Source organism: Acinetobacter sp. ACNIH3 (assembly GCF_002918965.1).
GTDB lineage: Bacteria > Pseudomonadota > Gammaproteobacteria > Pseudomonadales > Moraxellaceae > Acinetobacter > Acinetobacter schindleri.
In genome coordinates, this window is the sequence record NZ_PQLP01000009.1 from 1 (window position 1) to 86,064 (window position 86,064).

An 86,064-nucleotide genomic window follows, 5' to 3' on the forward strand; every position below is an offset into this window, starting at 1 on the left:
AAAAAGGCACATGCGAAAATATGAATGGTTTAATTAGGCAATATTTACCTAAAGGGATTGATTTAAATCAGGCAGATCAGCATTATTTAAATCAAGTTGCCATGTCACTGAATACTCGTCCTAGAAAAGCGTTAGATTGGCTTACACCATTAGAGAAATTTGCTCAGCTTGTTGATTATCATAAGACTTTTCAAACTGTCGCACCTCATGTTTGAATTCGCCCAGCAATTAAATTGAATCTTAAACCCAGTCTTTTTCCTCGATTACGATATCGCTCAGCAAGGATTTTGAAGGTTTTTAAACTGCCAAATACATGCTCAATCCCAATTCTTCTTTTGTTGATTTCTTGATTATAGATTTTTAGTTCAGGATTCAATTTACAGCGCTTTTTTGCTTTTAATGGCAATAGGCTATTTGGATACACTGAGTAAATCCCTTGATAGCCTTTATCTGCAAGGATAAAGGCACCTGCCGGAATCTGATGCAAGTTTCGTTTGAAGAGTGCGAAATCATGTACAGCACCACGACTCGTGCATAAACTCAGAATTTGTTGAGTTCTATAATGAATGATGGCCTGTACTTTGAAAGTATGTGCCTTCTTTTTGCCACTATAGCTTTTCTTCTGTTTTTTTAGGTCTTTGTATTGGAATTTCTGTGGCATCAACAATCACCACGTTCCAGTCGATGCCTTCGCCCTTAGGTAAATGCTTCGGTAAATTAAATAGATTAGACTTGATCAGGCAGTCCTCTACATGACGGACAATTCTTGAAGCAGTCGGCTCTGACACACCATAACTAGTTGCAACATGGAACAATGTTCGATATTCACGCCAATAACTTAAGCACAGAAGGATTTGATCTTCTATGCTTAATTTGGTGGGTCTACCTTTAGCAGGAACATGCATTTTCAGTTGTTCCACCATTAAATCAAAGGTTGACCATGAGATGCCTGTGTATCGCTTAAACTGTGTTTCAGAAAGCTTCTTTGAATCGATGTATTTCATCCGCAGATTATGCATGAATATTTAAAATTCTTCGGTACAAATAATCAGCAAGAGACTGTTTGTTTTTTGATTTATGAAAGAGGCCTAATATTAAAAAATTACTTTTATTTTAAAAGAAATAAATTAAATAAATCATTTTTTAATCAAGTTGGAATAGTTATTGCTAATTATAAAAAGAACCGATTTTACTCATCTGAGTAAAGTTATTGATTAGTGTCCATGGGGCACAAGTACAAAAAGAGCGGAAGAGAATGAAAGAAAAAAAGATCTTTAAAACCGGATTCAAAACACTGATGGGGATACTATGTGCGGGTGGCCTGGTGGCGGCATCATTGACTCATGCACAGGATAAAGCAGCATTTGTATATATTGGCCCAACCAGTGACCATGGCTGGACCTATTCACATGATCAGGGCCGGATCAAGGCTGAAAAAGCGCTGGGCGGCAAATATAAAACCTCCTATATCGAAAATGTTCCAGAAACTGCCGACGCAGAGCGTGTTATCCGTAACCTGGCGCAGCAGGGGAATAAAGTCGTTTTTGCCACCTCATTTGGCTATATGAATGCCATGGAGAAAGTCTCCAAGCAGTTCCCAAATACGGTATTTATGCACGCCACTGGTTATAAGCAAGGCAAAAATCTGGGCGTATATGACGTTCGTACCTATGAGGGTGCCTATATGCTCGGTGTGGTTGCTGGACAGAAAACCAAAAACAATGTTTTAGGTGTCGTGGCATCATTCCCGATTCCTGAAGTGGTGCGCAACATCAATGCTTATACTGTGGGTGCGCAAAGCGTGAATCCAAAAGTGAAAACCAAAGTGATCTGGGTCAATTCATGGTTTAACCCGGGCAAGGAACGTGATGCTGCATTGGCATTGATTGCTCAAGGTGCCGATGTGTTGATGCAAAATACTGATTCTCCAGCAGTCGTTCAGGCAGCTGAACAGAAAGGGGTCTATGCCTTTGGCTGGGACTCGGACATGAGCAAATTTGGTCCTAAAGCCCATCTGGCGGCTTCGGTACTCCATTGGGAAAAAATCTACACCCCAGTGATGACTCAGGTCAGCAATAAAACATGGAAGCCAAGTGCACTGTGGTATGGGGTAAAACAGAAAGCTGTCGATATTGAGAGCTTTGGACCAATGGTAACCGCAGGTGAGAAAAAGAAAGCACTTGCTGTTCGAGATGCGATTCTGAAAGGTACCTTGCACCCATTTACTGGCCCGCTCTATAAACAGGATGGTTCAATGGTCATTGCTAAAGGTAAAACACTGGATGATGCCACCTTGAGCAAAATGAACTACTACGTAAAAGGTGTAGAAGGCTCACTTCCGAAATAAAAAACAAAATAACAGCCATCACATCATTCTAAACACAGGCTCATGATTCATCTGGTCTTTAGCAAAAGGCAGATGAATCAACCAGCCGCATAAATCAGGGCACTTATGATGAATCCAACACATGATCTGTCTACACCTATGCCCAAGATGAATACAGGTTCAGGCAAGGATATTCCGCGACTGGAGCTGGTCAATATCTGCAAAAGCTATAATTCACTCAAGGCAAATGACCAGATTCATTTGACTGTATATCCTGGACAGATTCACGCTATTTTGGGTGAAAATGGTGCTGGGAAAAGCACCCTCATGAAAATTATTTATGGTGCAGTCAAAGCCAATCAGGGACAAATTCTGTGGAATGGTAAAGAAGTCCGAATAGACAGTCCATCAATGGCGAGAAAACTCGGGATCGGCATGGTCTATCAGCACTTTTCCCTATTTGAGACCCTGACTGTTGCTGAAAATATTTTATTGGGACTGGATGAAAAAGTAGATTTACCGAACCTGAGCAAGAAAATTATTGCCGTTTCTGAACAGTATGGTTTACCTGTCGATCCGCGAAGGGAAGTTCATTCCTTATCGGTAGGTGAGCGGCAGCGTGTAGAAATTATTCGTTGCCTGTTACAACATCCAGCGCTGATTATCCTGGATGAGCCGACTTCAGTTTTGACACCCCAAGCGGTACGGCAGTTATTTAAAACTCTGCGCATGCTGGCATCTCAGGGAGTTTCTATTTTATATATCAGTCATAAACTGCATGAAATTAAAGAACTCTGTGATGAAGCCACGATTTTGCGTAATGGACAAGTCACCGGAAACGTCGATCCACGAGAAAAATCGACCAGTGATTTGGCCCGCCTGATGATTGGCCGTGATTTACCCACTTATATACGCGCAGAATATCAGGGCATACCAGAAACCTGTTTTCAGGTTGAAAATCTTGGCTATCAATCTGATGATCCTTTTGGTGTGTCCTTACAAAATATCAATCTTAGCGTTCAGGCAGGTGAAATTGTCGGTATTGCCGGTATTTCCGGAAATGGACAGGCCGAACTGCTGTCTTTATTGTCCGGCGAAGCGCTGACCAAAACCGGCAGGCTTTATCTGGAACAACAGGAGATTACTGCATTAACTGCTGGCCAGCGGCGTAATGTGGGACTTGGGTTTGTACCGGAAGAACGTTTAGGTCGTGGTGCCGTCCCCAATATGACATTGGCTCAAAATGCGCTATTGACCGCCTATCGTCAGAAACTCACCCGTTGGGGCTTGATTAAATTCTCAGATATCCAGACTTTTGCTGAAAAAATTATCAAAAAATTTGGGGTTAAGGCCAGTGGTGCGAACGCAGAAGCCCGTTCTTTATCGGGTGGAAATTTGCAGAAATTTATTGTCGGCCGTGAAATTCTGCAGAAGCCAAAATTCCTGATTGTGGCTCAGCCCACATGGGGCGTAGATGTAGGTGCTTCCATGTTTATCCGCCAGACGCTGATCGATCTGTCACGTCAAGGGGTCGGTATTTTGGTGATTTCCGAAGAACTCGAAGAACTGTTTGAGATGAGCGATCTCATTTGTGTACTCGCCAATGGCGAGCTGTCGAATCCAGTTCCAACCCAGCAAACCAATGCAGAAAGTATTGGCTTACTCATGTCTGGCATTCAACGCCATGAAGCGACCTCGACCACGGCAGAGGAGCAACACGCTCATGCTTAAGACTTTATTAGAACAACAAATGATCTGGGGAGGATGAGCACATGCATTTACTCGAACCACGTGAACATCCGTCACAACTGATGAAATGGCTGTCACCAGTCATTGCCCTGGCAGCCATGCTGGTCGTTGGCAGTATTTTATTTTTGATGCTGGGGATTAGCCCTGCACAGGCCATGTATGTATTTTTTATTGAACCGCTGATGACCTCCTATGGCTGGAGCGAGTTGGCCGTTAAAGCAGGTCCTTTGATTCTGATTGCCCTGGGTTTAGCTGTTGGGTTTCGTGCCAAACTGTTCAATATCGGTGCCGAAGGTCAGCTGATCATGGGTGCCATTTTTGGTGGTGGTATCGCACTGCTGTTCCATGAACAGGCAGGTTGGTGGATTTTACCTCTTATGATTTTTATGGGTGCAATTGGCGGTGCCTTATGGGGCGCAATTCCTGCATTACTGAAAACCCATTTTAATGCCGAAGAAACTCTGACCACCTTGATGATGAACTATGTCGCACTGTTTGTATTGCTCTATCTGGTCAATGGTCCTTGGCGTGATTCAGAGGGCATGAATTTTCCGCAAACTGTCATGTTTAGTGAAAGTGCAACCTTACCGATGATTCTGGAAGGAACACGGGTTAATGCTTCAATCTTTATCATCGCTGTGGCTGTGCTTCTGTTCTGGCTCTTTATGCGTAAAAGTATGACTGCTTTTAAACTGGAAGTCAGCGGACAAGCACCTCTAGCTGCTAAATATGCTGGTTTCTCATCTTCCAAAGCGATCTGGCTGAGTCTGGTGATTTCCGGAATGATGGCGGGGATTGCCGGGATATGTGAAGTAGCAGGCCCAATCGGTCAGCTGAATCCGAGCCTGTCACCGGGTTATGGCTATGCCGCAATTATTGTCGCTTATCTGGGTCGTCTGAATCCGATTGGTATCGTACTTTCCGGATCGTTAATGGCATTGATTTATCTCGGTGGGGAAATGGCACAAATGCAATTACAGCTTCCGGTCGCAATTACCGGGATATTCCAAGGCTTGCTGCTGTTTTTCCTGTTGGGATCGGATGCCTTGATTGAAAACCGTTACCGCTTTGCCAAAAAACGTGTAGTGCCTACAGCTGAACCTGCTTCGGCAAATGCTTAACAAGATCGGAGGAAAAACAATATGGCTATAGAAATGACCGCAATTCTAGCCGGCACAATCGCCGCAGCAACGCCTCTAATCTTTGCCGGTTTAGGTGAGTTGGTGTCACAGCGCACTGGGGTAATTAATTTAGGCGTAGAAGGCATGATGCTGGTCGGTGCCATTGCCGGTTTTGCCTTTGCTGCCCAATATGAAGCCAGTGTATTTAGTGCCTTATTGATCGGTGGGCTGGCAGGTATGCTGATGGCATTGATCTTTGCTTTCTTCACCTTATCACTTAGTACTAATCAGTCGGCCTGTGGTTTGGCTTTAACTATTTTTGGGCTGGGTATTTCTGCATTTTTAGGTCAGAACTATGTCAGCATGGCTCTACCGGGTTTAAGTAGCTGGAATATACCTGTACTGGCAGATATTCCCTTTATTGGTCCAATCCTGTTTCAGCAAAACTATGTGGTCTATCTGTCCATACTGGCATTTTTTGCTGTGTGGTTTGTACTGGCGAAAACCCGTCTGGGCTTGCTGTTAAAAGCAGTAGGAGAGTCACCTGAAAGTGCACATGCCATGGGTTACCACGTACTGGCTATTCGCTACGGCGCTGTCCTGTTTGGCGGCTTGATGGCAGGTATTGGGGGAGCATTCTTATCCACTGTATATACCCCAATGTGGATTGAAAATATGGTCGCAGGTCGGGGCTGGATTGCAATTGCTCTGGTGGTCTTTGCTGTCTGGAAACCATCCCGACTGATGCTGGGTGCTTATTTGTTCGGTGGTGTGACCATCCTGCAGTTTCATGCACAGGCATTGGGGATCAAAGTACCCAATGAGTTTTTAGCAGCTCTGCCTTATCTGGCGACGATTGTAGTACTAGTCGTGATTTCCCGAGACAAGAAACTTTTGAAGATGAATCTGCCAGCGTCATTAGGCAAAACGTTTGTGCCTTAAACCTATCAATTAAAAAGATGATATAGAACAAAATGAAAATATTAGCAGCAGCCTATGTGCTGACCATGAATAGTCAAAATGAATGCATCAAAAATGGGGCGATATTGATTGAGGGAGACCGAATCAAGGCCATAGGAACCAAGACCGAACTTACCCAAAAATATCCCAATGTCATCGTGCGTGATTATCCTGAAGCCCTATTAATGCCAGGCTTAATCAATACGCACTGTCATTCCGGACTATTAAGAGGCACTGCTGAAGGACTGCCAGTATGGGATTGGCTGGAACAGTTTATTGATCCCATGCATCGTGTACTTCAACCTGAAGATGCCAAGGCTGCCTCGTATTTGTGTTATGCAGAAGCATTATTATCCGGTACCACGACCATTGTCGATATGTGGCGCTACATGGATGGTAGTGCAGAAGCCGCACAACAGCTTGGTATCCGTGCTATCTTGGTACCTTATGTCGCCGAGCACCCTGATCATGACTATTTTGAAACCCTAAAAACGAATGAAGCCCTGATTAATCGTTGGCATCAGCAAAGTCATGGCCAAATTCAGGTCTGGGTGGGCTTAGAACATCTGTTTTATGCTGAACCTCATGCACTCAAACGTATTCAAAGCTTATGCCAGGATTATCAGACCGGTTTTCACACCCATAGCAATGAAAGCCAGTTTGATGTCCAGGAAAACTTGCGCCGTCATGGTGTACGTCCAATCCAGACACTGGAACAGCTGGGTCTTTTAGATTTGCCACATACCTTACTTGCACATTGTGTGTGGGCAGATTCTAATGAAATTCAAATTTTGAAAGAACACAATGTTGGAGTTGCCCATAATCCAGTTTCAAACATGAAACTGGCCTCAGGTGCTGCGCCTGTACTGGATATGCTCAAACAGGGGATTGCTGTCGGTTTAGGCACAGATGGAGAAAAAGAAAATAACAATCTGGATATGTTTGAGGAAATGAAGACGGCTTCTTTATTGGCCAAGTTTTCTTCTTTGGATGCAGCAGCCCTAGATGCATGGTCTGTTTGCCAGATGGCCACCTGCTTAGGTGCAAAGGCATTGGGCATGCAGGATCAGATTGGTAGCCTGCAAGTGGGGAAGCTAGCTGACATTATTGCTGTAGATATTGCGACCCCACGTATGACGCCGCTGGTGGATGAAGGCCGATTATTTAATTTATATACTAATCTTGTACATGCTGTTCAGGGACAGGATGTCATTATGACCATGGTTGGCGGTAAAATTGTCACTGAAGGTGGGCAATTGCTGAATGCAGATCTACAAAGTTTAATCGATGAAGTCAATCGGGTTACACCTTTACTCTTTAAACGACGTGATGCATGGATGGCACACAAAGGTAAAGCTATCAATGAATTAAATCGAAATTCAGCTGAGGAAACTGAATAAATACTAGCTTAGCAATGAGCTATATTGCAGACTGTATAAACCAGTAACCCAAATTTAAACCTGTATACCTATCCTAATCGCATCGTCCTATTTTAGTGATTTCAAAGATTCCACATATCATGATGACGCTAAGCAGAAATATTCGAGGAGCAGATTATGCTGCCATTTATGTGGTCGGAGATCTGCATGGTTGCTATCGCCTTCTGATGCAAGAATTGGAAAAAATCCGGTTTAATTTTGAGCAAGATTTGCTGATATGTACCGGTGATCTAGTGGATCGAGGCAGTGAAAATCTGGAATGTATTTCTTTATTAGATCAGCCATGGTTCTCGAGCGTCCGAGGCAATCACGAGGAAATGTGCATCAAAGGGCGTGATGATGTATGGGTTCAGGATATGCATGCACGAAATGGTGGCGAATGGTTCTATCTGTTGTCCACCGAAAAACAGGATGAACTCAGCGAAATCTTCTCTCAGCTTCCATTGGTCATTGAAATTCAACTTGAAGATAAAAAGATTGGCATTTTGCATGCGGATATTGATATCCATGACTGGAATCAGTTTAAGACAAACATTGCCAAAGGCGAACGAAAAATTCCGGGTTTAACTTCAGCTTATACTAATGCGTTATGGGGAAGAGGCCGTATCCGGCATCATTCCAAGCGCTATGGAACCGTTAAAAACATTGATGAGATCTATTTAGGGCATACCATTGTGAAAAAACATATCCGGATTGATAACTGTCACTATATTGATATCGGTTCCTCTTATACGCAGAAGCTGTGTATTGTCAAAATTAAATGAGGATAAGGGCGGTAGTATAAAAGATCTCCTTACGAAGAAATAAAAAGCCATCAATATGATGGCTTGATTAAACGATTAATTAATAGGTTTTATAAGGTAAAAACTTGCCAGACAATACGACATCTACCCGGTCACCGTTCGGGTTTTCCTCACGCTGAATATCCATGCTGAAGTCGATGGCACTCATAATGCCATCACCAAATTCTTCATGGATCAGCTCTTTAATAGTCGAACCATATACATTCACCACTTCATACCAACGGTAAATTAAAGGATCCGTAGGCACACTGGTTGGCAAAGAGCCTTTATAAGGTACAATTTGCAGCCATGCCACCGCCTCATCACTAAGGTCAAAAATCTGACCAATTTTCTCTGCCTGTTGCTTATTAAATGCCATTTGTCCCAGGCAGGCAGCCGTTACCCATTCTTTAGAAAGACCAATTTCCTTGGCGACATCTGCCCATTTAATTGACTTTAAAACTTTCGCTGAAATGATCATGTCAGTTACTTGTTGACGATGGGTAATCATAAAAATCTCCAGGTTATTTTTGAAATACATTTATATGAATTTTCATTAATGCAGTTCTCATGCCAACTAGAGGACCAAATTAATTTTAAATAGAGTGCAAAAAATTGAATGATTTTTAAATAATTTATGGCACAGCTTTTGCTTCATTTATAACAAGCATGGCAATGGCGCCATAACAAAATTACCTGTTCTGATATTTAAGGCAACGACGCCTAAGGTTTCAAAGACCTTAGGCGTCTTTTTGTTTAAAAACAGGTCCAGATATTAAAAATGAGGACGATGACATGGCATATCTTGCTCCTGCAGAGTTTGCAAAAAAAGTGGTAGATGCGGGTGAATCCAAATTACATATGGCAACCCGTGATGTATTGATTCGTGCCTTTATGGCAGGTGCGATTTTGGCGCTGGCAGCGGTATTTGCCATTACCATAGCCGTGCAAACAGGATCAGCACTAATTGGTGCGCTTCTGTTTCCAGTTGGTTTTTGTATGTTGTATTTATTGGGCTATGACCTGTTAACTGGGGTGTTTGTACTTACGCCGCTGGCATGGCTAGATAAACGCCCAGGGGTGACATGGGGACGTATTCTAAAAAACTGGGGCTTGGTGTTTGTAGGGAACTTTACAGGCTGTTTAGTCGTTGCGGTGCTCATGGCAGCGGTTTATACCATGGGTTTTGCAGCGGATCCAAACCCTGTCGGCGTGAAAATTGCGCATATTGGTGAGGAGCGGACATTAGGTTATGCCGAATACGGATTCGCCGGCTGGATGACTATTTTTATCCGTGGCATGCTGTGTAACTGGATGGTGTCATTAGGTGTCATTGGCGCGATGATGTCTACTACGGTGAGTGGCAAATTCATTGCCATGTGGATGCCAATTATGCTGTTCTTTGCCATGGGCTTTGAGCATTCTGTAGTGAACATGTTCCTGTTTCCATTTGCCATGATGATGGGCGGTGACTTCTCGATTGCTGACTACTTCCTATGGAATGAATTGCCGGTTGCTTTGGGTAATCTGGTGGGTGGTTTGGCATTAACAGGTCTGGCACTTTATACCACCCATGTCCGTACTGGTGTTAAAAAAGAATTTTAATATTCACCATTTTATAAAGGGATCGTATAGATCCCTTTTGAGCTTTCAGCATGAAAAAAACATTAAAAGTCAGTATTGGGCAATATTCTACTGCCGGAATTAAACAACAGAACCAGGATTTCCATGGAGTATATCTGCCCGAAGGACATGTGCTGAAACAGAAAGGTATTGCCTGTGTTATAGCGGATGGAATCGGTAGCAGTAATGTCAGTCATCTTGCAGCAGAAACCGCCGTTGGCAGTTTTTTATCTGACTATTATTCTACTTCAGATGCCTGGAGTACACAGACTTCAGCAGAACGGGTGATCCGCGCGACCAATTCATGGCTTTATGCACAGACTCAACAAAGTCAAGGACGTTTTGATAAAGACCGAGGTTATGTCTGTACCTTATCTGCACTGATTTTAAAACAGCAACAAGCCCATATTTTTCATGTTGGTGATAGTCGTATTTACCGCATTCGCGATCATGAAATTGAATTACTGACCCATGATCATCGTGTCTGGTTGTCATCCAGAGAGCATTATCTCAGCCGAGCCTTAGGTGCAGATTATCGTATTGAAATTGATTATCGAAATATTGAGCTCAAAGAAAAAGATATTTTTTTACTGATGACCGATGGGGTCTATGAATTTGTCACAGATCAACAATTATTAGATTTAACTTTAATAGATGCAGATTTAAATCAACTTGCCAAAGCATTAGTTGAAAAAGCCTTAGAACAGGGCAGTGATGATAACTTAAGTCTCCAGGTGATCCGTGTAGAACAGCTGCCTGAACTGAATCAGTTTCATATTCAGCAGGATTATGTATTTCCACAACAGCTCAGTAAAGGTGAAGTTTTTGAAGGTTATGTGATTGATAAGATTTTGCACCAAAATCATCGCAGTTGCCTGTATTTGGCACACGATACTCAGCAGCAGCCTTTGGTCATAAAAACTTTGGGAGTAGATTTACAGCAAGATAAGCATGCCGTAGAGCAGTTTCAACTCGAAGATTGGGTATCGAAACGTCTGAAACATGACAACCTGATGCAGTGTTATCCACATAACACAGAGAAACAATATTTATTCCAATGTTATGAATATTTGCAGGGTGAAACCTTGGCCCAATGGCTGCATCGCCAGGAAAAGCCTTTAAATCTCGATGAGATTTTACCAATTTTGCAACAAACGGCCTTGGCTTTAAATGCGATGCATCGGCTGGAGATGCTGCATCAGGATATACGGCCAAAGAACATCATGGTTTTAAATGCAGAAAATGCCATGAAAATTAAACTGATTGATTATGGTTCAACAGCAGTAAGAGGTCTGGTCGAAATTAATCCTAAAAATGCGAATCGACCCCTCGGAACCTTGGCATTTATGGCACCGGAGTATTTTATTGATCATTCGCCATCTGTACATTCAGACCAATTTTCTTTGGCGGTAATGGCCTATTATTTACTCACCAAACAATTACCTTATGGGACAGATTTAGCTCGCTGTAACAGCTTAAAGCAGCTTAAAAAAGTTCAATATCATTCCATCAGGAAATATCGGCCTGATTTACCTATATGGTTAGATAAAATTTTAGGCCAAGCGCTGAGTATTGAACCGACACATCGTTTTGAGGCCTTGTCTGAACTCATTCATAATCTAACGCATCCTTCCAAAGAATTATTAAACTCTAAACCACCAGCAATCATTGAACGTGATCCTTTACGTTTTTGGCAAATGAGTTGCGCCGTATTAGGGCTATTATTTTTACTGAGTATTGCATGGCCATTTATTTGAAAAGACAGGATCAAACCATGCTTAAAATTGAAGGTACATAGATAAGTTTTTATTCAAACTAGACCATGAGATTGAATGTCAAAAGCGCAGCAATCAATCAACAACCAGATAAAACAAGAACCCTATAGTTGTCATTTGAATAGACTTCTAAGATAAGCAGATAACAACAAAAAAAGCAGGGAACCAAAATGTCTGCTCAAATTTTATCGTCTATCCTGAGTACTGCCATAATATTGGCATTCGCTGGATGTACATCGTCATCCAAGTCTCCGATTACAGACAGTTATGGTCCTCAACCTGAGCTGCCTGAACCTAAATCCAGTTTGTTCCCTGTCGTTAATATCGCACCAGCCAAAGGCTGGCCAGTAAATACTATGCCTACACCGGCTGCGGGTTTAAAAGTGCAGGCTTTTGCCAAAGGTCTTCAGCATCCACGTTGGCTCTATGTTCTGCCGAATGGAGATGTATTGGTGGCGGAAACTGATGCGCCGCCCAAGCCTGAAGATAGTCAGGGGATTAAGGGTAAAATCATGAAAATGGTCATGAAAAGGGCAGGATCTTCTCATCCAAGTCCTAACCGTATTAGTCTACTTCGTGATAATAACCATGACGGCGTTGCTGATCAGAAAACAGTATTTTTGCAGAATTTAAACTCACCATTTGGCATGACCCTAGTTGGAAATACACTATATGTAGCGAATACAGATGCTTTAGTAGGTTTTCCTTATCAGCAAGGTATCACTCAAATCAAAGAAAGTGGTCGCAAAGTATTGGCTTTACCGGCAGGTCCCTTAAACCATCATTGGACCAAAAACGTGATTGCCAATCCTGAAGGAACCAAACTCTACATTACAGTTGGCTCCAACAGCAATGTAGCTGAAAATGGCCTAGACCAAGAAAAAGGACGAGCTCTGATCATGGAATTTGATATGGCTAGTTCTAAGGCACGGCCATTTGCAACTGGCTTACGTAATCCTAATGGTATGGATTGGCAGCCTCAAAGTGGAGCATTATGGACGGTAGTCAATGAGCGGGATGAAATCGGGAATGATTTGGTACCTGACTATATGACCTCAGTGAAAGACGGCGCTTTTTATGGCTGGCCTTATAGTTATTATGGTCAACATATAGATACACGGGTAAAACCACAAAATCCCGGACTGGTAGCACGGGCGATTAAACCGGATTATGCATTGGGCAACCACACGGCATCATTAGGTTTGAGTTTTTATAAAGCTGAGTTAATGCCTCAATATCGCGGTGGTGCACTAATTGGTCAGCATGGTTCTTGGAACAGAAAACCACATAGTGGCTATAAAGTAATTTTTGTACCATTTAGTAATGGTCAGCCTTCCGGTACCCCACAAGATGTCCTGACAGGCTTTTTAAGCAAAAATGGAGAGGCATTAGGAAGGCCAGTGGGTGTAACAGTAGATTTATCAGGCGCAATATTGGTTGCTGATGATGTAGGAGATACAATTTGGCGTGTGTCACCAGATGAACAGGTCCGTTAATCAGCAAGAAAAGAGATAGGAATGTTTATATTCAAAAACTTAGATACCAGTATGCTATAGTTTTACTTGAGAAAATATTCAAAAAAAAAATAAAAGCCTTATAGTCTCTCCCAAAACTATAAGGCTTAGCGGCTGTAGTCTCTTCTTTTATCACTTACTATCCCGGTAAGTTCGCTGTCTTGGCGACTTTATTATCGTTATAATGCGATTATTATCAGCTTTCCTTGCTGACTCTTTATGTGAAATATAATGTCAAAAATTTTGACGATAGAAAATAGGGTAATTACTCTAATTTGTGTAAGCAATTTCCTACAAAAAATAACACTTTTATACAAAATAAAACATTATATGAAAATTCTTGTAAATACATTCACTTCTAATACGCTCAAACCAATGTATTTTAATGTTTTTTTATTAATAAATAATTAATACAGTACATCCCCTTTAGGTATCATTGCTTAACCAAATATCTATAATTAACCTCTTCTAAGAAGCCAATTTAACAAATTAATAGCAATCTATATTCTCCATCATTTTCAACAGGAGCTCTATGCACACAGGGTAAAACTTGCTGTGCTGGATGATCAACAGCGAGTCGCCAGAGATTTCCCGTGTCTAAATTGACAGGCTTTACATCAGCTTTAGCCCGATAATGCAGATCGAAGAAATATTCTTCCAGAAACGTCTCAAACTCAGTTTCTGATCCGTCATGTAACTGCTTGAGTTGTTCCCTGATTTCAGGAATCAAGATTTTTTGCTCAACCTGGTCATTGGGCAAAATCTCACTTGCAGCACCGTGATAGGTGCATAAAAATGTATCCGTTTCGATAGGGGAGCGATCCACATGGTAGGAATAGACATCGGTCGAAATAAAATCAAACTCATCATCCCGTTCATAGCATTTCAGCAAATTCAGGCAAGGAGAAGCGCCGTAGTCAGTCAATAGCTGCATATCTTTTAATATGATTTCTCTAGCCACATGACCCTGTTCAGAAAGCTGAAGCGCCAAAAGATCTTCAACAGAAACTTCAGTCATATTTCCTTTTAAATCAAGTTTAGCAACGATTTCTTTAAAATCACCAGACAAATTTCTAGACCAGCAGATGGCATTCGCCTCGCCCAAAAAATCCGAATATACAAGTTCAGAAAAAGTTGAAACCACTCGAACTTGAGGATTGCCAGAAAAGATATTGGTCATTTCAAAATGAAGTCGCTATTTATAAACCGTGCTCAATAATACACTTTGATGTTTAGAAATAAATAATGATCGGCAATATAAACTAGAATCTTAATTTCCTTATTGGAGTATAGATCATTATTTATACATTACACTTGTTAAGATGAATTTAACTCATCTTTTACTGAATTTATATCGTTTTACTCATGTTTGGATTCACGCTTAAATACAGCCATACAGAAATTTGCTTTTTTTATAAAAATTTAGGTGGCATATCTCCATGAGTACAGCATTCCAATGTTCAATTAAACGTATTCGTTTTGATGAGAACTACGAACCAGCAAACAATACACGTCTAACCACCAACTTTGCCAATCTGGCACGTGGTGAAAGCCGTCAGGAGAATCTTCGTCGTACACTTGCGATGATTAACAACCGCTTTAACAGCTTGGCGACTGCCGATAATCCTAGAGGTGATCGTTATTCACTGGAGATCGATATCATCTCTGCTGAAATTGATATTGAGGGCAATGGTCAAACCTTTCCCTTTATTGAAACCTTGAAAAGTACCATTATCGACCATCATACCAATGAACGCATTGAAGGCATGATCGGGAATAGCTTCTCATCTTATGTACGTGATTATGACTTCAGTGTGGTATTGCCATCACTCGGCTGTAAGGCCAATGAAAAACCCGAAGACTTTGGTGACCTGCACGGCAAGCTGTACCAGCATCTTGTGAATTCAGCAGTCTTTAAAGCTGAATTTAATAAACAGCCTGTGATTTGTCTGAGTGTTTCAACCACGAAAACCTATTACCGCAGTGCCAATGTGCATCCTGTTCTAGGCGTGGAATACACCAATGATGAATATTCACGTACTGATGAATATTTCAAAAAAATGGGCTTAAGTGTTCGCTACTTTAAACCTGAAAATGGCAATGCGCCGTTGGCATTCTACTTTGCTGGTGACTTGCTGCATGATTACACCGATTTTGAACTGATCAGTGCGATCAGCACCATGGAAAGCTTCCAGAAAATCTATCGTCCTGAAATTTACAACACCAATTCACCCGCAGGTGTGGTGTATCAGCCTAGCTTGAGCTATGGCGACTATTCATTAACTCGCATTGTCTATGATCGTGTTGAACGTGGGGAACTAGCAGTCAAACAAGGTAAATGGACAGAGGAAAACTTCATTAAGCCATATAAAGACATTCTGGATGAATGGGCTGCCAATTTTAAAGTAGCAACGGCTCAGCAAGACAACGCTGCCTGATAGATCACATATATAAACGAATTTAGAGAAAGAAGATTAGACATGGCACTTTTACAACCTGAAAAGTTACTCCCGACCTCTACAGCAGGCAGCTTGCCAAAACCGTCCTGGCTGGCAGAACCTGAAAAGCTCTGGTCAGCTTGGAAACTTGAAGGTAAAGAACTACTAGAAGCGAAACGTGATGCCTTAAAACTGTCTTTGCATGAACAAGTCCATGCTGGCATTGATATTGTCAGTGATGGTGAACAGACCCGTCAGCACTTTGTGACCACGTTTATCGAGCATCTTGAAGGGGTGGATTTTGAAAAACGTGAAACCATGCGTATCCGTAACCGTTATGATGCCAGCGTACCTTCAGTAGTCGGTGAAGTTTCCCGTAAAAAAGCAGTGTTTGTGGATGATGCAAAATTTTTGCGTAGCCAAACCACGCAGCCGATCAAATGGGCACTGCCTGGCCCAATGACCATGATTGATACGCTGTACGATGGTCACTACAAGAGCCGTGAAAAACTGGCATGGGAATTTGCCAAAATTCTGAATCAGGAAGCACTTGAGTTAGAGGCAGCAGGGGTTGATATCATTCAGTTTGATGAGCCAGCATTCAATGTGTTTTTCGATGAAGTGAATGACTGGGGCGTAGCAACTTTAGAACGTGCGCTTGAAGGTCTGCAATGTGAAACTGCGGTACACATTTGTTATGGTTATGGCATTAAAGCCAATACCGATTGGAAAAAGACCCTCGGTAATGAATGGCGTCAGTACGAAGCAGCCTTCCCTAAACTGCAACAATCTAAAATTGATATCGTGTCACTCGAGTGTCAAAACTCGCGTGTACCGATGGATCTGATTGAGCTGATTCGGGGTAAAAAAGTCATGGTTGGTGCGATTGATGTTGCAACCAATCAAATCGAAACGCCTGAGGAAGTAGCTAATACACTGCGTAAAGCCTTGCAATTTGTGGATGCAGACAAATTGTATCCATCAACCAACTGCGGGATGACACCGTTGTCTCGTCAAGTGGCTCGGGGCAAACTCGAAGCACTAAGTGCAGGGGCAGCGATTGTTCGTCAAGAGCTGGGCGCTTAGCACGAAATGGTCTTCACCAGAGGAGGGTAAATGATCCATAAATTATTTGCCTGACTTTGAGTAAAGGCAGGTTACATATACATTTGAGACAAAAGAGATGATTGAAGCAACTGACTTTAGAAATGCAATGTCCTTGTTAACCACGGCTGTAAATGTGATTACAACCGAAGGTATAGCAGGAACACATGGCTTTACCGCATCTGCCGTTTGTAGTGTGACGGATACACCGCCGACATTGCTGGTGTGTATGAATCAATCTTCTCGCTCGCATGCACATTTTATGAGAAATAACGTGCTGGCAGTAAATGTACTCAGCACGCAGCATGAATACATCTCAAATGCATTTGCATCTAGTAAATTCAGCTCAGAAGAGCGATTTAAGATAGGCGAGTGGACAACTCTTAAGACAGGTGCTCCAATTTTAGAAGATGCTTTGGTGAGCTTTGATTGCCAGATTGAAGAAATTCAAAAAGTGGGTACACACAGTATTTTCTTATGTCGAGTCATCGCGATTAGACGCAGTCAGCAAGAGGAAAGCCTAGTGTACTTCAACCGCGCATATCATCAGGTTGGTCAACTAGAAACTGCGTAAATGTTCATTACTTTAATATTGAATTCTTTTAAAGTGTGTAGTCGAGACCAGAATCCTCAGCCTGGTTTATAAAAATTGGGCTAATCAAAGTTTAGTAATTTGATTTTTAGCTTTAATTTCTTCGGAAAATTTCAAAATTAACTTTGATGAACATCAATATTGGAATTACATATTTAACTGACGTCTACCTAAAGTCTGCTGCACACTTTTTTAGTTTTTTAGCTAAAAGGGTTCAAGATTCAGTTTCATTAAGAATAGGAAATTAATTTTTTTAGTTTCTTTTACTACTAGATTTTAAAATGTCTATTTTATCGTAATCTTGAATCAGTACGCCTTTATCTACTAAAAGCTCTTTTATCCTGTTGTTTTAATAAAATACTTTATACTGCTAGATGAAAGCATCTCATGACATGCAGGACAGCTCATGCGTTTCCTCCAATCTATAAGAACAGCGCTTCAGTCCCGACTTTATTTCTTTATTATCTTTCCATCTCTCCTGATTTGGTATTTTATTTTCTATTCAGCGACTCCTTTAAGCTGGTCTACCTGCATTTTGATGAGCTGGAATATTACCATTTATGCTTACTTACTTTTTACTATCAAAAAGCTGTGGCACATAGACCATCACCATATCTTGCAACGCGCCATACAACAGGATGCCAGCAAATGGGTCATTCTGGTGCTCGTCATCATCACTTTAGTGATGTGTTTTATTGCCATAATTATTGAAATTAATCATTTACCTAAAGATGCTGCCATCAGAACCGGCCATTTAGGGCTATCCATCCTGACTATTATTTCGGCCTGGTTCCTGATGCATACCATTTTTGCGATTCATTATGCCCATGACTTTTATTTAGCCCTTGAAAAGCATAAACATGGCGGACTGGCTTTTCCAAGTACGCCAAATCCAACCTATCCCGATTTTCTGTATTTTAGCTATATTATTGGCACTTCTGCGCAAACGGCCGATGTATCAATTACCCGCCAACCCATGAGAGTACTCAATACTTTACATTTGCTTCTGGCCTATGGATTCAATACCACGATTTTGGCCATCGCTATTAATGTAACAGCAACCTTTATTAGTACTTGAACACACAGCATTTAATAATAAATAAACTGTAGTGCTAGGACTGTAACTTGTAAATTTCTCAGATGTTCAAATGAGTGCAATTGGAAAAATGCAATCCATGCAATAAAAATTGGTAAATCAGAGCGCTCACCCATTCATGAGCTGTTCTGAACAAGAGTTTATTAAATAAAGAGTTGTTTCTTCAGGCGAAATAAATATACGATCATGATGTTGAGAATAAAAAAGAGACTATACCGTGCGTCATTCTTATCATCTTGAAAAACATTATTTTGAACGGGCGGGCTGGTTGCGCGCAGCTGTACTCGGGGCAAATGACGGAATTATTTCTGTCACCAGTCTGGTGGTGGGAATGGCAGCCAGTGGCGCGTCTACACATACCTTGTTGGTGACTTGTGTAGCCGGATTAATTTCCGGAGCTGCGTCAATGGCTGCTGGAGAATACATCTCGGTCAAATCCCAGCAGGATATTGAAAAGAATGATCTGAATATGGAGGCACATGAGCTTAAACGTCATCCAGAACATGAACTGAAAGAACTGGAAAATATTTATATCCAGCGTGGCTTAACCCCTGAGGTGGCCCAGCAAGTTGCCTTGCAGCTCACCGCACACAATGCTTTAGATGCACATGCCCGCGATGAAATTGGTATATCAGAAAACACTTCGGCTCAGCCTTTTCAGGCTGCATTTTCATCCGCTATCGCTTTTACTATAGGCTCGCTATTTCCTCTACTTTCTATTTTGTTACTGCCTGAACAGTACCTGGATAAAGGCGTGATGCTGATCGGTGTGCTTAGCCTCGGGATTATGGGTGCACTGGCAAGTTATACAGGAGGGGTGAGTATCTGGAAAGGTTCGGCTCGAGTCATGCTTTGGGGGGTGATTGCCATGCTATTTAGCTCCTGGATCGGTTCATTATTTAATGTGGCTGTAGCTTAAACATACTTAGGATGTGTTTTTCAAATTCGCACTAGTCAGGGAATCACATCCTTTTTAAAACAATAAGTCTAAACAAGGTTGGAACAGTAGCATTGAAAATTTTATGAAGTTCGCAAAGAAAGTATTTTAAGTCATTTTTAAGCTTCAGATTTTAGGCTAAAGCATCTTAAAGTCTTTGAACTAAAAAAATGCTTAAGCTGCTTTCTTTTCCCGGTCTACGCCAGATCAAACCCATCAGCCTTGCACGCTTCAACCTGTTACTTGCCACTTGGCTGGGGCTGGTCTTAAACTTTGCTTTCTATCAGAAAATCCATCAACTGACGCCCTATACCAATCTCAAGGCAGGCGCATTATTGGCGGCTACAGTCCTGGTGATTATCGGCTTGTACAATCTGGTCTTGCAATGGCTGAACTGGAAATGGAATGCCAAAATACTCGCCAGCGTGTTGATCATTCTGGGCGGTTTTAGTGCTTATTTTGTCAATAGTCTGGGTGTGGTAATTACACCGGACCAGATCCAGAATATGCTGCAGACCGATGCCCGAGAAGTCCGTGATCTCTGGTCAATACGACTGGTGATCTGGACGCTGGTCTTTGTGGTTTTTCCGCTGTGTATCGTCTGGACGCTAAAAATTCAGCCTGCATCTTTCGGGCGTCAATTGTGGCATAAAAGCCTGAGCAGTCTGCTTTCAGCCGGATTAATTCTAGGACTGTTATTCTGTTTTTATGTCGATTATGCAGCCATCTTCCGCGAGCACCGCGATCTAAAGGGCATGATTTCCCCACAAAACAGCATTGCGTCCACCGTATCTTATTATAAAAAGAAAGCACCTAAAGCCAATTTGCCTTTAATCACTTATGGTGAAGATGCCCATCTGCTACAGCAGGCTCAAATGCAGAAGCAACCCAAATTGATGGTGTTGGTGGTCGGGGAGACTGCACGTGCCGAGAGTTTTGCGTTAAATGGTTATGCGCGTAATACCAATCCTGAACTGGGCAAGTTAGCGGTGATTAATTTTAGTCAGGTCAGTTCCTGTGGTACAGCAACTGCCGTTTCAGTTCCGTGTATGTTTTCAGGCATGTCCCGTCAGAATTATGACGAACAGTTAGCCAGCCACCGTGAAGGTTTACTGGATATCGCTCAGCGTGCCGGTTATCAGGTGACCTGGATCGACAATAATTCTGGCTGTAAAGGCGCCTGTGACCGGGTGCAGCAATACCAGATTCCTGCACCACTGAAACAGAAGTGGTGTGATGCTGCTGGGGAATGTTTTGATGAAATTCTGGTGGATAGCCTGAAAGATTATCTGGCACATCTGGACAAAAATAATTTGAAACCGCAGTTAATCGTGTTACATCAGATGGGCAGTCATGGCCCCGCATATTTCAAGCGTTCCAAAGCGCCGTATCAGCCATTCCAGCCCACTTGTAACAGCAATGCCATTCAGGGCTGTAGCGCTGAAGAGCTAAAGAACAGTTATGATAATTCGATTGTCTATACTGATCATGTACTTGCTCAGGTTATTGAGACCCTAAAACAGCAAAGCCAATATCAGACCGGTTTCTGGTACCTGTCTGATCACGGAGAATCCACCGGAGAGCATGGTTTATATCTGCATGGCGCACCTTATAGTATGGCGCCGACCCAGCAAACCCATGTTCCGATGCTGATGTGGTTCTCAGAGCTCTGGACGCAGCAGAATGCCCAGCAGGTGAGCTGTCTCAAAGCACAGACCAAACAGGCGCGCAGTCAGGATCATCTTTTCCCCAGCTTATTAAGTCTGCTGGATGTAAAAACGCAAGTGGCTGAAGTTAAAAATGATATGCTTGCACAATGCTCATCATCATTAAAGAACAGAGCTTGAAATGCATAAAATACTGATTATCGAAGACGACTTTATGATTGCCGAGTCGACTGAAACCTTGCTCAAGCTGCATCAATTTGATGTGCATTGGGTCAACAATGGTCTGGATGGTTTAAAGCAGTTACAACAGCAGGCTTATAATATTGTCCTGCTGGATCTGGGCCTGCCGATGATGGATGGTATGCAGGTGCTTAAACATATCCGGCAGAAGTTTCCCAATTTACCGGTGCTGATTATCTCTGCCCGGGATCAGTTACAGAACCGAGTCGATGGACTGAATCAGGGGGCAGATGATTACTTGATTAAACCCTATGAGTTTGATGAACTGCTGGCCCGTATTCATGCTTTGATCCGACGCAGTAGTCCCCCAAATACCGGGGCAGAGAGCCATAAAAAGTTATCACACAGTGGTCTGGAATTGGATCTGGAGCAGCATATCGCATGCTTTAACAGTCAGCCGATCGAGTTGTCTAATCGGGAATGGTCGATTCTCACCGCATTACTCACTCATCCCAGCAAAATTTTTTCTAAAAATGATCTAGAAGACAAGCTTTATGACTTCGATAGTGATGTCAGCAGTAATACCGTTGAAGTGTATGTGCATCATCTGCGGGCGAAATTAGGCAAAGACTTCATCCGTACCATACGTGGTCTAGGATATCGCTTAGGATAGAGCCTTATGCAGAAACGTTATTCTTTGCAAAAACGCCTGATTATCTACATTTCGTTATTTAGTCTGGTACTGGGCTGTATCCTGATTTTCGCTGCCTACCGGATTGCCCTCGAAGAAATAAATGAAGTGCTGGATAAACAGATGCAAAGTCTGGCCGAGCGCATTGCGGAAAATCATCCGCGACCGCTACAAAGCCAAATCGATCTGGAAAAACAGTACAGTGAAGAAGATCTGTTTGTAGATATTTGGTCCTATGCAAATACAGCTACTCCCTTGCATCCACAGGATGTGCTGGTTGCACCGGTCAAGAAAGCAGGTTTTTACAAGCATCAAACGCCGTATGGAACCTGGCTCACCTATATCATTCCAAGTGACCAGTTGCAGATTCAGGTGAGTCAGCAGCAAAATGTCCGGCAGGAGCTTGCGCTGGAACTGGCTGGCAATATGTTTCTGCCTTATGTACTTTTCTTGCCTTTTGCCGTGTTCGGTTTAGGCTGGATGATCCGGAAAAATTTTCAGCCTTTGCATGATTTTAAAACGGAACTGGCCAGCCGTAAGGCACAAGAATTAAAACCAATTGAAATGAAAGATTATCCTATGGAGCTGGAACCGACCATTCAGGAAATGAATCATCTGTTTGGTCGAATTTCCCTGGCTCAACAGGAACAACGTCAATTTGTCGCGGATTCTGCCCATGAATTACGCACGCCACTGACCGCACTCAACTTGCAGCTGCAAATTTTATTGCAGCAGTTTCCGCAGAGCGACTCGCTCCATAATCTGAGTCAGGGCGTTTTGCGCATGCAGCATCTGGTCAACCAGTTATTGAGTCTGGCCAAACAGGATGCCTCCGACAGCTTAACCGAGTCGGCACAAATGCTTTCGCTCAATCAGATGACCGTGGCCTGCATTGAGCAGCTGATTCAGCTGGCCTTACAGAAAGAGATTGATCTGGGCGTAGAACAGCAACAGGAATTGCGAATTCAAGGACAAGCTTCGACCTTGCACTCGATTATTTATAATTTAATTGATAACGCGATTAAATACACTCCGAAAGGCGGCGTGATTAATGTATCGATTTTTCAGCAAGGCCAGCAGGCGATTTTACAGATTGAAGATAGTGGAGCCGGGATTGATCCTGCTCAATTCGCCCAGATCCGGCAGCGTTTCTACCGGATTCATAACTATGCCGAAATTGGCAGTGGTTTAGGTTTGTCGATTGTCGATAAAGCCACCGAGCGCCTGGGTGGCACGCTGGAATTTTCGCAAAGTAGCAGTCTGGGCGGCCTGTGTGTACAAGTTAAATTTCCTGTAGTCGAAGCCTGAGTGGATAGGCTTCAGTTTTTGCAGTTAAGGCTGTCTGATGTTAGTGAGTATAGGAGCAGCGGCTTTTCCCAATGATAGTTTTTGGCTAAACAGCGCATAGCCAATGACATTCATGCACCAGATCATCCAACCGGTCCACAGGTTATGACTCAGGAAATGCGCACCACGCATCATTTGTGCCCAGCCCATGGCGAAGCCTAAAATCAGTGCCGCGATCAGGAAAAAATAAGCCCGCTTGCGGTTAGCAATCCGATAGACAAAATAGCCAGCCATCAAGGCAAAACCGCTGGATGCATGTCCTCCGGGAAAACAGTGTCCGGCAGTAGCACTCAAATCCCACAAAATACCCTCATGGGTGGGAATGATCATATCCCAGGGGCAGGCATGCGCCGACTGGGATTTTAAAATGCCGATCGAGGCCGTGGTCAGCACCACCATGCTAAAGAAATAGCCAAATTCCCAGCGCCGTTGATGCCAGTTCTGCCATTTCAGTGAGACTAGCCAGCCGGCTAACAATGTTATGTACACCAGAATCAGCAGATTTTTGACATAGCGGTGATTGAGCAGGGCCAGTGCCCAGTGTTGCCGCAGGGGAAATTGTCCCTGATCGTCAATGAACGGATAAATCAGCTGTAAATCAATTGCTCCACCTACATCAAAAAAATTCCAGAGCATCAGAAAACTGAAAATCAGCAGCAATATTTGTGTCAGTAAAAACCGGGAATGCTCGGATATCATTTTAAATCTTCCATTTTTCTTGCTGTAGCAGGCGAGGGATCAAATCAAGTAACCCGCTAAAATAAGACCCCAGGTCACGGTAATTAAACTGAGTGCTACAAACTGGGCAGCGCTGCCCATATCCTTGGCATTTTTAGACAGTTCATGTTGCTCCATGGATATACGGTCTACCACCGCCTCAATCGCCGAGTTAAGCAATTCAACGATTAGCGCCAGCAGGCACACGGCCACCATCAGTGCTTGCTCAACCCGGCTCACCGGCATGACAAAGCTCAGAGGAATCAAAATCAGGTTGATGAGCAGGATTTGCCTGAAGGCCGCTTCATTTTGAAAAGCTGTTTTAAAGCCGGCCAAGGAATAACGGGTCGCATTCAGAATACGCTGTATTCCCGAGGTGCCTTTATAGGGTGAACGGTAGGAAGACATAGCTGTCATGAGTCAATAAAAGGAAACTCTAACTTAAGATTACAGGCTTAAAACTCTCTTAAAAAAATGGTCTCTATGTGTTTTTTTAATAAAAATAATATTTAAATTTATGTGCAGAATTAAGAATTTTTTAAGTTTGGGCGTTTATCTTAAGTACTAAGTTATTTTTCGTGATGTGATCCACATGACCTGCGGCAGATTCGATCTTGAATCATTCTGTTAAGAACAAGAGAAAGTATTTATGCCTAATTTAACTGCAACAATTATGGATGCTACTTCTGGTATTGGTCAGGCTATTGCAAAGGTTCTGGGCCAAAACGGGGTCAATCTGGTTCTTGTTGGGCAGAATCAACAGATTCTGCAAAGAGTACATGACAATATAGCCCAATGTTATCCACAGCTACAACTGGATTTAATTCATTGCAACTTTGCCGATCAGCAAAGCAGGGAAGAGCTGGTAAAAGCTCTTGCTACGCTGAATAAACCCATTCACTACTACATTAACAACATCAGTATCAGTGATTTCAAGCTATTTACACAGCAGCCACAAGAAATCATGGAACAAATGATGCTGATTAATGCAGTTTATCCAATGCAGCTGATACAAAAGATCTTGCCATTGATATCTATCAGTCCGCCTGGCCAGGTCATTAATATAGGTTCAACCTTTGGCAGTATTGGCTATCCTGGATATGCGAGTTATTGTGCCAGCCAATTTGCCTTGCGTGGTGCAACCGAAGCACTAGCCCGTGAATACAGCAAAAGTTCAATCAGATTCAGATACTTTTCATTACGGGTTACCGAAACCAATATTCATCATTCAAATGCAATAGAAATGAATATCAGACTGGGAAAAAATATTGACAGTCCCGAATTTGTTGCTGAAGAACTGTATCAGTTTTTACATCGAGATTGTCAGTCGTATCAGGTCGGCTATCCTGAAAAAATTTCGATAGCTGTTAACCAGATTTTACCAGACTTAATATCAGCATCGATTAATAGAGAGTTACCAACGATTTGTGAATGTGCAGAAAAAGTTGCTAGTTTCTAACTGTGATTCACAGACTAAAGAAGCAGGATATTAATATAGTTCCCTTAGAGTGGCAGGTATCAATCCCTCCTTGGATACCTGCTTTTTTTTAGAAAAATACTCAAAAATAAAGCTGCAAATTACAAGTCTTCCAAGTAGAAGATAGCTGAAGCTATGATTAGTTGTATTGGATTTCACTTATATATTGATCCGAAGTCCACTTCATACTTTAATATTTATATCAATTTAACTCTAAACAAAAATATTCTTTTTATTGACCAGTTAACTCTTAAAATTAAAAAAACATTCAAAAATTAAAATGCCGGCATTGAGCCAGCATTTTAATTGAAGTGAGCTATTAACCGGCTATAACACCGCCATCATTGCGCGTAATCACAACAGTTGCTGAACGTGGACGTGCGGTCTTGTTCGAACGATCTGATTGACTTGCAGGCCAGTTACTGGTTGGAGCATCAAAGGTTTTAGAATCTTCACCTGGATGCTGTACATTGATGAAAATGGCCTTATAGTCTGGTGTCATGGTTACCCCTGTGATTTCACACTCTTTTGGACCAGTCAAGAAGCGACGTAAATTTTCATCGGTTACTTTGGCACCCGCAATCGTCGCTTGACCATTAGAGGTTGTTGCTGGACCACCATCACCTACTTGTCCAGGCAGGGCAGCCAGCATCATACAGTTAGTGGTATCTGTATAAGCGCCGTCGTCAGTCTGAATCCAGAGTACGCCACGAGGATCAAACCACATACCATCTGGTGAAGACAGATCATTATTATCATTTAAGCCCGACAGGTTGATATTGGCATCCATCGATGCTTCAGCACCGAACAGGTAGATATCCCATTCAAAGCTTTCTGATGCAGTGTTTTCTTCCTTAAAGCGAATAATATGGCCATTCACATTACCCTTACCGCCTTCAGGATCTGAGTAATTACGTGGGTTGGCAGCATCAACAGGTTGCGCCGAGCTATTGCCACGGTTACTGTTATTAGTCAGGGTAACGTAGACTTCACCATTCTCCGGGTTAACGGCTACCCATTCAGGACGGTCCATCTTCGTCGCACCAACGGCATCGCCTGCCAAACGTGCAAAAGTTAAAACATCCGCATCAGAGCTAAAAGGATATACCGCATTTTCTGCAGTTAAACCATTTTTACCGTGAGCAAGTTCAATCCATTGACCAGTTCCATCTGCATTGAACTTGGCAACATAGAACTTACCGTTATTCATATATTTGTCACCAGCACGGTAGCCGGTATTGATATCTTTTGGATCCCATTTTGCATCAGAGACAAATTTGTAAATGTATTCACCCCGTGAGTCATCGCCCATGTAGAAGGCAAACTGTTCACCTTCAATCGCACGGCTAGCACGACAGTCTTCGTGAGCAAAACGGCCCAGTGCAGTACGTTTTACCGGATTTGCACTGTTATCAAATGGGTCAATTTCAACAATCCAGCCAAAGGTATTTGGTGCATTACGATAGTCTTGACTTGCAGAGGCTTTGGTTACGTTAGCTGACCAGCGGTCGTACATATCTTGTGATTCAACTCCAGCCTGAGCTGTTTCCCATGCATAACGTGAAGATTTATCTAAATAAACAATACGGTCTTGATCATCGCGTTCCGGAACTTTTTGTCTTTGTGCATCTAGAACATAAACAATACTATTTTTCTCATCACGTTTAACTGTACCATCGGCATTTTTTTCAGTTTGATATGAAATATCTAAGCCTAAGCCATAACGCTTAAGTGCAGTTTTCTCAGCTTCGCTACGATCTGAATATTGGTCTGTACCTGAACGCTGGAAATAACCAATAAAGTTTTCCTCGGCAGTTAAATAAGTGCCCCATGGTGTATAACCATTACCACAGTTATTGTGTGTACCACGAGTCTGACGACCGTTAGGAGAGAAAGCAGTGCGGACTAATGGAGAGTTTGTTACCGGCCCAGAAAAATCCATCACTGTTGAAGCCGTAATACGGCGGTTAAATGGTGATGATTTAACGATTTCTACCGCTTGAGTTTCGGTGTTTTTCTTAATATGCACAATTGATACACCGTGTGCATTCACTTCACGGATGACTTCATCTTCTGGACGACGACCATCAACTTTTGTTGGTCCTTGAGGATGTAAAAAAGTTTGATTGATATATTCATGGTTCATCACCAGCAGGCCATGCTCAGATGCATTCTCGTCATAACGGCCAGTCTTAGTGCTTAAACCAAAATAGCTCATACCATCGTGGCAGTCACCAGAACGGAACTGAAAGCTTGGTCCGTTCGGAATATTGTTATCGTCCCAGTCAGAGTAGATAGGATGAATTGAATCTCCCATTGCATATAGGACAGTGGCTTTATAGCCTTCAGGAACCGTAACCCAGTCATCTAGGTTTTTTTTCACTGGGCTAAAACTTAATTTTTCTGGACGAGCATTGTTGTCTGTTGGCGGATTCGGATTGCTCTCACCGTCCCCAATATTGCCATTTTCATTGTCATCGCTACACGCAGTCAGGCTAGAAGCCAGTGCCAATGCTGCAGCCCCACTTGCAGTCTTTGCAATCAAGTCACGACGTGACATAGATTGTTCTAGAATATCCCGAAAATGATGATTATCTGAAGTGTTATTGTCCAGTTCCTGATTTTCATCATAAGGTAGGTAATCTGTCATTGTTTTATTCCCACAACTAAGGTTTGGTTGTTTTAAAGTCAGAAATAAACTAGCAGTTAAATATGACTAAAAGGTGAAGCTTTTATTTCAAAATAATTAAATAAGATATTAATTTATATAAATAAATTAATGTAAAAAAGCCCCCAGTAAGGAGGCATTTTTCTTAATTAGCTATTTTTTAGATGCCGCTTTTCCAGAAATTTTCCGGCCATTAAACCTAGCTCAAACAGCAGCCACATGGGTATAGCCAGCATGATCATGGACAGGGCATCAGGGGGCGTTACAAACATGGCCACAAAAAAACACCCCACCACAATAAAGCGTCTTTTTTCTACCAAGGTCTGTGTGCTTACCACACCGATCAGAATCAATAACAGGGTAATAATCGGAATTTCAAAGGTAAATCCAAACACCAGAAAAAGTTTTAAACAGAAGGCCAGATAACTATTAATGTCAGTCATGGGCGCGACGGTTTCAGGCGATACACTGATAAAAAAATGCAGGATAGACGGTAAAGCCACCAGATAGGCAAAAGCGATACCCGCATAAAACAGGACAATGCTGCCAATCAGGAGCGGCAAAGCCAGACTTTTTTCTTTTTCATATAGTGCCGGCTTAACGAAGGCCCAAAGTTGATACAAGATAAAAGGCATGGCGATCAGCAGGGCAACAAAAAAGTTCAACTTAAACGGCGCCATAAATGTCGCAGTTACATCGGTGGCAATCATGGTAGAACTTGCTGGTAACTGGGCACGTAAGGGCTCGGATAAAAGCTGATAGGTATGCGTGGCAAATGGTAGCAGACAGAAAAACAGCCCGATCAATATTCCTACAATCTTGAAAAGATGCTTGCGCAGAATCACTAAGTGTCGGGTAATCGGCATTTCTTCTAGATGAACTTTCTGGGGATCGCTGCTGGCTTGAGTCGACGGTAAAATATTCATACGGCCACCTTCATGTCAGGATATTTTTTTTCTTGCTTAGCGACCTGCTTAGCCTGAGTTAAATGAACCGGGGAAAGCGGTTGATTGACCAGTTCATAACTTGACTGAGTTTTCAGTACCGGCTGTTCTGAAATTTTTGTGACCGGCTCAATTGGTGCATTGAGATCAGCCATTTGTGCCTGCATTTTGGCTTCCAGTTCCTGAATACGTTTCAGCTCGGTTTGCATTTGCTCACGTAGCTCAGACAGACGCAATTCACGGTCAAGATCATTTTGTATATTGCTGACGGTTCTTTTTATCTTGGTAGACCATTTACCTATAAAACGAACTGCCTCAGGTAGCTTATCTGGTCCGAGCACTAGAAGTGCAATTACCCCAAAGGCTAGCAGCTCAGTCATTCCAATATTGAGCATGACGATACCTTAACTTTTGATTGAACTCTCGCTGACTTTAACTTCAGCATCAATAGTGCGGGGCTGTTGAATTTTTGCCGCTTCAGCCTCTTCTTCACGTACAGATTTTTTAAAGTCCTTGATTGCACCGCCAACATCTTTGCCCAGATTTTTGAGTTTAGACGTGCCAAAAAGTAAAATTACGACGATTGCAAAAATAAGTACGTGCCAAATCGATAATCCTGCCATGTTGTCCTCATTACATCTTTTTTAAATTTATGGGCTTATCTCAACATGAATAAATGACAAATCCATGACGTTTTGATGGCAGTTTGGAGACAGGAAGCAAGAGGGAAGTTCGCAATGAGTTGTGCTGTTTATTTTTTTAAATTTTTCTGGTTTATAAACTTAGTAAAGTTAATATTTTAAGAAATGAAAAAAAGTAAACATCCCCAGACCTCTATCATGTCAAAGTAGAGGTCCGGGAAAAATTAATAGCGAATCCCTAATTTTTTCAATTTTGAAATTAAGGTCGTTGGATTAATTCCAAGTAATTTGGCCGCACCATCTTCACCAAAAATTTTTCCTTCACAATGCTGGACAGCCCGTTGCAGGTTTTTAATTTCTATTTGTTTAAGCTCATCAATAGTAAGAATATCTGAATTACCATTCTCCACGAGTACATTGCTTTCTTTTGTTTGAGAAACAGGCTGACCATCTTGTTCCAATAAATACTGAAATGACACAGCACCATGACGAGCTGTAATCATGGCACGTTCCAATACATTCTGTAATTCACGGATATTACCTGGCCAATTATAGCGCTGCAGTTCCTGAATATGTTTCTGGCTAAAAGAGAGATAAGGTACTTTACGCTGCTCACAGATCAGCTTAGTAAAATGACTAACCAGAAGTGGAATGTCTTCTTTACGTTCACGTAGAGCAGGCGAGAAGATTGGAAATACATTTAGACGGAAATAGAGATCTTCACGGAAACGCTTCTGTCGGACTTCTACCTTGAGATCACGGTTAGTTGCCGCAATAATCCGCACATTTACTTTGCGCGTCCGTTCCTCACCAACCCGTTCAAAAGTGCCTTCCTGTAATACACGAAGTAACTTGCTTTGTAGCTCTAATGGAAGTTCACCAATTTCATCTAAAAACAATGTGCCTTGATCTGCCAGTTCAAAACGTCCAGCACGATCACGTATGGCACCGGTAAAGGCACCTTTGACATGACCAAAAAATTCACTTTCAAATAACTCGGGCGGAATGGCAGCACAATTGACCCGGATTAATGGCTGTTGGCTACGATGACTGGATTGATGGATAGCACGGGCGATCAATTCCTTACCTGTACCGGACTCTCCATAAATCATCACGTTCGCATCTGTTTGAGCAACGACTTTGATTTTTTCAATAATTTCCCGGATTGAACTGCTATTTCCGACAATTTCGTGATACTGGTTTTCTTGCAGGATTTCTTCCTGCAAATATTCATTTTGCTGCTCTAAACGACTTTTCAGGCTTTGTAATTCACTTAATGCTTGAGTCAATTTAGCTTCAGTATTCAGTCGCTCGGAAATATCACGGAATACCACGACTGCACCAATAATCTCACTATCACGGATAATAGGTGTACTGGTGAATTCAACCGGGAAATAACTACCATCTACCCGCCAAAAAATTTCCTGAATACCTTCGTGTACAACACCATCATGTACCGCAGCATAAATGGGGCATTGTTCTACTGGATAATGACGGCCATCTTCATGAGTATGGTGGTGAATCTGATGGATATTCTTGCCGATAACATCTTCGGGCTTCAGTCCCAGCATCTTGGCACCGACCGGATTGATAAAAGTACATAGTCCTTGCTGGTTAATACTATAAATTCCGTCACCCACAGAGCTGAGCAGTAAATGTTTGCCGCTATCTGAATCAATAAACAGTTCTTGTAAAGCTTGCCATTCTAATAGTCCGGCACGAATGGTTTTGTCCGCGTTTTTATTAAATTGGCGTAGTTCCAGATCTTTGACATCAACCAGGGACCAGATCAAGTAATCATGTTGCTGGTAAGGCAAGTGAATTGCATGTACATCCAGCTGGATTTTCTCGCCATGATGGTCGAAAGCATAAATCTCATTATTCCATGCTTGACCCTTATTAAGAATTTCCTCGGTAAAAGCGATGAGATGCGGTAGTTGGGTAAAGTGCCCAAAAATTGAAGTCACAGATTTGTTTAGCAAGTCATGGCGTTCATAACGTAGTAAACGGGCAGCAGCAATATTGAAATCAATAAAGCGGTTTTCTCTTGGGTCAATGACAATAAGGGCTTGAGCTGTATGCTCAAAGGCTAAAGGACGTAAAGACTCTTCAGAATTTCCCCAACCCGAAATAAAGTCTGCTGCCATAATATGAAAATTCGTAGTTATAGATATGAAATTTCATAGTAATACGATTTTTCATAATTGGAAAGAAAAATTCGATTTAAATTTCAGTGTTTAAAATAAAAATAATTAAATAAAAACAGCTATTTAATATCTGTATTTTTTTCAATCTCCAGTATTGGCATGACTTTCGCAATATCTAGGATAACCAATTCGGTTCATTTAATTCATCTGAAAACGGAGTGCATTATGCCTAAGGTAGATATCGAACAATATAAAGATGGCGACTTCCTGGTCGACTATGAAGAAAAGGTATTTGAGGATGTAAAAGCACAGCCTGGCGAAAAAGCATTAGTAACATTCCATACAGTGGCTTTTGAAGGTTCGATTGGTTTGGTTAATGTATTACAGGCTAAACGCTTATTACGTAAAGGATTTGAAACCAAAATCCTGCTATACGGTCCAGGTGTGCAATTAGGGGTACAACGTGGTTTCCCGACTTTAGGCGCTGAAGCATTTCCAGGACATCTGGCAGTCAACAACCAGATCAAAGCATTCATGGAAGAAGGTGGCGAAGTTTATGCTTGCCGTTTTGCTTTACAGGCGCTGTATGGTCAAACCGAAAAAGCCCTGATTCCAGGAATCCGTGCCATTAATCCATTGGATGTGATGGATCTTAAACTGCTCATGCGTCGTGACAATGCACTAATTATCGATACTTGGACAGTGTAATTCAAAGATTAAGAAAAATAGGAGAGTAAAGCCATGAGTCGAATTGTAAAGGCCGCAGCAGTCCAGTGCAGTCCAGTTCTTTATAGTCAGGCAGGAACAGTGCAAAAGGTCTGTGAGCTGATTGCTGAGCTTGGACAGCAAGGTGTGGAGTTTGCAGTATTTCCCGAGACCGTGGTCCCTTATTACCCTTATTTTTCCTTTGTTCAGCCGCCGTTTGCGATGGGTAAAGAACATCTCAAGTTATTAAGTGAATCTGTAATTGTACCTTCAGAAGCGACTGACCTAATTGGTGCTGCATGCCGTGCAGCGCAAATGGTGGTTTCGATTGGCGTAAATGAGCGTGTGGGCGGAACGATTTACAACGCACAACTGCTTTTTGATATGGATGGCAGCATCATTCAGCATCGTCGCAAAATTACACCGACCTATCATGAACGTATGGTTTGGGGGCAGGGTGATGGTAGTGGTTTATGTGCCATTGATTCGGCTGTTGGACGCATTGGTTCATTGGCTTGCTGGGAGCATTACAACCCATTGGCACGTTTTGCGCTTATGGCTGATGGCGAACAGATCCATGCGGCTATGTTTCCTGGATCATTGGTTGGACAGGTTTTTGCTGACCAGATCTCGGCAACCATTCAGCATCATGCGCTGGAATCAGGCTGCTTTGTTGTTAATGCCACCGCATGGCTGACCCCGGAACAGCAGCAACAGATCATGCAAGATACTGGCTGTGAAATAGGTCCAATTTCAGGGGGCTGCTTTACTTCCATTGTTTCTCCAGAAGGGAAATTTTTAGCTGCGCCTTTAACTGAAGGTGAAGGCTATGTGATTGCCGATCTAGACTTTAGCCTGATTGATAAACGTAAACGCATGATGGATTCCGTTGGGCATTATAGTCGCCCTGAATTACTGAGCCTGTTGATTGATCGTCGCAAAACCCAAGTTTTACATGAATTTTCAGAAACTCAATCAACAACACAAGAAAAAATCAGCAACTTTACAACGCCAACAGAAGCGCCGCTGAATAAAGTGTAGAAGTCAAATTTGAAAATGAATTAAATATTAAGTGTAAGGAGTGTCGCCATGTCAGCAGTTGAATTACTCAGTGACCTGCAATGCAACGGCCTGAAATGGGAAGGTGAGGTTGGTCTGGCCCGTAAAGGGGGAGCGGGCCCAAGCGACCATAAAGCACTCAGTCTGAATGGACAAACCATGATGATTCCTGTGCTGAATCTGGCAGCTCAGGATTCTCCTTATACTGCACAGCAGGACAAAGAATCGGACAATGTAATTGTCTTTAAGAACAAAATCCCGGTAGCCACACTGACAGCGCCAAAACGTCCAAAGTTTTATGATCTGAAAACTGCAGACGGTATTCCTTATGAACAAATCGCCACCTTGCATAGCCATGATGTTCTGGCAACAACGGTATTACAGCACTGTATTCGCATGAATGACAAGGCAACTGCCTGCCAGTTCTGCTCAATTGATCAGTCTCTCAAAGATGGTCGTACTTTAATTCGAAAACGTCCTGAACAGCTGGCAGAAGTGGCTAAAGCAGCCGTCGAGCTGGATGGCATTACCCAAATGATCCTGACGACAGGAACACCAAGCACTTCGGATCGTGGTGCCGAGATTTTATTTGATTCAGTCACTGCAATTCGTGCAGTTGTCGATTTGCCGATACAGGTGCAATGTGAACCACCTGATGATTTTAGCTGGTTTGCCAAGTTAAAAAATGCAGGGGCAGTATCGATCGGCATGCACTTAGAAGCTGTCAGTGATCGCGTACGACACAAGATCATGCCGGGCAAAGCCGAAGTCTCACTGGATAAATACTTTGCTGCATTTAAGGCTGCAGTGGAGGTCTTTGGTCGGGGTCAGGTCAGTACTTATATTCTGGCTGGACTTGGAGACACTCGAGAAGAAATTCTGGACATGACTGCCAAACTGACTGAAATCGGCGTCTATCCATTTGTCGTTCCATTTGTGCCGATTCATGGCACGCCACTGGAGCATCATTCAAAACCAGAACCAGAGTTTATGCAGGCGCTCTATCCAGAAATAGGTGCCCAGCTGAAACAGCATAAATTGAAGTCTGAAGACACCCAGGCGGGATGTGCCAAATGTGGTGCCTGCTCATCACTCAAAGCTTATGAATAGGAGAGATTGCTATGTATTTAGATGATGATCTTTCACAAAACCTATGGTTGCAGGCAGTTAACCAGCAACTCAAGCATTATCTGGCTGATGAATTTATCAGCGCGGATATCGTGATCAAAATTGTCAGCGAAGATTGGGAACGTCGCCAGTATTACCGTCTTCGTGAAGCAACCTTTCGTGATGAACAGCAGATCCTGAAAGAAGATCGGGATGAATACGATTTCAAAGCATTCGGTATTGTAGCAATTGGTCAGATGTTTGGTGAACCGGATCGGGTCATTGGTGCAGTCCGGATTTTCCCTGAAGGTAAACAGACCTGGTGGGGTGGCCGACTCTGTGTTGATCCCTTATATCGTCACCATCACGCTATTGGCAAAGCCTTAATCAATGCGGCGGTTTCAACTGCAAAAAATCTGGGATGCCAGCGTTTTCTCGCGACGGTACAACAGCAGAATGAAGTGTATTTCCAAAAGCTGCATTGGCACAGTGAACAAAACATTCAGGTTGCCCATATTCCACATGTATTAATGCAAGCAGACCTTGCACATTATCAATTGCTCAATATCAGTCAGGCTTACATGCAGCATTTATCTGCAATGCAGGGGGGTATAAATGAACCAGTCAGAACTTGAACAGTTGCTTGACTACCTCAGACACACACCTGCCATGCAGGCCAAAATGAATATTGGTCAAGGGATTAAAGTCATCCAGCCAAAAATTGAAAAAATAGCTGATCTGTATGCTTTGCCCGGAGACGATACGGCTGCAATTGCAACAGATCATGGTTATATGTTGCATGCCTGTGAAGGCATGATTCCGAGCTTTGTAGAAAGCAATCCTTATTTTGCTGGCTGGTCAGCAGTCATGGCCAATATCAGTGACATTAGTGCCATGGGTGGTAGAGCGACATCAGTCGTCAATAGTTTCTGGCATCGCAGTACTGAACAGGCTCAAGAACTCATGCAGGGTATGCAAGATGCCTGTCAATATTATGGTGTGTCATTGGTGGGTGGACATACCCATATTGATCCCAATTTTCAGCCAGCACTTTCAGTTGCTATTCAGGGTGAGGCTAAGCAGCTTCTTTCGGTCATGCATGTACAACCGCAACAAAACATCTTGTTGGCGCTAAACCTGAAAGGGCAGTTCCATCCCAACACAACGTACTGGAAATGTTTTGAAGGCGTGGATGGAGAAAAGTTGCAGGCAGAGCTGGACATCCTACCTCAACTAGCAGAACAGGGACTAGCGTATGCAGCACGTGATATCAGCAATGCCGGAATTCTTGGCAGCCTACTGATGTTGCTGGAAGCATCCGGCTGCGGTGCAGATATTCAGCTTGAACAGATTGCTAAGCCTCAAAAGGTCGACTGGCGGTACTGGCTACAAATTTTCCCAAGTTATGGCTTTTTATTGACTGCTGACGATGAAGAATGTGAAGAGATTATTGAACTGTTTGCTGCACAGGATCTGCATTGTGCCGTGATTGGACAGGTGAATGCTTCAGGCAAAGTCAATATTTCTAATAAAAAGTCACAAGTTGAATTTTGGGATTTTCAACAGCAGCTTTTCACTGGCCTGTGCTATGCAGAACAGATTCAAGATTTTCAAAGATATCAACACAATTTTAGACAAGGGGAGCTCAGCTTATGCCAAGCGTAAATTTCACGGTGAAATGGCCGAATGGTCAAAGCAGTAACTTCTATTCACCCAGCACCATTGTCTATGAATATTTTCAGAAAGGTCAGCAATGGGCGGGTCAAGAATTTTTAAAACAGGCAGAACATGCCCTACAGGCAGCATCTGAACGAGTACGTGCCCGTTATGGCTTTGCCTGCAGTTCAGCCATGGACACGCTCAATCGCATTCAGCAACAGGCCCAATCATATTCAGTAAAGCCTGAGGATACGATCGAGATCACAGATATCTATAACATCGACTAGAGGAAATCACTATGTTGCAATCCATCACATTAAAGTCACATTATGATGTCGTCATTGTCGGTGGTGGTCAGGCCGGACTCTCAGTCAGCCATTATCTCAAACAGGCGAAAATCGATCATGTGGTCTTGGAAAAAGAAGATTGTCTGACCCATAGCTGGCGTAAAAAACGCTGGGACAATTTTACTTTGGTCACGCCAAACTGGCAGTGTTTATTGCCTGACCATCCTTATCATGGCCATGATCCAGATGGATTTATGAAGCGGGAAGAAATTGTCGAATATCTGGATGGCTTTATAGAAAACCTGAGTCCACCTGCAATTTTAAATGTCACTGTTGAACAGATTAGTAAGATTGCAGAACAGCATTTTCATATTCAGACCAGCATAGGTAAAACGACAGCGAATCAGGTCGTAATTGCAGCGGGTGGCTATCACACTCCAATTTACCCAAAACTTAGTTCTGAGTTGCCAGAACATGTCTATACGATTCATTCAGAGCAATATTTTAATCCAGAGCAACTGCCTGAAGGGAATGTATTGGTCGTGGGTTCGGGGCAGTCGGGTGCGCAGATTGCAGAAGACCTTCATCTGGCTGGAAAAAAAGTCTATCTATCCATTGGGGATGCGCCACGTTGCGCACGTTTCTATCGTGGCAAGGATGTGGTGAAATGGCTGTTTGAGATGGGTTATTACGAAACCACTGTCAAAGACCATCGCTATAGTGAAGAGGTGCGTAATAGTACCAACCATTATGTGACTGGTCGTGACGGTGGGCGGGATATCGACCTGCGTAAATTTGCACTCGAAGGCATGCAATTGTTCGGACGTTTTTCTGACTTTGAGAACGGTGCACTTAAATTCCAGCCAAATCTTGTACAACACCTGGATAATGCTGATACTACCTACAACCGTATTAATGCATCAATTGATGCCTTTATTGAGCAAAATTCGATTGAAACAGCTGAGCCGGCCAGTGTGTATACGCCAGTTTGGAAGCCAGAAATAGAGCGGACAGAAATTAACTTAGCTGAAGAAAATATTACCGCAATCATCTGGTGTATCGGCTTTAGACCTGATTACTCCTGGATTGATCTGGACATATTTGAAAACAGTGGCTATCCAAAACATGATCGTGGGATCACAGTTGACCCAGATGTCAGCTTTATTGGCTTGCCATGGTTATATACCTGGGGATCGGGGCGTTTCCTTGGCATTGATCAGGATGCTCAATATTTGTCTGAACATCTCATCCAACGCCATAAAATGTTCAAGGAGAAATATGCGGAAATGATTGCTTAAAAGTAGTCACTAAATGTTGGAATTCGACCGCATTATTTAATGCGGTCATTTTATTTTTAGGAGTGATTAAAACCAATTGATATTAGGTCTAACAATATTGAATAAAATATAAACATCCATCTTTTTAGATATACCGTGTAATTCAGAAAACGTTTATTAGTTAATTATTCGCTATATAGCGAAATATAGACAACATAAACCCTAATATTCGCCATATAGCAAATATAAAATAAATATAGTAAGATATTCGCCATATAGCGAAATATAGACAACATAAACCCTAATATTCGCCATATAGCAAACTTATATATACTGGTTAGCAATATTTCGCTAAATGACGAACAGATGGGGGTGGTTTTATGGCTAGTCGTGCAGAGATTGGAGTAAAAATACGTGAAGCAAGGCGGAAATTAGACTACACACAACAAATGATGGCAAAAAAATCTGGAGTCAATAAATCTACCATTTCTGAAATAGAAAATGGTCGTTTCACAGGCTCATTTGATATTTTTGAACGTCTAATAGATGCGGTTGGATTGCAGTTTGAAGTCACGCCCAAAAAACGAAATCTGCCAAATTGGAATGACATCGACACTCTATTTAGTGAAGAAGATTGATGGACAACTTTCAACTACCCACAGAAATCAAGTCTATTGAAGTATTCACGGATAATTTCAAACAAGGCTTGCTGACGCATAGTGGTCATTACTGCTATCAACCCATACAAGAACAAAGATTTGTATCTCTTACAATGACTTTACCTGATATGCAGGGATATTCACATGGGGCATTACATCCTATTTTTTCCCAAAATTTACCAGAGGGGCATAATCGCCATTTTATTGCCAGTAAACTTGCTCGATATGCCAATGTAAATGAAATGTATTTATTAGCTCTGCAAGAAGCTAATGGTATTGGCATGTTGTCCTATAAAAGTGAATTGCAATTACCAGAAGTAGAAATAGTAAGCCTGGATGAAATTCTTAATTACAATAGCCAAGTTCCACTTTTTCCAAAATTATTAGAAAAATACTATTTACGAAACTCTTTAGCTGGAGTTCAGCCCAAAGTTAGCATTCCCAATGTGACTAGTGTAACGGAGCGCACTGTTCAACAAAAAGACCTGATTGTTAAGTCTTATGATGCAGACTTTGATTTGCTTACGGTAAATGAATTTGTCTGTATGGAAGCTGCTCGTCATTGTGGTTTGCAACCACCAAAAACATATCTATCAGCCAATTTAGAAACCTACATTATTGAGCGTTTTTGATAAAGCTGCTGATGGAACCAAGTTAGGCTACGAGGATTTTACGACTCTTCTCAAAAGATCTAATGACCCGAATGAGAAGTACAAGGGTAGCTACGAAAACTTGCTTAAAGCCACCTACCTATACACTCGAAGTGAAGCAGAAGTCACAAAAATGTATAAGTACATTGTTTTTAATTGCCTGATCGGGAACGGTGACGCTCACCTTAAAAACTTTGCTCTGCAATACACGCCAGATATGAGCGAGATCTTTGTATCACCACCTTTTGATATCACACATACACTTATTTATAAAAATATTGATGATCAACTCGCGCTTAAAATAAGTGGCAGTAAACGATTCCCGACTAAGGTAGAGCTGTTAAAATTAGCTGAAAGCCCTGAATTTCGCATTAGAAATGCCAAAGAAATTATTGAGAATTTCAGTGATCAAATTACTGACTATTTAAAATCCTCCAATGAGGTTCAGTGTTTAGATGGGTTACGAGAATCAATTGAGCAGAATCTCTCAAAGTTGATGACTACTCATGCAATCAAGCCTGTATATAGACATGATAAAAAGAAAAAGTACAAATAATCCATTCTAGAATAATTTACAACCGTAGTAGCTACTATTATTGAGAGATGCCCCCAGAGACGTGGGGTTTATTTTCCATTCAATGATATAGAATAAACCCGAACAGACTGGTCATATCGGTAACAGGCTGACATTTATTGAGGGAGGGAAGTCTTGACTTAGGTATTCCTTGGCAGTTTGGCGGGATCAGAGATAGTAATATTGCGGTTTTGAGATTAGTAGATATAAGTAACACCAGAATGGATTTCTCAGATTTACAGTAGAAATTCTTTTAAAAAGCTTGAATACCAAGATGCAATTCGCAAGGAAGGTGAAGATTTTGCGATTGAATACAAAAGAAAAGCTTTGGTCGCTAATGTATAAAAATCGATGAGAATTTTTGATAGATCGAAGATTTTATTTGATAAAACTAGTAATGATTTTTTCCTAAGTGAGTTTTATTTCATTATTAGCTTTATTTTTTCGCAATTTCATTTTTAGCTTTAATTTCTACTGAAAATTTCAAAATTAATTTTTATGAACAACATATATAGAGATAGGCTATCTGCATAACATCCTATTTAACATAATATACATTATACGAAATCAGTCTGTTAGAACCCATTCAAAATGTCTATATTCTCACCAATAAAAATGTCTAGTTTATGATGGTTTAAACATCATGGACTGGATATGAAATATAGATGCTGATCACTATGTCTGACAAAGAAATTCAACGTCTTGCTGTTCTGCAAGACGTTCGAGATCAACGTATTACACAAGTCCGTGCTGCTGAAATCCTCAATCTTTCAACCCGTCAAATTACCCGGTTATTACAGAAGCTCAATCAAGATGGTGTTTCAGGTATGGCGCATGCCAGTCGTGGTCAACCTGGCCATCGTCGCCATGATGATTTATTAAAATCAAAATGTCTTTCCATTATTTCTGAACATCTGCTGGGATTTGGACCCACCTTGGCCCATGAGAAGCTCAGCAGCATATTTGACCTGAATATCCCGGTAGAAACGCTTCGGCGCTGGATGACTGCAAATGACCTCTGGATTCCGCGATCCAAGCGCCTTAAACGTCCATATCAGCCACGTTATAATCGGGATTGCTTCGGTGAGCTGATCCAGATTGATGGCTCATATCATGACTGGTTTGAAGGACGCGCTGCTAAGTGCTGTTTATTGGTGTATATCGATGATGCCACTGGAAAGCTGTTACATCTGCGCTTCTGTGAGGCGGAAACGACCTTCGACTATATGCTTTCAACCCGAGCCTACATTGAACAATACGGTAAGCCTCTGGCCTTTTATAGCGATAAACATTCGGTCTTCCGAGTGAACCAGAAATCGAGCCAGGACAGCAAGATCACGCAATTTGGCCGGATTCTGAATGAGTTAAACATTGATATTATCTTTGCCAACTCACCACAGGCCAAAGGTCGCGTAGAACGCGCGAATAGAACCCTTCAAGACCGTTTGATCAAGGAGATGCGTCTGGAAGGCATCAGTTCAATTGCCGAAGCCAATGCCTGGCTACCCTGCTTTATTGAGCATTTCAACCAGAAGTTCACCAAGTGTGCGAGAAACCCAAAGAACTTGCATCGATCTTTAACGGAATCTGATGCTGAGCTGGAGGATATATTCACCTGGCAGGAACCGCGTAAGGTCACAAAGAACCTAACCATCACGTATGACAAGTGTATTTATCTGCTTGAACCGACACAGCTGAATCATAAGCTTGTTGGGCAATACATTTCATTTCTGGAATACCCGGATGGCACTGTGGCCATCATGCATGAAGGACGGAAGATTAACTATAGCGTCTTCAATAAACTGGCTGGACTACAGCAGAATGCAGTGGTTGAGAATAAACGGTTAGGCTCGGTTTTAGCCCATATCCAGCAGCAACATGAGGAGTTGGAGAAACAGAATAAACGTTCCCGTCTCAAGAAAAGTATGCCGAGTCGTAAAGCTCAGAAAGCTGTTATTGAACAAAGAAATTTAAATCCTGTGCTTGACTCTTGCAGTTAAAAACAGGACATTTTAAATGGTTTATCGCATAGACATTTTAATTGGTGAATAACACAGTCTGTAAGCCCAAAGTAGAAATGTCCGGTTTCCCCAAAGTAAAAATGTCCGCTTTTAGAATATGCACTTTTGCAATTTTCTTAGCGGACGGTTTGATATGTTGGTGTCTATGTCGGATAAAGAACTTAAACGATTGTCGGTCTTGCAGGAAATCTGTGATCAACGCATAACCCAGTCCCAAGCTGCTCAGCTACTTCATATTTCAGAGCGTCAGATCAGGCGTTTATTGCAAAAATACAAAGCTCAAGGCCCAGCTGTATTAGCCCATGCCGGTCGTGGTCAAATCAGCAATTCCAGGCTTCCTGAAGAGCTCAGACTCAAGTGCCTCAATATTGTTTCTGATCAACTGCATGGTTTCGGACCCACTTTAGCGCATGAAAAGCTCACCACCGTTCATGGCTTTGATATTTCAGTGGAAACACTGCGTTCCTGGATGATTGCAGCCGATTTATGGATTCCTCGCGCCAAGCGTCTGAAACGCCCGTATCAGCCTCGTTATAACCGGGACTGTTATGGTGAACTGATCCAAATCGATGGCTCACACCATGACTGGTTTGAAGGTCGAGCCCCTAAATACTGTCTGCTGGTATTTATCGATGATGCCACAGGCAAATTACAGCATTTACGCTTCTGTGAGTCGGAATCAACCTTTGACTATATGATTTCAACACGTTTGTATGTTGAGCAGCATGGTAAGCCTTTAGCCTTCTACAGCGATAAACATTCAGTCTTCAGGGTGAATCAAGGCAGTAAGAAAGACACCAAGATTACCCAGTTTGGGCGCGTACTCAGCACCCTGAATATCGATATTATCTTCGCTAATTCACCACAGGCCAAAGGCCGTGTAGAACGAGCCAATAGAACGCTTCAGGACCGTCTGATCAAAGAAATGCGTCTGGAAGGCATCAGTTCGATTGCCGAAGCCAATGCCTGGCTACCCTGCTTCATTGAGCAGTTCAATCAGAAGTTTGCCAAGATGGCCTTTAATCCCAAGGATCTACACCGGACTGTCACTGAAACAGCCGAAGAATTAGATGATATTTTTACCTGGCGTGAACCCCGCAGAGTCACGAATAGCCTGACGATCACTTATGATAAATGCGTATATCTCCTGGAAAACACGGAAGAAAACCAAAGATTGATTGGCAAGTATCTTGAGTTTCTGGAATACCCGGATAGTACAGTCGCGATTGAATATCAGGGAAGAAAAATCAATTACAGCATCTTCGATAAATTAAGTCAGCTCAACCAGCGAGAGATTGTTGAAAATAAACGTTTGGGTTCTGTATTAGCCCATATTCAACAGCAGCATGAAGAACTAGAACAACAAAATAAACGCAATCGTTCTCAAAAGATGCCAAGCAGACGTGCACAGAAAACAGTAATCAAAGAACGAAATCTGAATCCTGTGCTTGACTTGGAAATGTCTGTATAGGACATTTCTATTTGGTTTTAAGGTAGGACATTTCTACTTGGGAATAACAACTATTAATAATACGATTATCTATGTTGTTGCTCAAGCAACTTATATTTTTAAAGTACTTCAAACTCAATCCGACGGTTTTTCTTTCGACCTTCAGCTGTGGTATTTTCCGCTACAGGTTTACTTGCACCTAGACCATCAGTACTGAGCAAATGTGCTGGAATATTTTTTTTGATTAAATAAGTCTTTACTGCTTCTGCACGTTGCTGACTCAATTGCAGATTTTGATGAGCATTGCCTGAACTATCCGTATGTCCAATAATCCGTATTTTTTTAGCACCCACCTTGTTTAAAGCAATGACCATTTCATCCAGGATCTGTGCACCTGAAAATGCTAATACCGCACTACCAGATTCAAACTCAATAATTCGATTCTTTAATGCTGCATCAATGATCTGCTGTTCAGCCTGATTGACTGAAAGCTGGGTATTTAAGCGGTAACTTGCTGGTGTTAATCCCTGAAATTTTGCTGTAATTTCCTGAATTTCATGAGGATTTGATAGTTTACCTGTGAGCTGAATATCAGTACCTTTTACTGTTAATTTACCGTTTTTGACCTTTTTCAGATCTTCATGAATTACTGTACTGACTGTATTTGACCAGTCTGCTGGTGCGGTGACCTGACGGATCTGGATGCGGTCCACCACATTTTTCTGCCCATAAGTTGTATATAATTTACTCAGTATTTCCTGTTTGGTCATCTCAGTGGGTACAGCACCTTCAATAATGATCGGTTGCGCACACACTGAAAAACTCAAAAAAAAACAGATTAAGAGATTGATTTTATATATTTTTTTTAATTTTAAGTATTTGTTTTTTATTTTCATTTTATGCTTCTACAAATGTTTGTTTAAATAACTTGATGCCTTGAGCCAGACTCATCTGACGCTCACTTAAGGACTGTTCCAAGGCTGCCAAACCTGCATTATTTTCTAGATACGGGTCAATCCAGGCTGCATGGATCAAGGATACCCAGTGTTGACTATCTAAGTTTTCGGTAAAAATATCACTTAAAGCCTGTATATCTGCACCTTTAAAACCAAATAATAAAATAGGCTGTTCTTTATGTAATATACCAATCAACAGTTCTGTATGATGATGTTGTACAAACTGGCTGATCAGGCTGACCCAAAATGCTGCAATTTCATAGCAATAAATTATATTATGAATAGGTAAAATCAGCACTTTATTCAGGCGGCTAGTACCTTGCTGAACAATCGGTTGCAGCAATAATCCCAATCCAATCAAGCTCTGTGCCAGCTGATAGGCACTCAGATTCATCAGCTTTGCAAATGAATGAATCGTATGATGTTGATAAAATTCCTGCACTTCTTCATGGCTGTGCACCATAACCTTGTTGCTCAGCTTGCTGAGTTTATTTAGCAAAATATCAGTATCACTGATGGAACGCATCACCCGGTTGCATTGATAAAGCTCAACCAGAGCCGATTTATAGCGTAATGGCGAATACATGATATTTTCAAATGGCTGTTCATGCTCAATCAGATGACTGAGCATCATTGGAAACTGCCGCCCTGAACTGTCTTCACTGGCAATTAAATTGGCCAGCAAAAATAGTTTTTCTTGTGAATTGGCAATAAAGAAATCCAGCGCTGGTAATTGCGCATAGGTCTGCTTGAAATTTGCCTTCTGCATGGCAACCTCTAATGCTTCCGTAATCCACTGATCAATCAATTGAATAAGCTTAGATTGTCCACGCGACTTGAGAAAATCGCCACGTGCTGGACATTTACCATAATAAAATGGTGTGGTTTTTAACTCATACATCCGTATCCCTCCACCGCTTCGGCAGTTGCAATTGAATTTTCATCATGGTGCAGCTACTCCTGTGTTGGCTAATGCTGTGGCCGGATTGGTTTGAGCCAGACTCTGCTGTGCCGATACAGGAACACTTTGCGCAGCCACGACACGTACTGATTTATTGGAAACGACCTGATCCACCAGTTGCAGGTTGGCATAGTTTGGCTGTCCGCCGATAGAACTGGCATTCTGTCCACTGACCAGACGGAAGTTCACTTTTACCCAAAGTTCCGGATTTTCCTTGCTCTTCCAGACCATCTCAAAGTTGCTGCCTTTCTGGGTACGTTGTGCACTTTCAATCAGGCGGTTAATGCCATATTCGCCCGGTTCATCAAAAATGGTATGCGTTTTCCCTTCCAGATCCACTAGCGTAATGCGTGTGCCTGGAATCGCACCCGGATTTGGCCAGACAAAGTTCACCCATTGCTGTATGCCATTTTCAAACAGCATGCGTTGCCCATCGATATCAAAGGTATAAGCTAAAAGCTGAGGATTTTCCAATGGATAGAACTGGAAATTGGACTGGTTTACAGCAGGTGCTGTACCCTGCCCCTGAGTCAGTTCACCTGTGGCAACCCCATGAGCAGGTGCGACATAAGTCTGGAAATTTGCGACAAAAGCCGGGTTCAGACTGATTCCCAGATCCTGCCAGGTTTTGGAGGTCAAAGTATAGCCACGTCGGATCACCAGTGGATCCAGATGTTCTTTCACAAAGCGTGCAATACTGCCACTTTCACCAAAAATCTGGTTAATTTCATTGGAAGTGGCCTGTAAGGTTGCCTGACTGCTAAACGGATATTTCTGAGCCAGATTCTGGCTAAATGGCTGATAAGATTGCATGGTCCAGAGCTTGTTTATTTCAGCCTGTGCAGGAACCAGCAGCCCCTCAAAGGATTGGATTAATGGTGCAACCAAAAGTTTTTGTAACAGTTGCTGATCCAGCTCTGTCGTCCCTGCCGCCATTTTCTCTGCCACAAATTTTTGGCTAGTGTTAAAAATGGAGTTCTGTTCATGAATTGTCTGTTTGACCAGAGCCATACTGGCAGGACCAATATCACCTGAGCTTTTTAGATCATTGTACTGGCTGCGGATTTTTGCCATTGACTGCATGTAACCATCTAGAAGCGATTGATTTTGCAGATCATCGCGCTGACGTACCATCTGATAGAACATCTGGAACTCACGTGCAATCACACCATGCTGTAACGGGCTATTGGCCTGTTGCACTTGCTTCGCTTCATCACGATTCAGCACTTTACGTTTAAACCAGGCAATAAAGCCTTTTTGCGGCACCGCCAGTTCTGCCTGAACCATCGGATTATCCCAGCTGGTCTCTTGGGCCACACGTTGGATCAAGATACGGATTGGAGAATGTTCCGGTTCGCCCAAGAGATCCATCTGCTTGATCTGCTGATTGAAATCGCCTGCTTTGGCATAATGAATCGCGTTCAGGAATTTACGCCATTCTGCAATATATTCTTTCTTATAGAGCTCAGTCAGTTGACGACGGATCTGCTCAGGACTACCACTAAAGCTGAGATCATCAGATTGCGTGGTATTCAGCACCCAGTCCCGACTATCGGTTGTGCTGCTCGCTGCCTGCTCGATGGCTTCCTGTACATAACCTTTCCATGCCGGATAGGTATAAATTCCCGGCAAAGCATAGCTTCCCAACATGGCATTCTGGTTGGTTTCACCCAGAATCTGTTTGACTGTCATTGCGGGGAAACGCACGGCCGCACGACTCTTGATTTCATTATAGACACGGTCACGTGCAGAAATACCGGTGGTAATCGCTGTCAATATCTGACGGGTCTGATCCACCAATACTGCATCAGAATTCAACTGAGGGAAACTGTTTCGTCCTGACAATGTAATGGCATAACCCAGGATCTGCTCGGCTTTCTGGAGCATTTCACCCCGCGGTATTTCACCGCGGTTTTGTTCCAGCCATGTGCGCCAGAAACGTGTCAGCTGATCACTTAAATGACTGGAATCCATATACTGGCGATTGCTCAGCATCAGATAGGTTTTTAAGGCATTATAAGCATCCTGAGGATTCTGGTCTGAAGGTTCAGAAGCAATCTGGCGGCCTTGCGCCACATGATTCATTTTCACCTGAATATAATTTTCTTTTAGCACCGCTTCATTTGCCTTAACACGTTGCAGATACTGTGCAATCTGCTGCTGGGTGGGCTGCAGCACCAGCTGTTCAATGCCTTTAAGATATTCAGTTTCCAGTTTTTCCCGAATCTGCTTACCCTGATATAAACCAAAGCTGTATTTCAGTGGACGGTCCTGATCAAACTGATCCAGTTGCTGCAGATGCCCCTGTAAAATCAGCAAGGCATCCAGCTGATGATTCAGCGAACGGTTGGCCTGTGCCTGTATCTGTAGCACTTTGTTCAGGTCGGCCTGAACTTCAGTAATGAGCTGCTGGTTATTGCGATATGACCATAACCATAAACTAAGGACAATCGATACCCCAAGAATTGCACCGGTAAAGGCCATAAAACGCTGACGTTTTTTTGTCGGGTTAATATGCTGACGTACCAGATGCTTGTCTTTCAGGATCACATTGGAAAACAGGCCTTTCAGGAAATAACCGTGGTTCTGGGAAACTGACTGTTTCGGCAGACCAAGTTCACTGTCATCACTGTGGATCAAGTGAAAATCATCCGCGATCTGTTCCGTCATTGGGCTTTCAATTACGCCATCCTGCAAGGCACTGGTAAAGTAAAAGCCACGGAAAATAGGTTTAAACTGGTATGGATTTTCCTGGAACAGTGTAGAAATAAAGGTTTTTAAAACCGGTTTCAGGCTCTTAAATTCCAGTGGAAAAGTCATTACACTTGGAGAAATGTGCTGTGAATGCCGACGGCTCAAATGCGTTGTACTGACACTTTTCAGACCATCGTATAAAATATTGTAATGCTCCTCAAAAAGCTCTAGCGCCTGCTCGCTGGAATTTGCCGCATACGGTAAAGTCGCGCCCCAAACCTGATCAAATTCCTGCGCATCATAACAGTCAAAAAAATCGGTAAATCCGGCAATCAGGTCCATTTTAGAAAAGACCAGATACACGGGAGCAAAGACTTCTAGACGTTCAGTTAGATCCTGAATACGGGCACGCAGATTTTTGGCTAATTTAATGGATTTTTCCGGACTCTGGCTGACCAGCTCGGCAATACTGACAATGACAATCAGACCATTCACGGGCGCCTTTGAACGATTTTTCTTGAGAATATTCAGAAAACCGAGCCATTCGGAATGGTCCTCAGCATAGACCGAATAACGCCCTGCCGTATCTAGTAAGACTCCTTCGGTTGAGAAAAACCAGTCACAGTTACGGGTCCCGCTTAAGCCGGAAGACACCATCTGTTGATGATGTTCTTCAAATGGAAAACGTAAACCGGAATGGTAAATGGCCGAGCTTTTTCCAGCAGCAGGATTGCCAATCACCATATACCAAGGCAGTTCATACAGTGCCGTATTCCCCTTACGATCTCCAAGTCTAGACTTGCGGATCAGTTGAATTGACTCCTTCATCTGCTGCTGGATCAACTGCAGTTCTTCTTTATTCTTATGTTTGTTCTGTTCAGTTTCGGTTGTACTGGCAATAGCCTCGGAAAGTTCCTCTCCTTTTTTGCCATGCCGATAATGCTGGATCAGTGTATAAATCCCCCAGACTACCAGGATCAGGCTATAAACCGCCACCAGCATCCAGAACACACGGTCCGATACAGTGTTTTTCATGGAAATAATCACCACGAAAAATGACAATGCCATCATCACTTTTGGATTGGTCACATACTGCCAGACATATCCCAAGATCGTATAAAATAATGTATTCACTGTAATCTCTTATATTTCTTTATTATTTTTCAGGTTTTTAAAATTTTTCAGGCCGCATTCTGTTCTAGTTCCTCAACCATATTGACAGGTTGACAGACAAAAAATGTCTGAGGATGCTGCACCGTATAGGCCAATGTAATGACATCATCATTCATTTGCATGCACAAAAATATCCCAAACAACGCTTTCATCTCTACTGTACTGCCCAGATAAGAATGGCAATACAGGCCGTGATGCAGTTCTATCCCAGCTGTACCTAAATACTGCTGAATTTTTTTAGAGGTATTGATCTGTAATGGATCATCCAGCAACAGTACAAATGCGGCTTCCTGCTGCAACTGTTCAGCAAAATTTGGACATTGTTGCTGTAAATATTCACTAATATTTTTGACATGCTTTAAGGTTTTAATTGATTTAATTTCCATTAAATCTTCAATGTTTAACTGTGGAGCAGACAGGCATATACTCGCGGCATATTCTCCCGGCAGATATTGTTCCGACTGCCATAACTGCTGTTCCAGCCACTCCTGATCAATTTCAGACTGTACTGCAATCACCAGACTGACCTGTTCATGTTGCTGCTGAATATCATTGAGCAGATTGATCCAGAGTGCATAAGTATTGTGATGATCGACATAATGGAACTCGACATGAATCTGGCGCTGCACAATTTCATATTGCTGTTCTAGCTGTTCAATCAGCGCCTGTTGTGCTTGATCTGGCCAGATATGGATCAATGCTGCTGGCAGCAGAATATGCAGATTCAACTTATTTAATCGTGCCACCTGCTCAAATGAGGGTTCTATTTCATTCTCTTCATCAAACTGTTCATTGATCCAGCCCTGATGCATACGGTATTCATAAGCGGTTTCTGCATCATAGAACATCGCTGACTTTCTCAGATGTGTCGCAATGTGATGCAGACTTTCAGCATGTTGCTCCATCTGCTGCTGAATCAGTAAATTGATTCGTTGCAGCCGCATGCTGTGCAGAGTGTCATCCTCTTCTGCTTCGGCTAACAACTCGTCCAGATGTCGAATGCGATAAGACAGGATCGGCAGTCCATAGTGATTGACCAGGGTTTCATCCAGTTCCGGGCTTTTAAACGCCTGCATCGCGGCAATAATTTCCTGATTTTCACCAAAGCTATGGATTGCTGCGGATGAATAGATTTTTAGAGTCTGCTCTTCAAACGGTTTATCTTTATTCTTCTCCAGTTCACTTTGCTGTTGCAGATGTTTTTCTTGATTTTCAGAGACTTCTAACTTGTCTGATTTAGCTGTTTGATAAGCTTTTAGCGATGCATAAATCAACCAGGGAGAAAGCAATAACAAGCCAGCACAGACAGGAAGTAAAATAAAAAACTGCAGTATCTCCATAGCTGTCGGATCATACTGCACATCACGCCAGTAGTAGATCACCAAAGCGCTTGTCAGCAGGATGAGTGCCAGAATGGTCGCAACAATGGTCTTGATCAAGCTGCTCTCCCCATCAGACTGTAACAGTTTTCCTGATTATTTTCAGTGGCTTGTGGCACTAGAAAAGCACCTTGTCCCAGTCCGGCACGTGTATCACCGAGCCGAATTGGGTAGATTTCTGCTTTGCTTAATACCAGACGCAGATCCACCATCAAGGTTGGACTGCACCAGGTTGAAATCATCTGTTTCAGTTTTTCGCTATATTTTTGCTGCGGCAGAAAATCCAGATAATCCTGACGGCTCAAAGGGCCAATCACGATTTCAATTTTTTCATCAATCTGGGTCAGCACTTCGCCACAGAAAGTATTGATTCCCAGTAATGCAGGATTTGATCCGCCCAGTGAAGCTTTTTGCGAAGCATCCAGTTTAAACTGCTCAGGTAAATATTCCCGGATCTGGACCTGATGCTTGAACATGCAGTCCAGCATGGTTTTCAGCACATAAGCACTATTATTCTGCCCCTGCATCAGGCCGGAAAATTCAGCAAAATAATCATCCAGATGCTGTTGCTGATGTTGTTCACGCACATAGCCATTCAGCGCATGTAGAATCTCCAGATAATGATTTTCCTGCTCAATTTCATAACGTACCGGCAAATGATAGTGAATCGAGGCTTCGATATATTGTGTGGTCAGCTTATGGTTAAACAACCCGAGAAAATGCAGGGTCTCCTCACGCTGCTGACGCGGGCTTTGCTTGATACGATAGGTATAGGTATAAGGCAATACTCCCTGTGTTCCGGTCAGGCCAATTATCGGACTGGTCAGCTGAATTTTCTGACCTTGCCATTGCAGACACTCAATCTCAGATTTGGGGAAATTCAGATTCAGCGAGCTAGCAAAACTAAAACTTTTGCTCCAGTTTTTTGAGTATTTCTGCTCAGGATAATGACGCAGCAAACGTGTTGCCTGCACCAGTTCAAAGCGGGTGGGCTGCTGATACAGCTGTTCTACTACAGAAGTTTTTTGCCACCAACGTTCTGCACGCATTGGTATACCTCCTGTTCTGTTGCTGCATCAATCACAATCATTTCCACATAACTGTTCATTTGCACTTTCAGATTAAAAATATGATTGAGTAATTGGGCAAAGATATACAGACTTGAGCCTCGGAATGCTTCACTCTCAATTTTGACCTGCGCACGAACCCCACGAACAAACAAAGGAAATGGTTTGTGTTCTAGTAATTTCTGACTAAGTGAAAAATCAATCGATTGAATTGCGGCAATGATCTGCTGGTTTTCCTTAGAAGCCGGCAGGTTATACAGTTCCAGCAATTCCTTCAGATGCGTGACTGCATCACCTTTCATCAAGGACAGATTATTCAAGGAAAGATGGGAAATAACACGCCATTGTTCTTTTTGGCTTTGTTTGAATCGATATGGTAAAGATGGGCGTTTTAACAAGAGTCCGCGTCGAGCCAGCTGACTGTCATTCAAGCTGAGGGCATTCTGATCCCTGTTATAGCTTTCATAAGGCAGGTCGCGGTTACAGCACAGCAACTGGGTACTGATAAAATCAGAGGAAGTATTCTGTGGTTCCAGACTTCTGGACACCAAAGTAAATTTCAGGTCATTCTTTTGCGTACTGGCAATTTCTGGCTGCAGATGATAATAAAATTGTGCGCCGTCATGCTGGTAATGACTCATGGCAAAAAATGGCAAAACCTGATGGGCAACCTGTTCTTTATCAGTCTTTTCACGAATCAGGTTCATCTCGGAGACCGCATACACCTGATAATATTCAGGATGATGCGCATCTGAAATGAGTGGATATTCCAGTCGCTGATGATTGATTTTCTGCGGTTCGGCCTGTTTTTCAAACAGGTTAACCACTGGCGTCACGAACAGCTTGAAATTGGCGAGATTCAGTTCTGAATAATTGCGAACCGCAGCCTGATCATTCAGGTTCATTTTAAAGTGAATATACAACTCAAAATTCGAGGTATCTGCTTCGATCTGATGGAGAAAATCCAGATTCAGGTTCAGGAAATTGAACTTGTCTGGAAAGCAGAAATATTCCAGTAATAGTCGATAGGCCTGATGGGTGTGCTGATCGACCGGCAGTATACTCTCCTCCTCGCTAAAGCCTGATAGCTCGAAAGGATTTGAAATCTTGATTTCCTGGCCATTGCCCTTTAACGAAAACTGGGTTTCTGTCTTAAAAACCTGATCCAGTACCTGTAAAGGAAAGCTGGAAATCGCATCCAGATAAATTGGTAGCTTATGCTTTTGCAATAAGTTCAACTGCTGATTAAAAATTTCAAAACCCAACACGAGTGTCGCATTACGGTTCAGATGAATGTGCGCCGAAGGATGGGTTTTAAAATGGACTGATTTCAATGCAGTTGGCAGTAAAGCCACCTCCTGGACAGTCCGGTATTCACACTGCACACCACGCACACTTTTGGATTTGAGTGACGTATGTTTTGGGATCAAATGTGCATCAGTCAGCTGTTTGATTTTATTAACATCTTCAAAACTGACCATTGAACAGGCTGGAAACGGCTTTACATACTGGGGAAACATCACCGCAAAAATCGAACGGGTAAATATTTCATAGCTGTCATATAGCTTTTTATCAATCCGTGCAGAGATCAATGAAAATGCCTGAATCAGGCGCTCAATATGCGGATCGTCAATCTGTTCCTGATTTAAAGACAGACGTTGGGCAATTTTTGGATATTTATTGGCAAATTCACGGGACTGCTGGCTAAATTCCTGCAGCTGTTTTTCGTAATAAGGTAATAATTCTTCAATCGCGCTCATTCTTATTATGATCTTGGCAAAATAACATATTGTTGTGTGGTCGGTTTTAATAAAGCATCAAAAATTACAGGCTCATATAAAGGATGAATATTCAAATAGGCTTGAATGCTTAAGCACAGGCTACCCATATTATTTTCATCCAGCAGCATTTCTACCCGGACATGCTTAAGCCGTGGTTCATGTGCTGAAATAGATGCCTCAATCGAGTGACAAATTTTGTCACGATCCATCGGATTTGCAGTCGATAAGCCCACAAAATCAATAATTCCAAATTGCAGAATGGACTTTTTGACCAGCACATAATCATCAATCATATGGTTGAGCATGGCCATACGGCTGTTCAACAGATCCTCCAGATCCGCCGCAACTGCTTCACGCAACTGCTGAATTGACACGCCCTGTGCACGTGCTTCCTCTTGTGGCAGTAGTCGATCAAACAAGGTCGAACGGAATCCATAAGGATAAAGCTGATCCAGATTCATGTGTTTCCATCATTCATTTTAAATTTAATCATTCAGATAGAGGCCTGCAGGTGCAAGCCTCTAAATTCAGAAGCATTAAGCAGCGTAAGATGCCGTATTATTGGATAATGACCATTTTTTGGTTACCGCACCTTTCTGTGTACCGTTGATATCTTGCTGGTTATAAGTCCACTCAACCGCAGCATATTTCAGACCGAACGCTTCAGTCGGTACACCTTCTGCATTCACGCTTGGCATGACTTGAGAAACCAGAACGTGTTTCAGTTTGATCTGTAAGTACTTGATACGCTTGTCGCCGTTGGCACGGTAGAAGTCAATCTGAACTTCATCAAAGGTATAACCGGCAGAACATGCTTCCCAAAGTTTCGGGCTGGTAGCATCCAGATCTTTGACAAAAATCATGTCAGAATGTTCTACACGCTCAGCGGTATGGCCACCCACACTTGAAGACGTCGCAGATTTTGGCTGGCGAATATTGTGTGACCAGGAATTTACTTCAAGCCAACTTTTATGTTCAGAATCGCGTGATTCACCATCGACTTTATATTTGCCGCGAAATTGGACGTATATGTCTTTCATTGTTATTTTTATCCTGTTTTATAATCAATAATAGAAAATGCAACCGACCTAATTGCTCGATTGCGGCAGTTCAGTGACAAGTCGCAGGGATACAGACAACTCATCAAGCTGAAAATGTGGTCGCAAGAAGACCACTGATTTGTAGTGACCAGGTTCAGCTGGATTTTCTACAACCTTGATTGACGCTTCACGCAAAGGATATTGCGCCTTTGATTCCTGAGAGGCGCCGTCATCCAATAATACATATTGAGATAACCAGTCATTCAGGAAGGCTTCAACATTGCCTGCAGAAGCAAAACTTCCCACCTTGTCACGCATCATCGCTTTTAAATAATGTGCGATACGTGAAACTGCCATGATGTACTGAATCTGGCTCGATAAAGCAGAATTGGCATTCGCGGCATCATTGTCATATTTTTTCGGCTTCTGAGCCGATTGAGCACCAAAAAACGCGGCATAATCGGTATTTTTGCAGTGCACCAGTGGAATAAAACCAAGATCACTCAGCTCTTTCTCGCGTCGATCCGTAATGGCAATTTCGGTTGGACATTTGAATACCACGTCACCGTCATGCGTTTTAAAGGTATGTACAGGAAGTCCTTCAACTAAGCCGCCGCCTTCGACACCACGAATCGCAGCACACCAGCCATGCATATCAAAAGCATTGGTTAAGCGAGTGCCGAAAGCATAAGCTGCATTCATCCACAGATATTCGTGATGATCTTCACCAGACACTTCTTCCACATAGTTAAAACCTTCAGTCGCGGTACCTTCTTTCGGATGATATGGCAAACGTCCCAATACACGTGGCATGGTCAATGCAACATAGCGTGCATCATCACTTTCACGGAATGAACGCCACTGTACATATTCAGCGGTTTCAAAAATCTTGGACGCATCGCGTGGACGATCAATATCGGTAAATGATTCCAGCCCAAACATGCTGGGGCTGGCGGCAGAAATAAACGGTGCATGTGCTGCTCCTGCCACATGGGAAATCTGTTCCAGTAAATACATGTCTGATGGTGTGCGATCAAACTCGAAATCACCAATCAAGGTGGCATAAGGTGCTCCACCGAAAGAGCCATATTCTTCTTCATAGATTTTTTTGAATAAATTGCTTTGATCAAAATCAGTGGCACTTTGGAAATCCTTGATCAATTCCTTTTTGGTGGTATTCAACATCCGGATTTTAATCAGAGCATTGGATGGTGTTTCCTGACAGAAATAATATAAACCACGCCAGGTTGATTCAATTTTCTGGAATTCTTCATGATGCATGATCTTGCTCAGCTGGGTTGAGATCAGGGCATCAATTTCAGCAATACGTTTATCCAGTGCAAGGGTCATGTTATCCGATACAGTAATCGTACCTGCCATGACTTCACGTGCCAGCTCCCCAATCAGGCTCTTGGCACGGTCATGTTCTTCATCTGTACGCGCGATACGGCTACGCTCGACGATAGAGTCCAGTAATGAGTATTCTTCAACATTCAGGTGTTCAGCAGTTGCTGCATTTAAATTACTCATGCTCCGCCTCCACACTCATCTTGCGGATCTGATCAGTACTTTTCAGAACTTCGTCTAGCAAATCTTCCAGACGTTCATTATTGGAAATTTTATTACGCAAATCTGTTAAACGTTCACGTGCTTCAACCAGTCGACGTAATGGATCAACCTGCTGCACGACCTGTTCTGGCTTAAAGTTATCCATGGAATTAAAGGTCAGGTCCACAGACATCTTACCGCCCTCTTCGGTCAGGGTATTTTCAACCTGAAAATTGGCCCGTGGTGCCAATGACTCCATCACTTCATCAATATTGTCCAGATCGACATTGATAAACTTTTTGTCTTTTAGCTTAGTTTTTTCCAGTTCAGATGCTGCTGAAAAATCTCCCAGCACGCCGACTACAAAGGGCAATTCCTTGACTTCGCGGGCATCCCCAACTTCCACATCGTAAGTCAATTGCACACGCGGTGGACGAATCCGCTGTAATTTCTTCTGTACACTTTCACGCTTAGCCATATTGCTGATTCCTATGAATTATTCTTTATTAGTTATTTCGAAGTGCACCAAATGGATTGGAGCTAGACTGGACATTTGGGAGGACGACCGGCTCTTTCTTGGCGACAACATTGCTGCTAGATATTTCTTTTGCTTTATTACGTGCAGGAGCACTTATACGTGTTTTAGCCGAGCTGTTTTTTTTACTCGCCGTGGTCACCTTTTTTTTCTTGTTGCCTGAATCCTTCTCTGCCCTTAGAGGCATAACCGTAACGGGTTGGGATAAACGTACATTGTCATTAAAAACTTTGGTAATGGCGTAGGTTTGTTCATTCAGCGGACGGATTTCTGTCGTGCGCATATAGTTCAGGGCATGATTAGAAATCGCGACACCAGCAAGGAAGCTAATATCTGTTAGTTGACGTGTTATGTAATTTTCACGACTTAATTGATCTACTGCTTGAAGTGCTTTCAGATGCAGACCACGATCCAGATAAAGTTGAGCAATATCGGCTTTGATTTTACGCTGTAAATTAAGATCTTTCCGAGCGACTTTGGCACAAAGCTGTTCATACTGTTGCAGGATTTCTGGGTCAGTATCTCCTTCGGCCAGTGGATGCACTTTAAGACATGATTTTTTTAGGGTTGCAGCATGCGTCTGCATCAGACTCATCGTGCAGACAGCCAGCATCAGCACGAGTATGGAACTCATATTTTTTTTCAAAATTAGCCTCAAACTTTTCTTTTTCTGGTTATTCGATTTTTTTACTTGAAATGACTTTTCTCTATTTATTATTTAAAAATCATCTTGCGAATTTAACAAAAAATGATCACACTAAGTCAACAACAAAAATTGACTTTTGTAAAATATTTTTTAACAGTCTCTAAAAAAAATGTTAAAGATTATATGACTTTTATTCTTTTAAAAAACATATAAACATTAGGGTAAAAATTGATCAGAAGAACTGGTTCAATTGCAGTCATTCAAATAAATAACAAGAACAGCACAATCCTATCTTTCTAACCTTAAAAAGATTGTGCCTTGTAAGAATAAATAATGAGAAATACATGAATAATTTAAAAATTTTAATTAATAAATTATCTGATCATGCACGTTTATGTCTTGAGAAATCTGCTAATACTTGTATTCATCAGCAAAATTACGAAATCGAAATTGAACATTTTTTTCTCGAATTACTCTCGCATAACCAGTTAAATGATGTCCAGTTACTGTTTAAAAACTATAAACTTTCTAAGGAAGCTCTGCTAGATGATCTAAATGAAAGTTTATTTCAGCTTAACAAAGGCAATTCACGCACCCCTATTTTTGCCACGTCAATTATCCGCTTACTTGAGCAGGCTTGGCTACTAGCCTCCGCTGAAAAAGAACCCATCATTCGTAGTGGTCACCTACTTGTAGCTTTACTAACAGCTTCCGATCTGTATCAAATTGCGATGCGTTCATCCTCAATTTTTGAGCTGATTCCGATTGATACAATGAAGCATCAGTTCCTGGATTTGTGCCAGGACAGTATTGAAAATGTGTCAGCTCAATTAATAACGTCTCAGCCAGTAGCTCATCGAAATGCTGAAACGACTGCAAAAAAAACTCCTGCATTGGATCAGTACACGATTAATCTGACCCAGAAAGCTATTCAAGGAAAAATTGATCCAGTGATTGGGCGTGAATTTGAAATTCGTTTGATGCTGGATATTTTGATGCGCCGTCGTCAGAACAATCCGATTTTGACAGGTGAGCCGGGAGTCGGCAAGACGGCTGTAGTGGAAGGATTGGCTCTCAAAATTGCCCAGCAGCAGGTCCCTGATGCCCTGAAAAATGTGCAATTACATGTGCTGGACATGGGGCTGTTACAGGCAGGCGCCAGTGTCAAAGGTGAATTTGAGAACCGACTGAAACAAGTAATTCAGGAAGTACAAAGTGCTGCCTATCCAATCATCCTGTTTATTGATGAAGCGCATACCCTGATTGGTGCGGGTGGCCAGGCCGGTCAGAATGATGCTGCAAATTTACTAAAACCGGCACTTGCAAGAGGTGAATTACGTACTATTGCCGCAACCACGTGGGCGGAATACAAACAGTATTTTGAAAAAGATGCAGCGCTCAGCCGCCGTTTTCAGGTCGTCAAAGTTGAGGAACCAACAGAAGCAGTCGCGATTGATATGCTCCGCGGCATGATTCCAGTGATGGCTCAGCATTTTAATTTGCAGATTGATGATGAAGCGATTATCGCTGCGGTACATGCATCACATCGTTATATCCGTGGACGTCAATTACCCGATAAAGCGATTAGTGTCCTGGACACTGCCGCCGCTCGCGTTGCACTGACTCAGAATGCTCAACCGGCACAACTCGATCACCTACAGGCACAATTGCACAATCTGGAACTGGAACACAAATTACTCACTCAGGAAAACCAGAACCTGCTCATTCACCATGAACGACTCAATAATCTTTCAGTAAAAATTGCAGAGCTTAGGCACAACATTCAATGCTTGGAAAATCAATTGCGACATGAATTGCACATTGTTCAGCAGATCCGGGAGTTTCAGACTCCGGATCAGGACGAAAAGTCTAGTCAAAAAATTGCGGTATTACGTGCAGAACTGGCTGAAGTACAGCAAAAAAATCCACTGGTCTTTGAACGCGTCAATGCCAGCATCATTCATGACATCATTTCGGATTGGACGGGTATTCCAGTGGGTAAAATGGTCAATGATGAAATCAGGCAGGTATTAGAGCTTGAAAGCTGTATGGCGCAGCGTGTGATGGGGCAAGATTATGCTCTAAAGCAATTGGTGCAAGGTATTAAAACCTCTAAAGCTAAACTGGAAGATCCGAATAAACCCCAAGGCGTGTTCCTGCTAGTGGGTCCAAGTGGTGTCGGTAAAACTGAAACAGCCCTGGCCCTGGCAAATGAACTGTATGGTGGTGAATCGCATCTGATTACTATCAATATGTCGGAGTATCAGGAAGCCCATACGGTTTCTTCCTTAAAAGGCGCGCCTCCAGGTTATGTCGGTTATGGTCAAGGGGGCGTGCTGACTGAAGCTGTTCGCCGCAATCCATATAGCGTGGTGTTGCTGGATGAAATTGAAAAAGCGCATCGTGATGTGCAGGAACTGTTTTATCAGGTCTTTGACAAAGGTATGCTGGAAGATGGTGAAGGACGGCTGATTGATTTTAAAAATACCACGATTTTGTTGACGTCTAATGTCGGATCCTCTGCCATCATGCAGGCCTGTCTGAATCATCCACCTGAAAACTGGCCAAGTGCAAAGGAGCTGATCGAACAGCTTAAACCTAGTTTATATCAGCAGTTTAAACCGGCGTTCTTGGGACGTATGCAGATCGTACCGTACTTCCCGTTGCATGATGATCTGCTACTCAAAATTATTGAACATAAACTCGGTAAAATTATTCAGCGAATACAAACCCAATATCAAACTGAAGTTACCTACAGCGATGACCTCTTAGAACTCATTTTAAGCCGTTGTACAGAAGTAGATAGCGGTGCACGTAATGTTGACCATATTCTGAATGCCAGTGTATTGCCTGCTTTAGCCACCCAAATTTTAATGGCACTGAGTGAAGAAAAAGTGCCCGAGAAAATTCAGATTGAAGTTAAAAATGATGAAATCATTTATCTTTTAGATCCACAGCAAGTTAAAGTGAAAATCAAACGCATCCGGAAAAAGAAAACGGACGCCGTATAAAATTATATTTAGAAATTAAAAATTAAAGAAAAAGAATAAGTTTCAGGTGAAGAATGACCCTAGATATTGAACAACTGCTTGCCCTCATCTCTGATCATCAGCCATGTGGTGAGGACTGCTCATTTTCAAATGACTTTCATGCCATTAAAAAGGCTAGAATTCAAGATGATCCTTTGCTGGATCAAGGTGACTGGATCTCTGAGCCACGTCAGGCAGACTGGCATTTTGTACTGAATAAATCGGTTGAGCTCTTAAGTGAAAAAACCAAAGATCTGCGACTTTACACCTGGTTAGCTGAAGCCTGGGCAAGAACTCACGGATTTGAAGGAATTTCCCGCGGCCTGGAACTGAGCCATCGCAGTATTCAGAAATATTGGCCGGATTTACATCCTTTAATTGAGGAAGATGATTTAGATCAGCGCCTGGGTTTACTGCAAGGCTTAATCAGCCAGATTCCGGCATTGATGAAACAGGTTCCCCTGGTCAGTCAGGCACCGTTTTATCATTTGGGAAATTATGAGGCATTTTTACATCAACAAAATGTCCGGTTACGCCATAACCAGCAGGATGAAGATTATGAATCTCTAACTGGCAATGATGAGCTGCAGAATTTCGAGCAATTACTTCAGGCAACTTCCCGCTCGGTACAGTTACAGAATTATCAGCAGGTCTTGGATATTCAAAAGCACTGGCAGCAACTCAAAATAACCCTAGATGATTTACTAGGTCTGGATGCACCGAGTTTTTCTGTAATAGATGAACAGGTTGATTCCATTATTGCCCAGATTAAACGCCTGTATAAAGTGGAACAGATCGCACATCAAAATAATGAAAACTTATTACAGCCGAAAGAATCAGCAATTCAGCTAGGTTATACGGATACAGTCTCTGCTGTTGCGCAGACTCAATTCAGATTACAGCCACAAAATCATCTGGCCAACCGGGAACAGGCGCTGAAAGTCTTAAATGAAATTGCTGATTATTTCCAGATACATGAACCGCATAGCCCGGTGAGTTATATGCTGCAAAAAACCATTCGCTGGAGCCAGATGCCGTTACACGAATGGCTGGCACACGTGATTAAAAATGAGAATCCCCTGGAACAGGTGCAAGAGTTACTGGGTGTACCCGATATGAATAATTCGAATAGTGAGTGGTAAGACTGAATGTTTAAAGCAGAAAAAGTTCTTTGGGGTGAAGGTTTATTTTTACGACCTCAGCATTTTCAGTTACAGGATGCCTATCATGAACAACGTCTGAACCAGATGATTCAGGCAACCTTTCCTTTTGCCTATGGAATTCAAGCGATTGAATTCGATGAGGCCCAGTTCAGCATGAATATCATGGCACTCAGCCGGATTGAAATGGTCTGGCAAGATGGGGAAATTTATCGTGCACCTTCACAGGATCTATTACCTGAGCCCGTGCAACTTGACAGTCTGAATCTGCGTACAGAAATGGCTGTTTATCTTGCTTTACCGATGGTTCAGGCAAGTAAACAGAATCTTAACCATGAAGATAATTCACAGTCCAGCCGTTATCATTCCCATTTAAGCTCGACTCATGATCTGTTTACCAATGCCGCTACAGCCGAAATTACCCTGTTACGCCGTCGTGCAGAATTCAAGATTTTTGAAATCAGCCAGGAGCCTGAACAGGCCCTCGATGGTTATTTTTATATGCCGATTGCAACAATGAAACGCCAAAGCTCAGGGCATTTTGTGCTGGATCATAAATTTATTCCGCCGATTCTGCATATCGAAGCCTCAGAAAATCTACTGAATAATCTGAAGCGGACTTTGAATATTATTCGCGCCAAGATCAAAACCATTCAGAACAACAACCGTGAAAATGAACAAAAACTGATTGAATTCCGTTCGGGTGATATCGTGTCTTTCTGGTTGGTGAATGCCCTCAATACTGCACATGCTACCCTAAATCATATTCTGCTATATCCACGTATTCATCCGGAACGACTGTATTCTGAATTATTACGTCTGACCGGGTCATTGCTGACCTTTTCAACCGCGTATGCTGTCGACCAGTTACCGCAATATCAGCACCATCATTTACAGGACAGTTTTGGTCAGCTGGATGTCATTTTACGTGAACTGCTGGATACGATTATTTCAAACCGCTATATCAGTATTGCCCTTAAAGAAACCCGGCCATCTTATTGGGTGGGCAGCCTTGAAACAGACAAAATTTCCCGGGATACCCGTTTGTATCTCGCGGTATCCAGTAGGGTCATGCCCACCCATGACCTGATTGCTTATGTACCGATCCGCTTTAAAGTGGGCAGTACGATTGATGTTGAACAACGCGTGATTGCAGCCTTGCCCGCAGTGCCAGTTCAGCATCTGATTCAGGTGCCGACAGCGATTCCGGTGCGTTCTGGTGTGAGCTATTTTGAGATAGAACCGAATAATGAATTGTATCAGCGCATGCTTGATTCTGAGACCATTTGTGTCTATATCCCGAGTGGGTTCCAGGACATTTCAATTGAGTTGATTGCTGTAGTAAATGGATAAAAACAATGAATAGTCTAAATAATGCCCCTTCACTATTTGACGATGGACAAATTGGCATCGGTTTCCAGGCTCGAACAAATACAGATACACCTCTATACTCCGCGACTGCCAGTCTGGTCGATCTGTTACATGATGGCTTCTATGTGGTGTTTCTGATTCGCAATCAGTATGTACCTGCCGATCTGGAATCCTTCCGCCAGAAAGTACTGGATATGCTGTCACGTTTTGAGACTCAGGCGAGAAAACTGCAATTTCCTGTTGAAGATATTCATGATGCAAAATATGCCTATTGTGCATTACTCGATGAAACTATCGTGACCCAGCAAGCCCCACATTTTTTTGATCTGCAAAATTTCTGGATGATGAGTCCACTCCAACTGAGTCTGTTTGGATCACAACTGGCGGGTTATCGTTTCTTTGAACACATGGAAGAAATCCGCAATAAAGATAAAGAACGCCTCGCCGTTCTTGAGGTCTATCATTACTGTTTATTGTTAGGCTTTCATGGAAAATACCGGATTGAATCAATGAGCCAGCTCAATAGTCTGATTAGTCGGGTTGGTGATCAAATTGATTATCTCAAAGGGAAAAAAGCCTTTTCTCCTTTTGCTGCTATTCCGGATCAGATTAAACACATCATTCATCGCGAATTACCATTTTTCTGGATTTTGATTTTCTGGTTGCTGTTTGCGTTAGCAAGCTTTGTAGGTTTGCACTATGTATTATCCAAAGACCGTAATGCAGCATTTTCCCAATATCAAAATGTGATTAGTGTTCCTGTAGAACAGGCCTATATCACCATCCATTTACCATAAATATTAGTGACTATGGCATATCAAAATAATAAACATATTCGTATTTTACAGTCTGTAAAGTCTCTGTCTTATTCTCCTCACTTTTACTTATTGAGCGGATTTATACTTGGAGTGTTATCAGTAGGCTCAGTTTTACTCGGCTATCACTATTATCAGAATCATAAAGCAAGCACTGCTGCACAGTTGACAGCAGCAAACGATCAAGGAGCAGATTCAAGCCATACTGTAGCAGGTGAGCAGCTTATTCAAAAAGCTGGTGCACCGTCGGATCAGGAAAATATCCAAAATCTGGAAGATGGTTTTGATCAAAATATTGACAACATGTTTAAGGTAGCAAAGCCAGCAAGTGCAAACGAGCCTGCAAATACTGGATCACCTTTTGACTCTGCATTTGCTATTCAAGAGCAAAAGCCTTTACCTCAGGCCAATGGTAAAATTAAACCGCTTAAATCCCAACCACAAACTATTCCATCTTCTGTTGCACCATCTAAAGAAATCCAACAATCTGAAAAAAATCCTGTAAATGTAAGGCTTGTTACTCAACCCACAAAACCAAAACAATTAGAAAAAACTGTTGAGCTAAAAACAGCAAGTACGTCTACTCAGGAACAGTCACCTGCGAAGACTCCAAAAGAAAATCCTGAAGTCGCACAGTCATAAAGCATGATCTACCTCATATTATCCAGTTTTATTTTACTTAGCCTCGGCATGTTAGTGCTGGTTTCTTATGATTTCAGAATCCGTTTGATAAGCTTATTCACGCAAATTTTACCCTATGGCAAGAACCGTATTTTGGCTGTCAAACAGCTGGCTTGGGAATTTAATCAGGCAGCTTCGTCAGCGAAAATCCAGTCACATTGGCATATTCAGCAATGGTGGATTTTACTGGCCGCATTGGCATTATTCAGCAGCATCGTCATTTTTAGCTTAACCCGTCCGATTACTGCCAGTACTTTTGAAGCCAATTATCTCCGCGAAGTCGATCCGCAAATCTATAGCTTACTGGATGGTCAGGTGCTCGCACCTCCTCCAGAAGTAGATGAACATCTGATTGAAACAGCCTTGCAGGAAGAAGCAAATTACTATGCCAACGTCGTTTCTGCGCAAGTGATTACTCCTTCACCCAATCCTGCTCGAAATGTACATCTGCCAAACAGTCATCATCATAACGATCTCAATACAGCCAACCGGAAATGGGACAAAATTAATCCACGTTATAAACAGCGTTTGTTGATGGTATTTAAAATTATGCGTGAACAGCATGGCTATGAACTGGTTTTATTAGAAGGTTATCGTAGTCCAGAGCGCCAAAATTCACTTTCAGCGAATCCAAATACCACACGCGCCAAAGGCTATCAAAGTTATCATCAGTTTGGTCTGGCCGCGGATGTTGCCTTTAAACGGAATGGCAAAGTCGTGATCAGCGAACGGGATCCATGGGCGATGCGTGGTTATGAACTGTATGGCCAAGTGGCAGAATCTGTCGGACTCACCTGGGGCGGTCGCTGGAAATCAATCAAGGATTATGGTCATACTGAATATCGTATGCCGGGTCTGAAAAAAACTGCTGAAATGGCGGCCCAGCTGATTAATGAAGGTCAGCTACAAGCAGCTGCATACTGATCTTCAAGTTCTAACAGATTTTATTGGTTTTCATCCAGAAAGGCTTGCATGTGTTCCAGCACCTGCGCAGGCTTTTCACCATGCAGCCAATGACCTGCACCTTCAATGAGTTCAACATTGGCATGCGTAAATTGACGTTCAATCGCAGCGAACTGCTCGGGTTTGGAAATATAAAATGAGTTACCGCCTCTTAAGAAAAGTGCTGGTATATCAACTGGTGCAAGATCTTCCCAATATAGAATATCCTGATAATGGTTATATAATGCCTGCACATTAAACAGCCACTGCCCTTTATTAAAGGATTTCAGCAGGAATTGAATCACCATTTCTTCTTGCAGATATTCACGCATGATTTTTGTCGCGTCCAAACGTGAACTCACATTGGCACGCGCTACAGCAAATAAAGCTTCAAAAATTTTTGCATGATGATTTTCATGATATTGAATTGGAGTTATATCAAGAACTACAAGCTGCTCTACCCGATCTCGTGCAATATCGGCCAGCTTCATGGCAACTTTTCCGCCCATAGAATGCCCCACCACAACAAATTTTGTGATGTTGAGACTATCCAGGGTTTCAAGTACATCTTCTGACATGAGATGGTAATCATGTTGATCCGTATGTCCCGATAAACCGTGATTGCGTAAATCTAACTGAATGACTGTACGTTGACTTGCAAAATGTCGCGCCAGCATTCCTAAATTACTCAAGCTGCCGAATAAACCATGAATGAAGACTATTGGTACAAGTATTGAGTCATCATGAGTGGTGATTTGGTAGTTGAGGATCATTTGATAATTCCGTGATTTCATAGTTTAGTTGTTGATATTGGAATTTTATTGGAAATTAATCAATTGCCAATTCTTAAAATTATAAACTTTGCTTAGGCTATTTATTAGATATAAAGTTTTGCTTAGGCTATTTGTCAAATGTATTTTTAAAGTTTGCTGAAGGTGCTGTTTGAATCCTCAAGCTTTGGATAAATCATCAGGAAATAGGCTTAATAAATTAAGCTGAATGAGTACGAGCTATAAATGGATATGATTGAAGGCTAATTTTGGAAATATAGTCTTAATTTTTCAGTAAGACATCAATGGACTTAAAACTATCTCTTCCCTTTTATGATTATATTTACCAGATAAAATTGCTTAGGCTATTTTTTTTAATGATAAAGATTGAGAAGGTTAAGGCGATCTCTTCCACCGATTTTTAATATTTAATAATTTTAACTAATAATTCATTTTTATTGTTATTTCCCCCGTGAAAATTCGCATTAATCTTATTTTTATGTAGTTTTAATAAATTAAATATCATAAAATTAACCTAAATCAAAGGCTTTGATTTATCTTCTTTAGCGGATTGCTCTGCCCTGCTCTTACAAAAAACACCTGTAGTCATGCCAGAGTTATTCATGCTCTGGTTTTGACGATCCAGATAATTTTGCGCCACCATCGCCATCATGGAAGCCATATTCAACTGACTATTTTCCTGAGAAGCTTGCAAAATATTCTGATAAGCCTGAATGCGATTACATAATGCTTGACGTTCGGTACTGATACTCGGCTTGTATGTTGCTGTATGCGGTTCATCCAGAATGGCTTTGCTTTCATTGACCACACGCGTTTGCTCAGCAATATATTGATCAAATTGCTCCTGGGTCATCGTCTCGGCTACGGCGTAATTCGTGATGAGTACACCGTTGAGTCCCAGCAAGATAGCAAAAGCTAAGCGGTTCATTCCTGACCTTCTTTCCATACATCTTCATAATCATCAGCATCAATCATGAAACGAAAGCCTTGATCCAGGGCCAGATAAGGAAGAACTTCTGGGGCAATATCCTGTAATTCACGTACAGCCATAATTTCAAAGTCAGCATCGCTGGATACTTGTTCACCACCATAGATATACCAGCTCACTTTTGTTGCTGTATCTACTGCCTTGCGAATACCAACAATTGGATCCTGATTCAGGGTATGGACTGCCACGGCAATAACGTCATCCCCACTCACCTCTACATAGGCAGAACCGACTTCTTCGCATAACAATTTCTGTTCAGCGATTAGCTCTTGAAGCGGTGAAAGTTTCTGGGTGTTCTTTGACATGGCGCCATTTCTCTTAGATTTAATGCGCTCTAAGTGTAGCTTAGTTTTTATGATTCTGAATATGCTTTTATCGCCTATTGCATGGCATCTGCCTATAAAAATTTAGACAGATGCCGGTTTTTTCAAATTATTGGAATACTTTGAAACGGTCTTGATCCGGCATAAAGTCTTTGGCACGTGCTTCACCTTCAACTGAACCAAACACCAGCTGTGCTCTCAGTTTCCAGTTTGCTGGAACGTCCCATTCTGCATGAACTTTTTCATCTACGATCGGGTTGTAATGCTGTAGAGATGCACCCAAGCCTTCAGTATGCAGTGCTGTCCAGGTCGCAAATTGCGCGATCGCAGTAGAATGTTCTGCCCAGATCGGGAAGTTATCTGCATAAGATGGGAACTGATCTTGTAGGCCTTTCACGACATCTAGGTCTTCAAAAAATAAAACCGTACCTAAGCCTGCCGCAAAGGTTCCCATTTTCGCTGCGGTTTTTGCAGCACTTTCTTCATCTTTGGCATAACTTTTTAATTTTTCTGCGACAAAGCCCCAGAATTTCTCATGTTCACCATTAAACAGAATCACGGCACGGGAAGATTGTGAGTTAAATGATGAGGGACTTTGTTTAATAGCGTTTTGAATCAAATCAGTTAAAAATTCAGGAGATTGTGTGACATTCTTGCCAATCGCGTAGATCGTACGGCGTTTTGTAATTAAATCTAAAAACTGATTCGACATTATTGAAAATCCTTTGATATATCTTCGGAAAAACTGGAACCTTCACTTATTTTTATGAAGGAAATCTAATAAATAAGAATTCTATAATTCATTTACTCATTAGTACTTATAGCTTAAGAAAATATGCTTAGAATAGCTATATTATTAAAGTAATATCCTTATATATTCTCATGATAAAGAATGGCTTATTAATTTATTTTTTATCAAAAGATAAAATAAATGCCCTTTTATGAACCAATTTCTGTTTTAAAATAAGTCATCATGTTCAATGATGCAGCAGAATTTTTTTGAATGAAAAATAGAAAGAGTTGCTTAGGCTATTTGTGAGAATTGAACTCATCAAATAGTTTTTTGGAACCTATTAAAATTCATCCCCCAAATATGGAGGATGATATTAAATTAATCAGTTTAAATTTACTTAGAATTTGGCATTAAGGACTTGAGCAGAGACTTTATTTTTCCAAAGTTCACGTAATACTGGCAGATAAAACTTCTCGCCCAGATCAACCAGTTCAGCATCAATCAGACCATGGATATCATGCATAAATAGATAATCCAGCTCTACAGTCGTGAGCTTCATATGCTTTTTTTGATATTCCTTACGCTTCTGCTGTGCCTGTTTAATGAGCTGATCTGCAAAGGCTTTATCTTTGAACTGGGTAATCGCATTTAAACGCAGTTCAATAATCCCCCAACCAGCTAAAAACATCTGGAAAATTTCAAAATCATTGGTCGTTGATTCCCATGACATTTCATCCAGATTTTCATTATCGGGAAGTACAGGTAAAAGAAGTTCCATAATACTTGGAAAAATCTTTTTAAAATTCAAAATAAATTTAACAGGATGCTCACCTGGATAATCCTTGAATTGCACCTTTCTTTGAACATCTGTTAAATAAATATCAAGCATAAAACAATCATCAGTGGTTAATCTCATCTAGTGCTATTGTACGCAACTCTGCCTGAGATAAAAACCATTGCTGACTATTCCATGATAAAACAGGCTTAAAGATTAAAAATAAAAGCGTTACAAGCTTTATTTCGCATTCGCTGAAACCATTTTCTCAGGACGGACGACTTCATCAAACTGTTCAGCTGTGACTAAACCAAGTTCTACCGCAACCTGTTTTAGAGTTTTACCTTCTTTATAAGCAGTCTTGGCAACTTTGGCTGCATTCTCATAACCAATCACCGGGTTCAATGCAGTGACTAGCATTAATGAATCATGTAAGAAGTGCTCAATCTTGTCACGGTTCGGCTCAATACCAACGGCGCAGTGATCATTGAAACTATTACAGGCATCACCGAGCAGCTGAATGGATTGCAACAAGTTATACGCGATTACAGGCATAAATACATTCAGCTCGAAATTTCCAGATACACCTGCCACATTAATGGTGGTGTCATTTCCAAGCACTTGCGCCACAACCATGGTCATCGCTTCGCTTTGAGTCGGATTGACCTTACCCGGCATGATGCTTGAGCCGGGTTCATTTTCAGGAATACGGAGTTCCCCAAAGCCGCAACGTGGCCCACTGGCCAACCAGCGAATGTCATTAGCGATTTTATTCAGACTCGCCGCTAAAGTTTTTAATGCACCGGAAGCAAAGACTGCCGCATCACGACCTGCCAAAGCTTCAAATTTGTTTGGTGCAGTGACAAATGGTAGTCCAGTCAGTTTTGCCAGAGTTTGTGCTGCTTTTACTGCATAGTCAGGATGGGCATTCAAGCCTGTACCTACTGCTGTCCCCCCTAAAGGCAATTCATATAAACCATGCAGTGCCTGTTCCAGACGCAATAAACCGTGATCTAGCTGAGACACATAACCACTAAATTCCTGACCCAGTGTCAACGGCGTAGCATCCTGTAAGTGAGTACGGCCAATTTTGACGATGTCTGAGAATTCCTGAGATTTGGCATGCAAGGTATCACGCAATTTTTTTACTGCTGGAATCAGTAATTCATTAATTTGCAGACTTGCAGCAACATGAATTGCTGTTGGGAAAGAGTCATTCGTTGATTGAGCACGATTAACATGATCATTCGGATGAACCGGTTTTTGAGAACCTAAAGGATTTCCCAGATTCTGGTTAGCGATATTGGCAATCACTTCATTACAGTTCATATTGCTCTGCGTACCAGAACCTGTCTGCCACACCACTAACGGAAATTGACTATCCCATTGCCCTGCAATCACTTCTTCTGCTGCTGAAACAATATAACCTGAAAGTTCATGCGGAATCTGATTTAATTCGGCATTCGTCAAGGCTGCCGCCTTTTTAACCAGACCCATGGCACGAATCATAGGCCGTGGCAGACGTTCATTACCAATTTTAAAGTTCTGCAAACTACGCTGAGTTTGTGCTCCCCACAGTGCTTCACTGGGTACAGCAACTTCGCCCATGGTGTCATGTTCAATACGTGTTTGCATATTTAACCTCTTTATAAAGTTTTAATATTTCCTTGTTCCATCTTAGGCAAAATAGAACAGCATGTAAATGATAATTATTATCAATAATTGGGATAGCGTTAATCGGTATTATTACCCACGTAACGTGTTCTGATAAAAACGCCACTCGTCTTCAAGCATTTGCCGAATCGAACGCTGAGGCTGCCAGTTTAAAGTCTTCCTGGCCTTTTCCGCCTTAGAGCCAACCTGATCTAGTTCCGGATTAGTGTAATATAGCGCCTCTTCCGTCTTGATATGGATTTGCGTCACTTCACCAATTTCATCGAGCAATTTCTGAATCGAAATCAATTCACCCGCTATATCAAAGGCTTCACAGGCAAAACTTTGTGTACTGAGCCATTGCAGACTCTTAATGACTGCATCACAACAATCTAATACATGCAAAAAACTGCGTTCTACAGTTTTATCTTCAGTATTGGCCTGTTTTCGCAGTTCAATACTTTCCCGCTGTAAGGCCCCAACCTGCATGGCCAAAGGCACGATATTTTTTGGTAGCGGCGGTACCACTTCACCCAGTACCCCATGTTCAAAGGCACCCGAAATATTGCATAGTCTGAGAATCGCAATTTTCCATTCATTATCAGTACGTGCAGTATCACGGATAATTTCTTCTACCATCTGTTGAGACTTGATATAAGGGTTTGGATAACTGAAATTAAATGGTGTTTCTTCAGTCAGATCAGAACTGGATTGCCCATAGACAGCAAGGCTGGACAAATGCACAAGATTACGAACACCCGTCCGTTGCATGGCACGTAAGAGACTCATAATACAACTGACATTATCATTGTAATATTCCAGCGGTTTTAGTACCGATTCTTCTAATGATTTAAAGCTTGCAGTATGTACCACGGCGTCAATGGAATTCTGTTCAAAGACCTTGTTTAAAGCAGGCGTATTGCGGATATCAATTTTAACAAAAGGCACATACATGCCGGAAATGAATTCAAGACGCTCTAGCGTCTGCAGACTAGCATTGGCCAGATTATCGACCACAATGACCTGTTGCCCTTGTGCGAGCAGACTTAAAGCAATATGAGAGCCTATAAAGCCTAAACCACCGGTCACTAAAATCATTGTATACTACCTTTTTATTATGTAGCCCAGATCAACTGCTTAGGTTGATCAAGCCTGTAGTGAATTTCATGAGCACCTTAATTCTTATTACCTCCGCCCCGACGTCGATACATGCTTGGCATGCCTTGGGAATTGCCAAAGCATTACAGCAAAAACAGGAAGACTTTCGGGTTTTCTTTTACCAAGACGGTGTGTCTGTTGCTAATGCTCTGCAATGGGTACCGGATGACCAGCGTCACCTGACCCGTGAGTGGCAGTCCTTGCAAATACGTCTGCCCGTGTGTGTAAGTGCGGCGTTAGCGCGTGGTATTACAGATCAGGAGAATGCTCAACGTCACAATATTCAACAACATAATCTTGCAGATCAGTTTGAATTAGTCGGATTAGGCGAACTCGCTGATGCTGTTCAGTCTGCACATCGTCTGCTTCAATTCTAATCGGTCTATTTTTTGGGATATGTTGCTTTTAAAAGGTATATTGTGTGAAATCTGTACTCGTTATATTAACTCAATCGAATCTGAATTCCTTGCAGGTTCATGAAAGTCTTTCTGCGACCATGGTACTCGCGACCTTTGGCTCAGATGTAAAAGTCTTATTAAAAGATGCAGCTTTAAGCTTATTACGTTCAGATCTGCAATTTGAACAGCTTAAACATGCGTTCAAGATTGCTTCCAACATGGTCGATAGTTTTGAATTTTATGATCTGACCCCAATTCTGGTAGAAAGTAAAAATCAAAACTCGTCTTTTATACAAAATACTGAGCAAGAAATTGAATTTGTCGAGTTAAATCCTGCCTTTATTCAAGGCTTTGACCATGTATTGTATTGGTAAGGTTGCTCACCATGTCTGATAAAACTCTTTATATGATTCAAGCCAGCCATACGGCTACAGCACAGATTATCGAACAACTGTCCCAACTCTATAGCGAAAATGATCAGGTAATTCTGATGGGCGATGCAGTCTTGTCAGTTGAGCATCCATTTATTCAGCAGCTGAAAGAGATTTATATTCTGGAAAATGAGGCTGAATTATTGTCTCAACCAGAAGTAAAAAATTTGAAAATTATTAACTATGCCGAATTTGCAGAACTATGCCTGGGCTTTAGTCGCTGTATTTCTATGAAGTAACACATACGGATCTATCATGAATTTAGAGTTAGACCAAGATGGTCATTTAGTTAACTATACCATCTGGAATGAAGACGTCGCACAGGTGCTTGCCGAGAGCTTAGAGTTAAAACTGACCCCTTGGCATTTTAAAGTCTTACAGGCTGTACGTCAGTTTTATCAACAGTTTGGTCATTCTCCAGCGACACGTCCTCTCATCAAATTCCTGATGAAAACTGTAGGGCCTGAAATCAACAATGCTGTACTTCAGGAAAAATTTAATACAGGCTTGGTAGCACGCCACCTTAGCCGTTTGGCAGGCATTCCCAAACCGGCAAATTGCCTTTAAGCAGATATATAATCACTACTCATGCAAGTTTAAAAACGATACAGTCTACTTAACTTGCATGAGATGGTTTTTATACCCTGTAGCTGCGAGTATAAAGTTTGCAATCATGCAGACCTTCATCTCTCAGCTTAATTCTGAAGACCACATTAATACATCAAACTGATATTATTCGCCTCTAGATCATACCGTACTTAAACTTATCTCATCAGAAATTATATCTGTTTCATAATAAGAATAACGCGTCTTCAGTTTTGCCGATGCTCGTGTCAGTTCATGTTGGTACTCAGGCAAGAATGTCTGTAGCAAATTAATATTGGCAAGTGCCTCCTCCTGTTTAAGCGCCTTATTTTCCAATAATGTTTGTTGCCTGTTTAGAAATATTCTCAGCTGCAAATATTCAGGCTTATGTCCATCCTGCATTGCAAATAGCATACTGGCAAAATCTGAAACAAACTGAGCGCGCTGTTGGTTCAAAGGCTGAGATTGATTCCGCACCACTCCCCGACGCTGCACAGCCTGATTCAAACTTTCTGCCTGACGGTCTAGAAGCGGCGTATGGGTATTCATCCCATAAAATGCTAAACTGCTGGTGCGGTTCAATCCCAATTCTTCCCGATGGATTTCATTATGGACCTGATAACCAATCAACCATAAGATTAAAAATAGAGCTACAGTACTAAGCAGGTAAACGCCTTTTTCATTCATATGCCACCTCCCGGTTAAAACCGTGCAGAAGTGATTCCCCAAATGACAAAAATAGACAAGCAGCGTTAAGCCAAATAACGATATTCATGAGCAATGCTCCAATTTATTTTTCTTTTAATTTCTTATTGTTGTAAGCAACCCATGGTTGCTTTTGCATTAAAACAATATACAAATGCAAAAAAAATGTGTAGCGTTTTCCGACCAAAAGAAAACCCGAATTTTACTCTCCGGGTTTAATTAAAATACTAATTAATGTCTTTTTAATACATTAAATTATTCATCAACTATATCAATAAAAGGTGCATTTAAAACCTTGGCTAAATCTGCTGGGTTTAGACCAATGTCCAAACCACGCTTGCCACCACTGACATAAATTTTATTCAGCCTTTCTGCTGATGCATCAATTACAGTTTTCAGGCGTTTCTTTTGTCCTACCGGGCTGATTCCACCCACCAGATATCCGGTTAATCGTTCTGCCTGTTTAGGATCTGCCATCTGCAATTTTTTACAACCGAATGCAGCAGCTACTTTTTTAAGATTAAGCTGATGATGAACAGGTAATACTGCCACAAAATATTGCTTTTCATCCGTGACTAATAGCGTTTTAAAAACCTCTTCAACAGCTAGGCCTAGTTTCTCTGCTGCTTCCAAACCAAAGCTTTTGGCATTGGCATCATGTTCATATTCGTGAATGCTATATTCGATTTTACTGGCTTTTAAAAGTTTACAAGCTGGAGTCATGATATTGACTATTTTGTTTTAGATAGCTGCATTATATAAAATTCGCACCTTTCGCGAACATGTCTAGACTATTTATAAACCATATTATTCGATAAAGTTTCTACAAAAAGCCTCATTGTAAGAGGGTGAGTGTCGTTGAGTTGCCCCCTATGACCATTCATCGACTTAATAGACGACCTTTTGCCAATTTAAATGCTTTATCTTTTGGCTGAATATTCAGCATTGAATACAATTCAATGAACATTTCAGTCAATCTCACTATTTTGCGATACAGGAATTAAAAATAGGGCGAATCAGTAAGTTTAACTCACTACCTGATTCCACTGTTAAGCTCAGGAGTTGCCTCTTTTTCTATGCATACTCACAACCCTAAGGGACCTTAAAATAATAGCTAACTGATAGATTTTTTAATTTAAAATAAATTAAATTCAATAACTTATTTAATAAAATCTCATATAATTAGAATTATTATATAAAAACCATTCATGGGCACTTTTTAAACAGACTTTTTTGTCACTAAAATTTAAGATGAATAAGCTTTAAACCTTAAATACTGCAAACATCTAGTAGGATCTGATCAAAAATAGTTGACTTCTTTATTATCTGTCGGCAATGTTATATAAACATTATTAACTGTTTTAGCCAATTAGGCTTACAATGTAAGAATCCGACATAACTCCCATAAATGTCATTTTTTAACATTGCCAATTCCTTGCAAAGTTCTCATTATATAGCCCACTATCAGGCAGGCAATTTCTACACCAATGCAGACAAAATTTTTATAAAATGTAGAATTTCATGCCATAATGAAGGAAGTTTGCTGACATCTTGCAAACTTCTTTTGAAACTTTTGAATTGGAGCAAGCTGAATGAGTTCGACCATTTTGGTCATTCATGGACCGAATCTTAATTTGCTGGGAAAGCGTGAACCAGAAGTATATGGTCACTTGACTCTTGATGACATCAATCAGCAGCTCAGCGCTCAGGCTAAAAATGCCACACTAGAATTAGACACTTTCCAAAGCAACTGGGAAGGTGCCATTGTCGACCGAATTCATCAAGCACAACAAGACGGCGTGCAATACATCATTATTAATCCTGCAGCTTTAACTCATACCTCTGTTGCAGTGCGTGATGCACTTCTTGGCGTTGCTATTCCATTTATTGAAGTCCATTTGTCTAACGTTCACGCACGTGAGGCATTTCGACATCATTCATATCTGTCCGATAAGGCGATCAGCGTGATCTGTGGTCTGGGTGCAAAAGGCTATGCCGCTGCCCTCGATTACATCATTGAAAAAATTCAATCTTCTAAGCAATCTTAATTAGGAATACTGTCTCATGGATATCCGTAAAATCAAGAAACTCATCGACCTGATGATTGAGTCTGACTTACAGGCGATCGAAGTTAAGGAAGGAGATCAATCCATTGCCCTGACTCGTCGCAATCCAGTGGTTGCAGCAGCTGTTCCTGCAATGCCTGCACCTGCAGCTGATGTACCTGCTGCAAAATCTCCACGTGGTGCTGTGGAAAAATCTCCGATGGTTGGTGTGTTCTATGCAGCACCAAGTCCAGGCGAAGCACCATTTGTGAAAGTGGGTCAAACTGTTTCTGCTGGTGAAACACTTGGTATTATTGAAGCCATGAAAATCATGAACCCGATTGAAGCAACTCAAAGCGGTGTGATTGAAGAAATTCTGGTGAAAAATGGTGAAGTGATTCAGTTCGGTCAGCCACTTTTCCGTTACCGCGCTTAATCACCTCGGGGATTCATAATAATGTTGCAAAAAGTTTTAATTGCAAACCGTGGTGAAATTGCCCTGCGCATCACCCGAGCTTGCAAAACTTTAGGAATTAAAACTGTCGGTGTCTATTCAGATGCTGACAAGGACTTGATGCATCTACGTTTCTGCGATGAAGCAGTATGTATCGGTCCTGGCGCAAGCAGTGACAGTTACCTAAATATTCCAGCAATTATCACAGCAGCTGAGATTACTGGTGCGGATGCGATCCACCCAGGTTATGGTTTCCTGTCTGAAAATGCTGAATTTGCTGAAATTGTTGAAAGTTCTGGCTTTATTTTTATTGGCCCACGTCCTGAACACATTCGCCTGATGGGTAATAAGGTTTCTGCCATTATTGCCATGAAAAAAGCCGGCGTACCAACAGTACCAGGCTGTGATCATGCAGTAACCATCCACAATGCCCTTGCTGAAGCCAAAGAAATCGGTTTCCCGCTGATCGTAAAAGCTGCTGCGGGTGGTGGCGGACGTGGTATGCGTATCGTTGAACGCGTGGATACCCTGCTCGAGTCTGTACAAGCGGCGCAACGTGATGCAGAAATGTGGTTCGGCGATGATACGGTTTATATGGAACGTTTCCTGCAAAAGCCGCGTCATGTTGAAGTACAGATCTTGGGCGATGGTAATGGCCATGCGATCCACTTGTATGACCGTGACTGTTCTTTACAGCGCCGTCACCAGAAAGTACTAGAAGAAGCTCCTGCACCAAATCTGCCTGAACAGGCACGTGCTGACATTCTGGAAGCTTGCGTGAATGCATGTAAGTTAATGCAATACCGCGGTGCGGGTACATTTGAATTCCTATTTGAAGACGGCGAATTCTTCTTTATTGAAATGAATACCCGTGTTCAGGTAGAACATCCTGTCACTGAGATGGTGACTGGTGTTGACATCATTGAACAACAGCTTCGTGTTGCTGCCGGTCTGGGTCTAGATATTCAGCAAGAAGATGTCGTTGTTAAAGGTCATGCGATCGAATGCCGTATTAATGCGGAAGATCCATCTACCTTTATGCCGTCTCCGGGCATGATTGAGACATTTTACACCCCAGGTGGCGCAGGTATCCGTCTAGATTCGCATATCTACCCAGGTTATAGTATTCCACCGTATTATGACTCGATGATTGCCAAGCTGATTGCACATGGTAAAGATCGTGAAACAGCCATTGCCCGTATGAAGCAGGCGCTTGATGAAATGATTCTGACTGGCATCAAGACCAATATTCCACTGCATAAAGATCTGATCCTTCAGGATGAGAACTTCTGTGAGCAGGCAATGGATATTCACTATCTCGAAAAACATCTGCTTAAACAACTTGAAGGTGCTGAAGAAAAGGCTTAATCCTCTTTCAGTACCCTTAATAAAAAACCGCTGATCATTCAGCGGTTTTTTATTATCTGTAACCTTAAGGAAGAATACGTCTTAAAGTTGCAAAACACTGCTCTGCCTTTTCAGTGGCACAGAAATTAATCGTATGTGGATTCTGCCATTTCACAAAATACTGTGAGACTTCACCAGACTGATCTTCTTGATTGCCAGAACAGTCTTTCTGGTTATTGTCATATTTCACCTGAAGAATTAAGGCCGGAACCTGAGCGGTGGTATCTTGCGGTAACTGATAGTCATAGATGCCTGATGACCATTCATCACCACTTTTAATAATCACATTGTTATCACTTTTAAAATTATAATATTCAACACACTTGCGGTTAGTCGGGATTTCCATTCCCCATAAGCCCATGATTTCAGGACGTGTTACGATACGGAAGGTATTGGCAACAGCTGAAGCTTGTGCTGCTGTTTGGGTATTTTTATTTATATCTGCAGCCATCGCCCAGGTGGTTAAGGTAAGCAGCATAAGGCTTAGACATGTTTTTTTCATATTAAAAATAGTATTCCTTGGATTGTCCCTAACTTAGCATATTTTTGACAGTGGGGAGTATGGCGAAAAATCATTTCATCTACTTAAATAAAAATACCAGCTAGATACATAATAGCCATTTCTTTTCCACATTATTTTGTTTATATTTTGTACTTATGCGATTTTAAGTATTGATTAAATTACAAACAATCAAAAACAAAAAGAAAGATCTCAAAGCTTATTTAACTAAAAAAACAGCATGTGATTTTTCATTGTAAATATACTAAGGTAGCTTCATTTTGCGATTTGCTGATTTTAAAGAAAAACAACTGGATCCGGATAGCTCTGCATATCTCATTATTGCGCTGTTAATTCTTATCTGTAGCTTTATTGGCATTGCAACGCGACCAACCGGCTATTTAGCATTTTTATGGCCAGCCAATGCAGCCCTACTCGCCTTCTTTTTACGCTTTCCACAGCTCAACAATAAAGGTGGCTGGCTAGGTGCGTTCAGTGCTTATATGTTTGCAGACCTGCTCACAGGTGACTTTTTTCTACAAAGCTTTTTTCTGACACTTTCAAATCTGTTAAGTACTATCGTTTCGCTATTCTGTATTCGCTATTTCAAGATTAATTATAAGTATTACAACAGCGGGTTTACCTTTATTCATCTGTTCGGTATTTGTGCCTTCGCAGGATGTCTGGCCAGCGCAGCATTTGCAGTGATGACTCTGGTGAATATTCCCGGTTCCTTTATCACCCCGGAAAACATGAAAATTGACTTTTTCCTGTGGTGGACTGGGGAAATGGTTAACTATATTATCATCCTCCCTTTGGTACTGGCATTCCCTACTGCCAAGCAAATTCGTTATTTTGCGAAAAATCGCAGGAAAAAATCTTATTCTTTCAGTTATTTTTTTCCGATGATCACTGTCGCAGTGTGTGTGGTCTTAACTCATATTTTTGCCGGACCTGGCGCATTAATCTATCCTCTGGCTGCTTTAATCTGGGCAGCACTCACTTATCGTATTTTTACAATCTCGATTATTAATACACTGGTTCTGATCACCACTTACAGTAGCCTGACACAGATCTATCTGGCTGATCAAATCCTGGCAGATTCTACGACTTTTGTGTCCTTACGCATCGGCCTGTTTATGCTGGCACTGGCACCACTGATTCTGTGCATTATCAGCCAAAACCGGAATGAGTTGTATAAGCATGTGCTTTATCTCGCCAATTATGACAGTTTAACCCGTACCATGAACCGCCATTACTTCTTTAAAGAAGGTGAAAGTTTACTAAAACAGTCTAGAAAATTGTCGTTCTCTCTTATTATGCTGGATATTGATTACTTTAAACGCTTAAATGATCAATACGGCCATCATGTTGGTGATGCAGTTTTACAGCAATTCTCTGAGCTGGTGCGCACCAATCTGCGTAGCTGCGATCTGTTTGCCCGGATTGGTGGTGAAGAGTTTGTCGTCTTAATGTGGGATATAGAGCACGATGAAGCGCATTGGGTGGCTGAACGTATCCGTGAGCTGGTGCAGCAAACACCGATTTATCTGGAACATGGCAAATCGGTGCATATCACGGTAAGTTTGGGTATTACCCATCAGGAAGCACCACAGCAGACCGAACTGCAGGATCTGATCAATATTGCAGATCAGGCGCTTTATCAGGCCAAGCATATGGGTCGTAATCAGGTCGTACTTGCATCTTAAAATTTTTAACTTTTATTTATTCAAACAGGGAATGTCATGAATTATCAGGAATATCTTAGCTATGATGGTCTGGGACTGGCCGAGCTGGTCGCAAAAAAAGAAATCCATGCTTCAGAGTTACTGAATATTGCTTTAGAACGCAGTAATCAGGTCAATCCTGAATTAAATGCCATCGTTATCCCGATGCATGATTATGCCTTAAAACGTACTGAGGCAAATTTATCAGGTCCTTTTGCCGGTGTGCCTTTCTTGGTTAAAGATCTGTTTCAGGAATATGCCGGTTATCCGACTTCTTATGGCTGTACTGGCTTTAAACGTATTGGCTATATTCCGGATACCAATGCGGAAATTGTGAATCGCTGGGAAAAGTCCGGCATTGTAACTTTTGGCCGCACCAATACACCTGAATTTGGAATCAAAGGCATTACCGAGCCAGATGCCTGGGGTAGCTGTAAAAACCCTTGGAACTTAGTCCATAATAGTGGCGGCTCATCAGGTGGTTCTGCTTCTGCTGTTGCCGGGGGGATCGTGCCGATTGCGGGTGCGGGTGATGGCGGTGGTTCGATTCGAATTCCTGCTTCTTATTGCGGCCTGTTTGGTTTGAAACCAAGTCGGGGGCGTACCCCTTGGGGACCACAAATGAGTGAAGCCATGCATGGGGCAGCGATTCAGCACGTTCTGACCAAAACCGTTCGTGACAGCGCTGCGATGCTGGATGCTACGCATGGTGAAGATCATCATTCCATGTTCAAGATCGAACGACCACATACGCATTATCTGGAGATTATTCAGCAACCACCGAAAAAACTGAAAATTGCATTCAATACCAAATCTCCTATTGGCACCAAAATCTCCAAAGATGCAGTTCAGGCCATCGACCAGACAGTGAAACTTTTGGAATCATTAGGACATGAGGTAATTGAAGATCATCCAGCGATTGACGGGATGCAATTGGCTAAGGATTTTATTACCACCTGGTTCAGTCAGTTCTCTTATATGCTTGAGGAAATCCGTAGGCAATATCCGTCTAAATCAACTGATTTTGAGCTAGATTCTCTGGTGTTATGTGCTTTTGGTGCCAAGACCACGGCGATTGAATACATCCAGAATCTGAACAACTGGGGTGTCTATGTTTCCCAGATGAATCATTTCTTTGATTGCTATGATTTATACCTGACACCAGCAACGGCATCGGTGGCTCCACGCAATGGTGAAGTAAAAACACCCGCTTGGCAAAAACCGATTATGAAAGCATTACTGGGTATGGGAAAGGCACATCTATTGGCGCAGGGTAAACTGGTTGATCAGATCGTCAAGGAAAACCTGAAATGGGTGCCATTTACCCAGTTATCCAATATCACTGGCCTACCCGCCATGTCAGTACCACTATACTGGAATGAGCAGAATCTACCATTAGGATCTCAATTTATCGCGCCGTTTGCTCGTGAAGATCTGTTATTACAACTGGCTGCGCAACTAGAAGAAGCACAACCATGGTTTGATCGTTATAAAGATATTCAGATCTAATAATTCAAGAATCATTACTTCAGGTGGACTTTGTGGGTTCCACCTGATTGGGCAAACCAGATAAAAATAGTAAACCCATTAGCGTAGCCGCGGCGGCATATATAAAGATAGTCGTACCGCCAAATTGGTCCCAGTAATGACCAGCAAGAATACTGCCACTAGCGACGCCAATCCCCCACATGGTGCTATAGAGTGCTTGACCTCGTCCCTGCTGTCCTGCCGAGAAATTCTGGAAAATCACCCGCATCGCAATCATATGAAACAGGCCAAAACTAAAAGCATGAATACTTTGTGCCATAAACTGTACTATGAATAGCGAAGGCAGCAGACCTACAATCAGCCAACGCAATCCTGTCAGCAATAAACAAATTATTACCAGTGTTCGCCACGACCAGCGATTAAAAAATAAAGTCGCATAAGCAAACATGATAATTTCCGCAATCACACCAACCGACCATAGCAGTCCAATCTGACTGGTACTATATCCATGCTGACTGAGAAAGTTGCTATAGAAGCTATAAAATGGCGCATGGGAAAACAGCATAATCAGCTCAATAATGAGAAAGCTGTAAACCACTGGACGTTTCAAGATTGGCCATAACGGTTCAAGCTGTTTTTGTGCGGATGGCGCCGTCGAAGGTTCCTTAATGCTAAAGGACCAGATAAAAGCAAGAAATGAAATACACAGTAATAATACTGGCAGCATACTGACCGGGATAATTTCAAATATTGCTCCAACAGCAAAAACACCAACAATAAAACCCACCGATCCCCATTTACGCACTTTGCCATATAGCTCGGCACGTTTTTCTCCGAGCCAGAAAAGCGTCACACCTTCAAATTGCGCCAGAATCGCATTTTGGAAAAAGCTAAAAATTAGCATCAGCAATGCCACAGACTGAAAGCTGTTTGGAACGATAAAAATCATGAACCAGATACAGGCTTCCATCCAAGTAGCAATGCGCACCAGCAGCATGCGTTTGCCAGATTTGTCAGCAATCCAGCCCCAAATGAGGGGTGCAAAAAAGCGAGTGACAATGGCAATTGAAGATAGAATCCCGATCTCTGAATAACTGAAACCTTGATCTTCAAGATACAAACTCCAGAATGGCATGAATGCGCCTACAATGGCGTAATAACAGAAATAGAATCCGCCAAGTCGCGACTGGATGGGAAGATTGAGCATTAAAATAGGCTTACCTAATGATTTATAAACTTAAAAGATTTAAGAATGAATCACATTGTATTCGTTTGTCTTCATCTCGACTCAACAATCTATAAAGTTTATTTTTTGTAAATTTTACGAAATTACTTTTCCAAAATTTTATCCAATTTTTTGTTAATTAAATCATTGTCATACCTCAAATAATGTCAGAAGCTTCTAATTATCAATAAGAATATTCATCCTATTTCATTAACATTTGATCCTTGGTATATTTTTATGAGCTTTTGGTTCATTACAGCTTTATATTAACAAGTACCCAAAAAATAACACATCATAAAAAACCTCCCAAAGGAGGTTTAATTACAAAGTATGGGCCAATACGTAGATGACTGTACTAATAATTACGATAGCCAATAAAGTTATCAATATTTCAAGCTTAGTCATTAAAGTGCACTCTGACTTCTTGTTGCTTATATTGTAGCTTATCTTAACATTCAATCCTAAATATAAAGGGTTACTAGAAATTTTAAAATATTTGCACTTTATTAATTCAGATTAAATCTAATGAATCCAGTTAATTATATTTTCTATCATTAAATCGACAGACGGCTTACTTCCAATATGCATCTTTAAAAATTTGACTTTCATTATTCACCATGATCATTTTCATCAAAATCATTGAACCATGTACAAAGCTTTATCATTATGAATTTCTATTGAATATTTAATGATATTTTTTTAGCTTCTAATAGACCAGCCCTGACTTCACCTTAAGAAACAGGGTAACTTTATATCCAAATGTATCTAGCCCTACTGTACTAAACCTATTTAATTTCTTTCAAGCAATCGCGACATAACTTAATTTCTTCGCTATCAGCCGTACATTCAAACTCAATCGTACTATGTAGGCCAAATAAGCAAAGCACAAACTGGAACATATCGATCTCCTTGCTTTAGTGCTTCCCTATTCAAAATATAAGGGGGGGGAATGATCACTAGAATTTAAAAATCTTATCTAACTATAGAGAATTAATAGAAAATTAAACCAATCAATCCCTAATTACCATTTTATAGTCCTTAGCCAAATATTTTCTCTTTAAACTATTTAAGGATAACTTATGAATAGATTCATGTAAGTATAGGAAATATATATTAATAGTTCTTACCCGTTAGTTTTATGTTTCTTTAAGTACTTGTTAAACTAGTTGAGGACTTCTCATAAATATATAAATTACCTAGAAAGCTACTAATTGCAAAATCAACAAATACTCAGCCTAGTCGTTTCTTCAGTTAAACAAGGCCAAGGATTAATTTAGCCAATATTTGCATTTGATTGTTATTTTTCCTTTCTAAATAGTCGAAGACCTCACTCATTTGTGAGGTCTTTTATTAATTTATTCAGGGGTATTTGATGCCTTAGATTCTGTCTCCGCTTCGTGATGAGAACAGTTTTTTGCATTTCCCTTTTTGTATTTAGCCTTTTTATAACAATATCCAGCCAATACGCCTGCGCCAATCAATGTTAGTAATTTCATTGCTCACCTCAATAGATTAGAAATAACAACCTCTATAGGTATCATCTATATGGATTGCATTCCAAAGCTATTTGGAAAGTTTTTTTAAATGAAAGGTTAATTTATGTGTATAAAATAAAAAAGCCCACATTCTTGTGAGCTTTCCCCTTAACCATTTTGCGCTGATTTAGAATCGTTGATAAAACATACAACGATCAAACAATAGACAATCTATAAAAAATATAAATATATATACAAATTAAATATATATCCATATTAAATAAGTCTGAAATTTAATTATTGCAACAAATAATCAAACCAGCAACCTAGTTCTGGAGGTAATAACCCCCCTAAGGTGGCTTAAATTTGTTCTATTCTTATTAGAAAAACTATTTTTATTATTGAGTCTTCGACTCTCCCCATAGCTTTTCATTATTTTTACGACCAATAGGAATCTAGCGTGCCATCACCTCATCAGGGACTCTCCGTTGCAGATCTATAGTCAATAAACTATTATCATAATCTGCCTGCTGAACCTCTACATGTTCATCCAGGCGTAACGATAACTTAAATGAACGGCTTGCGATTCCCTTATATAAATATTCAACGTTTGGATCGTTTTCTTCTACTACTTTACCAGTTATAGTCAGTACCTTGTTTTCCAAATTAATCTCGAGTTGATCCTGATTAAATCCTGCAGTTGCAATAGAAATACGATAATTATTATCTCCTGTTTTTTCAATATTATAGTGGGGGTAATTTGGCGTATCGCTTTGTAATGCAAAATCGAATAGATCACTTAAGCGGTCAAAACCAATACTCCGACGGAATAGTGGTGATAAACTGAAATTACTCATCGTAACACCCTCCTGATTTTATCAACTAGCTGAGACTTCATTATCGATTCTGATAATAAAATAAGAAGCAATATCTGGATTGCTATCTTATTTATCAGGGTACATGCAGGTATTTTCAACGATAGAAATAAATGAAAACACGTTTCTTGCCCTATTTATATTTTTCCCGGCAGATTTAGAAAAAATTAAATTTAAGTGACTATTTAAAACATCGTTTTTTCTTAGGAAAGGCAAAAATTAATATTTTTTATAAAAAAAACCGCACCTTGGGGAAGATGCGGATAAAACTCGATATTTAATCAAGTGTGGAGCTTTTTGAACACCTAGTAAAATAATCAAGATTTAAGAAACTGTCAATAAAATATTTAACTAAAATCTTAATTGATAAAGATAAAATTTTCTCTCTAGCGGGTTTTATGAGCGTCTATTTAATTAGACTCAATCGTTATTGTCACCTACCTCGCCCCCATGGACCTGATGATCAATTTCAGTTGCACCCTTCAAAGCCAATAAACAAAATATAAGGTTTAGCATAATTTTTCTTCCTATGAATAAGTTTATGGGAATGTTTAAGTATTTTCCTCTTTTAACTGCCTTGATTTAAATATCATCTTATTAAAAATTAAATAAGATCATTTACATCACATTAAGAATTTCCTGAATCTAAGAAAATTTGAGGAATCTACTTAACAATATTGTTCCAGCAATTAAGCCGAGAACTCTTTTAATAAAAATCGCTTTACTGTCTCATCAAAATCCGGATTTGCGAGAATTGGCTGATTATTTTTAATAACTTGATAGCAACAGCTTGCAGCCACACCTACACCTAATAATGTCAACAATTTCATTGTTCACCTCAGATACTAAAAAGTTAAACTTAAAATATCATTCAAAATTGTAGCCTTCCAACTTAGTTTTGATGATTTTATGTTCTGTATGTAATTGAATGTAGGTAAGATAAATGGTGCTGGGTAAAAAATATACAGTTAAGTAAACATTGTAATTAACCTACTGTCTTGCACCACAGTTTTGTCAAAAAGGTCAATTCAGGTTAATTATGGGCAGAGTAAAACTTGAAGTGCGACATAAACCACCTAATTAATTTAAAGGGTTTATGGAGTATATAAAATTGTCATACCATCATCTTAACTTTGAAGATCGTACTGCATTAATGCTTGAGTCAAGA

The 86,064-nt window shown here is 41.5% G+C and carries 80 protein-coding genes and 1 pseudogene; 45 read left to right on the top strand and 36 right to left on the bottom strand.

The window, feature by feature from the left end; genetic code table 11:
- A partial coding sequence (locus tag C3420_RS05975) for a hypothetical protein (protein ID WP_031991246.1) occupies nucleotides 1–215 on the top strand: 215 nt, incomplete at its 5' end.
- Here C3420_RS05975 and C3420_RS05980 read toward each other — a convergent pair.
- Both C3420_RS05980 and C3420_RS05985 read right to left on the bottom strand, forming a co-directional pair.
- Nucleotides 206–661 carry a transposase family protein gene (locus tag C3420_RS05980; RefSeq protein ID WP_103800120.1) on the bottom strand — a complete coding sequence of 152 codons (456 nt, stop codon included), beginning with the start codon at nucleotides 659–661 and terminating at the stop codon, nucleotides 206–208. The genes C3420_RS05975 and C3420_RS05980 overlap by 10 nt on opposite strands.
- Nucleotides 609–1,019, bottom strand: a complete 411-nt coding sequence (locus C3420_RS05985) for a transposase family protein (RefSeq protein WP_101627154.1) — start codon at nucleotides 1,017–1,019, stop codon at nucleotides 609–611. Before C3420_RS05985 ends, C3420_RS05980 begins: the two co-directional genes overlap by 53 nt.
- A gap of 236 nt (nucleotides 1,020–1,255) precedes the next feature.
- On the opposite strand from C3420_RS05985, the gene C3420_RS05990 reads away from it, so the two are divergent.
- From C3420_RS05990 to C3420_RS06015, 6 genes are all read left to right on the top strand, one after another.
- A complete protein-coding gene (locus C3420_RS05990) occupies nucleotides 1,256–2,347 on the top strand; it encodes a BMP family ABC transporter substrate-binding protein (protein WP_103800121.1) in 1,092 nt (363 codons plus the stop codon).
- 105 nt (nucleotides 2,348–2,452) lie between these two features.
- The gene (locus tag C3420_RS05995; protein ID WP_392388371.1) at nucleotides 2,453–4,057 is read left to right on the top strand and encodes an ABC transporter ATP-binding protein; all 1,605 of its coding nucleotides are present in this window, start codon (nucleotides 2,453–2,455) and stop codon (nucleotides 4,055–4,057) included.
- Between the two features lie 41 nt (nucleotides 4,058–4,098).
- Nucleotides 4,099–5,196, top strand: a complete 1,098-nt coding sequence (locus tag C3420_RS06000; RefSeq protein WP_004809347.1) for an ABC transporter permease — start codon at nucleotides 4,099–4,101, stop codon at nucleotides 5,194–5,196.
- A gap of 21 nt (nucleotides 5,197–5,217) precedes the next feature.
- Complete coding sequence (locus C3420_RS06005; RefSeq protein WP_004809345.1) at nucleotides 5,218–6,138, top strand: ABC transporter permease; 921 nt, start codon at nucleotides 5,218–5,220, stop codon at nucleotides 6,136–6,138.
- Nucleotides 6,139–6,170: 32 nt separating this feature from the next.
- Nucleotides 6,171–7,556, top strand: coding sequence for an amidohydrolase family protein (locus C3420_RS06010; protein ID WP_004809343.1), 1,386 nt, complete (start codon nucleotides 6,171–6,173; stop codon nucleotides 7,554–7,556).
- Nucleotides 7,557–7,675: 119 nt separating this feature from the next.
- Complete coding sequence (locus C3420_RS06015; protein ID WP_004809342.1) at nucleotides 7,676–8,359, top strand: metallophosphoesterase; 684 nt, start codon at nucleotides 7,676–7,678, stop codon at nucleotides 8,357–8,359.
- Between the two features lie 79 nt (nucleotides 8,360–8,438).
- Here C3420_RS06015 and cynS read toward each other — a convergent pair whose 3' ends face one another.
- A complete protein-coding gene (gene cynS, locus C3420_RS06020) occupies nucleotides 8,439–8,888 on the bottom strand; it encodes a cyanase (protein WP_004809340.1) in 450 nt (149 codons plus the stop codon).
- 284 nt (nucleotides 8,889–9,172) lie between these two features.
- Between cynS and C3420_RS06025 the strand changes: the two genes are divergently transcribed.
- The 3 genes from C3420_RS06025 (at nucleotide 9,173) to C3420_RS06035 (ending at nucleotide 13,271) form a co-directional block, all read left to right on the top strand.
- Nucleotides 9,173–9,982: a formate/nitrite transporter family protein gene (locus C3420_RS06025; RefSeq protein WP_000323725.1), complete on the top strand. Its 810-nt coding sequence runs from the start codon at nucleotides 9,173–9,175 to the stop codon at nucleotides 9,980–9,982.
- 50 nt (nucleotides 9,983–10,032) lie between these two features.
- Nucleotides 10,033–11,757 (top strand): bifunctional protein-serine/threonine kinase/phosphatase, encoded by a 1,725-nt coding sequence (locus C3420_RS06030; RefSeq protein ID WP_008303565.1) that lies wholly within the window; start codon nucleotides 10,033–10,035, stop codon nucleotides 11,755–11,757.
- Nucleotides 11,758–11,945: 188 nt separating this feature from the next.
- Nucleotides 11,946–13,271 (top strand): PQQ-dependent sugar dehydrogenase, encoded by a 1,326-nt coding sequence (locus C3420_RS06035; protein WP_103800123.1) that lies wholly within the window; start codon nucleotides 11,946–11,948, stop codon nucleotides 13,269–13,271.
- Nucleotides 13,272–13,770: 499 nt separating this feature from the next.
- Here C3420_RS06035 and C3420_RS06040 read toward each other — a convergent pair whose 3' ends face one another.
- Nucleotides 13,771–14,469, bottom strand: coding sequence for a DUF1826 domain-containing protein (locus C3420_RS06040; protein ID WP_103800124.1), 699 nt, complete (start codon nucleotides 14,467–14,469; stop codon nucleotides 13,771–13,773).
- 259 nt (nucleotides 14,470–14,728) lie between these two features.
- On the opposite strand from C3420_RS06040, the gene C3420_RS06045 reads away from it, so the two are divergent.
- The 8 genes from C3420_RS06045 (at nucleotide 14,729) to C3420_RS06080 (ending at nucleotide 23,302) form a co-directional block, all read left to right on the top strand.
- On the top strand, nucleotides 14,729–15,727 hold the full coding sequence (locus tag C3420_RS06045; protein ID WP_103800125.1) for a putative oxygenase MesX: 999 nt from the start codon (nucleotides 14,729–14,731) through the stop codon (nucleotides 15,725–15,727).
- A 42-nt stretch (nucleotides 15,728–15,769) separates the two neighbouring features.
- On the top strand, nucleotides 15,770–16,813 hold the full coding sequence (locus tag C3420_RS06050; RefSeq protein ID WP_103800126.1) for a methionine synthase: 1,044 nt from the start codon (nucleotides 15,770–15,772) through the stop codon (nucleotides 16,811–16,813).
- Between the two features lie 97 nt (nucleotides 16,814–16,910).
- Nucleotides 16,911–17,405, top strand: a complete 495-nt coding sequence (locus C3420_RS06055) for a flavin reductase (RefSeq protein WP_005222049.1) — start codon at nucleotides 16,911–16,913, stop codon at nucleotides 17,403–17,405.
- 424 nt (nucleotides 17,406–17,829) lie between these two features.
- Nucleotides 17,830–18,501 (top strand): DUF1345 domain-containing protein, encoded by a 672-nt coding sequence (locus C3420_RS06060; protein ID WP_103800127.1) that lies wholly within the window; start codon nucleotides 17,830–17,832, stop codon nucleotides 18,499–18,501.
- A 235-nt stretch (nucleotides 18,502–18,736) separates the two neighbouring features.
- Nucleotides 18,737–19,438: a VIT1/CCC1 transporter family protein gene (locus tag C3420_RS06065; protein WP_103800128.1), complete on the top strand. Its 702-nt coding sequence runs from the start codon at nucleotides 18,737–18,739 to the stop codon at nucleotides 19,436–19,438.
- Between the two features lie 188 nt (nucleotides 19,439–19,626).
- On the top strand, nucleotides 19,627–21,303 hold the full coding sequence (locus tag C3420_RS06070) for a phosphoethanolamine transferase (RefSeq protein ID WP_103800129.1): 1,677 nt from the start codon (nucleotides 19,627–19,629) through the stop codon (nucleotides 21,301–21,303).
- Between the two features lies 1 nt (nucleotide 21,304).
- Nucleotides 21,305–21,976: a response regulator transcription factor gene (locus C3420_RS06075; RefSeq protein ID WP_103800130.1), complete on the top strand. Its 672-nt coding sequence runs from the start codon at nucleotides 21,305–21,307 to the stop codon at nucleotides 21,974–21,976.
- Nucleotides 21,977–21,982: 6 nt separating this feature from the next.
- Nucleotides 21,983–23,302, top strand: a complete 1,320-nt coding sequence (locus C3420_RS06080) for an ATP-binding protein (RefSeq protein WP_103800131.1) — start codon at nucleotides 21,983–21,985, stop codon at nucleotides 23,300–23,302.
- Between the two features lie 24 nt (nucleotides 23,303–23,326).
- Here C3420_RS06080 and C3420_RS06085 read toward each other — a convergent pair whose 3' ends face one another.
- On the bottom strand, nucleotides 23,327–24,040 hold the full coding sequence (locus tag C3420_RS06085; protein WP_103800132.1) for a phosphatase PAP2 family protein: 714 nt from the start codon (nucleotides 24,038–24,040) through the stop codon (nucleotides 23,327–23,329).
- A 39-nt stretch (nucleotides 24,041–24,079) separates the two neighbouring features.
- Nucleotides 24,080–24,466: a diacylglycerol kinase gene (locus C3420_RS06090; protein ID WP_004809311.1), complete on the bottom strand. Its 387-nt coding sequence runs from the start codon at nucleotides 24,464–24,466 to the stop codon at nucleotides 24,080–24,082.
- A 241-nt stretch (nucleotides 24,467–24,707) separates the two neighbouring features.
- Here C3420_RS06090 and C3420_RS06095 point away from each other — a divergent pair, with 241 nt between their 5' ends.
- Nucleotides 24,708–25,517 carry an SDR family NAD(P)-dependent oxidoreductase gene (locus tag C3420_RS06095; protein WP_103800133.1) on the top strand — a complete coding sequence of 270 codons (810 nt, stop codon included), beginning with the start codon at nucleotides 24,708–24,710 and terminating at the stop codon, nucleotides 25,515–25,517.
- Nucleotides 25,518–25,854: 337 nt separating this feature from the next.
- On the opposite strand, the gene C3420_RS06100 is transcribed toward C3420_RS06095, so the two are convergent.
- The 5 genes from C3420_RS06100 to C3420_RS06120 form a co-directional block, all read right to left on the bottom strand.
- Nucleotides 25,855–28,185 carry a PhoX family protein gene (locus C3420_RS06100; protein ID WP_103800134.1) on the bottom strand — a complete coding sequence of 777 codons (2,331 nt, stop codon included), beginning with the start codon at nucleotides 28,183–28,185 and terminating at the stop codon, nucleotides 25,855–25,857.
- A gap of 167 nt (nucleotides 28,186–28,352) precedes the next feature.
- On the bottom strand, nucleotides 28,353–29,129 hold the full coding sequence (gene tatC, locus C3420_RS06105) for a twin-arginine translocase subunit TatC (RefSeq protein WP_076753522.1): 777 nt from the start codon (nucleotides 29,127–29,129) through the stop codon (nucleotides 28,353–28,355).
- Nucleotides 29,126–29,542 carry a Sec-independent protein translocase protein TatB gene (gene tatB / locus C3420_RS06110; protein WP_103800135.1) on the bottom strand — a complete coding sequence of 139 codons (417 nt, stop codon included), beginning with the start codon at nucleotides 29,540–29,542 and terminating at the stop codon, nucleotides 29,126–29,128. The genes tatC and tatB overlap by 4 nt, the downstream gene beginning before the upstream one ends.
- A gap of 9 nt (nucleotides 29,543–29,551) precedes the next feature.
- Nucleotides 29,552–29,770 (bottom strand): Sec-independent protein translocase subunit TatA, encoded by a 219-nt coding sequence (locus tag C3420_RS06115; RefSeq protein ID WP_004894723.1) that lies wholly within the window; start codon nucleotides 29,768–29,770, stop codon nucleotides 29,552–29,554.
- A 242-nt stretch (nucleotides 29,771–30,012) separates the two neighbouring features.
- Nucleotides 30,013–31,935 carry a sigma 54-interacting transcriptional regulator gene (locus C3420_RS06120; RefSeq protein ID WP_103800136.1) on the bottom strand — a complete coding sequence of 641 codons (1,923 nt, stop codon included), beginning with the start codon at nucleotides 31,933–31,935 and terminating at the stop codon, nucleotides 30,013–30,015.
- Between the two features lie 225 nt (nucleotides 31,936–32,160).
- On the opposite strand from C3420_RS06120, the gene C3420_RS06125 reads away from it, so the two are divergent.
- The 11 genes and pseudogenes from C3420_RS06125 (at nucleotide 32,161) to C3420_RS06180 (ending at nucleotide 43,404) form a co-directional block, all read left to right on the top strand.
- Nucleotides 32,161–32,643, top strand: a complete 483-nt coding sequence (locus C3420_RS06125) for an MSMEG_0572/Sll0783 family nitrogen starvation response protein (protein WP_004679574.1) — start codon at nucleotides 32,161–32,163, stop codon at nucleotides 32,641–32,643.
- Nucleotides 32,644–32,676: 33 nt separating this feature from the next.
- Nucleotides 32,677–33,681: a Nit6803 family nitrilase gene (locus C3420_RS06130; RefSeq protein WP_103800137.1), complete on the top strand. Its 1,005-nt coding sequence runs from the start codon at nucleotides 32,677–32,679 to the stop codon at nucleotides 33,679–33,681.
- A 48-nt stretch (nucleotides 33,682–33,729) separates the two neighbouring features.
- On the top strand, nucleotides 33,730–34,809 hold the full coding sequence (locus tag C3420_RS06135) for an MSMEG_0568 family radical SAM protein (RefSeq protein ID WP_103800138.1): 1,080 nt from the start codon (nucleotides 33,730–33,732) through the stop codon (nucleotides 34,807–34,809).
- 11 nt (nucleotides 34,810–34,820) lie between these two features.
- On the top strand, nucleotides 34,821–35,441 hold the full coding sequence (locus C3420_RS06140) for an MSMEG_0567/Sll0786 family nitrogen starvation N-acetyltransferase (RefSeq protein WP_103800139.1): 621 nt from the start codon (nucleotides 34,821–34,823) through the stop codon (nucleotides 35,439–35,441).
- Nucleotides 35,422–36,471 (top strand): sll0787 family AIR synthase-like protein, encoded by a 1,050-nt coding sequence (locus C3420_RS06145; RefSeq protein WP_103800140.1) that lies wholly within the window; start codon nucleotides 35,422–35,424, stop codon nucleotides 36,469–36,471. The genes C3420_RS06140 and C3420_RS06145 overlap by 20 nt, the downstream gene beginning before the upstream one ends.
- Nucleotides 36,459–36,752, top strand: a complete 294-nt coding sequence (locus C3420_RS06150; RefSeq protein WP_103800141.1) for an MSMEG_0570 family nitrogen starvation response protein — start codon at nucleotides 36,459–36,461, stop codon at nucleotides 36,750–36,752. Before C3420_RS06145 ends, C3420_RS06150 begins: the two co-directional genes overlap by 13 nt.
- An 11-nt stretch (nucleotides 36,753–36,763) precedes the next feature.
- On the top strand, nucleotides 36,764–38,050 hold the full coding sequence (locus tag C3420_RS06155; protein WP_103800142.1) for an MSMEG_0569 family flavin-dependent oxidoreductase: 1,287 nt from the start codon (nucleotides 36,764–36,766) through the stop codon (nucleotides 38,048–38,050).
- 359 nt (nucleotides 38,051–38,409) lie between these two features.
- The gene (locus C3420_RS06160) at nucleotides 38,410–38,667 is read left to right on the top strand and encodes a helix-turn-helix transcriptional regulator (RefSeq protein ID WP_004894712.1); all 258 of its coding nucleotides are present in this window, start codon (nucleotides 38,410–38,412) and stop codon (nucleotides 38,665–38,667) included.
- Nucleotides 38,667–39,894 (top strand): annotated as a pseudogene (locus C3420_RS17840) (type II toxin-antitoxin system HipA family toxin). Before C3420_RS06160 ends, C3420_RS17840 begins: the two are co-directional and overlap by 1 nt.
- Before the next feature lie 683 nt (nucleotides 39,895–40,577).
- A complete protein-coding gene (locus C3420_RS06170; protein WP_103800143.1) occupies nucleotides 40,578–41,912 on the top strand; it encodes an ISNCY family transposase in 1,335 nt (444 codons plus the stop codon).
- Between the two features lie 166 nt (nucleotides 41,913–42,078).
- A complete protein-coding gene (locus tag C3420_RS06180; protein WP_103800158.1) occupies nucleotides 42,079–43,404 on the top strand; it encodes an ISNCY family transposase in 1,326 nt (441 codons plus the stop codon).
- A gap of 98 nt (nucleotides 43,405–43,502) precedes the next feature.
- Here C3420_RS06180 and C3420_RS06185 read toward each other — a convergent pair whose 3' ends face one another.
- The 11 genes from C3420_RS06185 to C3420_RS06235 form a co-directional block, all read right to left on the bottom strand.
- Entirely contained in the window at nucleotides 43,503–44,279 is a 777-nt protein-coding gene (locus C3420_RS06185) for an OmpA family protein (RefSeq protein WP_171294446.1), read from the bottom strand.
- 1 nt (nucleotide 44,280) lies between these two features.
- Nucleotides 44,281–45,240 (bottom strand): type VI secretion system-associated protein TagF, encoded by a 960-nt coding sequence (tagF, locus tag C3420_RS06190; RefSeq protein ID WP_103800144.1) that lies wholly within the window; start codon nucleotides 45,238–45,240, stop codon nucleotides 44,281–44,283.
- A 42-nt stretch (nucleotides 45,241–45,282) separates the two neighbouring features.
- Nucleotides 45,283–49,128: a type VI secretion system membrane subunit TssM gene (gene tssM / locus C3420_RS06195; RefSeq protein WP_103800145.1), complete on the bottom strand. Its 3,846-nt coding sequence runs from the start codon at nucleotides 49,126–49,128 to the stop codon at nucleotides 45,283–45,285.
- 47 nt (nucleotides 49,129–49,175) lie between these two features.
- Nucleotides 49,176–50,606 carry a hypothetical protein gene (locus C3420_RS06200; RefSeq protein ID WP_103800146.1) on the bottom strand — a complete coding sequence of 477 codons (1,431 nt, stop codon included), beginning with the start codon at nucleotides 50,604–50,606 and terminating at the stop codon, nucleotides 49,176–49,178.
- Nucleotides 50,603–51,595: a type VI secretion system baseplate subunit TssG gene (gene tssG, locus C3420_RS06205; protein WP_103800147.1), complete on the bottom strand. Its 993-nt coding sequence runs from the start codon at nucleotides 51,593–51,595 to the stop codon at nucleotides 50,603–50,605. The genes C3420_RS06200 and tssG overlap by 4 nt, the downstream gene beginning before the upstream one ends.
- Nucleotides 51,559–53,373, bottom strand: a complete 1,815-nt coding sequence (tssF, locus tag C3420_RS06210; protein WP_103800148.1) for a type VI secretion system baseplate subunit TssF — start codon at nucleotides 53,371–53,373, stop codon at nucleotides 51,559–51,561. Before tssF ends, tssG begins: the two co-directional genes overlap by 37 nt.
- A 5-nt stretch (nucleotides 53,374–53,378) precedes the next feature.
- Nucleotides 53,379–53,855: a type VI secretion system baseplate subunit TssE gene (gene tssE, locus C3420_RS06215; RefSeq protein WP_103800149.1), complete on the bottom strand. Its 477-nt coding sequence runs from the start codon at nucleotides 53,853–53,855 to the stop codon at nucleotides 53,379–53,381.
- 75 nt (nucleotides 53,856–53,930) lie between these two features.
- Nucleotides 53,931–54,434, bottom strand: coding sequence for an Hcp family type VI secretion system effector (locus C3420_RS06220; RefSeq protein WP_004809258.1), 504 nt, complete (start codon nucleotides 54,432–54,434; stop codon nucleotides 53,931–53,933).
- A 48-nt stretch (nucleotides 54,435–54,482) separates the two neighbouring features.
- Complete coding sequence (gene tssC, locus C3420_RS06225) at nucleotides 54,483–55,964, bottom strand: type VI secretion system contractile sheath large subunit (RefSeq protein WP_103800150.1); 1,482 nt, start codon at nucleotides 55,962–55,964, stop codon at nucleotides 54,483–54,485.
- A complete protein-coding gene (tssB, locus tag C3420_RS06230; RefSeq protein ID WP_004809254.1) occupies nucleotides 55,957–56,460 on the bottom strand; it encodes a type VI secretion system contractile sheath small subunit in 504 nt (167 codons plus the stop codon). Before tssB ends, tssC begins: the two co-directional genes overlap by 8 nt.
- Before the next feature lie 28 nt (nucleotides 56,461–56,488).
- Nucleotides 56,489–57,151, bottom strand: a complete 663-nt coding sequence (locus tag C3420_RS06235; protein ID WP_228152940.1) for a hypothetical protein — start codon at nucleotides 57,149–57,151, stop codon at nucleotides 56,489–56,491.
- Nucleotides 57,152–57,507: 356 nt separating this feature from the next.
- Here C3420_RS06235 and tssH point away from each other — a divergent pair, with 356 nt between their 5' ends.
- From tssH to C3420_RS06265, 6 genes are read left to right on the top strand one after another with little or no spacing between them, the layout of a single operon-like run.
- On the top strand, nucleotides 57,508–60,174 hold the full coding sequence (gene tssH, locus C3420_RS06240) for a type VI secretion system ATPase TssH (protein ID WP_103800152.1): 2,667 nt from the start codon (nucleotides 57,508–57,510) through the stop codon (nucleotides 60,172–60,174).
- Nucleotides 60,175–60,227: 53 nt separating this feature from the next.
- The gene (gene tssA / locus C3420_RS06245; RefSeq protein ID WP_103800153.1) at nucleotides 60,228–61,334 is read left to right on the top strand and encodes a type VI secretion system protein TssA; all 1,107 of its coding nucleotides are present in this window, start codon (nucleotides 60,228–60,230) and stop codon (nucleotides 61,332–61,334) included.
- A 6-nt stretch (nucleotides 61,335–61,340) separates the two neighbouring features.
- A complete protein-coding gene (tssK, locus tag C3420_RS06250) occupies nucleotides 61,341–62,705 on the top strand; it encodes a type VI secretion system baseplate subunit TssK (protein WP_103800154.1) in 1,365 nt (454 codons plus the stop codon).
- Nucleotides 62,706–62,710: 5 nt separating this feature from the next.
- Nucleotides 62,711–63,520, top strand: coding sequence for a type IVB secretion system protein IcmH/DotU (icmH, locus tag C3420_RS06255; RefSeq protein ID WP_004809244.1), 810 nt, complete (start codon nucleotides 62,711–62,713; stop codon nucleotides 63,518–63,520).
- Between the two features lie 12 nt (nucleotides 63,521–63,532).
- Entirely contained in the window at nucleotides 63,533–64,180 is a 648-nt protein-coding gene (locus C3420_RS06260; RefSeq protein WP_004809242.1) for a hypothetical protein, read from the top strand.
- Nucleotides 64,181–64,183: 3 nt separating this feature from the next.
- Nucleotides 64,184–65,143 carry a M15 family metallopeptidase gene (locus C3420_RS06265; RefSeq protein ID WP_171294447.1) on the top strand — a complete coding sequence of 320 codons (960 nt, stop codon included), beginning with the start codon at nucleotides 64,184–64,186 and terminating at the stop codon, nucleotides 65,141–65,143.
- A gap of 20 nt (nucleotides 65,144–65,163) precedes the next feature.
- On the opposite strand, the gene C3420_RS06270 is transcribed toward C3420_RS06265, so the two are convergent.
- The 7 genes from C3420_RS06270 to C3420_RS06300 all read right to left on the bottom strand — a co-directional run bounded on the left by C3420_RS06270 (nucleotide 65,164) and on the right by C3420_RS06300 (nucleotide 71,522).
- Entirely contained in the window at nucleotides 65,164–65,934 is a 771-nt protein-coding gene (locus C3420_RS06270; RefSeq protein WP_103800156.1) for an alpha/beta fold hydrolase, read from the bottom strand.
- 532 nt (nucleotides 65,935–66,466) lie between these two features.
- Nucleotides 66,467–66,880, bottom strand: a complete 414-nt coding sequence (locus C3420_RS06275; RefSeq protein WP_103800157.1) for a hypothetical protein — start codon at nucleotides 66,878–66,880, stop codon at nucleotides 66,467–66,469.
- A complete protein-coding gene (locus C3420_RS06280; protein WP_004809235.1) occupies nucleotides 66,877–67,245 on the bottom strand; it encodes a hypothetical protein in 369 nt (122 codons plus the stop codon). Before C3420_RS06280 ends, C3420_RS06275 begins: the two co-directional genes overlap by 4 nt.
- Nucleotides 67,246–67,372: 127 nt before the next feature.
- On the bottom strand, nucleotides 67,373–67,975 hold the full coding sequence (locus tag C3420_RS06285) for a nitroreductase family protein (protein ID WP_004809233.1): 603 nt from the start codon (nucleotides 67,973–67,975) through the stop codon (nucleotides 67,373–67,375).
- A gap of 418 nt (nucleotides 67,976–68,393) precedes the next feature.
- Entirely contained in the window at nucleotides 68,394–68,885 is a 492-nt protein-coding gene (locus tag C3420_RS06290) for a hypothetical protein (RefSeq protein ID WP_004809231.1), read from the bottom strand.
- A 126-nt stretch (nucleotides 68,886–69,011) separates the two neighbouring features.
- Nucleotides 69,012–70,406 carry a class II fumarate hydratase gene (fumC, locus tag C3420_RS06295; protein ID WP_103800843.1) on the bottom strand — a complete coding sequence of 465 codons (1,395 nt, stop codon included), beginning with the start codon at nucleotides 70,404–70,406 and terminating at the stop codon, nucleotides 69,012–69,014.
- A gap of 111 nt (nucleotides 70,407–70,517) precedes the next feature.
- Complete coding sequence (locus tag C3420_RS06300) at nucleotides 70,518–71,522, bottom strand: SDR family NAD(P)-dependent oxidoreductase (protein ID WP_103800844.1); 1,005 nt, start codon at nucleotides 71,520–71,522, stop codon at nucleotides 70,518–70,520.
- Nucleotides 71,523–71,590: 68 nt separating this feature from the next.
- Here C3420_RS06300 and tusD point away from each other — a divergent pair, with 68 nt between their 5' ends.
- Genes tusD through C3420_RS06320 form a run of 4 tightly spaced genes read left to right on the top strand, consistent with a single transcriptional unit; the run spans nucleotide 71,591 to nucleotide 72,978 of the window.
- On the top strand, nucleotides 71,591–71,959 hold the full coding sequence (gene tusD, locus C3420_RS06305) for a sulfurtransferase complex subunit TusD (protein WP_004809225.1): 369 nt from the start codon (nucleotides 71,591–71,593) through the stop codon (nucleotides 71,957–71,959).
- Nucleotides 71,960–72,003: 44 nt separating this feature from the next.
- Nucleotides 72,004–72,354 carry a hypothetical protein gene (locus tag C3420_RS06310; RefSeq protein ID WP_103800845.1) on the top strand — a complete coding sequence of 117 codons (351 nt, stop codon included), beginning with the start codon at nucleotides 72,004–72,006 and terminating at the stop codon, nucleotides 72,352–72,354.
- Between the two features lie 11 nt (nucleotides 72,355–72,365).
- Entirely contained in the window at nucleotides 72,366–72,650 is a 285-nt protein-coding gene (locus C3420_RS06315) for a DsrH/TusB family sulfur metabolism protein (protein ID WP_103800846.1), read from the top strand.
- Nucleotides 72,651–72,666: 16 nt separating this feature from the next.
- The gene (locus C3420_RS06320) at nucleotides 72,667–72,978 is read left to right on the top strand and encodes a TusE/DsrC/DsvC family sulfur relay protein (RefSeq protein ID WP_103800847.1); all 312 of its coding nucleotides are present in this window, start codon (nucleotides 72,667–72,669) and stop codon (nucleotides 72,976–72,978) included.
- Nucleotides 72,979–73,158: 180 nt separating this feature from the next.
- Here C3420_RS06320 and C3420_RS06325 read toward each other — a convergent pair whose 3' ends face one another.
- On the bottom strand, nucleotides 73,159–73,683 hold the full coding sequence (locus C3420_RS06325; RefSeq protein WP_103800848.1) for a hypothetical protein: 525 nt from the start codon (nucleotides 73,681–73,683) through the stop codon (nucleotides 73,159–73,161).
- Nucleotides 73,684–73,956: 273 nt separating this feature from the next.
- Entirely contained in the window at nucleotides 73,957–74,424 is a 468-nt protein-coding gene (ybaK, locus tag C3420_RS06330; RefSeq protein ID WP_004809216.1) for a Cys-tRNA(Pro) deacylase, read from the bottom strand.
- An 869-nt stretch (nucleotides 74,425–75,293) separates the two neighbouring features.
- Here ybaK and aroQ point away from each other — a divergent pair.
- Genes aroQ through accC form a run of 3 tightly spaced genes read left to right on the top strand, consistent with a single transcriptional unit; the run spans nucleotide 75,294 to nucleotide 77,568 of the window.
- A complete protein-coding gene (aroQ, locus tag C3420_RS06335) occupies nucleotides 75,294–75,749 on the top strand; it encodes a type II 3-dehydroquinate dehydratase (protein ID WP_071320328.1) in 456 nt (151 codons plus the stop codon).
- Nucleotides 75,750–75,765: 16 nt separating this feature from the next.
- Nucleotides 75,766–76,182: an acetyl-CoA carboxylase biotin carboxyl carrier protein gene (gene accB / locus C3420_RS06340; protein ID WP_004809213.1), complete on the top strand. Its 417-nt coding sequence runs from the start codon at nucleotides 75,766–75,768 to the stop codon at nucleotides 76,180–76,182.
- Nucleotides 76,183–76,203: 21 nt separating this feature from the next.
- Nucleotides 76,204–77,568 (top strand): acetyl-CoA carboxylase biotin carboxylase subunit, encoded by a 1,365-nt coding sequence (accC, locus tag C3420_RS06345; protein ID WP_004809211.1) that lies wholly within the window; start codon nucleotides 76,204–76,206, stop codon nucleotides 77,566–77,568.
- 64 nt (nucleotides 77,569–77,632) lie between these two features.
- Here the strand turns inward: accC and C3420_RS06350 are convergent, their stop codons facing one another.
- A complete protein-coding gene (locus C3420_RS06350) occupies nucleotides 77,633–78,058 on the bottom strand; it encodes a hypothetical protein (RefSeq protein ID WP_171056660.1) in 426 nt (141 codons plus the stop codon).
- A gap of 329 nt (nucleotides 78,059–78,387) precedes the next feature.
- On the opposite strand from C3420_RS06350, the gene C3420_RS06355 reads away from it, so the two are divergent.
- Both C3420_RS06355 and C3420_RS06360 read left to right on the top strand, forming a co-directional pair.
- Nucleotides 78,388–79,815: a diguanylate cyclase gene (locus C3420_RS06355; RefSeq protein ID WP_103800849.1), complete on the top strand. Its 1,428-nt coding sequence runs from the start codon at nucleotides 78,388–78,390 to the stop codon at nucleotides 79,813–79,815.
- A 36-nt stretch (nucleotides 79,816–79,851) separates the two neighbouring features.
- Complete coding sequence (locus C3420_RS06360; protein WP_103800850.1) at nucleotides 79,852–81,342, top strand: amidase; 1,491 nt, start codon at nucleotides 79,852–79,854, stop codon at nucleotides 81,340–81,342.
- A 19-nt stretch (nucleotides 81,343–81,361) separates the two neighbouring features.
- Here the strand turns inward: C3420_RS06360 and C3420_RS06365 are convergent, their stop codons facing one another.
- From C3420_RS06365 to C3420_RS17375, 4 genes are all read right to left on the bottom strand, one after another.
- A complete protein-coding gene (locus C3420_RS06365) occupies nucleotides 81,362–82,528 on the bottom strand; it encodes an MFS transporter (RefSeq protein ID WP_103800851.1) in 1,167 nt (388 codons plus the stop codon).
- A 1,373-nt stretch (nucleotides 82,529–83,901) separates the two neighbouring features.
- On the bottom strand, nucleotides 83,902–84,042 hold the full coding sequence (locus tag C3420_RS17370) for a hypothetical protein (RefSeq protein WP_167367443.1): 141 nt from the start codon (nucleotides 84,040–84,042) through the stop codon (nucleotides 83,902–83,904).
- A gap of 434 nt (nucleotides 84,043–84,476) precedes the next feature.
- Nucleotides 84,477–84,878, bottom strand: a complete 402-nt coding sequence (locus tag C3420_RS06370) for an Hsp20 family protein (protein WP_103800852.1) — start codon at nucleotides 84,876–84,878, stop codon at nucleotides 84,477–84,479.
- Between the two features lie 707 nt (nucleotides 84,879–85,585).
- The gene (locus tag C3420_RS17375) at nucleotides 85,586–85,726 is read right to left on the bottom strand and encodes a hypothetical protein (protein ID WP_004809164.1); all 141 of its coding nucleotides are present in this window, start codon (nucleotides 85,724–85,726) and stop codon (nucleotides 85,586–85,588) included.
- Nucleotides 85,727–86,064: the final 338 nt, after the last annotated feature.

Bases quoted from the DNA above. Each gene is read 5' to 3' on its own strand.
- cynS (WP_004809340.1), bottom strand. From the start codon at position 8,888: ATGATTACCCATCGTCAACAAGTAACTGACATGATCATTTCAGCGAAA.
- C3420_RS06220 (WP_004809258.1), bottom strand. From the start codon at position 54,434: ATGAAAGACATATACGTCCAATTTCGCGGCAAATATAAAGTCGATGGT.
- C3420_RS06085 (WP_103800132.1), bottom strand. From the start codon at position 24,040: ATGATATCCGAGCATTCCCGGTTTTTACTGACACAAATATTGCTGCTG.
- C3420_RS06040 (WP_103800124.1), bottom strand. From the start codon at position 14,469: ATGACCAATATCTTTTCTGGCAATCCTCAAGTTCGAGTGGTTTCAACT.
- C3420_RS06010 (WP_004809343.1), top strand. From the start codon at position 6,171: ATGAAAATATTAGCAGCAGCCTATGTGCTGACCATGAATAGTCAAAAT.
- C3420_RS06120 (WP_103800136.1), bottom strand. From the start codon at position 31,935: ATGGCAGCAGACTTTATTTCGGGTTGGGGAAATTCTGAAGAGTCTTTA.
- C3420_RS06315 (WP_103800846.1), top strand. From the start codon at position 72,366: ATGTCTGATAAAACTCTTTATATGATTCAAGCCAGCCATACGGCTACA.
- C3420_RS06300 (WP_103800844.1), bottom strand. From the start codon at position 71,522: ATGATTTTAGTGACCGGTGGTTTAGGCTTTATAGGCTCTCATATTGCT.
- C3420_RS06365 (WP_103800851.1), bottom strand. From the start codon at position 82,528: ATGCTCAATCTTCCCATCCAGTCGCGACTTGGCGGATTCTATTTCTGT.
- C3420_RS06130 (WP_103800137.1), top strand. From the start codon at position 32,677: ATGAGTCGAATTGTAAAGGCCGCAGCAGTCCAGTGCAGTCCAGTTCTT.
- tagF (WP_103800144.1), bottom strand. From the start codon at position 45,240: ATGTATGAGTTAAAAACCACACCATTTTATTATGGTAAATGTCCAGCA.
- tssK (WP_103800154.1), top strand. From the start codon at position 61,341: ATGTTTAAAGCAGAAAAAGTTCTTTGGGGTGAAGGTTTATTTTTACGA.
- C3420_RS06170 (WP_103800143.1), top strand. From the start codon at position 40,578: ATGCTGATCACTATGTCTGACAAAGAAATTCAACGTCTTGCTGTTCTG.
- C3420_RS06035 (WP_103800123.1), top strand. From the start codon at position 11,946: ATGTCTGCTCAAATTTTATCGTCTATCCTGAGTACTGCCATAATATTG.
- C3420_RS05985 (WP_101627154.1), bottom strand. From the start codon at position 1,019: ATGCATAATCTGCGGATGAAATACATCGATTCAAAGAAGCTTTCTGAA.
- C3420_RS06115 (WP_004894723.1), bottom strand. From the start codon at position 29,770: ATGGCAGGATTATCGATTTGGCACGTACTTATTTTTGCAATCGTCGTA.
- C3420_RS06045 (WP_103800125.1), top strand. From the start codon at position 14,729: ATGAGTACAGCATTCCAATGTTCAATTAAACGTATTCGTTTTGATGAG.
- C3420_RS06180 (WP_103800158.1), top strand. From the start codon at position 42,079: ATGTCGGATAAAGAACTTAAACGATTGTCGGTCTTGCAGGAAATCTGT.
- C3420_RS06015 (WP_004809342.1), top strand. From the start codon at position 7,676: ATGATGACGCTAAGCAGAAATATTCGAGGAGCAGATTATGCTGCCATT.
- aroQ (WP_071320328.1), top strand. From the start codon at position 75,294: ATGAGTTCGACCATTTTGGTCATTCATGGACCGAATCTTAATTTGCTG.
- C3420_RS17370 (WP_167367443.1), bottom strand. From the start codon at position 84,042: ATGAAATTACTAACATTGATTGGCGCAGGCGTATTGGCTGGATATTGT.
- C3420_RS06290 (WP_004809231.1), bottom strand. From the start codon at position 68,885: ATGCTTGATATTTATTTAACAGATGTTCAAAGAAAGGTGCAATTCAAG.
- C3420_RS06145 (WP_103800140.1), top strand. From the start codon at position 35,422: ATGAACCAGTCAGAACTTGAACAGTTGCTTGACTACCTCAGACACACA.
- accC (WP_004809211.1), top strand. From the start codon at position 76,204: ATGTTGCAAAAAGTTTTAATTGCAAACCGTGGTGAAATTGCCCTGCGC.
- C3420_RS06055 (WP_005222049.1), top strand. From the start codon at position 16,911: ATGATTGAAGCAACTGACTTTAGAAATGCAATGTCCTTGTTAACCACG.
- C3420_RS06160 (WP_004894712.1), top strand. From the start codon at position 38,410: ATGGCTAGTCGTGCAGAGATTGGAGTAAAAATACGTGAAGCAAGGCGG.
- C3420_RS06275 (WP_103800157.1), bottom strand. From the start codon at position 66,880: ATGAACCGCTTAGCTTTTGCTATCTTGCTGGGACTCAACGGTGTACTC.
- C3420_RS05980 (WP_103800120.1), bottom strand. From the start codon at position 661: ATGCCACAGAAATTCCAATACAAAGACCTAAAAAAACAGAAGAAAAGC.
- C3420_RS06235 (WP_228152940.1), bottom strand. From the start codon at position 57,151: ATGAGTTCCATACTCGTGCTGATGCTGGCTGTCTGCACGATGAGTCTG.
- C3420_RS06150 (WP_103800141.1), top strand. From the start codon at position 36,459: ATGCCAAGCGTAAATTTCACGGTGAAATGGCCGAATGGTCAAAGCAGT.
- C3420_RS06090 (WP_004809311.1), bottom strand. From the start codon at position 24,466: ATGTCTTCCTACCGTTCACCCTATAAAGGCACCTCGGGAATACAGCGT.
- C3420_RS06025 (WP_000323725.1), top strand. From the start codon at position 9,173: ATGGCATATCTTGCTCCTGCAGAGTTTGCAAAAAAAGTGGTAGATGCG.
- C3420_RS06325 (WP_103800848.1), bottom strand. From the start codon at position 73,683: ATGAATGAAAAAGGCGTTTACCTGCTTAGTACTGTAGCTCTATTTTTA.
- tssF (WP_103800148.1), bottom strand. From the start codon at position 53,373: ATGAGCGCGATTGAAGAATTATTACCTTATTACGAAAAACAGCTGCAG.
- accB (WP_004809213.1), top strand. From the start codon at position 75,766: ATGGATATCCGTAAAATCAAGAAACTCATCGACCTGATGATTGAGTCT.
- C3420_RS06260 (WP_004809242.1), top strand. From the start codon at position 63,533: ATGGCATATCAAAATAATAAACATATTCGTATTTTACAGTCTGTAAAG.
- C3420_RS06350 (WP_171056660.1), bottom strand. From the start codon at position 78,058: ATGGCTGCAGATATAAATAAAAATACCCAAACAGCAGCACAAGCTTCA.
- tatB (WP_103800135.1), bottom strand. From the start codon at position 29,542: ATGCTCAATATTGGAATGACTGAGCTGCTAGCCTTTGGGGTAATTGCA.
- C3420_RS05995 (WP_392388371.1), top strand. From the start codon at position 2,453: ATGATGAATCCAACACATGATCTGTCTACACCTATGCCCAAGATGAAT.
- C3420_RS06140 (WP_103800139.1), top strand. From the start codon at position 34,821: ATGTATTTAGATGATGATCTTTCACAAAACCTATGGTTGCAGGCAGTT.
- C3420_RS06265 (WP_171294447.1), top strand. From the start codon at position 64,184: ATGATCTACCTCATATTATCCAGTTTTATTTTACTTAGCCTCGGCATG.
- C3420_RS06070 (WP_103800129.1), top strand. From the start codon at position 19,627: ATGCTTAAGCTGCTTTCTTTTCCCGGTCTACGCCAGATCAAACCCATC.
- C3420_RS17375 (WP_004809164.1), bottom strand. From the start codon at position 85,726: ATGAAATTGTTGACATTATTAGGTGTAGGTGTGGCTGCAAGCTGTTGC.
- C3420_RS06285 (WP_004809233.1), bottom strand. From the start codon at position 67,975: ATGTCGAATCAGTTTTTAGATTTAATTACAAAACGCCGTACGATCTAC.
- C3420_RS06100 (WP_103800134.1), bottom strand. From the start codon at position 28,185: ATGACAGATTACCTACCTTATGATGAAAATCAGGAACTGGACAATAAC.
- C3420_RS06095 (WP_103800133.1), top strand. From the start codon at position 24,708: ATGCCTAATTTAACTGCAACAATTATGGATGCTACTTCTGGTATTGGT.
- C3420_RS06360 (WP_103800850.1), top strand. From the start codon at position 79,852: ATGAATTATCAGGAATATCTTAGCTATGATGGTCTGGGACTGGCCGAG.
- C3420_RS06135 (WP_103800138.1), top strand. From the start codon at position 33,730: ATGTCAGCAGTTGAATTACTCAGTGACCTGCAATGCAACGGCCTGAAA.
- C3420_RS06370 (WP_103800852.1), bottom strand. From the start codon at position 84,878: ATGAGTAATTTCAGTTTATCACCACTATTCCGTCGGAGTATTGGTTTT.
- C3420_RS06125 (WP_004679574.1), top strand. From the start codon at position 32,161: ATGCCTAAGGTAGATATCGAACAATATAAAGATGGCGACTTCCTGGTC.
- icmH (WP_004809244.1), top strand. From the start codon at position 62,711: ATGAATAGTCTAAATAATGCCCCTTCACTATTTGACGATGGACAAATT.
- tssA (WP_103800153.1), top strand. From the start codon at position 60,228: ATGACCCTAGATATTGAACAACTGCTTGCCCTCATCTCTGATCATCAG.
- fumC (WP_103800843.1), bottom strand. From the start codon at position 70,406: ATGCAAACACGTATTGAACATGACACCATGGGCGAAGTTGCTGTACCC.
- C3420_RS06185 (WP_171294446.1), bottom strand. From the start codon at position 44,279: ATGAAAATAAAAAACAAATACTTAAAATTAAAAAAAATATATAAAATC.
- tssG (WP_103800147.1), bottom strand. From the start codon at position 51,595: ATGCGTGCAGAACGTTGGTGGCAAAAAACTTCTGTAGTAGAACAGCTG.
- C3420_RS06270 (WP_103800156.1), bottom strand. From the start codon at position 65,934: ATGATCCTCAACTACCAAATCACCACTCATGATGACTCAATACTTGTA.
- C3420_RS06005 (WP_004809345.1), top strand. From the start codon at position 5,218: ATGGCTATAGAAATGACCGCAATTCTAGCCGGCACAATCGCCGCAGCA.
- tatC (WP_076753522.1), bottom strand. From the start codon at position 29,129: ATGAATATTTTACCGTCGACTCAAGCCAGCAGCGATCCCCAGAAAGTT.
- C3420_RS06155 (WP_103800142.1), top strand. From the start codon at position 36,764: ATGTTGCAATCCATCACATTAAAGTCACATTATGATGTCGTCATTGTC.
- C3420_RS06030 (WP_008303565.1), top strand. From the start codon at position 10,033: ATGAAAAAAACATTAAAAGTCAGTATTGGGCAATATTCTACTGCCGGA.
- tssB (WP_004809254.1), bottom strand. From the start codon at position 56,460: ATGGCTAAGCGTGAAAGTGTACAGAAGAAATTACAGCGGATTCGTCCA.
- C3420_RS06280 (WP_004809235.1), bottom strand. From the start codon at position 67,245: ATGTCAAAGAACACCCAGAAACTTTCACCGCTTCAAGAGCTAATCGCT.
- tssH (WP_103800152.1), top strand. From the start codon at position 57,508: ATGAATAATTTAAAAATTTTAATTAATAAATTATCTGATCATGCACGT.
- C3420_RS06320 (WP_103800847.1), top strand. From the start codon at position 72,667: ATGAATTTAGAGTTAGACCAAGATGGTCATTTAGTTAACTATACCATC.
- tssE (WP_103800149.1), bottom strand. From the start codon at position 53,855: ATGAATCTGGATCAGCTTTATCCTTATGGATTCCGTTCGACCTTGTTT.
- C3420_RS06050 (WP_103800126.1), top strand. From the start codon at position 15,770: ATGGCACTTTTACAACCTGAAAAGTTACTCCCGACCTCTACAGCAGGC.
- C3420_RS06000 (WP_004809347.1), top strand. From the start codon at position 4,099: ATGCATTTACTCGAACCACGTGAACATCCGTCACAACTGATGAAATGG.
- ybaK (WP_004809216.1), bottom strand. From the start codon at position 74,424: ATGACTCCAGCTTGTAAACTTTTAAAAGCCAGTAAAATCGAATATAGC.
- C3420_RS05990 (WP_103800121.1), top strand. From the start codon at position 1,256: ATGAAAGAAAAAAAGATCTTTAAAACCGGATTCAAAACACTGATGGGG.
- C3420_RS06060 (WP_103800127.1), top strand. From the start codon at position 17,830: ATGCGTTTCCTCCAATCTATAAGAACAGCGCTTCAGTCCCGACTTTAT.
- C3420_RS06075 (WP_103800130.1), top strand. From the start codon at position 21,305: ATGCATAAAATACTGATTATCGAAGACGACTTTATGATTGCCGAGTCG.
- tssC (WP_103800150.1), bottom strand. From the start codon at position 55,964: ATGAGTAATTTAAATGCAGCAACTGCTGAACACCTGAATGTTGAAGAA.
- C3420_RS06080 (WP_103800131.1), top strand. From the start codon at position 21,983: ATGCAGAAACGTTATTCTTTGCAAAAACGCCTGATTATCTACATTTCG.
- tusD (WP_004809225.1), top strand. From the start codon at position 71,591: ATGAGCACCTTAATTCTTATTACCTCCGCCCCGACGTCGATACATGCT.